The 115,343-nt window shown below is 35.7% G+C and carries 113 protein-coding genes and 7 tRNA genes (2 of these 120 running past the window's edge); 90 read left to right on the top strand and 30 right to left on the bottom strand.

Features of this window, described 5'->3' with window-relative positions; translation table 11 throughout:
* The 22 genes from TTHT_RS07150 to TTHT_RS07045 all read left to right on the top strand — a co-directional run.
* Positions 1-931, top strand: the 3' portion of a protein-coding gene (locus tag TTHT_RS07150) for a tetratricopeptide repeat protein (RefSeq protein WP_201327287.1). The gene continues 227 nt to the left of window position 1, outside the view; the window shows 931 of its 1,158 coding nt (coding positions 228-1,158); the start codon falls outside the window, past its left edge; it ends in the stop codon at positions 929-931.
* Positions 931-1,539, top strand: a complete 609-nt coding sequence (gene recR, locus TTHT_RS07145) for a recombination mediator RecR (protein ID WP_201327286.1) — start codon at positions 931-933, stop codon at positions 1,537-1,539. Before TTHT_RS07150 ends, recR begins: the two co-directional genes overlap by 1 nt.
* A gap of 67 nt (positions 1,540-1,606) precedes the next feature.
* Positions 1,607-2,614, top strand: a complete 1,008-nt coding sequence (gene gap, locus TTHT_RS07140; protein ID WP_201327285.1) for a type I glyceraldehyde-3-phosphate dehydrogenase — start codon at positions 1,607-1,609, stop codon at positions 2,612-2,614.
* A 7-nt stretch (positions 2,615-2,621) separates the two neighbouring features.
* Positions 2,622-3,806: a phosphoglycerate kinase gene (locus tag TTHT_RS07135; RefSeq protein ID WP_201327284.1), complete on the top strand. Its 1,185-nt coding sequence runs from the start codon at positions 2,622-2,624 to the stop codon at positions 3,804-3,806.
* Positions 3,807-3,813: 7 nt separating this feature from the next.
* Positions 3,814-4,575 carry a triose-phosphate isomerase gene (gene tpiA / locus TTHT_RS07130; RefSeq protein WP_201327283.1) on the top strand — a complete coding sequence of 254 codons (762 nt, stop codon included), beginning with the start codon at positions 3,814-3,816 and terminating at the stop codon, positions 4,573-4,575.
* Positions 4,576-4,577: 2 nt separating this feature from the next.
* Positions 4,578-5,051, top strand: coding sequence for a preprotein translocase subunit SecG (secG, locus tag TTHT_RS07125; protein ID WP_201327282.1), 474 nt, complete (start codon positions 4,578-4,580; stop codon positions 5,049-5,051).
* A 54-nt stretch (positions 5,052-5,105) separates the two neighbouring features.
* Positions 5,106-5,192, top strand: a tRNA-Leu gene (locus TTHT_RS07120).
* A gap of 39 nt (positions 5,193-5,231) precedes the next feature.
* Positions 5,232-5,696: a putative molybdenum carrier protein gene (locus TTHT_RS07115; protein WP_201327281.1), complete on the top strand. Its 465-nt coding sequence runs from the start codon at positions 5,232-5,234 to the stop codon at positions 5,694-5,696.
* 82 nt (positions 5,697-5,778) lie between these two features.
* Entirely contained in the window at positions 5,779-7,452 is a 1,674-nt protein-coding gene (gene gspE / locus TTHT_RS07110; protein ID WP_201327280.1) for a type II secretion system ATPase GspE, read from the top strand.
* Between the two features lies 1 nt (position 7,453).
* A complete protein-coding gene (locus TTHT_RS07105; protein WP_201327279.1) occupies positions 7,454-8,686 on the top strand; it encodes a type II secretion system F family protein in 1,233 nt (410 codons plus the stop codon).
* A gap of 18 nt (positions 8,687-8,704) precedes the next feature.
* Positions 8,705-9,127, top strand: coding sequence for a type II secretion system major pseudopilin GspG (gspG, locus tag TTHT_RS07100; RefSeq protein WP_201327278.1), 423 nt, complete (start codon positions 8,705-8,707; stop codon positions 9,125-9,127).
* Positions 9,069-9,518, top strand: a complete 450-nt coding sequence (locus tag TTHT_RS07095; protein WP_201327277.1) for a type IV pilin protein — start codon at positions 9,069-9,071, stop codon at positions 9,516-9,518. Before gspG ends, TTHT_RS07095 begins: the two co-directional genes overlap by 59 nt.
* Positions 9,519-9,520: 2 nt before the next feature.
* Positions 9,521-9,931, top strand: coding sequence for a type II secretion system protein (locus tag TTHT_RS07090; RefSeq protein WP_201327276.1), 411 nt, complete (start codon positions 9,521-9,523; stop codon positions 9,929-9,931).
* A complete protein-coding gene (locus TTHT_RS07085; protein WP_201327275.1) occupies positions 9,915-10,544 on the top strand; it encodes a prepilin-type N-terminal cleavage/methylation domain-containing protein in 630 nt (209 codons plus the stop codon). Before TTHT_RS07090 ends, TTHT_RS07085 begins: the two co-directional genes overlap by 17 nt.
* Positions 10,531-11,457 (top strand): type II secretion system minor pseudopilin, encoded by a 927-nt coding sequence (locus TTHT_RS07080; RefSeq protein ID WP_201327274.1) that lies wholly within the window; start codon positions 10,531-10,533, stop codon positions 11,455-11,457. Before TTHT_RS07085 ends, TTHT_RS07080 begins: the two co-directional genes overlap by 14 nt.
* A complete protein-coding gene (locus TTHT_RS07075) occupies positions 11,445-12,656 on the top strand; it encodes a PilN domain-containing protein (RefSeq protein ID WP_201327273.1) in 1,212 nt (403 codons plus the stop codon). The genes TTHT_RS07080 and TTHT_RS07075 overlap by 13 nt, the downstream gene beginning before the upstream one ends.
* A complete protein-coding gene (locus TTHT_RS07070) occupies positions 12,646-13,239 on the top strand; it encodes a hypothetical protein (RefSeq protein WP_201327272.1) in 594 nt (197 codons plus the stop codon). Before TTHT_RS07075 ends, TTHT_RS07070 begins: the two co-directional genes overlap by 11 nt.
* Positions 13,236-13,967 (top strand): hypothetical protein, encoded by a 732-nt coding sequence (locus tag TTHT_RS07065; protein ID WP_201327271.1) that lies wholly within the window; start codon positions 13,236-13,238, stop codon positions 13,965-13,967. Before TTHT_RS07070 ends, TTHT_RS07065 begins: the two co-directional genes overlap by 4 nt.
* A 9-nt stretch (positions 13,968-13,976) precedes the next feature.
* On the top strand, positions 13,977-16,025 hold the full coding sequence (locus tag TTHT_RS07060) for a secretin N-terminal domain-containing protein (RefSeq protein WP_201327270.1): 2,049 nt from the start codon (positions 13,977-13,979) through the stop codon (positions 16,023-16,025).
* Positions 15,970-18,738 carry a tetratricopeptide repeat protein gene (locus tag TTHT_RS07055; protein ID WP_201327269.1) on the top strand — a complete coding sequence of 923 codons (2,769 nt, stop codon included), beginning with the start codon at positions 15,970-15,972 and terminating at the stop codon, positions 18,736-18,738. The genes TTHT_RS07060 and TTHT_RS07055 overlap by 56 nt, the downstream gene beginning before the upstream one ends.
* A 10-nt stretch (positions 18,739-18,748) precedes the next feature.
* The gene (locus tag TTHT_RS07050) at positions 18,749-19,156 is read left to right on the top strand and encodes an OsmC family protein (protein ID WP_201327268.1); all 408 of its coding nucleotides are present in this window, start codon (positions 18,749-18,751) and stop codon (positions 19,154-19,156) included.
* A 225-nt stretch (positions 19,157-19,381) separates the two neighbouring features.
* On the top strand, positions 19,382-20,515 hold the full coding sequence (locus tag TTHT_RS07045) for an IS256 family transposase (protein ID WP_201327094.1): 1,134 nt from the start codon (positions 19,382-19,384) through the stop codon (positions 20,513-20,515).
* 5 nt (positions 20,516-20,520) lie between these two features.
* Here the strand turns inward: TTHT_RS07045 and TTHT_RS07040 are convergent, their stop codons facing one another.
* The 16 genes from TTHT_RS07040 to TTHT_RS06965 form a co-directional block, all read right to left on the bottom strand.
* Positions 20,521-22,806, bottom strand: a complete 2,286-nt coding sequence (locus TTHT_RS07040) for a hypothetical protein (RefSeq protein WP_201327267.1) — start codon at positions 22,804-22,806, stop codon at positions 20,521-20,523.
* Between the two features lie 142 nt (positions 22,807-22,948).
* Positions 22,949-24,499 (bottom strand): ATP-binding protein, encoded by a 1,551-nt coding sequence (locus tag TTHT_RS07035; protein WP_201327266.1) that lies wholly within the window; start codon positions 24,497-24,499, stop codon positions 22,949-22,951.
* A 223-nt stretch (positions 24,500-24,722) separates the two neighbouring features.
* A complete protein-coding gene (locus TTHT_RS07030) occupies positions 24,723-26,285 on the bottom strand; it encodes an NAD(P)/FAD-dependent oxidoreductase (RefSeq protein WP_201327265.1) in 1,563 nt (520 codons plus the stop codon).
* On the bottom strand, positions 26,282-27,370 hold the full coding sequence (gene mqnC / locus TTHT_RS07025; protein WP_201327264.1) for a cyclic dehypoxanthinyl futalosine synthase: 1,089 nt from the start codon (positions 27,368-27,370) through the stop codon (positions 26,282-26,284). The genes TTHT_RS07030 and mqnC overlap by 4 nt, the downstream gene beginning before the upstream one ends.
* Positions 27,316-28,242, bottom strand: a complete 927-nt coding sequence (locus tag TTHT_RS07020) for a patatin-like phospholipase family protein (protein ID WP_201327263.1) — start codon at positions 28,240-28,242, stop codon at positions 27,316-27,318. Before TTHT_RS07020 ends, mqnC begins: the two co-directional genes overlap by 55 nt.
* A gap of 10 nt (positions 28,243-28,252) precedes the next feature.
* Entirely contained in the window at positions 28,253-28,915 is a 663-nt protein-coding gene (locus TTHT_RS07015) for a hypothetical protein (RefSeq protein WP_201327262.1), read from the bottom strand.
* Between the two features lie 20 nt (positions 28,916-28,935).
* On the bottom strand, positions 28,936-30,354 hold the full coding sequence (locus TTHT_RS07010) for a response regulator (RefSeq protein ID WP_201327261.1): 1,419 nt from the start codon (positions 30,352-30,354) through the stop codon (positions 28,936-28,938).
* The gene (locus TTHT_RS07005; RefSeq protein ID WP_201327260.1) at positions 30,351-31,748 is read right to left on the bottom strand and encodes a sigma-54-dependent transcriptional regulator; all 1,398 of its coding nucleotides are present in this window, start codon (positions 31,746-31,748) and stop codon (positions 30,351-30,353) included. Before TTHT_RS07005 ends, TTHT_RS07010 begins: the two co-directional genes overlap by 4 nt.
* A gap of 61 nt (positions 31,749-31,809) precedes the next feature.
* Positions 31,810-33,267 carry a PAS domain S-box protein gene (locus tag TTHT_RS07000; protein ID WP_201327259.1) on the bottom strand — a complete coding sequence of 486 codons (1,458 nt, stop codon included), beginning with the start codon at positions 33,265-33,267 and terminating at the stop codon, positions 31,810-31,812.
* Complete coding sequence (rsmG, locus tag TTHT_RS06995) at positions 33,260-33,847, bottom strand: 16S rRNA (guanine(527)-N(7))-methyltransferase RsmG (protein ID WP_201327258.1); 588 nt, start codon at positions 33,845-33,847, stop codon at positions 33,260-33,262. The genes TTHT_RS07000 and rsmG overlap by 8 nt, the downstream gene beginning before the upstream one ends.
* Positions 33,840-34,835, bottom strand: coding sequence for a D-alanine--D-alanine ligase family protein (locus TTHT_RS06990; protein WP_201327257.1), 996 nt, complete (start codon positions 34,833-34,835; stop codon positions 33,840-33,842). Before TTHT_RS06990 ends, rsmG begins: the two co-directional genes overlap by 8 nt.
* The gene (locus TTHT_RS06985; RefSeq protein WP_201327256.1) at positions 34,832-35,365 is read right to left on the bottom strand and encodes an FHA domain-containing protein; all 534 of its coding nucleotides are present in this window, start codon (positions 35,363-35,365) and stop codon (positions 34,832-34,834) included. The genes TTHT_RS06990 and TTHT_RS06985 overlap by 4 nt, the downstream gene beginning before the upstream one ends.
* Positions 35,362-35,763, bottom strand: a complete 402-nt coding sequence (gene cdd, locus TTHT_RS06980; protein ID WP_201327255.1) for a cytidine deaminase — start codon at positions 35,761-35,763, stop codon at positions 35,362-35,364. Before cdd ends, TTHT_RS06985 begins: the two co-directional genes overlap by 4 nt.
* Positions 35,760-36,569: a purine-nucleoside phosphorylase gene (locus tag TTHT_RS06975; protein ID WP_201327254.1), complete on the bottom strand. Its 810-nt coding sequence runs from the start codon at positions 36,567-36,569 to the stop codon at positions 35,760-35,762. Before TTHT_RS06975 ends, cdd begins: the two co-directional genes overlap by 4 nt.
* A 14-nt stretch (positions 36,570-36,583) precedes the next feature.
* Positions 36,584-37,789, bottom strand: a complete 1,206-nt coding sequence (locus tag TTHT_RS06970; RefSeq protein ID WP_201327253.1) for a NupC/NupG family nucleoside CNT transporter — start codon at positions 37,787-37,789, stop codon at positions 36,584-36,586.
* Entirely contained in the window at positions 37,782-38,915 is a 1,134-nt protein-coding gene (locus tag TTHT_RS06965; protein ID WP_201327094.1) for an IS256 family transposase, read from the bottom strand. Before TTHT_RS06965 ends, TTHT_RS06970 begins: the two co-directional genes overlap by 8 nt.
* Before the next feature lie 287 nt (positions 38,916-39,202).
* Here TTHT_RS06965 and TTHT_RS06960 point away from each other — a divergent pair, with 287 nt between their 5' ends.
* Positions 39,203-41,098: a 30S ribosomal protein S1 gene (locus TTHT_RS06960; protein ID WP_201327252.1), complete on the top strand. Its 1,896-nt coding sequence runs from the start codon at positions 39,203-39,205 to the stop codon at positions 41,096-41,098.
* A gap of 31 nt (positions 41,099-41,129) precedes the next feature.
* Here the strand turns inward: TTHT_RS06960 and TTHT_RS06955 are convergent, their stop codons facing one another.
* Both TTHT_RS06955 and TTHT_RS06950 read right to left on the bottom strand, forming a co-directional pair.
* A complete protein-coding gene (locus TTHT_RS06955; protein ID WP_201327251.1) occupies positions 41,130-41,819 on the bottom strand; it encodes a response regulator in 690 nt (229 codons plus the stop codon).
* Positions 41,797-44,274 (bottom strand): sensor histidine kinase, encoded by a 2,478-nt coding sequence (locus TTHT_RS06950; protein ID WP_201327250.1) that lies wholly within the window; start codon positions 44,272-44,274, stop codon positions 41,797-41,799. The genes TTHT_RS06955 and TTHT_RS06950 overlap by 23 nt, the downstream gene beginning before the upstream one ends.
* A 105-nt stretch (positions 44,275-44,379) precedes the next feature.
* Here TTHT_RS06950 and purM point away from each other — a divergent pair, with 105 nt between their 5' ends.
* The 60 genes from purM to TTHT_RS06650 all read left to right on the top strand — a co-directional run bounded on the left by purM (position 44,380) and on the right by TTHT_RS06650 (position 91,291).
* Positions 44,380-45,405 (top strand): phosphoribosylformylglycinamidine cyclo-ligase, encoded by a 1,026-nt coding sequence (gene purM, locus TTHT_RS06945; RefSeq protein WP_201327249.1) that lies wholly within the window; start codon positions 44,380-44,382, stop codon positions 45,403-45,405.
* Positions 45,405-46,022: a phosphoribosylglycinamide formyltransferase gene (purN, locus tag TTHT_RS06940; protein ID WP_201327248.1), complete on the top strand. Its 618-nt coding sequence runs from the start codon at positions 45,405-45,407 to the stop codon at positions 46,020-46,022. The genes purM and purN overlap by 1 nt, the downstream gene beginning before the upstream one ends.
* A 1-nt stretch (position 46,023) precedes the next feature.
* Positions 46,024-47,238, top strand: a complete 1,215-nt coding sequence (gene tyrS / locus TTHT_RS06935) for a tyrosine--tRNA ligase (protein WP_201327247.1) — start codon at positions 46,024-46,026, stop codon at positions 47,236-47,238.
* A gap of 1 nt (position 47,239) precedes the next feature.
* Positions 47,240-47,863 (top strand): hypothetical protein, encoded by a 624-nt coding sequence (locus tag TTHT_RS06930; protein ID WP_201327246.1) that lies wholly within the window; start codon positions 47,240-47,242, stop codon positions 47,861-47,863.
* A 123-nt stretch (positions 47,864-47,986) separates the two neighbouring features.
* A tRNA-Tyr gene (locus TTHT_RS06925) sits at positions 47,987-48,072 on the top strand.
* 12 nt (positions 48,073-48,084) lie between these two features.
* Positions 48,085-48,161, top strand: a tRNA-Gly gene (locus tag TTHT_RS06920).
* Positions 48,162-48,201: 40 nt separating this feature from the next.
* A tRNA-Thr gene (locus TTHT_RS06915) sits at positions 48,202-48,277 on the top strand.
* A gap of 29 nt (positions 48,278-48,306) precedes the next feature.
* On the top strand, positions 48,307-49,509 hold the full coding sequence (gene tuf, locus TTHT_RS06910) for an elongation factor Tu (RefSeq protein ID WP_201327234.1): 1,203 nt from the start codon (positions 48,307-48,309) through the stop codon (positions 49,507-49,509).
* Between the two features lie 11 nt (positions 49,510-49,520).
* Positions 49,521-49,673: a 50S ribosomal protein L33 gene (gene rpmG / locus TTHT_RS06905; RefSeq protein ID WP_201327245.1), complete on the top strand. Its 153-nt coding sequence runs from the start codon at positions 49,521-49,523 to the stop codon at positions 49,671-49,673.
* Positions 49,674-49,685: 12 nt separating this feature from the next.
* A tRNA-Trp gene (locus TTHT_RS06900) sits at positions 49,686-49,762 on the top strand.
* Positions 49,763-49,778: 16 nt separating this feature from the next.
* A complete protein-coding gene (secE, locus tag TTHT_RS06895) occupies positions 49,779-49,985 on the top strand; it encodes a preprotein translocase subunit SecE (protein ID WP_201327244.1) in 207 nt (68 codons plus the stop codon).
* Positions 49,986-50,002: 17 nt separating this feature from the next.
* The gene (nusG, locus tag TTHT_RS06890; RefSeq protein WP_201327243.1) at positions 50,003-50,530 is read left to right on the top strand and encodes a transcription termination/antitermination protein NusG; all 528 of its coding nucleotides are present in this window, start codon (positions 50,003-50,005) and stop codon (positions 50,528-50,530) included.
* A gap of 22 nt (positions 50,531-50,552) precedes the next feature.
* The gene (rplK, locus tag TTHT_RS06885; protein WP_201327242.1) at positions 50,553-50,978 is read left to right on the top strand and encodes a 50S ribosomal protein L11; all 426 of its coding nucleotides are present in this window, start codon (positions 50,553-50,555) and stop codon (positions 50,976-50,978) included.
* A 52-nt stretch (positions 50,979-51,030) separates the two neighbouring features.
* Positions 51,031-51,723, top strand: a complete 693-nt coding sequence (rplA, locus tag TTHT_RS06880) for a 50S ribosomal protein L1 (protein ID WP_201327241.1) — start codon at positions 51,031-51,033, stop codon at positions 51,721-51,723.
* A gap of 8 nt (positions 51,724-51,731) precedes the next feature.
* Positions 51,732-52,253 carry a 50S ribosomal protein L10 gene (rplJ, locus tag TTHT_RS06875; RefSeq protein ID WP_201327240.1) on the top strand — a complete coding sequence of 174 codons (522 nt, stop codon included), beginning with the start codon at positions 51,732-51,734 and terminating at the stop codon, positions 52,251-52,253.
* 21 nt (positions 52,254-52,274) lie between these two features.
* Entirely contained in the window at positions 52,275-52,658 is a 384-nt protein-coding gene (rplL, locus tag TTHT_RS06870) for a 50S ribosomal protein L7/L12 (protein WP_236578188.1), read from the top strand.
* A gap of 175 nt (positions 52,659-52,833) precedes the next feature.
* Entirely contained in the window at positions 52,834-57,168 is a 4,335-nt protein-coding gene (gene rpoB, locus TTHT_RS06865; protein WP_201327239.1) for a DNA-directed RNA polymerase subunit beta, read from the top strand.
* An 11-nt stretch (positions 57,169-57,179) separates the two neighbouring features.
* Positions 57,180-61,349, top strand: a complete 4,170-nt coding sequence (gene rpoC, locus TTHT_RS06860) for a DNA-directed RNA polymerase subunit beta' (protein WP_408033911.1) — start codon at positions 57,180-57,182, stop codon at positions 61,347-61,349.
* 118 nt (positions 61,350-61,467) lie between these two features.
* Positions 61,468-61,848, top strand: a complete 381-nt coding sequence (rpsL, locus tag TTHT_RS06855) for a 30S ribosomal protein S12 (RefSeq protein WP_201327237.1) — start codon at positions 61,468-61,470, stop codon at positions 61,846-61,848.
* Between the two features lie 10 nt (positions 61,849-61,858).
* Entirely contained in the window at positions 61,859-62,332 is a 474-nt protein-coding gene (gene rpsG / locus TTHT_RS06850; RefSeq protein WP_201327236.1) for a 30S ribosomal protein S7, read from the top strand.
* 65 nt (positions 62,333-62,397) lie between these two features.
* Entirely contained in the window at positions 62,398-64,467 is a 2,070-nt protein-coding gene (gene fusA, locus TTHT_RS06845) for an elongation factor G (RefSeq protein WP_201327235.1), read from the top strand.
* Between the two features lie 18 nt (positions 64,468-64,485).
* On the top strand, positions 64,486-65,688 hold the full coding sequence (gene tuf, locus TTHT_RS06840; RefSeq protein WP_201327234.1) for an elongation factor Tu: 1,203 nt from the start codon (positions 64,486-64,488) through the stop codon (positions 65,686-65,688).
* A gap of 13 nt (positions 65,689-65,701) precedes the next feature.
* Positions 65,702-66,025 (top strand): 30S ribosomal protein S10, encoded by a 324-nt coding sequence (gene rpsJ, locus TTHT_RS06835; protein WP_201327233.1) that lies wholly within the window; start codon positions 65,702-65,704, stop codon positions 66,023-66,025.
* A gap of 34 nt (positions 66,026-66,059) precedes the next feature.
* On the top strand, positions 66,060-66,683 hold the full coding sequence (rplC, locus tag TTHT_RS06830; protein ID WP_201327232.1) for a 50S ribosomal protein L3: 624 nt from the start codon (positions 66,060-66,062) through the stop codon (positions 66,681-66,683).
* A 12-nt stretch (positions 66,684-66,695) separates the two neighbouring features.
* Positions 66,696-67,319, top strand: a complete 624-nt coding sequence (gene rplD / locus TTHT_RS06825) for a 50S ribosomal protein L4 (protein WP_201327231.1) — start codon at positions 66,696-66,698, stop codon at positions 67,317-67,319.
* On the top strand, positions 67,316-67,609 hold the full coding sequence (rplW, locus tag TTHT_RS06820; protein WP_201327230.1) for a 50S ribosomal protein L23: 294 nt from the start codon (positions 67,316-67,318) through the stop codon (positions 67,607-67,609). The genes rplD and rplW overlap by 4 nt, the downstream gene beginning before the upstream one ends.
* A gap of 11 nt (positions 67,610-67,620) precedes the next feature.
* On the top strand, positions 67,621-68,448 hold the full coding sequence (rplB, locus tag TTHT_RS06815) for a 50S ribosomal protein L2 (RefSeq protein ID WP_201327229.1): 828 nt from the start codon (positions 67,621-67,623) through the stop codon (positions 68,446-68,448).
* Between the two features lie 14 nt (positions 68,449-68,462).
* On the top strand, positions 68,463-68,744 hold the full coding sequence (rpsS, locus tag TTHT_RS06810) for a 30S ribosomal protein S19 (RefSeq protein ID WP_201327228.1): 282 nt from the start codon (positions 68,463-68,465) through the stop codon (positions 68,742-68,744).
* A gap of 9 nt (positions 68,745-68,753) precedes the next feature.
* Positions 68,754-69,092, top strand: coding sequence for a 50S ribosomal protein L22 (gene rplV, locus TTHT_RS06805; protein ID WP_201327227.1), 339 nt, complete (start codon positions 68,754-68,756; stop codon positions 69,090-69,092).
* 13 nt (positions 69,093-69,105) lie between these two features.
* Positions 69,106-69,771, top strand: a complete 666-nt coding sequence (rpsC, locus tag TTHT_RS06800) for a 30S ribosomal protein S3 (protein WP_201327226.1) — start codon at positions 69,106-69,108, stop codon at positions 69,769-69,771.
* A 12-nt stretch (positions 69,772-69,783) separates the two neighbouring features.
* Entirely contained in the window at positions 69,784-70,194 is a 411-nt protein-coding gene (gene rplP / locus TTHT_RS06795) for a 50S ribosomal protein L16 (protein WP_201327225.1), read from the top strand.
* 11 nt (positions 70,195-70,205) lie between these two features.
* Positions 70,206-70,409: a 50S ribosomal protein L29 gene (gene rpmC / locus TTHT_RS06790; protein WP_201327224.1), complete on the top strand. Its 204-nt coding sequence runs from the start codon at positions 70,206-70,208 to the stop codon at positions 70,407-70,409.
* Entirely contained in the window at positions 70,399-70,653 is a 255-nt protein-coding gene (gene rpsQ, locus TTHT_RS06785; RefSeq protein ID WP_201327223.1) for a 30S ribosomal protein S17, read from the top strand. Before rpmC ends, rpsQ begins: the two co-directional genes overlap by 11 nt.
* A 21-nt stretch (positions 70,654-70,674) precedes the next feature.
* A complete protein-coding gene (gene rplN, locus TTHT_RS06780; RefSeq protein WP_201327222.1) occupies positions 70,675-71,043 on the top strand; it encodes a 50S ribosomal protein L14 in 369 nt (122 codons plus the stop codon).
* A 13-nt stretch (positions 71,044-71,056) separates the two neighbouring features.
* Positions 71,057-71,386 (top strand): 50S ribosomal protein L24, encoded by a 330-nt coding sequence (gene rplX, locus TTHT_RS06775; RefSeq protein ID WP_408033910.1) that lies wholly within the window; start codon positions 71,057-71,059, stop codon positions 71,384-71,386.
* Between the two features lie 9 nt (positions 71,387-71,395).
* Positions 71,396-71,935, top strand: a complete 540-nt coding sequence (gene rplE / locus TTHT_RS06770) for a 50S ribosomal protein L5 (RefSeq protein WP_201327220.1) — start codon at positions 71,396-71,398, stop codon at positions 71,933-71,935.
* Positions 71,936-71,947: 12 nt separating this feature from the next.
* A complete protein-coding gene (locus tag TTHT_RS06765; RefSeq protein WP_201327219.1) occupies positions 71,948-72,133 on the top strand; it encodes a type Z 30S ribosomal protein S14 in 186 nt (61 codons plus the stop codon).
* A gap of 12 nt (positions 72,134-72,145) precedes the next feature.
* Positions 72,146-72,538, top strand: coding sequence for a 30S ribosomal protein S8 (gene rpsH / locus TTHT_RS06760; protein ID WP_201327218.1), 393 nt, complete (start codon positions 72,146-72,148; stop codon positions 72,536-72,538).
* 12 nt (positions 72,539-72,550) lie between these two features.
* Positions 72,551-73,090 (top strand): 50S ribosomal protein L6, encoded by a 540-nt coding sequence (gene rplF / locus TTHT_RS06755; protein WP_201327217.1) that lies wholly within the window; start codon positions 72,551-72,553, stop codon positions 73,088-73,090.
* Positions 73,091-73,102: 12 nt separating this feature from the next.
* Complete coding sequence (gene rplR / locus TTHT_RS06750) at positions 73,103-73,468, top strand: 50S ribosomal protein L18 (protein WP_201327216.1); 366 nt, start codon at positions 73,103-73,105, stop codon at positions 73,466-73,468.
* A gap of 15 nt (positions 73,469-73,483) precedes the next feature.
* Entirely contained in the window at positions 73,484-73,999 is a 516-nt protein-coding gene (rpsE, locus tag TTHT_RS06745; protein ID WP_201327215.1) for a 30S ribosomal protein S5, read from the top strand.
* Positions 73,999-74,196, top strand: coding sequence for a 50S ribosomal protein L30 (gene rpmD, locus TTHT_RS06740; protein ID WP_201327214.1), 198 nt, complete (start codon positions 73,999-74,001; stop codon positions 74,194-74,196). The genes rpsE and rpmD overlap by 1 nt, the downstream gene beginning before the upstream one ends.
* A gap of 11 nt (positions 74,197-74,207) precedes the next feature.
* The gene (gene rplO / locus TTHT_RS06735) at positions 74,208-74,657 is read left to right on the top strand and encodes a 50S ribosomal protein L15 (RefSeq protein WP_201327213.1); all 450 of its coding nucleotides are present in this window, start codon (positions 74,208-74,210) and stop codon (positions 74,655-74,657) included.
* Complete coding sequence (secY, locus tag TTHT_RS06730; RefSeq protein ID WP_201327212.1) at positions 74,657-76,033, top strand: preprotein translocase subunit SecY; 1,377 nt, start codon at positions 74,657-74,659, stop codon at positions 76,031-76,033. Before rplO ends, secY begins: the two co-directional genes overlap by 1 nt.
* The gene (locus TTHT_RS06725; RefSeq protein WP_201327211.1) at positions 76,030-76,665 is read left to right on the top strand and encodes an adenylate kinase; all 636 of its coding nucleotides are present in this window, start codon (positions 76,030-76,032) and stop codon (positions 76,663-76,665) included. The genes secY and TTHT_RS06725 overlap by 4 nt, the downstream gene beginning before the upstream one ends.
* Positions 76,666-76,696: 31 nt before the next feature.
* Entirely contained in the window at positions 76,697-76,897 is a 201-nt protein-coding gene (gene infA / locus TTHT_RS06720; RefSeq protein WP_408033909.1) for a translation initiation factor IF-1, read from the top strand.
* A gap of 13 nt (positions 76,898-76,910) precedes the next feature.
* Positions 76,911-77,024 carry a 50S ribosomal protein L36 gene (rpmJ, locus tag TTHT_RS06715; protein WP_201327209.1) on the top strand — a complete coding sequence of 38 codons (114 nt, stop codon included), beginning with the start codon at positions 76,911-76,913 and terminating at the stop codon, positions 77,022-77,024.
* A 12-nt stretch (positions 77,025-77,036) separates the two neighbouring features.
* Complete coding sequence (gene rpsM, locus TTHT_RS06710; protein ID WP_201327208.1) at positions 77,037-77,414, top strand: 30S ribosomal protein S13; 378 nt, start codon at positions 77,037-77,039, stop codon at positions 77,412-77,414.
* Between the two features lie 16 nt (positions 77,415-77,430).
* Complete coding sequence (gene rpsK / locus TTHT_RS06705; protein WP_201327207.1) at positions 77,431-77,826, top strand: 30S ribosomal protein S11; 396 nt, start codon at positions 77,431-77,433, stop codon at positions 77,824-77,826.
* Between the two features lie 21 nt (positions 77,827-77,847).
* The gene (rpsD, locus tag TTHT_RS06700) at positions 77,848-78,477 is read left to right on the top strand and encodes a 30S ribosomal protein S4 (RefSeq protein WP_201327206.1); all 630 of its coding nucleotides are present in this window, start codon (positions 77,848-77,850) and stop codon (positions 78,475-78,477) included.
* Positions 78,478-78,491: 14 nt separating this feature from the next.
* Complete coding sequence (locus TTHT_RS06695; RefSeq protein ID WP_201327205.1) at positions 78,492-79,478, top strand: DNA-directed RNA polymerase subunit alpha; 987 nt, start codon at positions 78,492-78,494, stop codon at positions 79,476-79,478.
* Between the two features lie 9 nt (positions 79,479-79,487).
* Positions 79,488-80,036 carry a 50S ribosomal protein L17 gene (gene rplQ / locus TTHT_RS11035; protein ID WP_201327204.1) on the top strand — a complete coding sequence of 183 codons (549 nt, stop codon included), beginning with the start codon at positions 79,488-79,490 and terminating at the stop codon, positions 80,034-80,036.
* A gap of 224 nt (positions 80,037-80,260) precedes the next feature.
* Positions 80,261-80,611: a VanZ family protein gene (locus TTHT_RS06685; RefSeq protein ID WP_269089379.1), complete on the top strand. Its 351-nt coding sequence runs from the start codon at positions 80,261-80,263 to the stop codon at positions 80,609-80,611.
* A complete protein-coding gene (locus TTHT_RS06680; RefSeq protein WP_201327202.1) occupies positions 80,598-81,269 on the top strand; it encodes an NUDIX hydrolase in 672 nt (223 codons plus the stop codon). The genes TTHT_RS06685 and TTHT_RS06680 overlap by 14 nt, the downstream gene beginning before the upstream one ends.
* The gene (locus TTHT_RS06675) at positions 81,242-84,760 is read left to right on the top strand and encodes a protein kinase domain-containing protein (RefSeq protein ID WP_201327201.1); all 3,519 of its coding nucleotides are present in this window, start codon (positions 81,242-81,244) and stop codon (positions 84,758-84,760) included. Before TTHT_RS06680 ends, TTHT_RS06675 begins: the two co-directional genes overlap by 28 nt.
* A 12-nt stretch (positions 84,761-84,772) precedes the next feature.
* Positions 84,773-86,272: a hypothetical protein gene (locus tag TTHT_RS06670; protein ID WP_201327200.1), complete on the top strand. Its 1,500-nt coding sequence runs from the start codon at positions 84,773-84,775 to the stop codon at positions 86,270-86,272.
* A complete protein-coding gene (locus TTHT_RS06665) occupies positions 86,269-87,411 on the top strand; it encodes an MFS transporter (RefSeq protein WP_201327199.1) in 1,143 nt (380 codons plus the stop codon). Before TTHT_RS06670 ends, TTHT_RS06665 begins: the two co-directional genes overlap by 4 nt.
* A gap of 10 nt (positions 87,412-87,421) precedes the next feature.
* The gene (locus TTHT_RS06660) at positions 87,422-88,789 is read left to right on the top strand and encodes an 8-oxoguanine deaminase (RefSeq protein WP_201327198.1); all 1,368 of its coding nucleotides are present in this window, start codon (positions 87,422-87,424) and stop codon (positions 88,787-88,789) included.
* 34 nt (positions 88,790-88,823) lie between these two features.
* Positions 88,824-89,999: a phosphoadenosine phosphosulfate reductase domain-containing protein gene (locus tag TTHT_RS06655; RefSeq protein WP_201327197.1), complete on the top strand. Its 1,176-nt coding sequence runs from the start codon at positions 88,824-88,826 to the stop codon at positions 89,997-89,999.
* A gap of 65 nt (positions 90,000-90,064) precedes the next feature.
* Positions 90,065-91,291, top strand: coding sequence for an EAL domain-containing response regulator (locus TTHT_RS06650; protein WP_201327196.1), 1,227 nt, complete (start codon positions 90,065-90,067; stop codon positions 91,289-91,291).
* 3 nt (positions 91,292-91,294) lie between these two features.
* Here TTHT_RS06650 and TTHT_RS06645 read toward each other — a convergent pair whose 3' ends face one another.
* From TTHT_RS06645 to TTHT_RS06630, 4 genes are read right to left on the bottom strand one after another with little or no spacing between them, the layout of a single operon-like run.
* Positions 91,295-93,823 (bottom strand): ATP-binding protein, encoded by a 2,529-nt coding sequence (locus TTHT_RS06645; RefSeq protein WP_201327195.1) that lies wholly within the window; start codon positions 93,821-93,823, stop codon positions 91,295-91,297.
* Positions 93,820-97,287: a PAS domain S-box protein gene (locus tag TTHT_RS06640; RefSeq protein WP_201327194.1), complete on the bottom strand. Its 3,468-nt coding sequence runs from the start codon at positions 97,285-97,287 to the stop codon at positions 93,820-93,822. The genes TTHT_RS06645 and TTHT_RS06640 overlap by 4 nt, the downstream gene beginning before the upstream one ends.
* On the bottom strand, positions 97,274-97,735 hold the full coding sequence (locus tag TTHT_RS06635) for a response regulator (protein ID WP_201327193.1): 462 nt from the start codon (positions 97,733-97,735) through the stop codon (positions 97,274-97,276). The genes TTHT_RS06640 and TTHT_RS06635 overlap by 14 nt, the downstream gene beginning before the upstream one ends.
* A gap of 15 nt (positions 97,736-97,750) precedes the next feature.
* A complete protein-coding gene (locus TTHT_RS06630) occupies positions 97,751-100,894 on the bottom strand; it encodes a PAS domain S-box protein (protein WP_201327192.1) in 3,144 nt (1,047 codons plus the stop codon).
* Between the two features lie 115 nt (positions 100,895-101,009).
* Between TTHT_RS06630 and TTHT_RS06625 the strand changes: the two genes are divergently transcribed.
* Both TTHT_RS06625 and TTHT_RS06620 read left to right on the top strand, forming a co-directional pair.
* Positions 101,010-101,085, top strand: a tRNA-Val gene (locus TTHT_RS06625).
* Positions 101,086-101,110: 25 nt separating this feature from the next.
* A tRNA-Asp gene (locus TTHT_RS06620) sits at positions 101,111-101,188 on the top strand.
* Between the two features lie 51 nt (positions 101,189-101,239).
* On the opposite strand, the gene TTHT_RS06615 is transcribed toward TTHT_RS06620, so the two are convergent.
* From TTHT_RS06615 to TTHT_RS06580, 8 genes are all read right to left on the bottom strand, one after another.
* Complete coding sequence (locus TTHT_RS06615; protein ID WP_201327191.1) at positions 101,240-102,103, bottom strand: DMT family transporter; 864 nt, start codon at positions 102,101-102,103, stop codon at positions 101,240-101,242.
* 2 nt (positions 102,104-102,105) lie between these two features.
* The gene (locus TTHT_RS06610; protein ID WP_201327190.1) at positions 102,106-102,474 is read right to left on the bottom strand and encodes a diacylglycerol kinase; all 369 of its coding nucleotides are present in this window, start codon (positions 102,472-102,474) and stop codon (positions 102,106-102,108) included.
* Between the two features lie 67 nt (positions 102,475-102,541).
* The gene (locus TTHT_RS06605; protein ID WP_201327189.1) at positions 102,542-104,692 is read right to left on the bottom strand and encodes a S46 family peptidase; all 2,151 of its coding nucleotides are present in this window, start codon (positions 104,690-104,692) and stop codon (positions 102,542-102,544) included.
* Positions 104,693-104,739: 47 nt separating this feature from the next.
* Entirely contained in the window at positions 104,740-108,060 is a 3,321-nt protein-coding gene (mfd, locus tag TTHT_RS06600; RefSeq protein ID WP_201327188.1) for a transcription-repair coupling factor, read from the bottom strand.
* A 6-nt stretch (positions 108,061-108,066) separates the two neighbouring features.
* Entirely contained in the window at positions 108,067-108,348 is a 282-nt protein-coding gene (eutM, locus tag TTHT_RS06595) for an ethanolamine utilization microcompartment protein EutM (protein WP_201327187.1), read from the bottom strand.
* A 4-nt stretch (positions 108,349-108,352) separates the two neighbouring features.
* Entirely contained in the window at positions 108,353-109,087 is a 735-nt protein-coding gene (locus TTHT_RS06590; protein ID WP_201327186.1) for a class II aldolase/adducin family protein, read from the bottom strand.
* Positions 109,084-109,344: a PP0621 family protein gene (locus TTHT_RS06585; RefSeq protein WP_201327185.1), complete on the bottom strand. Its 261-nt coding sequence runs from the start codon at positions 109,342-109,344 to the stop codon at positions 109,084-109,086. The genes TTHT_RS06590 and TTHT_RS06585 overlap by 4 nt, the downstream gene beginning before the upstream one ends.
* A 10-nt stretch (positions 109,345-109,354) precedes the next feature.
* On the bottom strand, positions 109,355-111,577 hold the full coding sequence (locus TTHT_RS06580; RefSeq protein WP_201327184.1) for a DNA translocase FtsK: 2,223 nt from the start codon (positions 111,575-111,577) through the stop codon (positions 109,355-109,357).
* Positions 111,578-111,662: 85 nt separating this feature from the next.
* Here TTHT_RS06580 and TTHT_RS06575 point away from each other — a divergent pair, with 85 nt between their 5' ends.
* From TTHT_RS06575 to rnc, 5 genes are all read left to right on the top strand, one after another.
* Complete coding sequence (locus tag TTHT_RS06575; RefSeq protein ID WP_201327183.1) at positions 111,663-112,772, top strand: SpoIIE family protein phosphatase; 1,110 nt, start codon at positions 111,663-111,665, stop codon at positions 112,770-112,772.
* A 2-nt stretch (positions 112,773-112,774) separates the two neighbouring features.
* A complete protein-coding gene (locus TTHT_RS06570; protein ID WP_201327182.1) occupies positions 112,775-113,509 on the top strand; it encodes an SIR2 family NAD-dependent protein deacylase in 735 nt (244 codons plus the stop codon).
* A gap of 63 nt (positions 113,510-113,572) precedes the next feature.
* Entirely contained in the window at positions 113,573-113,860 is a 288-nt protein-coding gene (gatC, locus tag TTHT_RS06565) for an Asp-tRNA(Asn)/Glu-tRNA(Gln) amidotransferase subunit GatC (protein WP_201327181.1), read from the top strand.
* Between the two features lie 13 nt (positions 113,861-113,873).
* A complete protein-coding gene (gene gatA, locus TTHT_RS06560; protein ID WP_201327180.1) occupies positions 113,874-115,313 on the top strand; it encodes an Asp-tRNA(Asn)/Glu-tRNA(Gln) amidotransferase subunit GatA in 1,440 nt (479 codons plus the stop codon).
* Positions 115,300-115,343, top strand: the 5' end (the start) of a protein-coding gene (gene rnc, locus TTHT_RS06555) for a ribonuclease III (protein ID WP_201327179.1). The gene runs 673 nt beyond the window's last position; 44 of the gene's 717 nt are visible here — the first part of the coding sequence; the start codon lies at positions 115,300-115,302; its stop codon lies beyond the right edge, outside the window. The genes gatA and rnc overlap by 14 nt, the downstream gene beginning before the upstream one ends.

The raw sequence follows: 115,343 nt of genomic DNA, 5'->3' as shown, positions 1-115,343 counted from the left end.
TGAGGATTTTGATGAAGCAGTCGGTTTTGCGGAAACATGCATAAAATATGCAGTGGATAAAGGTGTAAAAGAAGAGGCTGAAAATATTATCAGGGAAATTGAGATGGGAGAACTTGAATTACAAAGGGGAAGTAAAAGGGAATATGTTTACGAAGATGTTGAAGATGATGAATATTTTGAGATTATTTCAGAGCATTACCCTGATTTTATAAAGAAAGAATTAGAAGAAAATGATGAATTAAAAAAAATATGCATTGAGATTAATCGTGGCAATCTTGATAAGGCTGAAAAAATTGAGGAGTTCCCTGATTCTTACGCTTCAAACTATATGAAGGTGTTATATTTTTCCTTAAAAGAGGATTATGAAAAGGCTTTTGAGATTTTTAATACTATGTTTAATGAGAAAAAAGATGAATTTACAGAAGCAATGCTATGCGAGTACCTTGAATTAACAAGAAGGCTTGAAAAAGAGGATGATTTAATTGAAAAAGTGCTTGATGTAGGTGGAAATTACCTTGATGTTGTTAAGTTAGCTGCAAGTATATACCTTGAAAGAGATAATTTAGAAAGAAGTGAAGAGCTTGTTGAATATGGGTTTGAGATAATGGACAAACTTAACCCTGACAGGGAGTTGATAGCGACTGCTGGGTTGCTTTACTTTCAGAAGAAAGAATATAAAAAGTGTGTTGATTATTTAGGAAGTTTAAAAGAAATGTATGCCCGTATGGGATACTTTGTCTTTCCGCCTGAAATGGCTATCCCCCTTGCTTATTCATACTCTCAATTGAATAAGCATAATGAGGGGCTTGAATTGCTTTTGCATCTAATTAAAGAAACGAAAGACCCTGAGGCAATAAAGCTTGCTGAAAAGATTGCAGAAAAGTCTGACAGGGAAGACTTGAAAAAACAATTAAAGTATCTGGTGGAGTAATGAGAGGCTATCCTTTAAAAATTAAAAGGGTAATAGAAAATTTGCAAAAGCTTCCAGGAATTGGGGTAAAAACAGCAGAAAGGCTTGCTATGTCTCTTTTGAGGAGAAGCAAAAAAGATTCGATTGAGCTTGCGGAAAGCATTAAAGATATGGTTATGAATGTTAAATATTGTTCAAAGTGCAGGAATTTTTCCGAGTCTGATGTGTGCGATATTTGTTCTTCACCTTCAAGAGAAAAAAATATAATCTGTGTGGTTGAGCAGCCGGAAGACTTTTTTGCAATTGAGAGGGCAGGGGAGTATAGGGGAATTTACTTTATACTTCACGGAAGCATTTCACCTATTGAGGGGATTGGCGCAGAGGAGTTGGGTATAGATTACCTTGTGAAAAGGGTTAAAAATGAGGGGATAAGAGAGGTGATTATTGCCACAGACCCTGATGTTTCAGGTGAAGCAACTGCAATTTACATAGCAAGGTTGCTTCAGGATACAGATGCAGTTGTGTCAAGGATAGCATTGGGAATCCCTGCAGGTGGGCATATTGGCTATGCTGACGAGATAACAATGATAAAAGCCCTTGAAGGTAGAAGAAGGATAATCCTTGAATAAATGTTTTTTTATCTTTTATAATTAAGTGAATGGAATTTTTGTACATAAAAATTGAAAGAGGTGTAATATGACTATCAAATTAGGAATTAACGGTTTTGGAAGAATTGGAAGGTGTGTATTCAGGGCAATCTATGCTGATAAGGATTGCAATATTGATGTTGTTGCTATCAACGATTTAATGGACCCATTTACTTTAGCCCATCTTTTAAAACACGATTCAGTTCACGGCAGGTTTGACGGAACTGTTGAGGCTGTGGAAGACGGCATTATAGTTAACGGTAAAAAGATTATAGTTACGGCTGAGAGGGATTTAAACAACCTCAAATGGGGGGAATTTGGCGTTGATGTTGTATTAGAATCCACTGGAATTTTTAGAGAAAAGAAATACCTTGAGGTTCACTTTGCAAGGGGAGCGAAGAAGGTTGTGTTATCTGCACCGGCAAAGGGAGAGGGTGTTCATACAGTTGTTTTAGGGGTAAACGAAGAAACCTTAACCGACGACATTAACATTGTTTCAAACGCTTCCTGTACAACAAATTGTTTGGCACCTGTTGTAAAGGTTATTGATGAAAACTTCAAGGTTAAAAGAGGCTGGCTTACAACTGTTCACTCATACACAAACGACCAGAGAATACTTGATTTGCCTCACAAGGATTTAAGAAGGGCGAGGGCTGCTGCAATGAGCATGATTCCAACCACAACTGGTGCAGCAAAGGCTGTTGGGCTTGTACTGCCCCACCTTAAAGGAAAACTTGACGGGCTTGCAGTAAGGGTGCCAACCCCAAATGTTTCGCTTGTAGATGTTGTTTTTGATGTTGAAAAGCCAACCACAACTGAAGAGGTTAACAAAGTTTTTAAAGAGGCAGCCGAAGGAAAATTAAAAGGGATTCTTGCATATTCAGAAGAAGAGCTTGTTTCTGTAGATTACAATGGATGCCAGGCTTCATCAACTGTTGATGCTTCCTTTACCAAGGTAATTGATGGCACTTTAATTAAAGTACTCTCCTGGTATGACAATGAAATGGGTTATTCAACAAGGGTAAAAGACTTAATTGTTTATATGATGAAAAAGTGAGGGGGAGATGTCTAAGGCAACTATTAAAGACCTTGATTTAAAAGGTAAAAGGGTCTTTATAAGGGTTGATTTTAATGTCCCCGTAAAAAACGGGGTGGTTACTGACGACAATAGAATAGTAAGCGCACTTCCCACAATCAACTATGCACTTGAAAAAGGAGCAAAGATTATCCTTGCATCCCACAGAGGAAGGCCTAAAGGGGAAGGCTTTGAAGAAGACTATTCTATGAAGCCTGTTTTTTTAAGGTTAAAAAGTGAATTTGGTGATAATGTGTTCTATTCAGAGAAGGTTATAGGGGAAGAGGTTGTTAAAAAGTCGCAGGAGTTAAAAGAGGGACAGATTCTTTTAATAGAGAATTTAAGGTTTGAAAAGGGGGAAAAGAAAAGTGACCCTGAATTTGCAAAAGAGTTAAGAAAACTATCTGATTTATATGTGAACGATGCCTTTGGAACATGTCATAGAAAAGACGCATCTGTTTATGTTTTACCTACACTTTACGAAAAACCTGTTGCAGGTTTTCTTGTTGAAAAGGAAATTCACTATTTTGAAAATGTACTTGCAAACCCTGAAAAGCCATACATTGCTATTTTAGGGGGGGCAAAGGTTTCAGACAAAATCCCGGTAATTGAAAACCTTTTAAACAAGGTTGATTCAATACTTATCGGCGGCGCAATGGCATACACATTTTTAAAGGCAAAGGGTGTTGAAATAGGAAAGTCTATCCTTGAAATGGAAATGGTGGAGCTTGCAGAACAATATATGAATAAGGCAAAAGAAAAGGGGATAGATATTTTTCTTCCTGTTGACCATGTAATTACCGACAAAATTGAGGATGGGAAGGTTGAGATTACCCTTGACGAAAAAATCCCTGAAGGGTTTATGGGGGTTGATATTGGCCCTGAAACCATAGTTAAGTTTAAAGAGGTTATCAAAGGTGCGAAAACTGTTGTGTGGAATGGACCTATGGGAATTTTTGAGATAGATAGCTTCTCAGCAGGCACAATTGCCATTGCAAATGCCATTGCTGAATCTGAGTGTGTGTCTATAGTTGGTGGGGGAGATAGTGCCGCAGCTGTAAAAAAAGCTGGAGTTTTTGATAAAATTTCCCATGTTTCCACAGGTGGGGGAGCATCTTTAGAGTACCTTGCTGGCAAAAAATTACCTGGAATAGAAGTGTTATCTGATAAGTGAGGTTAATATGAGAAAATTGTTTATTGCAGGAAACTGGAAAATGCATAATGGGGTTAAAGATACTGAAGATTTCTTTAATGAACTGTTTAACCTTGTTTCAAACTACGAAAAGGTTGATATAGCAATAGCGCCTCCATTTACCTCAATTCCCAAGGCTGTTGAGGTTTGCAGGACAAAGAGGGTTTTAATTGGTGCTCAAAATATGTATTTTGAGGATAAAGGCGCTTTTACAGGAGAGATTTCCCCTCAATTTTTAAAAGAGTTAAATGTTGATTTTGTAATTTTGGGACACAGTGAAAGAAGGCACATCTTTGGAGAAACAAACGATTTAATTGCAAAAAAGCTGAAAAAGGCTCTTAATGAGGGATTTATTCCTATTTTATGCGTAGGGGAAACCCTTAAAGAGAGAGAGGATGAAAAAACAGAGACTGTATTGAAAGAGCAGGTTGATTCAGCATTCAATAATTTAACCCCTGATGAGGCAAAAAGGGTAATTATTGCCTATGAGCCTGTGTGGGCAATAGGCACAGGGAAGACTGCAACCCCTGAAATTGCAAGGGATGCTCATTTTTTTATTCGCAAAAGGATAAAAGAGTTGTATAATTCCATAGTTGCCGACGAAATTAGAATTCTTTACGGCGGCAGCGTAAAACCAGAGAACGCAAAAAGTTTGTTACAGGTTGACCAGATTGACGGAGCATTGATAGGCGGAGCAAGCCTTAAAGCTCAATCTTTTGCGGAAATAATTAAGATAGGTATGGAGGTATAAAGTTGTACACATTTGTGCTTGTAATTCATGTAATTGTCTCAATTCTTTTAATGGTTGTTATCCTTTTGCAGGACGGTAAAGGTGGAGATGTTGTTTCAGCGTTAGGCGGCGGTGGTTCTCAAAGCGTGTTCGGGGGAGCAGGAGCGGCTCCTTTCTTAACCAAGGCAACTGTTGTGTTAACTGTTATTTTTGCAGTCACTTCACTTTCTCTTGCTGTTTTAAAAACAAGGGAAAGGAAGTCTATCCTTCAATCGATTAATCCAAAGGTTGCTGTTCAGGAGACTCAGGTAGAAAAACCTAAAAAGAAAGAGGGAGCTATTACTCCTGACAAAAAACAGGGTGAGGTTAAAGAGGAGAGTAAAGCAAAAGAAGGTAGTGCAAAAGAGGCAACAGTTAATCAGAAAAATGCTAAAAAAACTAAAGCTGAAGTAGAGCAAAAAAAAGATCAAAAAGAGGCAGATAAGGCTAAAAAATAACTTGCAATTAAAAGGCGATTAAGATAAAATTCTTATCGCTGATTTTTGATGCGTGCCCAGGTGGTGGAATTGGCAGACACGCCATCTTGAGGGGGTGGTGCTCTGTTGGGCGTGCGGGTTCGAATCCCGCCCTGGGCACCATTTTTTTATCCCCGCATTTTTACAATCAAAGAGGAAAACATGCTTAAAAGGATTGTTTCAGGTGGCCAGACAGGGGTTGATAGGGCTGCTGTTGATGTTGCAATTGACTGTAATTTTTCCTACGGTGGCTATATCCCTCAAGGAAGGCTTGCTGAAGACGGGAAAATCCCTTTAACTTACAGTGAATTTAAAGAGTTAGATAGTAAAGATTATTCAGCAAGAACAAAAAAGAATATTGAACACTCAGATGGTACTGTAATTATACACAACGGGAAAATGGGAAATGGAACAAGGTTAACTATTGACTACGCTGAAAAAACAGGGAAACCTATTTTAATTATAGACCTTTCAAAAACAGATATTCAGAATGCAAAACTTTTATTAAAAAGATTTGTTGAGCAAAATAGCATTGAAGTTCTAAGTGTTGCTGGGCCAAGGCAATCAATATCTCCAGAAATTTATAATCTAACTTACAACCTTATAAAATCCTTTCTTTCAGATTAAACTCTTTTTTTTGAAAAAAACCTTTAATCCTGATATTATTTTTAAGAACTATTTAATAAAAAATACCGTCATATGAGGTGTTATGAAAAAGCTTGGTGAAATACTAATTGATAAGGGCAAGGTAGAGAAAACAGATATAGACAGGGCTTTAATCCTCCAGAAGGACAATGGACAAAAAATAGGTAAAATTCTTCTAAGTTTAGGATATATCACTGAAAAAGACCTCGTTGATGCTCTTGTTGAGCAAACAGGAATAAAGTCCTATTTTGGAGAAAGTTTCCCCGATGTTGAGCAAATTGAAAAGATAGAGGAATTATCTTACGAATATTTAAAAAACAAACTAATATTTCCATTAAAGAAAACTGAATCAACCCTTGAGGTTATTATGGATGACCCATTTGATTTTGAGACAATTGCTTCATTAGAAACGCTTTTAAATGTTGATGTTGTTCCCTATCTTGGGGTTGAGTCAGAGATTTTAGACGCTTTAAAAAAGGTTTACGCAGAAGAGCAGGCTATTGACGAAACAGGTGTTTTAGGGGAAATAGATGAAGACAATATTGAGCAGTTAAAAGATTTAGCATCAGAGGCACCGGTTATCAGGCTTGTTAATCAGATGATTTCAAAGGCTGTTGAGATGAAGGCTTCAGATATTCATGTTGAGCCGTTTGAAAAGATTTTAAGAATAAGGTTTAGAATTGATGGGGTTCTCCACGATGTTGACAACCCGCCGAGGAGTATTGCACCTGCTGTTATTTCAAGAATAAAGATTATGTCAAAGCTTGATATTGCAGAAAAAAGGGTTCCTCAGGACGGAAGGATAAATTTAAGGGTTTTAGGAAAAGAGATAGACCTTCGTGTGTCAACTGTGCCAACCCTTCACGGAGAGTCTGTTGTTATGAGAATTTTAGATAAAGGAAGCATAAAACTGTTTGATTTGGGGAAATTGGGTTTCCCGCCAGATACCTATAAAAAGTTTGAAACATTGATAAAAAAGCCTCACGGAATTATCCTTGTTACAGGGCCAACAGGTTCAGGTAAAACCACAACCCTTTATGCTGTATTAAACAGGCTTAATTCTCCTGAAAAAAAGATAATAACAGTTGAAGACCCTGTTGAATACCAGTTAGAGGGTGTAAATCAGATACATGTTAACCCCCAGGTTGGGCTAACATTTGCCTCTGGTTTGAGAACAATTTTAAGGCAGGATCCGGATATTATACTTGTTGGTGAGATAAGGGATAAGGAAACGGCGGAAATTGCAATTCAGGCATCTCTAACAGGGCATTTGGTGCTTTCAACCTTGCATACCAACGATGCATGCGGAGCAGTGACAAGGCTTTTAGATATGGGGGTTGAAGATTACCTTATTTCTTCAACTTTGATAGGTGTGCTTGCCCAGAGGCTTGTAAGGGTTGTATGTAAAAATTGCAGGAAAAAGATAAAATTAACCAAAGAACACCTGTTAGATTTTGGGATTGACCCTTCAAAATATGGGGAGTTGCCAGAGGTTTATACCGCAGAAGGTTGCAAAGAGTGTAACTTTACAGGTTATGTTGGAAGAATGGCTATTTTTGAGCTGTTTATGATAGACGAAAATGTTAGGAAAATGATTCTTGAAAAACCTGATACCCCTAAATTGAAGGCTTATGCAAGAAAGAACGGTATGAGAACTTTAAGAGAAGATGGTTTCTTAAAGGTTATTCAGGGAATTACAACACCTGAAGAGGTTTTAAGGGTAACTCAGGAAGAGTAGTATGGCAAAGTTTTACTATAAGGCGTCCACAAGGGTTGGTGAGATAAAAGAGGGAGAGGTAGACGCTTCTTCCCTTGAAGAAGCAAAGAAAAAAGTTGCCTCAATGGGTTTTATCCCTATTTCAGTTTCCGACAACCAATCCATATCAACAGAAGGGATAAGAAACCTTGATTTAACCTCTTTTTTCAGAAGAAAAAAGAAGACAAAATCCTCTGATGTTTTACTCTTCACTGAAAAACTTGCCGTTTTGCTTCGTTCCGGATTGCCTATAGACAAGAGTTTAAGTTTAATGGTGGAGCTTTCTGAAACAGAAATAATGAGGGATATAGCGTCTTCACTTTTGAAAGATGTAAACTCAGGTAAATCCCTTGCTGAAGCAATGGAGAAATTCCCGGACTTCTTTTCCAAGTTGTATGTAAATATGATTAAAGCAGGGGAGTCAGCAGGGGTAGTTGATATTGTTATGGAGCAATTGCTTGATTATTTAAGGCAGAAAGAGGAATTAAAATCATATGTAATATCATCTTTGATTTATCCTGCACTGTTGCTTGTTGTTGGTGTGTTGACTGTTGGAATACTTGTTGGTTATGTTTTACCTAAATTCCAGGAGATATTTGAATCAATGGGGCAGGAACTCCCTGTCCCCACTCAAATAATGATGGATATTTCAGATTTTTTTGTCACCTACAAATGGCTCATTATACTTTTTATCTTTTTAATCTGGTTTGGATATAAAAAGTGGGTTTCAACAGAAAAGGGAAGGAGAAAGAGAGACGAAATACTTTTAAAATTACCTGTAATAAAAAGGCTTGTCATTGAATCTGAAACTGCAAGGCTTGCATCCACAGCAGGGATTTTAATTACAAGTGCAGTTCCTTTAATTCAGGCTTTGAACATTGTAAGGGAGATAATTTCAAATACCCTGATTAGAGAGGCTTTTGAGCCTGTAATCAAGGGTGCTAAAAAGGGAGAAGGGGTTGCGAGGCCAATGAGGGATGCAGGTATTTTCCCCCCTCTTGCGGTACACCTTATTCAGGTGGGTGAGGAGTCAGGCACATTGGGCAAAATGATGCTTAAAGTAGGGGAGATTTTTCAGGAAAATATAAAAAAGTCAATAAAGGCTTTTGTGTCACTGTTTGAGCCAGCGCTGATTTTAATAATGGGAATTGTTGTTGGCTTGATTGTTGGCTCAATGCTTATGGCTATTTTTTCAATTAACGAAGCACCTTTTTAAAAATAAACGGAGGGCTATATGAGAAGGAATAACAGAGGTTTTACCCTTGTGGAATTGATGGTCGTTATGATTATCATTGCTTTGCTTGCCGGGTTTGTTGCACCTAAGTTTTTCAAAAGGGTGGACGAATCCAGAAGAACTGCAGCGAAAAACCAGATTTCAGCTTTTGAGAGCGCGCTTGATATGTTTTACATTGACACAGGTAGGTATCCTACAAACGAGGAAGGGCTTGAGGCTCTTGTTAAAAAGCCTGAGAATATCAAAAACTGGAAGGGCCCGTACCTTAAAAAGGGTGTACCAAAAGACCCATGGGGAAATGATTATGTTTACAAATGCCCTGGTCAGGATGGAAGGGATTACGACATAATATCTTACGGAGCAGATGGAGCAGAGGGTGGAGAAGGCAACAACGCCGATATCACTTCATGGCAGCAGGAATAAAGGCTTTACCTTAATGGAACTCATGGTGGTGTTGATTATTATCGCCATCATGAGTGCAGTAGTTTATCCATATTTTAAAAAAGGGATGGAGTCTATAAAATCACAGAGGGAAAAGGCTTATCTTGAGCTTTTTTTTAAGAGGGCCCTTATCCTATCAAGGTTTGATAGAAGGGCAAAAATTGTTAGTTTAGGCAATAATGGGAGTTTGCTTTTAGATGGGAAAAAACCTAAAAAATCCATAGATGGGGTTAAAGAATTAAAGATGAATGGGAAGAAGGTTAAATCCATTGCAATACTTCCTGCGTCCTTCTATACAATTACGATTGTTTTTGACAAATACAATTATTCCTTTGACTTGTACACAGGGGAAATTGAGTTGAAAAAAGATTAGTTATGAGAAAGAATGCAGGATTTACCCTTGTTGAAATTATGGTTGCAGTTGCTATACTGGCAATTGCTTCTGTTGCTGTTTTAAGGTATTTTTCCCAGAGTTTATACTCTCTCGGGAAATCTTCTGCTTCAACAAGATACTCTTACAATCTAAAGTTTTACTTTACTGAAGCAATAAGGAAGAAGAATTTGCCGATTACAGCTGAAGATTACGATGATTCAGATAGCTACACTTTTGAAGACTCAAGATTCAGGTATATTTTTGAATTTGAAAAGGCGCCTTTTGTTGAGGATTACGATGTCAGACTTATAGGAATTGATGCTTTGAAGATAAACATTACGGTTAAAGACAAAAATACAGGAAAGTCTGTTTACAAAGGGGAGGCTTACCATTTATTTGAAACAAAAAAATAAAGGGTTTACCCTTGTAGAGCTAATAATTGCCATAGCAATTACTGGCATTATAACCGTAACTATTTTTCAGATATTTGGCGGAGTAGTTTTAAACTGGAAAAAAGCTGAAGATAGAATGTCTCAAAACTATAAAATTAACAACCTCTATATCCTTCTTTCAAAAAAGTTAGACGAATTGTACCAGTATAAGGCTGTTAAAGACCCTGAAAAGTACTTTGACGGGCAGGAGGACTCAATACTTTTTATCAGTTTTTATTCTGTAAAAGTGCCTTACTTTCCTGTTACCACAAAGATTTATCTGGATAATGAAAAAAATTTAATAATGGAAGAGACTCCATTTTTCTTTGATAGGCCTGATGCGGTTATTCCAGAGCCTGTTAAAATGACTCTCTGGAAAGATGTTGATGATTTCAAAATTTTTTACCTTACAAATGACAGAACAAAAAGAAAGGGCTCTGTATGGGAAAACAGGTATGAAAAGAGCTTAAACAGGGCAAAGGTATTGATAGCTGTTAGAATGGACATTGTTTTAAAAAGCGGCCAGGAGATAACTGTATTCTCTTATTTAAAGGGTGGAAAAGACAGCAAAGGAGTGTCAGGTGGATTGCTCTAAAAAGAAAAATGAAAAAGGGGCTATTTTAATTATTGTTATATGGATTGTTGCCGCTATTGCTATTATATCTGCAATTTTATCTTTAAGGGTAAAGGTTAGCGTAAGGAATAATGCCTTTGTAAAAATGAAAACCGAGGGTTTTATCACAATTCACGGGGCAATTCAAAGGGCTTTATACTATCATTTAATAAAGCCAAGGCTTAAAGATTTGACAGAAGAAGAAAAAAGAAAAACTGTATACGAGTATGAAGTTAACGGTGTTAAGGTAAAAGTAAAAGAAATTCCTGTTTCTTCCAAACTTTCTTTAAAGAATGCCCGTCCAGAATTACTGAAACAAATTTTCATGAACTATGTTGAAAGCGAGGAAGACGCAGTGGCAATTATCTCTTCAATTCAGGACTGGCAGGATGCCGATAACCTTGAAAATTTACACGGGGCAGAAGACTCATACTATACCAGTCTTGATTACCCCTATTACACAAAAAACAAACCTATCGAGAACTTAAAAGAATTGCTTTTAATAAAGGGGATTACCCCTGAAATGTACTACGGCACAGACAATTATCCAGGATTAAAGAATATTTTTACCTTATACGATACAGGTTCAAAGGCGGATATAAATACCTGTTCTCCTGATATGTTTAAAGTATTTGGAATTGACCAGGAAACAATTGATAGAATTATTGAAAGAAGAGAGAGTGAGCCTTTTAAGAGTATGACAGAGTTAAATGAGATACTTGATAGTGAAACAATAAATCAGATAACTAAATATTTTACAATAGACACAAGACCATCTATAATTAGCTTTAAAGGTGAGGTAAAGATAGGGAATTTAAACTATTCCCTTGAAGAAGTTTATAGTTTTGAATCCACACTTCCGAAACTATTGGAGATAAGAGAATGGAATTTTTAGAAAAACTTATTAAGAAAAGATTCAGGCTAATTTACAAAGACATTGATATAGCCTTTAAAAAGGACAATACAGTTTCATTTGTTGATGAAGATGAGGTTGATGATACCTTTTACACTTTTGGGTTTGTGCCAGTTGAGTACTCAGTCATGTATTCTCTTATCCTTCCAGCTGCGGCAGAGGAGCATGTTGATGAGATAGTTAAAAACTTTGTAAAAGAAAATGAGCCTTCAGATGTTGAATTAAAGATTGATTATTCTTTTGTTAAGGAAAAGGGCAAGTTAAAGGTGCTTATAGGGGTGTTGAAATCTAAAGATTATGAAGAATTAAGAACTCATTTTTACAACCATACCCATACATTAAGCGGTATTATTCCCTATCAGATGATTTTAATATCCCATGCACTCAAAAACCAGGTAAAGGACGGGCTTGCTATTTTTAAAAGAGATGGATACATATTGGGGTTTTTATTCAAAGATGGTTTTCCTGTTTCTTTTTTAAAGGTAAAAGACAGGGAAGGGATTAATGTTGAGACTATTGCAAACAGGTTTTTATCATCAGAAAGGGTTGAGGAAGAAACCAAAATCTATTTTTTTGGAAAAGAGTTTGAAGGCAAAGAGTGTGACAATTGTGTTTTCCTTGAGAAAGAAATAAACTTTGCTGACGATTTTTGTTTCCTTATAGATTCAAAAACATTGCCTATTGTAAATTATTTGCCTCCTAAAGAGAGGAAAGTAATTAGAAGGTGGTGGAGGTATATTATTGCCTCCATAATAATTGTTGCCTGTGTGATTTATTCTGGAATGTTTCTAAAAGACTATTTTACTTTGAGAAAGGAAGTCAACGGTTTAAAATCAAACTTTGAAGCCAAGAAAAAAATTGCCCTTGAGTTAAGGAAAAAAGCAGGCAATATTGAGGAATTGAAAACTATGGTGAATTACTTTACAAAGATTGAGAAAGAAAAGAAAAAGATTCTCATTCTTCTTGAAGAGTTAACAAGGAAAATTCCTAAAGATGCTTATTTAACAAGAATTAGCATTAATTTTAGAGGGGAATTAGAGTTAAACGGCAAAGCAAAGGATGTGTATGCCGTGGTTAAGGCTTTAAATAACTCAAAATATTTCAGAAATGTAGAGAAAAAGTCTTCAAGGGAAAGCGGAGACTACACTATTTTTATAATCAGGGGGAAAGTTGTTTACTAAGTTAAAGGAAATTAAGCTAAAAAAATCTGAAAAGAGAGCTATTAAGTTAGGCCTGATTGTTGTTGTATTTGTTATTCTTTTTAACCTTGTAATTTATCCCCTCTATCAGTCTTACAATCAATTAAAAACGCAGAAAATCAAATACACTAAAAACTTGATTGAAATAGAGAAAAAGATAAAAGAAGCAAAATCAATGCTAAAACAGGCTAATACTTTGAAAAAGAAGTATGAAAGTTCAAAATCCAAACTTATTCAGTCAAAAAATATTGAGCTGGCACAGGTTTTTTTAGAAGAGACCATTACAGATTATGCAAAAGATAGAAACCTGAATATAGTTAGGATTTACAAGGAAAGGGCAAAGGACGAAAATGGTTTAAAGGTTGTTAAGGCAAGGGTAACTGTTAAAGGTGAATACCCTGACATTATAGATTTTCTTAATGATATTGAAAGAGACGAGCATTACCTTTATGCTGAATCAGTAATTATAAGGTATTACAGGGGAATAGAAGCAGTGGTATCTGTAAAGGGAATTATTCAATTAACAGAGGACAGCAAGGATAAACAAAGTGGAGGCAAAAAATGAAAGGCTTTATTTTAGCATTATTGATAATTTTTTCTTTTCAGGCTTATTCACAGAATGTTGATTTAATAAAAAAAGGCAACCTGTTTGATCCGGACAGAGGTTATACAGAAGAAGCTGGTGAGGAAGTAGACACTGAAAAAGAAGTAAAACTTCCAAGTAATATACCTGTGCTTGATGGAATTGTTGTAATTAATGACTACAAAAAAGCAATTTTTACATATTACGACAAAGAGAAAAAGAGAAAGATTAGCAAATACCACTCTGTAGGAGAAAAGTTTGCAGATGCCTCACTAAAAGAGATTACACCTGACTATGTTATTCTTGTATTTGATGGAAAACAGTACAAGCTTTATCCTGATACAAAACTTAAAGCAAAAAAATCAAGAGGCTATTCTGGAGGAAGTCCAAGAACAACTTATACACCTCCACCAAAAACAACTTCTCAAGTTGTGTCAAGGTCGCCTGTAAAGTCAACAAAAAAGGTTAAACCTAAAAAGCCTTTTATGAAACCCAGACCTACATTTAATAGACGTAGGCCCGTTACTTCAAAAGTAAAACCTACAAGGGTTTTAAGGCCTACTTCAAGAAATAAAAATACCAATCATAGAAGAAAAACAAATGTTGGAAGTTCAGGGAGTCAACGCTCTAACCCATTTGTAGGGGGAGGTAGGCTTTCAAAACCGACTCCCAATAAAACGCAAGGAAAAAGAACAAATACGCCATTTTAAGGAGAGGGTATGAAGAAGTTATTACTAATCTTTTCAATTATTTTAACAGTTTCATGTGCAAAGGTAAGTGCACCACCAAAAACTGTATTATTTGATGACTCTAAAAAACATAAACCAAAAGAACAAAGCGGAGAGATGATTGCTGTTGAAAAAGAAAAATCTAACTTTTCTATTGAAGACAGAGGAAAAGGGCAGGCCTTTAAATCAATTATTTCAAAACCAATGAGTGGAGCAAAAATCTCTAAAACTAAAACTGAAAAGGGAGAGGCTCCTGTTTTGAATTTTGAAGATGCCTCTTTAAGAGAAGTGATTAAGGTTATAGCAGATTACAAAAAATGGAATTATGTTATAGACCCGTCTGTCCCGGACAAAGGTATAAATATTAAAATTAACACTGTTGTAAAAGATCAGGAAATAGATGACTTATTAAACCTTCTCCTTTCCATATACGATGTTGCAATGGTAGATAGGGACGGAGTCAAATACTTTTCCCTTGCAAAAGACTCTGTTGTAAAATCAAGCGCTCCATTAACATATGGTAATGTTATTTCCCCGGCATTGAGAGGGGAAGATGTGGTTGCTCAGGTTGTCCCCCTTCATTTTATTGCACCAAAGGATATGGCAAATATTTCTAAAGAGTTTTTGTCATCTTCAGGAAAGATAATAGAAGACCCTGCACTTTCCTATATGGTTGTTATTGACAGAAAGCCCTATGTTAGAAGAATTTTAGAGATGGTGAAAATATTTGATATAAACATCTTTAAGCAGATGAATACAACCTTAATTAAATTTGAAAATGCAGATGCAGACAATGTAAGAGACAATATTCAGAAGATTTTAGAAGGGTATCCTGGCTTATCAAAAGATAAATACTATTTACTTACCATAAAGGACTTAAATGCTTTGCTCTGCATAACATCTGTTAAAGAAATTTCAGATGAGGTTAAGTATTGGGCTAAAAAGTTTGAAAGGGAAAGCGAAAGGGGAGAAGCCCAGATATTTGTCTATCACTGTGAAAACTCAGATGCAAAGGATTTATCAAACATATTGAAGGAGCTCTATTCAGACGAGCAAAAAACTTACACAAACAAAGCTGGAAAAGGTGAACTTAAGCCTGTTTTAAAAGGCGGTTTAAGTATGATTACAGATGAAACAAACAATTCAATAATATTCAAATGCACCAAAAGGGATTACAAGATTATTGAAAAAACCTTGAAAAAACTTGATGTTCCCAAAAAACAGGTTTTAATAGAGGTGATGATACTTGACCTTGCACTTGATAATCAATTTTCATATGGCTTTGGCTGGGCTTTAACCCATAAGAATTTGCTCGGCGATGTTTCTAATCTTCATACGCCAGCATGGCAGTTAAATTATCCTGAAACTAAGAACGCATTGCAGGGCTCATACTCATTTATTTTTGATAGGTTTGTTTTGGACAGTGTTTTGAATTCAAATGTAATGAAAAGCAGAACAAATGTTCTATCCACCCCTCACATTCTTGTTCTTGATAATGAATCTGCAACTATTAAGGTAGGTGAGCAGATTTCCGTAAGGGCAAACTCTGTTCAAACTCCTGCAACTGTGACAGGTGGAACAACAAATGTAAACCCCTTTTACGCTGCAAACAGCTATCAATACCTGTCAACAGGTATTCAATTAAAGGTTAAACCTTCTATCAGTTCAAACGGAGTAGTTAGGCTTGAAATAAACCAGACTTATTCAACCCCGGGAACACCGGCAAGTCCTGAACAGAACCCTCCCATAAAGGACAGAAGCCTTACCACAATTGTAAATGTGCCTGACGGGAAGTCTGTTTTGCTTGGTGGGTTAATTCAGGAGAGTAAGGTTGATTCATCCTCTGAAGTGCCAGGTTTAAACAAACTACCGCTTGTTAAGTATCTTTTTAAAAACAAAAGCACTTCAAGAAAAAAGAGTGAATTGATAATAATTATAACTCCGCATGTAATTTATGATTACTCGGATACTGAGAGGTTGACAAATGATTTTAAAAGAGAGATTGAAAAATTCAAAAGGGAGATTTATCAGGCTTACTAATTTAGTTGCTTTAATTGTATTGTTTTTTTCTCTTTCAGGATTTTCGCAAACAAACAATGATTTAAAGATAATTAAAGGCCTTGTTAGAGACGGGGCCTTTAATATTGCAAAAACCAAAATAGAAACATTTTTGCAAAACAATCCTCAATCTCCTGATTTAAAACAGGTTTATTCCCTTTACTTTGATACCCTTATGGCAACGAGGGACTACACTAAAATCCACACAGTTGCAGATGAGTTTTACAATAAATTCTGCACTCAAAAAAAGGATAATACCTGTTTTAGAGCCTTGCTTTTTAATGCCTATGCCTATTACTTTGAAAATGACTTCAAATCTGTTGATAAAGTTTTTTCAAAGATTGCCATAGATTTTAAATCCCTAAAAGGCATTGATAAAAACCTTGTTTCCCAGTATTACCTTTTGAAAGGGGATTTGTCCTTTAAGAGAGACGCTTTTAAGGATGCTATATCAAATTACAACTCATTTTTGAAACTAAAATTTGATAATAAAGTGAGGCTGAAGCTTGCAATTTCCTATTACCACTATAAAAAATTTGGAAAAGCGGAAAAGATACTTAAAAAACTTGAAAAGGAAGGTTTTAAAGACCCTCTGTTAAACAGGTATTTAGGCCTTGTCTATTACGGAAAGAAAAAGTACGACATTGCATACAAATACTTTTCAAGAAACAAAGACAGGGAAGACGGCTTTTTTGCTGTGCATACCCTTGTGCAATCAGCCAAATTAAAGGAAGCATTTGCATTATTCAGGCAGTTAATTCCTTTGCCAACCCCAACTGATGAGGAGAGAACAAACTTTCAATTATCCCTTTTGTTAGACAGAGGGGATTTGTTAGATGCTTCAAACCTTGTTGAAAAAAAATCCTATATTGAAGATAAAGAATTCTATTTGCTTTCCTTTAAGGTTTTTGACAATTTGAGAATGTACAATAAGGCTGTTGGTTTTTTAAGAAAATACGCATTGGTTTCAGACACCCACAAGGATTACTTTAAGCTTGCAGAGTATTATCTTACAAAACTGAACGATATGGACAATGCCCTGCTTTTTTACAACAAGTGTATTGAGAAAAATCCGGAGGGGGCATTCTCTTCAATTGCCCTTTTAAACAGGATAAAGTGCACCTTATACAACGGGGACAAAGAAAAGGCACTTACAATGCTTGCAGATTTTCTCAAAAAGTACGGGAAAACCTCACCTGTAACAGACGACGCTTACTTTGTTTACGGCAAGCTTATGCTTGACAGGGGAAATTACCCTGAGGCAATAAAATCTTTTGAAAACATTATTCTAAACTATCAGGATTCACCCCTTGTAAACTCAGCAAACTATTACCTTGCTGAAAGTTACTTCAGAAATGGAATGTACAAAGATACAGTCGATTTAATAAAAGAGAGGTTTAAAAAACAGGATAAAAAAATCTTAACTCTCCTTGCCCTTGCAGAATACTTAAACGGTGATTTTAAATCTGCCGTTAGCCATTTTTCAAAACTGAAACCTGAAGGATATTTGAAAAAATTATACGCCTATTCTTTAGCAAAAACTGGGAAGGTTGAAGAGGCAAAAAAAATTGCGGGAGACAACAAAGACACCCTTTACTTTTCTTTAATCTATGCTGATAAAAAAGATGATGCCTTTAATTTAGCATTAAAATCTGAAAACCCCCGCTTGATATACCTTTCCGCCTTAAAACAGAGTGATGAAAATATGAAAAAACTATACCTTGTTAAGGTACTTGAACTTTCTTCAAAGGAGGATACAGTCAGGAAATTAGCCTTAATTGAGCTTGAGCCGATAGTTGAAAAGACAGGGGAATACCTGCTTATTATGGAAAATGAGCCGGAGTACATAAAAAACAACCCTGAAGAATTCCACGGAGTGCAGGGATTGTTGAAAAAGGCGGAAAAGTACAGGCAAAAGGGAAACATTGCAAAAGCGGTTTACTTTTACAAAATGGCTGTTGAAAACTATCCTGAGGCAAAGGGAGTTGACAAGGCATACTATTTTCTCTTTGAAACCCTTAAAAACCCCCCTGTAAAATATTTAAAGAAAATTGTTGAAACCTTCCCTGACAGCGAATACTATACTTTATCCTGCTATAAGTTAGGCTTAATACACTTTAACAACAAGGAGTACTCAAAGGCGGCAGATTACTTTGAAGAAGTGTTAAAGCACAGGGACAAAAACATAGAGAAATTACTCTTTGCTGTTTATTATTACCTTGGAATTTGTTACGAACAAACAGGGCAAACAACAAAGGCTGTTGAAAACTATCTTGAGTATTTGAAAAATTTACCGCAGGATGTACAACAGTTAGACGAGAGGATAAGGATTGCACTGTTTTTGCAGAAAAACGGCAAAACAAAAGAGGCATTGGACGAGTTTTTGAAAATATTACCCCTCTTGAAAGACGAGGATTCAAAGGCTGAGGTTACCTTTTACATTGCAGAATGCTATGAAACTTTGGGAGACTTAAACAAAGCCCTTGAAAATTACCTTTCAGTAACCTATCTCCACCCGAAAGAGTTAATGTGGTCAACAACTGCAAGGTTTAACGCAGCAAAGATATGCGAAAAGTTAGGATATTACGACGATGCAATTAAACTTTATAAAAAGATAGCAGACGCATACAAAGGTCAGGTTCAGGGGGAATTTGCAAGAAAGAAACTGAAGGAACTTGAAGAAAAAAACAAATAGGAGGCTGAAAATGGATATGGAAATTGTATTTCCCGGAGTTGGAAAAAGGGTTGATGTAAAATACAGGGGATTTTTAATAAAAACAGACCAGCCTGTGTTTGCGGGGGGAAACGGGGAAGCGCCTGCCCCATTTGATTACTTCCTTGCATCAATAGGCGCATGCGCAGGGATATATGTACTTTCTTTCTGCGAACAGAGGGGGCTTGACTATAAAAATATAAAACTTGTTCAAAAACACGAATTTGACCCGAAAAAGAGAATGATATCAAAGATTACAATTGAAATTCAACTGCCTGAAGACTTTCCTGAAAAGTACAAAAAAGCCCTGATTCACGCGGCAAACCTATGCGCTGTAAAGCAACACATGTTTGACCCGCCTGAGTTTGACATTCAAACAAAAACAGTGCCGAGCGAATAGTAAAAGCAGAAAATAAAAAGTTAGTCATTAATTATCAATAACAAATTGAGCACCATATTTTTCAAAAGTTGATTGTAATAAATATTCAACTTTCTCAGATAATAAATTATAAGTGGAATAAAAGGCAGTGTAACATTAATTGTGTCAGGGAGAAAAAAAACTCCTTTCGGGAAGGAGAGGTTAAAATAACCTCAGAAGAAAAATTCCCGAAAGGAGGTACCACCAATGAGTGATTTAATTTTCACTCAATTTAAAGAATTTTTCAAGAAAATGTTGCAGGAAATGTTGTTGGAAGAGAGGGAAAGATACTTAAAAGAAGCAAGAGGCCAAACAAGGGCAAACGGTTATTATAAGCGAACGCCTAAAAGCTTTTTAGGAGAGATTGAATTGCAAATTCCAAGAACAAGAGACAGTCAGTTTAAGGTTAAATGGCTTCCCCAGAGAAAAAGGGTAATGTTTTTTCTTGAAGATATTGTGGAGGCAATGTTTATAGCAGGAGTATCCACAAGAAAGACAGCAGGGGTAATTAAAAATCTCATAGGGGCTAACATATCCGCTCAATATGTAAGCAGGATAAGTGAAATATCTGAAGAAGTAATTGAAAAATGGAAAAACAGCAGATTAACAAAAACATACCCCGTGCTATACATAGACGCAACATACATTTCATTAAAAAGAGACAGTGTGGCAAAAGAGGCAGTATATGCAGTATTGGGCCTGTCTGAAGACGGTAAAAGAGAAATTTTAGGATACTTTCTTCCTGGAGGAAACGAAAAAGCATCCCTCTGGCAGGAAATATTCAGGGATTTAAAAGAAAGAGGCTTAAAAGGAGTAAAACTGATTATAAGTGATGATTTAACAGGTTTATCTGAAGCGATAAAAGAAGAATTTCCTGAGACTATGCACCAACTTTGTTGGTTTCACCTGAAAAGAAACATAAAAAACAGAGTAAGAAAACATCATTTTGAGAAAATAAAAGAAGAATTAGACGAGATAATGAAATGCGAAAGCAGGGAAGAAGGGAAAACCAAACTTCTTGCATTTATTGAAAAATGGAAAAAGATATACAGGTTTTTAAAAAACATTAAGGCAAAAGTTGATAACTATACATTCTTTCTCCTTGCCCCTGATGAGATAAGAAGTTACTTCAGAACAACAAACTGGATGGAAAGGTGTTTTAAAGAGTTAAAAGATTACATACGAATACGAGGATTTTTTCAAAATGAACAAAGTGCAGAGAAGTTTCTTTACATTTTCTTCACAGACAAGAATGAGAAGTATCAATCAAGGAGTTTAAGGTATTCTTCTTCTTTTAATCGCTTTTTTTCTTCTCTTTCCCGGGAGGCTTCCCATGCCTGACACAATTAACTTGACATTACCGAATAAAAAGTACCATTAGAATCTTCTAAATTAAAATAAAATTTATTTCCTATTTTATTAAGTTTAGCACCATTAGGATCAACATCTTCATTATTAGATAAATCACCATCAACATAATTGGTTAATCCTTGATAAATTGTTTCAGAATCCAAATGAACGTTATTGCCACCAAAAGTAACATCATCTCTTGACAAAATATCTCCTAACTCTCGTCTGGCATCCTCGTTTTTAAGTATGTCGTAGGCATTAACAATCGTAAGGTTTTGCTCTGGGCTTCTAGTTATTGTTTTATCAGGGATTCTATAAACCCAACTCTGCTCAATACCATTAATAGTAGAATGAACAACAATACCTAACTTAAAAGTACCATAAGGACAAGTACCATCTTGAACAGGACTAGTAGTATCATAGTTTACATAATAAGGTTTATCAGAACTTGAAGGTAATTGTAAACCTCTTCTTATTGAAGCTATGTTTCCCACTTCGTTCCAGTTATCATCGTAAGCTACAATGTCATATCCTGTTATTTCTCCGTACTTAGTATCTCTCAAAGTACTTATTACATGACTTAATATTACATCATTATCTTCAACTTTAATATTCATGCTTCCAAGCATGTCTTCTAAACTATCAACAATTCCTCTAGTCTCATTAGCAACGAACATTTTAACATCAAGAGGACTCTTATTAACAGCATCCTCTCCAATCATCCAGTTATGAGTGCCTGTACCTGCTTGTTTACCACCATGTAAAGCGTAAATATTGATTTCTCTATTCTCTGTTATTGAAGCTAAGTTTTGTTTAGCAACAACATCTATCATTCCTACTTGTCCTCTTATATCTTCTAAACCACCTATTTTTAATAAGTCTTCAACAGTTATAGCTTCTTTACTCATACTTCTTATAGTGTAGTTTTGAGTTGCTAATATTACTCCTGATTTTGATTTGTATTCAAAAACTATTGTTTGATCTCTTTTAGAAGTGTTAGCAATAGCTATTCCTGTCCAAACTCCTTCTTCACTATCAGTGTAAGCTCTTGATTCAGCTATAGGAATGTTATATCTTAGAGTTGGAGTTTCAATATCTGTTACTTCTGCTAAGTACCCGCCTGTTCCCGGTAATAATAAGCTTACCCCAGCCATTATTGGCCAATTAGCTCCTTTAGGTTCTCCACCGAATAATTCTCCTCCTTTAATTGGTTTTTCAGCAACAACCCTTGCAAAAGCTGCGTTATCAGGCCTGCCAAAATCATTTATTAAACCAACAATTTTTTCCAAAGGTTGCAATTCTCCTTTAAAATCATCAATTGCTGGTGTGCTTGGATTAATATCTAAATGAACTCCATTTGAATCATAATATTGAATAACAAATTTAACAACCTCATCATTAGGATTGTTTAACACTAATCCTGTCCACCAAAAATAATCTTTTACTGTTATGTGAGGTATGAATAATTCTCGAAAAGATTCTGCTTTACCAAAAGCCCCTCCTGATTCACCATTAGTTTTCATGAATGGATTAATAACAACAAGGTTATTAACAGGAGTAACAACGGTTCCCATAGCTGTTTGTTGAATTTTCTCACTATAAACCCTCATCCAGGTGGCATTTTCAGGAACTATTCCTCCAAAAAAATCCTTCATGTTAATACTAGCACTACTATAAGGCAAACTTAAATTAGGAGTAATAAAACCAAAAACATTAGTGCTTCCATCAAGAAGCACTTCTTCACCACTAGGATTAACAACTGCTCTAACAGTGCTTTCAGCATCATTTATTTTTGCAATGTTGAATAAGAAATTCCAATAACCAGTATTATTAGTGAAATGAAGATTATCAACAACACTAGAACCATCTATTGGTGCTTTAACCATTGCTTTTTGAACATTATCACCATCTTTTTTACTATAAATAATCCAAGCATCATTCTTATTAGAACTATCAATCTCAACTAAACCAATATCATCCACATTAAGACTAGGGAATAACTCAGAAAGAGAAAGAATAACCCTGCTACCTGTAGCCATGAAATCAGAAACTTGAGCTAATTCATTTCCATTTTTATCATAAGCAGTATATAACATTGAATGATTTGGACTCTCATTCCTTACATCATTGTTTACTAAGACTACTTCTGTTTTATAACCTTTGGTTGGTAAAACATAATTAGTAAAAGCGTCATTATTGGCAAGGGTTTTAACAGGAATGAGCAGGTTTAAGCAGAATAGTATTATTGCTATTTTCTTTATAATAGGCTTCAAGGTTTTCATATTTTTCTCCCTGTGAGTTTTTTTAATTAAAATTTTAACACTTGCATTGTTTTTAGCAAAGGAAAGTTTGAATTTGGTGTGTAGTGTGTGGGTGTGTTAAAAGAGTGAGGTTAGATTCCCTTTTTTCAGGACGGGACAACTTCTAAACCCTTTCCCAACTGTACGAAGTTATATTTCTCTCTTCCTTGCTGAAACTTATGCCTATAAGATAGATTTCATTAGCTTCATTTTTGTGTTTTTCAAAGTATTTCTTCTCTTTTATCTGTTCAAGGGGATTTTTGTTGTCCTTCTCTTCCTCTATTACCTTGAATTCAAAGATATAAACCTTGTCTTCTATTTTTATGGTTAAGTCTATTCTTCCCCTGCTTGTTACATCTTCTGCAATCGGTTGAACTCCAAGGGAATGGAAGTATGTGTATATTACGCTTGCATAGTATCCTTCGTAAGAGGCTATTTCGTTCTTTGTAAAGTTTGTGTATGAGATTGAGGAAAAGAGTGTTTTTAAATTAGAAATCAGGTTTTCTATGTCTCCGTTTAATAAACTCTGGTATATTCCGTTTGAGGTTCTGTCGTAAGTTGCTGCATCAAGGGATGTGAGGTAATTTAGTATGCTTTCGTTTAAGGATATCTTTACCTCTAAATTGGGATAGGATAGTATGTATTTTTGCCTTGCTGCAAATTTTACCGTGTCTTTTATGGTTAAGTATCCTGTTTGCCAGAGTAATGCTTCAACTCTCATTGTGTATACATCAAAACTTCCCAATACACTGTCAGTAACCCCTATGTTTTCAAGTTCTGGTATGTAATATTTGTTTTTTTTCATTAGTTTTAATAGAAATGTTGGCGTGCCTGTTTCAAACCAATATGGGCGGAATTGAAAACCTTTTGAGATAAAGAGAAGTATATCAAAAGGGTTGTATACCTTTTCCCCAAGCCATGAATAGCCGTTGTACCAGAGTTTTACCAGTTTTCTGTCAACATTTTTAAGGTATTCGGAAAAGTATCTTTCTAACTCTTCATCTGTGTAACCACAAAGTGTTGAGTATCGGGGGTCAAGTGTAATATCTTCAAGATTGTTGAGTTTGCTGAATAGATTTACCTTGCTGAATTTGGTAACACCTGTTAAAAACACAAACTTCAGGTATTCATCTAATCCCTTTAGTACTCCGTAAAAGTCTGCAAGTATGTCGCGAATTTCTGTTGCCTTTTCAGGATTCTCTATATTGTCAAGAATAGGCTTATCGTACTCGTCTATTAAAATTACAACTGGTAACTTATGCTTTTTAAATAAATTATGAATAAGGCTTCTTAAATAAAATCCATGATGATTTACATCAATATCGGTTATTCCCTTCTCTTCTGCAATTTCCTTTAACCTTCTTAAAAGCAATTCTTTAAGAGTATTTGAATTTTCTGCAGAAATTTCGCTAAAATCTATCCTGATTACAGGATACTTCTTATCCCAATCCCACCTGTCGTAAATGTATAAGCCTTCAAATATCTCCTTGTTACCCTCAAAGATGTTTTTAAGTGTGTCAACTGTTAATGTTTTGCCAAACCTTCTCGGACGGGAAAGGAAGTAATAGCTTCCATTGTCAATCAACTGATAAATCTTTTCTGTTTTATCAACATAAACATAATTGCCTTTAATTATTTTTTCCAGACTATTCAATCCAATTGGAAGCTTTTTCATTGCTAAATCCTAAAATTTCTTTTGATTAATTATACCACAAACTCCTTGCACCAATAAAATGAACCTAAATCCATTTTAAGCAAGAAAGGCAAGGTTAATAAATCCATTTTATTAATTCAAACATTTTTGTTGATTTTTTGAACTTCAAATTACTAAAATTTTATCTTTAAACAATACTTTATTCAGAAATCAAAATCCTTTATGGTAAATGCTTAATAATTTTTTAACTTTGTAAAATTGTTAGTGCGGATTTTATCCCGTCTAAGGCTGATGACATTATGCCGCCTGCGTAGCCTGAGCCTTCCCCTATTGGGATTATTCTTTTGTGTGATGTGCTTTTAAAGTCTTTTTCCCTCTTTATTCTCAAAGGGGCTGATGTCCTTGTTTCAACCCCTATAAGGTTTGTTACATTTGACAGAAATCCCCTTGCTTTTTTGTTAAACTCTATTAAGCCGTTTCTCATATCCTTTACCACAAATTCTGGGAGTAATTCGTGAAGAGGGTAGGAGTATGTTTTTGGCCTGTATGAACACGAGATTGTTTTTCCTGAGAGTTTCCCGTTTACAAAGTCTATTCCGTGTTGTGCCGGTGCCATGTATCCCGGTATTCCAAGTGAGTATGCCTTTTCTTCAATCTCTCTTTGAAAGTCTATTCCGTCTAATGGGGAGTTTTTAAAGTATGCTTTAACAGGCACTTTTGCAACCAATGCAGCATTTGCAAAGGGGGAATTCCTTTTAGAGTTGCTCATTCCGTTTACGCAGAGGGTATTTTCTTCGTTTACCGTGAGTATTACTTCCCCGCCTGGACACATGCAAAAGGTGTATGCCCCCCTTCCGTCTTTGCCATTCCATGCAAATTGATAGCTTGCAGGCGGTAATCCGTAATCGTCTCTCTTGTTTTTTCCGTACATTATTTCGTCTATAACATTTTGAGGGTGTTCAACCCTGCTTCCAACCGCAAACGGTTTTGGCTCTAATTCAACTCCTTTTTGGTATAGCATTTTATAGGTATCCCTTGCAGAGTGGCCTATTGCAAGAAATAGAAAGTCTCCCTCAAATTCCCCTTTGTCTGTTTTTACTGAGATTTTGTCTTTTTTTTGTTCAAAATCAATAAAGGTGTGGTTAAAGTGAATCTTTGCACCTTTTTTTATAAGGTATTCCCTTGCGTTTTTGCAAACTTTAATAAGCCTGTCTGTGCCTATGTGAGGCTTTGCGTCAATCTTTATTCTCTGCTTTGCGCCGAATTGAACAAATTTCTCAATTATAAAGTCTGTGTAAGGGTGGTTTATCCTTGTTGTAAGTTTTCCGTCTGAGAATGTGCCTGCCCCCCCTTCTCCAAAGAGTGTGTTGCTGTTTGTGTTTAATACTGAATTTTCCCACAGGTTTTTTACATCTTTGCTTCTCTCTTCAACAGGCTTCCCCCGTTCAATAATAATCGGTTCAATGCCTGCTTCAACAAAGGTTAGTGCTGCAAAAAGCCCTGCCGGTCCAAAACCGACAATTACAGGTTTAATTTTCTTTGGTTTTATCTCTTTTACTGTTTCTTCAAGGCTTTTGTACTCTATTAGTTTTGTGTTTGGGTTTGTTAACAATTTTTCCGTTTCTTTGTTATATTCAATGTGAAAGGTGTAAACCCCCTTTGGTTTTTTTCCTCTAACATCAAGAGCCCTTTTTTTTATTGATACAAATTTTTCGTCTATTCCGTATTTTTTTGCAAGTTGTTTTACTGCTGTTTCCTCTTTTATTCCCCAGTTTGCAATAAAGTTTGATATTTGAATTTTTTTCATACAGCCTTTCTTTCTTTCGGGTATTTTTTTACAAATCCATAAGTGTTTCTTCTCTGCACTGCATCAAATCCTGCGTCGTGGATTAGCCTTATTATCTCTTCTTTTGATATTGTGTGGGATACCCCGACGCTTTTTACGACATTTTCTTCAATCATTGTGCTTCCTAAATCGTTTGCCCCGAACTTCAGGCCAACCTGCCCGATTTTCTTGCCCTGGGTTACCCAGGAAGCCTGAATGTTTGGTACATTATGAAGGTAAATCCTTGCAATTGACATGGTTTTAAGATAGTCATAAGCCGTGTTTTCAAACTGGATTAGCCTTCCTTTATAAATCTGATAAGTCCAGGCAATAAATGCAACAAAACCGCCTGTTTCTTCCTGTAATTCCCTTATTCTTCTAAAGTGTTCAATTCTATCTTCAAAACTTTCCCCTGTGCCAAACATCATTGTTGCTGTTGTTTTAAGGCCTAATTTGTGGGCTTCCCTCATTACCTCAATCCATTCGTCAGATGAGCATTTTTTAGGGCTTATCCTTTCCCTTACCCTATCTGAAAGTATCTCAGCCCCGCCCCCTGGTATTGAGTCAAGCCCTGCTTCAATAAATTCTTCTAAAATCTGTTTCACCGGTTTGTTAAAGTGCTTTGAGAAGTACTGAATTTCAGGGGGAGAAAAACCGTGTATGTCAATTTGAGGGAATGCGTTTTTTATAGTTTTTAGCATATCAATGTAAAAAGAGTAGGGTAATAGCGGGTTCATTCCCCCCTGTAAAAGTATGCCTGTGCCTTCAAGTTTAACTGTTTCTTCCACCTTTTTTAGCAATGTGTCAAAGTCCAATGTAGTGCATTCTTCCGGTTTTTTATGAAATCCGCAGAATTTACAACCTGTAACACACCCGTCTGTATAGTTTATGTTTCTGTCTATAACAAAAGATGCAACCTTTTCTGGGTGGATTTGCCACCTTACTTTGTCTGCTAAATGGCCGATTTCAAGCAGGTTGTTGTATTCAAATAATGTTAAAGCCTCTTTATCGCTTATAGGGAGATTTCCCGTATATACTTTTTCTTTGATTTTATCAATCCTGTCCATTTGCTCCTTCCGTAAATCTTTTTAATTTCTTTTAATTCATTTTTTGCACACTCTATACCGCTTGCAATTCCTTCCTCATACCTTGCAAAATCAGCCCAGTGTATATGCTCAACTTTTGGGTAAAGCACCAGTGATGCTTCTTCTTTTTGCAATTGTCCCAGCCTGTGCATTGATACTGCATTTGACCTTATTATCAAATCCATTCCTATTTGAAAGTCGCTTGTGTCTTCAAGTTCCCTTGCAACGCATACCGCAATAACCTCGCTTGCCCCCAATTGATAGCACGGCCTTACAGGGTTTTTGTTTGTCCAGCCACCGTCAATATAGATTTTATCCCCGTCAATTAAGGGCGGGTAAACTCCAGGAATTGCACTTGAAGCCTTCAAAGCCTTTTTCAAATTCCCCTTAGTTACCATTAATTCTTCCCCTTCGGTAATCTCAGTAACGATTACCCCGAAAGGGATTTTTAAGTCTTCAATGTTAACATCAGGAATTAAATTATCAAATACTTTATTAAATACTTCTTCAGGAACCATTGATTTTGAAGTTAAGGCTTTGCCGTATATTATGCCTTTTCTAACAAATTGCATTATGTTTTCAACAAAGTTAACAGGCTCTTTTTCGCTTTCAATTATAACTTTATATATTTTCTGGTTTATTGTGTCTGTTGTTTTCAGAAATTCAACAAGGTGGTTTATTGTTTCCTCAATGTTTCCAAAGTAAGCGTAAAGCCCCCCTAAAACTGCTCCCATTGATGTGCCTGTTATAAAAGATGGCTTAATTCCATTTTCTTCAAGGACTTTTAGCACACCTAAGTGTGCATATCCCCTTGCTGCTCCGCCGCCTAACGATATTCCTAATTTTGATTTCATTTTGTTTCCTTTAATACTTTATTCTAAAACTCTTTTGACACTTTGCAGTGTCTTTCAAGACTTCCATTTTAACTATTTTCCAGTTATTGTTCAAATCCCTTTTGAAATACCACTTTGTCTGGATTTCTTTTAAATAAAACCTTGTATTTTTCTTGTATGTCTGGCCTCTTACTATGGTGTAAATCTTCCCCAGTGGGCAGCCTAAAAAGAATAGTTTTGTTCCCAATGGATAGATTGAGTAGTCAAATTTATCATAAGAAAAGGAGTGTTTCAGAATTATATATCCGTCTTCTTTGTTCATTTCAAATTTAACCGTTAAATAGTAAAACCCCTTTCCCAATCCCATTATCTTTGCTGCTTTTATTCCATAGGGGTCAAAGGTTATCTCCCCCTTTTCAAGGTCTTTTTTATAATCCTCATATATTGAATCAATCTGTTTTTTAAACTCTATTTTGCTTGCCCCCTCTTCCCCAAACCTGTTTAGTATTTCATCGTAAAGGTATAATGTTGAGGCTAAAGCCTTGTAATCTTTTTTGTGTATTGCTGTAAAGTGTTTTGATAGAACAATTCTAAAATCCATATCGTCTTTTTTCTTCCTGCATCCTGAAAGCATTAATACTAACACAAGCAAAGGTATTAAGGTGAGCTTGATTTTTTTGTTCTTTTTCGTCATATTTGTTCTCCGTTTTATATTTATTCAGAAGTTATCTGTCTTATTTTTTCTATCTTTTCTTCAAGCTTTCTTATTCTTTCTTCAGATTCGCTTAATTTCTGTTTTAATAACTCATTTTCTTTTGCTTTGTTTTCAACTTCCATCTGAATTGTTTTTGTTTCTTCTTTTAAATCAAAAACTGTTTCTTCAAGTGCAGATTTTGCCTCCCTTGCAATGTTCAAATCTCTTTGCAGATTTGAAATCAGGGTGTTTTGTTCTACTATCTGGTTTTCAGTGTTAGTTTTAAACTCTCTAAGCTCGTTTAATTCCTGTTCCATTGAGTTTAGTTTTTGATTGAGGGTTTTTGTATCTTCTTTTAGTTTGGCGGACTCTTCCTGCAAGGTTAATATAAATTTGTTCTTTTCTTCAAGCTCGTTTGTAGCCTCATTTAATTGGTTAAAGAGACTTTCTTTCTCTGTTTGCAATGCGCTTATCAAGTTTTCCTGTTCATGCAGTTTTTCTTCAAAGTCTGCTTTCAAACTTGTTATACTCATCAAATGTTCTCTATTTTCTTTTTCTAAAAAGCCCTTTTCTTTTTGAGTTGCAATTAGTTGAACATTCAATTCCTTTAATTCTTCTTTTTTCTGGTTAAGTTCAGCTTCCATTTTGTCAATTTGCTTTTTAAGTTCATCAACTTCACCTTTTAGTTTCTGGTTTTCTTTTTCAAGTTCACTTTCGCTTTCTTTCTCAAGATTTCTCATTTTCTCTTTTAATTGTGTTATTTCCTCTTTTAGTTTCTCATTTTCTTCTTTAAGGATTTTTTCCCCTTCGGTTCCCCCCTGTAATTCCTCAATTTGTTGTTTTAGAGTCATATTTTCTTCAACAAGTTCTTCTATTTGTTTTTGGAGTACAGAAGTATCTGAATTATCAACACTTTCTTTTGGTGGAGTAGGTTTAGGTTCTTCTTCAATAAGTCCGACAAAGGTTTCATCAAGCAGTTTATCGATGTTTTCTTCGTCAAAATCGTCAACTTTTATGTGGGTTTCTTCTTTTTGATTATTTTGCTTATTTAGTTTAGGTTCAAGAATTATGTCAGGATGAAAGTTTTTAATTGTATTTTTAAGGGTTGCTATTGAGATTGGTTTTTGCAGGTATTCATCTGCCCTAACTTTAAGTTTTTTGTGCTGTTCAAAGTCCTGTTGTGTCTTTTCAGAAGAGGTTATTATTATAGGAATGTTTTTTAATTTTGAATCTTTTTTAATCTGGTTGCAGTAGATAAATCCATTTTTGTCCGGGAGTTCAAGGTTTAGAATAATTAAATCAAAATCTTCTTCTTTAAGTTTACCCATGAGGCTTTGTCCGTTTTCCAGAAAGATTACTTCGCAGATATCTGTGTTAATAACCTTTTCAACATCCTTCCAGAACTTTTTGTCAGGGTCTACTACAATTACTTTTTTCATCCTTCTTCTCCGTATTCTTTTAATTTTCTATGAAGGGTTCTAAGTCCTATTCCAAGTGCCTTAGCAGTATGTGTTTTGTTGCCTTTAAACTTTCTCAATGTTTTTAATATAACCCTTTTTTCAATTTCTTCAAGAGGTTCTCCTAATTTAATTATAACCGAATCTTCTAAATCAGGTATATGTTGTTGTTTGATTTCTGTTTTGTATGTTGATTTTTCGATAATTTCTTCAGGTAGATGCTGAGGTTCAATAATATCTCCATTTGAAAAAATAATAAGGCTTTCAATTAAATTTTGCAATTCTCTAACATTTCCAGGCCATGGGTAGTGTTCAAGGATTTTTAGTGCATCAGGAGATATTGATACCCCCTCTTTATTGTGTGTTTCTCCAAATTTTTTTATAAAGTGGTTTACAAGAAGGGGAATATCTCCCTTTCTTTCCCTTAGTGGGGGGATTTTAAGGTGAACAACCTTCAGTCTGAAGTATAAATCTTCCCTGAATTTTCCGCTTTTGACAAGTTCTTCAAGGTTCTGGTTTGTTGCGGCGATTATCCTTGTTTTAACCTTTATCAGTTTATTTCCGCCTACCCTCATAAACTCTTTCTGCTCTATAATCCTTAATAGTTTAGCCTGCAAATCAAGGCTCATCTCCCCTATTTCGTCAAGAAACAGAGTGCCGTTTGAGGCTAATTCAAATTTACCCATTTTCTGGGAAACTGCTCCTGTGAAGGCCCCTTTTTCATGTCCGAATAATTCGCTTTCAAGTATTTCGCCGGGTATTGCTGCACAGTTTATAGGAAGGAATAGGTTGTTTTTTCTCGGTGAATTCTGGTGTATTGCATTTGCTATCAACTCTTTTCCCGTTCCGCTTTCCCCTGTGATTAACACTGTAACATCTGTAGGAGCTACTGTGAGGATTTTTTCAAAAAGGCGCTTCATTTCAGGAGATTTGCCGATGATGTTTGAAAATGAATAGAATTTGTCAATCCTCTGTTTAAGGTTGTCAACCTCTCTTTTTAATCTTTTGTTGTTTATTATCTTTTCAACCCTTTTTCTAAGTTCAAACATATCAATAGGTTTTGCAAGGTAGTCATCGGCTCCTAACTTCATTGCCTCAACAGCTGATTCAATGCTGCCAAAAGCAGTAACCAGTATTATGCTTATGTCAAATTGTAATTTTGTTACCTCACCGATTAATTCAAGCCCGTTCATTCCAGGCATTCTGAAATCTGTAATAACAAGGTCTATGTATGAGGCATTTGTTTTAATGTAATCAAGTGCTTTTATGCTGTCTTCAAATGAAATGACATTGTAATTTTTCTTTTTTAAAGCCTTTTCCATTGCAAGCCTGGAAGTGGCTTCGTCTTCAACTATAACAATTTGTTTCCCATCCATATATTAACTCCAATTTCTCTTATAAATAAATTATGACAGATATTTTAAAAATCTTCATTGTCTATTTTATAGGAAGATAAATTATAAACTCACTCCCCTTTCCTTCTTCTGTTATAACTTTGATATATCCACCCTGTTTTTTTATATTGAAATTGCATATTGCAAGGCTTAACCCAGTCTTTTTTTCACTTGTTCTATCTTTTGTAGTAAAGTATGGGGTGAACAGTAGTGGCAGGTGCTCTTTTTTTATTCCTTTTCCGTAATCTTTTATTGAAATTTTTATATAAGAGTTTTTTTTCAGAGGAGTGGAAAGGATTTCTTCTTTTGGTGCTTCTTTTACTGAAATTTCAACAACTCCTTTTTCCTCTTGCGCCTCTATTGCATTTTTAATAATTGATTTTAGAGTAAAGTATATTTTTTCTCTGTCTAAAGAAATTGTAAACTCATTTTCAAACTCTGTTTTAAATTCTACTAATGGGAATTTTTTTTCGAATTCAAAAATAATATTTTCTATTAATTTGTTGATGTTTACCAGCGAAGCGACAGGCACAGAAGCAACCGTTTCAAAGAAATCTTTTATTAAATTGCCAATCTCTTCTATGGTTTTTTCGACATAATCAATTCTTTCTTTTGCCTTTTCTAAATCTTTATCAATTAGCATTTTTGCAGTTTGTAATTTCATTGATGCAATAGCAAGAAGATTGTTAAAGTCATGAGTAAAACCCATAAGGAACACACTTAGTTGTTCTATGTCTTCTTTGTATATTGTTTCAACACTTTTTTTCTCTTTAAAGGTTATGTCGTTAAACATGATAACATGGCCAAACACTTTATTGTGTTTAATAATGTTGGTTATAAACAATTCGGAGATTATAGATTTTTTCTCAAATTGAAAAATGATTTTGTCAATTTTTAAAGGTTTTTTTGTGTTTTTCACAAAGTCATAAATATTAATTCTCTTGTTAGTGTGAATATCTTTAATTTCGAAAATTTTTTCAAAATATTTGTTTAAAGCCTGTTTCCTTTTAATATTAAAAATTTTTGAAGCAGTTTCATTAATAAAAACTATTTTATGCTCGTAATCTGTAACAATAACACCTAAAGGGATAAAATGGGATATATTTTTTGTTGTTTCGTCTATTAAATTTTCTCTTTCCGTTACTTCATGTTTTATGCCAACGAAATACTCTATTTCTTTGTTTTCGTTCAAAACTGGAGAAATTGTTGCATTTTCGTAATAAATTGTCCCGTCCTTTTTTTTGTTTATAAATGTTCCCTGCCAGGTTTTCCCTTTTGTTATAGTGCCCCACATTTTTTTATAAAAACTTTCAGGCAGAACTCCCGATTTTAAAAAACGGGGATTTTTGTTTAATACTTCTTTCCTTGTATAGCCTGTTACCTCTGTGAAGTATTTATTTACATACAAAATTTTACCCTCTATATCTGTTATCATTATTATTACTTTCGAGTTTTCTACTATGCTTTTTAATATTGATATGTTGGAGATTATCTTATCCATGTAGCTCCCTTCTGGCTATATACCTTACTTTATTTTCCCCCGGTAAGATATACTCAGCATATAAATCCACACCTACCGGTTTTGTTGAGTGGAAGGAATACAGTTTTTTTATACCTTTTTCTTTGCAATATGTTTCAATTTTCTTATCAATTTTTACTGCTCTGGTTATCATTGTCTGGGGTACAGTATAGTCTATCTCTTCAAAAAGAGAGTTTTCAACTTCTATATTTTTAAGGTTTAACTCTCTCTTTACCCTTTTTAAAAAAGCGCATTTTTTTGTTACTTTTTCCACTAATAGGAATTTAGTTTCTTTAAGTATTATAGCAAGTGGTATAGCAGGAAAACCTCCACCACTTCCAAGGTCAATTACGCTCTTTTCATTGTCAAAGCCCACAATTAGAGGCATTAAAGAATCTAAAATATGTCTTTCAACAATCTCCTTTAAATCTTTTGCAGCTGTTATATTCACTTTTTTGTTCCAGTAATTAACAAGGTTTGTGTATCTATTTAGATTGTCTTTTTGGTCATTATTTAATACTATGTTTTTTGATTCCAGCCAGTCTATGTAGTTGTCAATCATTTTCTAAAGCTAATTCAATGAGTTTTGTGGTGAGTTTTTTAAAAGTAAATCCGCAAAGAGCCATAAGTTTGGGATACATTGAGATTTCGGTAAAGCCGGGAATTGTGTTTATTTCATTTAAAAATACTTTGTTTTCATTTTCATCATATAGGAAATCTATTCTCGCCATACCTTTACCTTTTACAACTTTAAACGCTTTTTCTGCATATGACTTTATTTTTATTTCAACTTCTTTGGGAATTTTTGCAGGAATAGAGAATTTTGTTTTTGTTTCAACATATTTGTCTTCATATGTGTAAAATTCATCACCAGGTATTAAAGCCCCTGGAGGAGAAATTATAAGGTTGTGGTTCCCTAAAACTGCTACTTCCAGTTCTTTTGTTACACTTATCCCCTCTTCCACAATTACTTCACTATCGTACTGAAAGGCAAGCTCTACAGCATCCTTAAATTTTTCAGCATGCTTTACCTTTGTTATTCCTATACTTGATCCACCTCTGCATGGCTTAACGAATAATGGGAAATTTAATTTTTCAAGTGCATCTTTTAAGCCTTGCTCCTTTTCTTTTTTTGTCAAGTAGATGTATTCTGGTTGAGGTATTTGGGCTATTTTAAATAGGTCTCTGGAAATTCCCTTGTGCATGGCGATTGCCGAGGCTTCAACTCCGCAACCTACATAGGGCACTCCCAGAAAATCAAGCATCCCCTGGATTGTTCCGTCTTCTCCATAAGGCCCGTGAAGAACCGGGAAAATTACATCAAATAATTTGAATATTCCACAGTCAACCTGTTTGACCTTTGATTTGTCTCCATTTTCTAAAAATTCAAAAGCACCTTCTCCAGAGAAAAAATCTCCATTTTTTGTAATGGCAATGAGGGATACATCGAACTTTTCTCTGTCAATGTTTTTGTAAACAGCCTTTGCAGACAGAATTGATATTGGATGTTCAGGGCTTTTTCCGCCAAAGACAATTGCAGTTTTTATCATACTTCTTCAGGGGAATTTTTAGGGGTGATTATTAACATTAGGGTGGTGTCTCCAATGGTGAACTCATCTCTATTCCCAATCTCTACTTCTGTTATCTTCAAATTATCAAAATATGTTCCATTTGTTGAATTTAAATCTCTGAGTAAGACTTTGTCAGGTAATATTACAATTTCACAGTGAATTCGTGAAATTTCCGGGTCAGGTATGTTTATATCTGCCTTTGCTCTACCTATTGAAACAACTGGTTTTGTTATAGGCAGTATTTTCCCTGCAAGGGGTCCTTCAAGCACAGCGAGAGAGTACTTATTCTCTTTAAAAGATTTATTTTTTAAAGCCTTTTGAATCTCTTTCAGTTTTTTGTTGCTTGTTGACACCTTTGTTGAGTCATCAACCTGCTTTTTTGTTACAGGGTTTGTTATTTCAAAAATTGTTCCGCAATGGGGGCACTTAACCTTTTTTTTAGGTTTTCCCTCAAATTTTGATTCGTCAAATTTATACTTCTTCAAACACTCAGGACATTGAATAATCATTGTTTTCCCTTTAAATTCTCCCCACTAAAAGATTGGGGCAGCAATTCACTTAATTTATATGATGTAAAATTTTCCTCTTTATTAAATAAAATTATCTCCATATCAGGATTAAACTCTGCTAAAACCTGTCTACATGCTCCACAAGGAGGGGTAAAATCTTCAGTAGGGGCATATAGAAAAAGCCTTACGGGATTTTTAAATCCGTTAACAACAAAGTTAAACATTGCTATTCTTTCTGCGCATACTGTGAGGCCGAAAGAAGCATTCTCAACGTTAATTCCTGTAGCATATTCCCCGTTATTGTCTTCTACAAGCGCAGCTACAGGAAAATTTGAATACGGACAGTATGCTTTTTTTATTATGTTTTTAAGAATTTGTAACGCTTCAATCTTTCTCATAACTCCACCGTTTCTAAGAATTTCATTATTAACTTACCAAAATGATACTTTACTTTTTCAGTGGTTTCAAGCACTTCCTCATGAGATAGAGGGTTTTCTGAAACTCCAGCGGCTAAGTTTGTTATGCAGGATACCCCTAAAACTTTCAGGTTTGCATGCCTCGCTGCAATAACTTCAGGCACGGTTGACATCCCCACCGCGTCTGCTCCTAATGCTTGAAGCATCTTTATTTCAGCAGGTGTTTCATAGCTTGGCCCAGTTAATGCAGCATAAACACCGCTTTGAAGCTCTATCCCCAACTGGTCTCCTATTTCAAATAAAAGTTTTCTTAAATTAGGGCTGTATGCATCAGTCATATCAGGAAATCTTGGTCCAAATTCACTGTGATTTTTTCCTATAAGAGGGTTTGTTCCCATTAAATTTAAGTGGTCTTTAATAACCATCAAATCTCCTGGTTTAAATTCAGAGTTTATTCCGCCTGCTGCATTTGTAACTAGGTATAGTTTTGCTCCTAAAAGCTTTGCTATCCTCGGGAAAATAACAACTTCCTTCATAGAGTAACCTTCATAAAAGTGAAACCTTCCCTGAAAGAACAATACATTTTTATTCCCTATTTGAGCTAAAACCATTTTGCCGCTGTGCCCTTCAACTGTTGGTTTGGGGAATCCTTTTATTTCTCCATATTCAATTGTTTTTCCCTTAACTTCATCGGCAAGAAAGCCCAACCCGGAGCCTAAAACCACTGCAATATCAATATTGTCAATTCCCTTTTCTTTAATTTGTGTGGACAGGTTTATGTAATCCATATTTTCCTCCCTATTTAAATTAAAATCCCGGCAATACATGCCGTAATCCACGAGGCCAACGCCCCACCAATCATAGCCTTTAACCCTATTTTTGCAAGGTCTTTTTTTCTTTCAGGGGCAAGCCCGCCTATGCCCCCTATTTGAATTGCTATTGATGAAAAGTTTGCAAACCCGCATAACGCATAGGTTGCAAGTACCACGCTTCTATGACTAAGTGCTTTGGCCTGTATCATTTTCCCTAATTCAAGGTAGGCAACAAACTCGTTTATTGAAACTTTGGTGCCTAACAGGTATCCGAATTTAGCGCAGTCTTCCACAGGAACTCCCATTGCAATGGCAAAGGGATAAAATATATACCCTAAAACTGTTTTTAAAGATAATCCGAAAACCCCTAACATTGCGTCTGCAAGAGCTATTAATGCTATAAAAGCAATAAGCATTGCAGCAATATTTAAAGCAAGCCTCATACCTGTTGTTGCCCCCTCACTTGCTGCTTCAATGATGTTTGAGGTTGTGATAGGGATATCTACCTGTTTTAAATCAAGGGTTTTTGGTTCCTCTGTTTCAGGGTAGATTATTTTTGCTATAACAACGGCAGCAGGTGCTGACATTATACTTGCTGCTACAAGGTGACCTGCACTTACTCCAAAACTGACATAAGCTACTAAAACTGATCCTGCTATTGTGGCAAATCCTCCAACCATTAAGGTTGCAAGCTCAGATATTGTCATGTCTTTTACATAAGGTGCTATAACAAGGGGTGCTTCAGTTTGGCCTATAAAAGAATTTGCAGCAACTGCCATGCTTTCAGCCCCTGAAATTTTCATTGTTTTTTGCATTACCCATGCCATTCCCTTTACAACTTTTTGCATAATTTTCAGGTGATAAAGAATAGACATAATTGAGGAGAAAAAGATTACTGTGGGCAGAACCTGAAAGGCAAAAATAAAACCGATACTTTTATCCTTCTGGTTAGCAAGTTTGCCAAACACAAATGATGCCCCTTTAATTGAAAACTCCATAAGTTTAGAAACATAAATCTCAATATGTTGAAATATTTCCCTCCCTGTTGTTGTTTTAAGAATTAAAAGGGCAAAGACAAATTGAAGTAATATTCCCCCTACAACAGGTTTTATTTTTATTTCTTTCTTGTTTTCGGATAAAAGAAAGGCAATAAAAAGCATAAAAAAAGGTAATGTCAAGTTAATTGTGTCAGGCATGGGAAGCCTCCCGGGAAAGAGAAGAAAAAAAGCGATTAAAAGAAGAAGAATACCTTAAACTCCTTGATTGATACTTCTCATTCTTGTCTGTGAAGAAAATGTAAAGAAACTTCTCTGCACTTTGTTCATTTTGAAAAAATCCTCGTATTCGTATGTAATCTTTTAACTCTTTAAAACACCTTTCCATCCAGTTTGTTGTTCTGAAGTAACTTCTTATCTCATCAGGGGCAAGGAGAAAGAATGTATAGTTATCAACTTTTGCCTTAATGTTTTTTAAAAACCTGTATATCTTTTTCCATTTTTCAATAAATGCAAGAAGTTTGGTTTTCCCTTCTTCCCTGCTTTCGCATTTCATTATCTCGTCTAATTCTTCTTTTATTTTCTCAAAATGATGTTTTCTTACTCTGTTTTTTATGTTTCTTTTCAGGTGAAACCAACAAAGTTGGTGCATAGTCTCAGGAAATTCTTCTTTTATCGCTTCAGATAAACCTGTTAAATCATCACTTATAATCAGTTTTACTCCTTTTAAGCCTCTTTCTTTTAAATCCCTGAATATTTCCTGCCAGAGGGATGCTTTTTCGTTTCCTCCAGGAAGAAAGTATCCTAAAATTTCTCTTTTACCGTCTTCAGACAGGCCCAATACTGCATATACTGCCTCTTTTGCCACACTGTCTCTTTTTAATGAAATGTATGTTGCGTCTATGTATAGCACGGGGTATGTTTTTGTTAATCTGCTGTTTTTCCATTTTTCAATTACTTCTTCAGATATTTCACTTATCCTGCTTACATATTGAGCGGATATGTTAGCCCCTATGAGATTTTTAATTACCCCTGCTGTCTTTCTTGTGGATACTCCTGCTATAAACATTGCCTCCACAATATCTTCAAGAAAAAACATTACCCTTTTTCTCTGGGGAAGCCATTTAACCTTAAACTGACTGTCTCTTGTTCTTGGAATTTGCAATTCAATCTCTCCTAAAAAGCTTTTAGGCGTTCGCTTATAATAACCGTTTGCCCTTGTTTGGCCTCTTGCTTCTTTTAAGTATCTTTCCCTCTCTTCCAACAACATTTCCTGCAACATTTTCTTGAAAAATTCTTTAAATTGAGTGAAAATTAAATCACTCATTGGTGGTACCTCCTTTCGGGAATTTTTCTTCTGAGGTTATTTTAACCTCTCCTTCCCGAAAGGAGTTTTTTTTCTCCCTGACACAATTAATGTTACACTGCCTAAAAAAAATACCCAAAAAAGATATTAACCTATACAAAATTAACTCCTTAAATAAAATCTATTCATCAAATATTATATTAAATAGTTATTTGACTTGCAATAAATATAAGGTATTGCTATAATATTCCATCAGCCTGGAAGCATTGTGCTTTCCGGTATTTTTATTCAGGTTTAGGGGGAATATTATGGTTAATGAACAGGAAAAAAAATTAGAAGAAACAAAAGAAATTAAGGAGGTCACCGAAAAGATTCAGGAGGAATCCTCTGAAAAAGTAGAGCCTGCTAAAGAAGAGGCTAAAGCTAATGAAGAAAAAGAGGAAAAAGAATCTTTTGAAAAACTTCTTGAAGAGCATGACGCTTCACCTAATTCAGTTTCAAGGGGACAGATTGTTGTGGGCAGGGTAATTTCATTGAATGATGATAGTGTATATGTAGATGTAGGACACAAGGTAGAAGGGGTTGTAAATGTAAACGATTTTATTGATACAGGCAACGAGCTTCCTAAAGAGGGAGATGAAATAGAAGTTGTTGTAGATAAAATTACAGATAAAGAAGTAAGACTATCTTTCAAAAAAGCTTTTGCAAGAAAGTTTGAAGAGAAGATTAGAGAGGCTTATAGAAATAAGACTCCAATCAAAGGTAAGATTACTGAGATTGTAAATAAAGGTTTTAATGTTGATTTAGGTGGAAAAATTGCTTTCTTGCCTCAATCAAGGGTTGATGTGAGAAGACTTAGAAAAGAAGACTCTGAATATGTAGGAAAGGAATTTGATTTTCTTGTAATAAAATACACTCCAAAGAGTTGTGTTGTTTCAAGGATAGAGCTTGTACAGGATGAGTTAAATAAAAAGAAAGAAAAACTCCTTTCCTCAATAAAAGAGGGGGACCTGGTTCAGGGTAGGGTTAAAAATATTACTGATTACGGGGTTTTTATTGACCTTGACGGTGTTGATGGGTTACTTCATATCTCTGATATTTCGTGGGGTAAGGTATCTCATCCCTCAGATTTCTTTCAGGTAGGTGATGAGGTTGAGGTGGTTATTCTTTCAATTGACAGGGAAAATGAAAAGATTTCACTCGGGTATAAACAGAAGATGGAAGACCCATGGAAAAATATAGAAGAAAAATATCCTCAGGGGACAAAGATTAAGGGTAAGGTTGTTAATATTAAAAATTACGGTGCATTTGTTGAGGTTGAACCTGGTGTTGAAGGTCTTATTCACATAAATGATATCTCCTGGACAAAGAAGATTTCAAATGCCCAGAATTACTTTAAATTAGGTGATGAGGTTGAAGCGGTTGTTCTTGAAGTCGATGGAGAAAGAAAAAGGCTTGCTTTGGGGTTGAAGCAGATTAAGGACAATCCATGGGATGTTATTGAAGAGAAGTTTAAAGTGGGAGATGTTTTTGAGGGAGAAGTTAAAAATGTAACCGATTTTGGTGCATTTGTTGAAGTTTACGATGGAGTTGATGGACTTATCCATGTTAGCGATATGAGCTGGTCAAAGAGGGTTAAAAACCCTGAAGAGATTGTTAAACCTGGGGAAAAGGTTAAAGTTAAAATCCTCAATATAGACAGGGAAAATCAAAAGATTGCATTGGGAATTAAGCAGTTGACAGAAGACCCATGGAAGAAGTTTTTCTCAAAGTATCAGATGGGTGATGTGGTTGAAGGGAAGATTGTTAAACTTGAGGATTACGGCGCATTTGTTGAGTTAGACGAAGATATTGAAGGACTTGTCCATGTTTCTGAGATTTCAAAGGAAAGGATTGACAAGCCTTCTGATGTTCTTAATATTGGTGATGTTAAAGAGATGAAGATAGTTAAGGTTGATGCTATTGAGAAAAAGATAGGTCTTTCTATTAGACAGGTAATAATTGACAGAGAAAGAAAAGAGATGGAAAAGAAAAAGGCTGAAGAAAAAGCCAAGGCTAAACCTAAAGAAGCTAAAAAAGATAAGCCTAAAAAAGAGAAAAAGGAAGTAAAAACTGAGGAAGTTTCAAAGGGCGGCGGAGTTACATTAGGTGACTTGATGAAAGACTTTATCAAGAAAGATAAAGAAGAACAAAAAGAGGAATAATTTTTGTTTTTGAGAAAATAAACTGGCCGGGTTAATCCCGGTCTTTTTTTGTGTCTTCAATTTTTAACATTTTTATAGATTGTACATATTGGGTTATTTCTATATTTGTAATACCTTTTAATTTTTCAACTGTATTTTTTATTTCTTCTGTTGAATTTTTCATTTTGCTAAAAATTGGAGAGAATTTAGAGTAAAAATCAGGATTCTTTAATGCTTCCTTTTCCAGAATGGACAAATAACTAAAAATAACAGTTAGAGGTTGCCCTAAACTATGTTCAATGGTGACCATAATTTGTTTCAATATTTCAAGCTGTTTCTCAAGGTTTATTTTTCTTAACCCGTCTTCGTACTTTTTAATTTTAATGTGAGCATTAATTCTTGCAATAAGCTCTGTAACACTTTTTACAGGTTTGGCAATAAAATCGTTAGCACCTGATTCAAAGGCTTCTTTCAGTGTTTGTTCAGAATCTTTTGCAGTAAACATAATTACGGGGATGTATTTAAATTCTTCATGGTTTTTTATTTTAGACAAAATTTCTATACCGCTTTCTTCTGGAAGGATAATATCTAAAATTATTAAGTCAACATTGTTGTTTTTTAGAGTTTCAAAAATATTTTTCCCCTCAGGTAGTGTTAGTACTTTGAAATTGTGCATCCCTAATAAAGTTGCAAATGTAAACCTGATATCGGGGTCGTCGTCAACTATTAGAATTGTGCTCATGGCAATCCTTCAATGGTATTGTAATTTTAAAATATGACCCTACATTTTTCTCACTATTAACCATTATCTCTCCCTTAATTATATCGCATAGTTGTTTAACAATATATAGTCCAAGCCCGGAGTTTTTTCTGTTGCCTTTTAAAGATGATGATTCTTGAAAAAAGGGGATAAAAATTTTGTCAAGATTTTCTTTGCTAATTCCTTCCCCTGTATCTTTTACTTCAATTAGCAATTTTTCTTTGTAAAAAGTAATTGCAAGGGTGACAACTCCTCTTTTTGTATATCTGAATGCATTATCAAGTAGGTTTACTATTATTCTGTATATTACAATAGGGTCATGGTAGAAACATGGTTTAGGATTTTTCATTTGAATTCTGAATGTAACATTAGGGTTTTTATTTATTCCCTTAACAAAATTGTTAATATTTTCCATAAATTCATTTGTGTTTATATTTTGTTTTTTTACTACTTCAATCCCATTCTGTTTCATTTTGTTAATTTGAAGTATGTTTTCAAGTAAATTAAGAAGATTAAGGGCGTTTGTTTTAATGGCGCTTACTACATCCTTTTCTTTTTCTGCAGATTGTGGGGTTAATATTTCAGATAATCCTATTATTGAAGTTAGAGGTGTTTTAATTTCATGGGATAGTGTTGATATTATTTCATTATTAATTTTTTCAAATTTTTCTTTCTCCCTTTGGATTTCTGTCAAAGATGATTCCTTACTTTTTTTTCTTAACATAATTTGGAGTATGTTTGCAAAGTTTGATATTGCAAGATTTTCCTTAATGCTCTCTTTTATACTTTTTTTAGTTCCTGAAACCCAGATATATTCCATATTAGGAATTGGTTTCAACTTTGTAGCAAAAATTCTACCTGTTTTTTCATCTTCATATAATTCGAAAACTTTCTCATTTTTTTGAAATAGGACCTTTTTTTTCTTCTTTAAAATGGTTGCTATTTTTTTGCTATTGGTGGTATCTTCAACAAAATATTCGTAAAGAATGTTGATTGAGTTGCCTACTCTATTTAGTTTTCCTATTAATGAAAACTTTAGGTTAAGGTGTTTTGCTATATCACTTAATATGTAATTAATTGATTTTTCTATATTTTTTGTTTTTGTTATTAAGGCAGTGTATTTCTCAGTTAATTTAAGGATTGCTTCCAGTGAAATTCTATTGGTTTTCGATGTGTTTATTTCTGTAAATTTTAGGTTTATCTCATCTCTTTGCGTTTTAAATATTACGGCAAAAAAACTGTTATCTTCAAAGACAATATCAGGGATAATTATGGCTTTTGCAATTGATTTAAAGTTATCTTTTAGTATTGTTTGAAAATAATCAGTAAAAGGCTCAAATGCTTGCTCTAATCCCTTTAATAATTTTATGTTTGATTCAGGCGCGAAAATCTCGTTTAAAAAGATAATGCTTTTTCCAAAATAGTTTTTGAAGTTAGAGTTGGAATAAACAATCTTCATTGTTTTTTTGTTAACCAAAATCACAGGTAGTTGGTAGTTATCAAAAATATCAATCACGCTGTTTTTTCTTTTTAGCCGTAGAATTGATTGATAACAAACTTTTAACAGCCAGTTAAGTTGTTGAATTCTTCTTGGTTCAATGGGAGAATCTGAACTTGCTATAAAAATAAAATCAAATTTTTTTAGATAGTTAATTTTGAAAAAGATAAAATATTTTCCTGAATCAGGTGATGGATTTAAAAATAGACATAATTCCCTGTGTAATGTGAACAATCTTTTTCTTTCAAATTCCTTTTTAATCATTGCAGGCAAATCAATTGTTTTCTCAGATTTTTCGTCTGGTGAAAATACAAGAGAGAGGCAATTATTTTTGTTTATATAAAATCCTGCGGTTTTTAAATGGAGAAGTTTTTTGAAACTCTCAATTCCGGAACTTAAATCTTCAAAGCTTAAAGCAGAAATAATATTTTCCGCTATTTTGCTTATTTCTTTTATGTTGTTTGCGTTTTTTATTGCAAGATTTTCAATAGTGCAGATGTATCCGGGGTTGGTTTCCCCCTTTATTAATGGGTTAATAAAAAGCCTGTACTCTTTGTTTAATATTTTCAGTTTTTCTGTGACACTTTCTAATAAAGAAAGTTTGCTTATGTTTTGTTTGCCAATCTCTACAGCCTTTTTATTTAATTTTTCAAAAAAATTGCTCTCTATAAAATTTGTTATATTTGTTGAAATTGTCTTAAAATTATTGTCAAAAATTATAATTGGCACAGGAATATTTTTTAAAATATCTTCCATAAAGAGAGGCAAAAAATCTTCTTTTGTTGTTTCTGATACAAAAATACAAAAAGAAAATTTGCTGTTGTAGGGGATTAAGATTTTTTTATATCCTTCAATTTTTATTTTTTGAGCAGTTTTATTGTTAAGAATTTCAAAAAATTGATTTTGTGATACGCCGACAAACTTTTTTGAATTTTTCATAATTTACATTATAGAGCATAATCACTTTTTTCTCTATTTTGATTTATATTGACAATTTAAGGCTATGTTAGGATAATTCTTTTATCAAGTTTTATGGAGAAGGGTATGACAAACGAAAACTCAAAATATAAAGAGGCAGGGGTAAATATCGACGAGCAAGATAAAGCTATATCAAGGATAAAAAAAATTGTCGCATCAACTTTTACTTCTAATGTTCTGACTGGTATAGGTTCTTTTGGTACCCTTTTTCAAATTCCAGAAGGTTACACCAACCCTGTTCTTGTTTCAAGTTGTGACGGAGTTGGTACAAAGTTAAAGGTAGCATTCATGACAGGAATTCACGATACTGTTGGTGAAGACCTTGTCAATCACTGTGTAAACGACATTTTTGTGCAGGGTGCTAAACCACTTTACTTTTTAGATTACATAGCAACTGGGAAGTTGAAAGCAGGAGTTATAGAAGATATTGTTTCAGGGCTTGCAAGGGGATGTAAAAACAATGAAATGTCCCTTATAGGTGGAGAAATGGCTGAAATGCCAGGTTTTTATTCTGAAGGGGAGTATGATATCGCAGGCTTTATTACAGGGATTGTTGAAAAAGATAAGGTTATAACAGGTGAAAACATTAAACCTGGTGATTTGATTTTGGGATTTAAATCAACAGGGCTACACACAAACGGTTATTCCCTTGCCAGAAAGATTATATTTGAAGATTTAAAATTAAAAGTAGACGATTATGTTGAAGATTTAGGTTGCACAGTAGGGGAAGAGTTGTTAAAGGTGCATAAAAGTTATTACCCAATACTGAAAGAAGCGGTGGAAGAGGGTATTGTTAACGGCATGGCTCACATAACAGGCGGTGGCTTCCTTGACAATATCCCAAGGGTACTACCTGATAATTGCGATGCAATTATTAAAAAAGATAGAGTGCCTGTTCTTCCTGTTTTTAATTTCCTTGTTGAGAATGGCAATGTATCTAAAAAAGAGGCTTACAGGGTTTTTAATATGGGAATAGGAATGGTTTGCATTGTGTCACCTGAAAATATTGAAAAATTTTACTCTCTTGTTAAGGAAGAGGTTTTTGAAATAGGTGTGATAGAAAGTGGATTTAAAAAGGTGGTTTTAATATAATGGATAAGAGAATCAAGATAGCTGTTCTCCTTTCTGGTACAGGAAGGACACTTGATAATTTTGTAAAAAAAATAGAAGAAGGAAAATTAAAGGCTGAAATTGTTTGTGTTGCTTCAAGCAAAACTACTGCTTTGGGGTTAAAAAAGGCTATAGATTACGGTATTCCTGCAAAGGGTTTTGACATAAAAAATCATAGAGAGTTAAGCGAAGCAATAAACAAATTTATACTTGAATTTAACCCTGATTTAATTGTCCTTGCCGGGTTTTTAAAGATGTACTATATCCCTCAAGGTTATGAAAACAGGGTTATAAATATTCACCCGGCACTAATTCCAATGTTTTGCGGTAAGGGGTTTTACGGTATGAAGGTGCATAAAGCGGTATGGGAAAGCGGGGTAAAGGTTACAGGTTGCACTGTCCATTTTGTAAATGATGAATACGATAAAGGTTTGATAATTGCACAAAGGTGCGTACCTGTGTTTGCAAAAGACACACCGGAAAGTATAGCAAATAGGGTTTTTGAGGCTGAGTGCGAGCTTTATCCTTATGCGATTAACCTTTTTGCAGAAAACAAAATAGAAATTAAAAACAATAAAGTTTATATAGAGGGAGAATAATATGGTGAATGTAAAAGACATGACAATTGAGGAACAACTTGATTACCTTACAAAAGGTGCTGTTGACTGTATCCAGAGGGAAGATTTAAAGAAAAAATTGGAAAGCGGTAAAAAACTGAGGGTAAAGGTGGGTTTTGACCCGACTGCACCTGATTTACATTTAGGGCACACTGTTATTATAAGGAAGATGAAACACTTTCAGGATTTGGGACATGAGGTTGTTTTTCTTATAGGAGATTTTACCGGAATGATTGGAGACCCTTCCGGGAAATCTAAAACAAGGAAACAGTTAACCAAAGAAGAGGTATTAAAAAATGCCGAAACCTATAAAAAGCAAATATACAAGATTTTAGACCCTGAAAAAACAATTATAGAGTTTAACAGCAAATGGCTTGGGGAGTTAGGAAGCGAAGGCTTTATCAGGCTTGCTTCAAAGTACACTGTGGCAAGAATTCTGGAGAGGGATGATTTTTCAAATAGGTTAAAAGAAAACAGGCCTATTGCCCTTCATGAACTTCTCTATCCACTCTGTCAGGGTTACGATTCTGTTGCATTAAAGTGCGATGTAGAATTGGGGGGAACAGACCAGACTTTTAACCTTCTTGTTGGAAGGGATTTAATGAGGGAATACGGGTTGGAACCCCAGGTTGTTATGACAATGCCTATATTAGAGGGGCTTGACGGTATTGAGAAGATGAGTAAATCCCTTGGCAATTATGTTGGAATAAATGAGCCACCTAAAGAGATGTTTGGTAAATTAATGTCTATTTCAGACGATTTAATGTTTAAGTATTATGAATTGCTTACAGATATGACTTTGAAAGAGATAGAGCAGTTGAAAAAAGATGTTAAAGAGGGAAAAAGGCATCCTAAAGATGTTAAAAAACAACTTGCTAAAATGATAATAAGTGACTTCCATTCAAAAGAGGATGCAGATAAAGCTGAAGAGGAATTTGAAAGGGTTTTTGCTAAAAAACAGTTGCCTGACGATATGCCTGAAATAAATATAGACAAGGGAGAATACCCCTTTGCAAGGTTTCTTGCAGACAATGGACTTGCCTCATCAGCATCTGAGGCAAAGAGGCTAATAAAACAGGGCGGAGTTTCCATAAATGGTGAAAAGGTAAGCGACCCATCTTTTGTTTTTAATCCTTCTGAGGGAGAGTATATAATTAAGGTAGGGAAAAGGAGATTTGCTAAGGTTAAGGTGAATTAAATTGATTGAACTTGATTTATCCCTTTCTGTGGCAGAGGTTTTGCCCTGGATTAAGGTAAAACCTGAAAATCTGGACAGTAAGCAAAAGGTTGATATTGAAAGGGCTATAGAAGAGGTAATGCAATTGTCTTCTGTAGCCTATGTTTACAACCTTGATGCAGACCTTGACTTTTTTGAATTTGAGGAATATAAACCACCATTCCCATTAAAAAGGCTTTCCCTTGCATGTGTTACTTTAGGCTCTGATATAGATTCTGCCTTTGAATATTATTCTAAAAAGGGGATGGATTATTTCAGGTATTTGCTTGAAAACTCTGCAAATGCTCTTGTGGAAAAGATAGTTGATTATGTTAATTTTCTAATATGCTCCTCAAAATCTGAGGGTGAAAAACAGAGCTTCAGGAAAAGCCCGGGTATAGGGCGAGTGCCTTTAATTGAGAATAAAAGGATAGCGGAGTACCTTTACCTTGATAAAATAGGGGTTAAAGTTAGGGAAAATTTTTCTCTTTCCCCAAAAAAAACAGTTATATTTTTTGTTGAGTGGGGAGATTTACAGGTAGAACACCATGAGTTTAAAAAGAGGTGCAACCACTGTGGGCAATCCCCCTGTATTTACAGAATATAAAGTATTTTTTTGCTATTGTTGGCTGTTAAAAAAAATTCTATTTTTTATAAAAAATTTTGTTGCAATTTACGAATTTTATGTTAATATTTTTTCTGCCGCGTCTGAAACGCGGTAATAAAAAGTGGGGAGATTCCCGAGCGGTCAAAGGGGACAGACTGTAAATCTGTTGCCGTAAGGCTTCGGAGGTTCGAATCCTCCTCTCCCCACCATTTTTTTTGGTTGCGGGTGTAGCTCAGCTGGCTAGAGCATCAGCCTTCCAAGCTGAGGGTCGTGGGTTCGAATCCCATCACCCGCTCCATTGTATTTTTTTATTTTTTTGAATCTGGAAATGAAAAAATGCCCACGTAGCTCAGCAGGTAGAGCACTTCCTTGGTAAGGAAGAGGTCACCGGTTCAAGTCCGGTCGTGGGCTCCAGTAAATAAAATCTTTTAAAGGAGAGATTTATGGCAAAGGAAAAATTTGAAAGAACGAAACCGCACGTAAACATAGGAACAATTGGTCACGTTGACCACGGAAAAACAACCCTGACAGCGGCAATCACCAATGTGCTTGCTAACTATTTGGGAACAGTACAGCCCAAGTCATTTGATGAAATTGACAACGCGCCAGAAGAAAAGGCAAGAGGAATCACCATCAACACTGCGCATGTAGAATACGAAACAGAAAAAAGGCACTATGCACACGTTGACTGCCCTGGCCACGCAGACTACGTAAAAAACATGATCACCGGTGCAGCACAGATGGACGGGGCAATCTTAGTTGTATCAGCATACGACGGTCCAATGCCCCAGACAAGAGAACACATACTACTTGCAAGGCAAGTTAACGTACCATACATAGTAGTATTCTTAAACAAAGTAGACATGGTAGACGACCCGGAACTCATTGAATTAGTAGAAATGGAAGTAAGAGAGCTTCTCAACGAATACCAATTCCCTGGAGACGAAGTACCAGTAATCAAAGGCAGTGCCTTAAAAGCACTTGAATGCTCCTGTGGAAAAAGAGAATGCCCAAACTGCGGCCCAATCCTTGAACTCATGGACGCAGTAGACGAATTCATCCCACTACCAGAAAGAGACGTAGACAAACCATTCTTAATGCCAATAGAAGACGTATTCTCAATCTCCGGAAGAGGAACAGTTGTAACAGGAAGAATAGAAAGAGGCGTAATCACAACAGGTGAAGAAGTAGAAATCGTAGGAATCAGGCCGACAATCAAAAGAGTAGTAACAGGCGTAGAAATGTTCAGAAAAATCCTTGACAGAGGAGAAGCAGGAGACAACGTAGGACTCTTACTCAGGGGAACAGACAAGAGAGAAGTAGAAAGAGGACAGGTAGTGGCAAAACCTGGAACAATCACACCGCACACCAAATTCGAAGGCGAAGTATACATCCTCACCAAAGAAGAAGGTGGAAGACACAAACCATTCAGAGCAGGTTACAGGCCACAATTCTACTTCAGGACAACAGACGTAACAGGGACAATAGAATTACCAGATGGAAGAGAAGTGGTAATGCCTGGCGACAACCTGACAATCAAGGTAGAACTCATCACTCCGATTGCAATGGAGCAGGGTTTAAGATTCGCAATCAGAGAAGGTGGAAGAACTGTTGGAGCAGGAACAGTTACAAAAATTATTGAGTAATAGGTGGTAAAATGAGAGATATCATTAGTTTGCAGTGCACCGAGTGTAAGAGGAAAAATTACACTACTACAAAGAATAAGAAGAAGATGACTGGAAAGCTGGAGTTGAAAAAATATTGCAGGTTTTGTAGAAAGCACACGGTACACAAAGAAGCCAAAGCGTAAATAAGTATAGGTAGGCCAGTAGCTCTAATTGGTAGAGCATCGGACTCCAAATCCGAGGGTTGGGGGTTCGAATCCCTCCTGGCCTGCCATTTTTAGAGGTGAGAAATGGCAAAAAAGTTAGCAAATTTTGTTCAATGGTTAAAAGATTCCTGGAAGGAGTTGAAAAGGGTTACATGGCCGACCAAGGATGATGTTATTGCAACAACTATAGCTGTCATTGTTTTAACAGTTGTTTTTTCGGCTGCAATTTATGCTTCCGACAAGGTGATTTCCACCGTTGTTGAGTATATCTACAGAGTTTTGGGCACTTAAGCCTTGGGGAGTAAGTAATGGCGTTACAATGGTACATAATTCACACCTATTCGGGATATGAAAACAGAGTAAAGGAAACGCTGGAAAAAAGAATTAAAGCTTTCGGCCTTGAAGATAAAATTACCCAGATTTTGATCCCTACCGAAAAGGTAGTTGAGGTAAAAAAAGGTAAAAAGGTTGAGAGCGTTAAGAAGTTTTTTCCTGGGTATATTTTAATTCAAATGGAGATGGATGACCATCTCTGGCACTTTGTAAGGAACACTCCTAAGGTAACAGGGTTTGTTGGCGGTAAAAAGCCCAAACCTTTAACAGATGAAGAGGTTGAAGAGATTCTCAGCCAGGTTAAAACTTCAAGGGAAAAACCCAAGGCTGAAATTAAATTTGCGCCTAACGATAAGGTTAAAATTATTGACGGTCCCTTTAAAAACTTTATTGGTACTGTTGAAGAGGTTAATGCTGATAAAGGTACTGTAAGGGTTATGGTTACTATATTTGGTAGATCAACTCCTGTTGAGTTAGGTTTTCTTAAGGTAGAGAAAGTATAAATAGAACATAGAGAGGTTTACAATGGCGAAGAAAGTAATTGGACAGATTAAATTACAGATTGAGGCGGGAAAGGCTAATCCTTCACCACCTATCGGCCCTGCATTGGGTCAGCATGGTGTTAATATTATGGATTTCTGCAAGCAGTTTAACTCAAGAACACAGAACCAGATGGGGATGGTAATTCCTGTAGTTATAACTGTTTATCAGGATAGGTCTTTTACATTTATCACAAAAACCCCTCCTGTTGCCAACCTTATTATGAAAGAGTTAGGAATTGAAAAAGGTTCGTCTGAGCCTAATAAGGTAAAGGTTGGTAAGTTAAAGAGGGATAAGGTGAGAGAGATTGCCCAGATTAAGTTGCCTGACCTTAATACAAATGATATTGAGGCAGCAATGAGAATTGTTGAAGGTACCGCCCGTTCAATGGGTGTTACCATAGAGGATTAACTTTATTAAGCCTGACCACGGGCTAAAGTGGTAGATACTAATTGGAGGTGCTATGGCTAAGAGGGGTAAAAAGTATCGTCAGGCGTTAGAGAAGATCGAGCCTAACAAAGAGTACCCCCTTGATGAAGCCATAAAGTTGGCAAAAGAAGTCGCATATGCAAATTTTGATGAAACATTTGAAATTCATATGCGACTGGGTGTAAACCCTAAGTATGCCGACCAGATGGTAAGGGGAACTCTGGTATTGCCCCACGGCACCGGTAAATCAGTTAAGGTTGCTGTTATCGCTTCCGGTGATAAGTACAAGGAAGCAGAGGCAGCCGGAGCAGATATTGTCGGTGGCGAGGATCTTGTTGAAAAGATCCAGGGTGGCTGGATGGAGTTCGATGCTCTAATCGCAACGCCTGACATGATGAGACATGTCGGTAAACTTGGTAGGATTTTGGGTCCGAGGGGATTGATGCCTAACCCGAAAGCGGGAACTGTCACTTTTGATGTGGCTAATGCTGTGAAAGAGTTGAAAGCTGGTAGGATTGAGTACAAGGTTGATAAAACCGGTATTGTTCACAATGCTATCGGTAAAAAGTCTTTTGAAGAGAATCAGTTAATTGAAAACGCAAAGGCGTATATTCAGGCTATAATCAAAGCAAAACCCGCTTCGGCAAAGGGCAGATATATCCACTCAATTTATATTTCAACAACAATGGGGCCTGGAATTAAAATAGACCCTGCCAGTGTTGAGTGAGGTGGACCGTGTTTAAGAAAGAGAAAATAGAATTTGTAAATCAGTTAAAGCAGGATCTGGAAGACGCTGTTTGCCTGTATCTTTTTGAATTCTCAGGTGTTACAGTTAACGAAGATAACGCCTTGAGAATGAAGATAAAAGAAACTGGTGCAACCTACAGGGTTATAAAAAACAGGCTTCTAAAGAAAGCAACTGAAGGGACAAGGTTTGAAGAGGCAACTAAAAACCTTGTAAGAAACACTGTGGTTGCATACACAAAGGAAGACCCTGTTTCTCTTGCAAAAGTTTTGTCAGAATTTGCAAAAGAGAAAGAAACCTTCTTTTTCAAAGGTGGAGTGTTAGAAGAAACTGTTTTAACTCCTGAAATGTTTGAGGAAGTTGCAACCCTTCCATCCAAGGAAGAGCTTGTTGCAAAACTTATGTATCTTCTCAACTACCCGCTTCAAGGGTTGGTTACAGCCCTTCAGGGTATTTACAGGAATTTACCTGTTGTGCTTAATCAGATTGCTAAACAAAAAGAAGAAAACTAACTTTAAAATATGGAGGAAAAAATGGCAAAATTGACTCAGGAAGAAATTATTAATTCAATCAAGGAAATGACAGTTCTTGAGCTTAACAATCTTGTTAAGGCTCTTGAAGAGGAATTTGGTGTAAGCGCAGCTGCAGCAGCTGTTGCTGTTCCTGCTGCTGGTGCAGCTGGTGGTGCAGAAGCTGCTGAAGAAAAGACAGAGTTTGATGTAATCTTGAAGTCAGCTGGCGCTAAGAAGCTTGAAGTTGTTAAAGTTGTTAAGAAACTCACAGGTCTTGGCCTTAAAGAAGCGAAGGAGCTTGTTGACAAAGCACCTAACCCTGTTAAAGAAGGCGCTACAAAAGAAGAAGCTGAAGATATTAAAAAGGCGCTTGAAGAAGCTGGTGCTGAGGTTGAAATTAAGTAATAATTCAGGTAAACATAGAGAGGGCAAAAAATTGCCCTCTTTTTATTTTTTTGGCGACAATTATTTTTTTAAAGTAGAGTTGTGCCTAAATTTTCATATGTGTTTGTATTTTTAACATGTTCTTAAATAACTATACACAACTTTTGCGATAATATCAAGTTTTAGGAGATAAAAAATGGAAAATATGCCGAAAAATGTTCATTTGGAAAGACATGATTTTTCCAAAATAAAAACCTATCTACCAATCCCTAATCTAATCAGCATTCAGCTGGACTCTTATGCAAAGTTTTTGCAAATGGAAAAGTTGCCGGAAGACAGAAAAGAGATAGGGTTGCAGGCGGCGTTTAAAAGCGTCTTTGATATAGAGGATTTTAGAGGGAAAGCAAAGATCGAATTTGTTGAATATAGAATTGGTAACTGGGAATGTAAGTGCGGATTTTTGAAAGGTGAGGAGCACAATAGGTTTAAGTGCAAAAAATGTAAGAAGAATATTTATGTTAAAGACCCAACAGACAAGTATGTTATTTGTGAACACTGTGGATACAGAAACGATGCAAAACCTGATATTTGTCCAAAATGTGAAACTCCTGTTGAGTTGAAGCTGGATTATACAGTAGAAGAATGCGAAAGCATGGAAAAAACTTATTCCGTACCTTTGAAAGTAAAGTTCAGGTTGACTGTGTTCGATGTAGATTCAAAGGGTGAAAAAACTGTTAAAGATGTAAAAGAGAAAGAGATTTTCTTTGGTGAAATCCCTATAATGACCAAAAGAGGAACCTTTATTTTCAACGGTACGGAAAGGGTTATTGTTAACCAGTTAAACAGGTCTCCAGGTGTTTTCTATAAAAAGGATAAAGATAAAAACTCATACATACTTCAAATTATCCCGTACAGAGGTGCCTGGATTGAATTTGAGTTTGACAAAAAAGAGATAATGTACATAAGGATAGACAGAAAAAGGAAATTCAATGCTGGAATTTTTCTGAGATGTTTTGGGCTTATTGATGAGGATTTTTCAAAGACTGAAACATTTTTAAAGAGATTTTACACTGTACATAAAATGAAAACTGGTAAAGAAGATGACATTATTTATTTGACTCCTTCAATTGCTTTGAAAGATAAGAGAGTTGCAGAAGACATTATAGGTGCTGATGGCAAGAAAATATTATCTGAAGGCAATAAATTTAAAAAATCAACTTTAAGGAGAATTGCTGAAGACAGCTTTATCCCATTTAACCTTTCAGAATTTGACATTATTAGAAATGTAGAGGATATTGTTAACCCTGAAACAGGTGAGGTTCTTTATCCGGCAAACTCAGATATTACAATTGTAGAGCTTGAAAAGTTAAGAGAGTTAGGCATAAAAGAAATTGATGTAATTCTTCCCAAAGACGATATTGTTGGTCCTGTACTTAGTAACACATTGCAAAAAGATGGTGTAAAAGACACTAACGATGCTTTAATTGACCTTTACAGGAAATTAAGGCCTGGTGATCCTCCAACTTTAGAAAGTGCAAGAAAGCTTTTCCTGTCTCTCTGCTTTGATAGGGACAGATACGACCTTTCAAGGGTTGGTAGGCTTAAATTAAACACAAAGTTGGGAGTAAAGACTGATCTTGATCAAAAGGAATTGTCAATAGAAGACATACTTATTTCTCTGGATTACTACTTCAAAATCCCGAAAGGAATCGGTGAGGTTGACGATATTGACCACCTGTCCAACAGGAGAATTAGGTCAGTTGGAGAATTGCTTGAAAACCAGTTTAGAGTTGGGCTTGTTCGTGTGCAGAAGGCTATAAAGGAAAAGATGTCTATTATGGACGATTTTGAACAGGTTACCCCTGCTGAACTAATTAGCCCAAAACCTGTAATGGCTATTTTAAGAGAATTTTTCGGGCAATCTCAGCTTTCACAGTTTATGGACCAGACAAATATTCTCTCTGAAATTACCCATAAGAGAAGGCTTTCCTCGTTAGGCCCTGGTGGTTTGAGCAGAGAGAGGGCAGGTTTTGAGGTGAGGGATGTTCACCCCTCTCATTACGGCAGGATTTGTCCTATTGAAACACCTGAAGGTCCTAATATTGGTTTGATTGTTTCACTTGCCTGCTATGCAAAGGTTAACGAATTCGGATTTATTGAAACCCCATATAAAAAAGTTGAAAATGGAAGGGTTTTAGACCATTTTAAGGTAATATTCCCTGGAGATTCAAAGAAATATAAAGTGGGGGATATTATATTAAAGGAAGAATTAGAAGCTGAAAATAAAAAACTTGAGAAAGAAGGCAAGCTTTTAATGGCTGCTGAGCCTTATGTGTTTTACCTCTCAGCCTGGGAAGAAGATAAGTATAAAATTGCTCAGGCAAATGCTCCAAGAGATGAAAACAACTATATTACAGTTGAGCAGGTAAATGCCAGGGTTGCAGGTGAGTCAAAGCTTGTACCGAGAGAAGAGCTTGATTATATTGATGTTTCTCCAAAGCAGATTGTTTCTATTGCTGCATCCTTAATCCCATTTCTTGAGCATGATGACGCAAACAGGGCTTTGATGGGTTCTAACATGCAGAGGCAGGGAGTGCCTCTGTTAAGGACGGAAGCTCCTTTTGTTGGAACTGGTATGGAGCATATAGTCGCAAAAGACAGCGGGCTTACTGTTGTTGCTAAAAGGTCAGGATGGGTAGAAGCTGTTGATGGACAGAGGATTGTTGTTAGGGTTGACAGCAAAGAGACAAATCAGGGAGTTGTAGGTGTAGATATCTATCCATTGGTAAAATTCAAAAGGTCTAACCAGGATACATGCTTTAATCAGAAACCAATTGTTAAAAAGGGAGATTATGTTCATAAAGGTGAGATAATTGCCGATGGACCTGGTACAGATAGAGGTGAACTTGCGTTAGGAAGAAATGTTTTAGTTGCCTTTATGCCCTGGAGGGGATACAACTTTGAGGACGCAATACTTGTTAGTGAAAAAATTGTTAAAGAGGATGTTTATACCTCAATCCATATTGAAGAACTTGAGGTGGAAGCAAGGGATACTAAATTAGGTCCAGAGGAAATTACCAGAGATATACCAAATGTTAACGAGGAGTTTCTAAAAGACCTTGATGATAGTGGAATTATAAGAATAGGTGCCAAGGTTAAGCCTGGAGATATCCTTGTAGGTAAGGTTACTCCAAAGGGAGAATCAACTCCAAGTCCTGAAGAAAAGCTTTTAAAGGCCATCTTTGGTGCTAAAGCGGAAGATGTAAAGGATGCTTCTCTAAGAACACCTCCTGGAATGGAAGGTACAGTTGTTGATGTTAAAATTTTTGCAAGAAAAGGTGTTGAAAAAGACGAGAGGGCAAAGAAGATTGAGCAGGAGAGAATTGAAGCATTAGAAAAGGATTTTCAGGATAAGGAAAGAATTATCAGAATTCAGACAAAATTTCAGATTCTCTCTCTCATTGAGGGGATGAAGTTAAGTGAAGACTTTGTTGATAAACACGGAAATCTTGTAGCAAAAAAGGGCACCAAAATTACAGAAGATTTTATTGATACCATTGGAATTAAAGATTCGGCGAATATTAAGGTAGGAAATAAGAAGGTTGAAGAAGAGTTAAAGAAACTTATTGATAAGTTTGATGAAAAAATTGAGATTGAAAGAAAAGTTTTTGAGAATGAAGTTGAAAAGCTCAAGAAGGGTGACGAATTACCTGCTGGCGTTATTAAGATGGTTAAGGTTTACATCGCTGTTAAGAGGAAGCTTTCTGAAGGAGATAAAATGGCAGGTAGGCACGGAAACAAGGGTGTTGTTTCCAGAATACTTCCAGAAGAGGATATGCCTTATCTACCTGACGGCACTCCTGTTGACATTGTCTTGAATCCTTTAGGTGTTCCGTCTCGTATGAATGTAGGACAGATTCTTGAAACTCACTTAGGTTGGGCAGCAAAGGCTCTTGGTATGCACTTTGCAACCCCTGTTTTTGACGGTGCATCTTCCGAAGATATTAAGTACTACCTGAAAAAGGCGGGACTACCTGAATCCGGACAAACATTCCTTTACGATGGGAAAACTGGAGAGAGGTTTGACCAGCCAGTTACTGTAGGTTATATGTATCTATTGAAATTGCATCACCTTGTTGACAACAAGATTCACGCAAGGTCAATAGGCCCGTACTCTCTGATAACTCAACAGCCATTAGGCGGTAAAGCACAGTTTGGTGGACAGAGGTTTGGTGAAATGGAAGTTTGGGCACTTGAGGCATACGGTGCTGCCTATACATTGCAGGAAATGCTCACATATAAATCAGATGATGTTCAGGGAAGGAACAAGGTATACGAGGCTATAGTGAAAGGACACGAAATTCCTGAGCCTGGAATCCCTGAATCCTTCAATGTTTTAATGAAGGAAATAATGAGTTTATGCCTCAACCTTCAGTTTAATGTTGACGAAGAAGAATCTGAAGAGGGAGAAGATTCAGTAATGGATGAAGACATTTTTAATATAGATAACACCGATACTAATGACAATTAATTTGGGAGGATATTGTGGAAAAGCAACATAAACCGGGAAGCAATATTGGTGGTGATTTTTCAATTAACCACATAAAGAATATTAAAATAGGAATAGCCTCTCCAGAGGATATAAGAGAGTGGTCTTACGGAGAGGTCACAAAACCGGAAACAATAAATTACAGAACATTCAAACCTGAAAAAGATGGTCTGTTTTGTGCAAAAATTTTCGGTCCAATAAACGATTACGAATGCTTATGTGGAAAGTACAAAAAACCAAGATATAAGGGAATTGTGTGTGATAAATGTGGCGTTGAGGTTACATTATCAAAGGTAAGAAGAGAAAGAATGGGTAGAATAGAGCTTGTTGCCCCTGTTTCCCATATCTGGTTTTTAAAAGCGCTTCCTTCCAAAATTGGAACTCTCCTTGATATTACTTTGAGAAATGTTGAAAAGGTTCTTTATTTTGAAAGTTATATTGTTCTTGACCCAGGAACCACAAACCTTGAATACAAGCAGTTGTTAAGTGAGGATGAATACAGAAAAGCTCTTGAAGAGTATGGTAGTGGAAGCTTTGAAGTTGGAATGGGAGCAGAGGCTATAAAGAGGCTTTTAGAAGACTTGAACATTGAAGAATTAGCAGTAGAGCTTAGATACGATATGCTTAACGAAACATCTGAGCAAAAAAAGATAAAAATTGCTAAAAGGTTGAAAATTGTAGATGCATTTAGGAAATCAGGCAACAAGCCTGAATATATGATTTTAGATGTTATACCGGTAATTCCTCCCGAATACAGACCTCTTGTTCCATTAGATGGTGGAAGGTTTGCCACTTCAGATTTAAACGATCTTTACAGAAGGGTAATAAATAGAAATACAAGGCTTAAAAAACTCATTGAATTGAGGGCTCCTGAAGTTATTATGAGAAATGAAAAGAGGATGCTTCAGGAAGCAGTTGATGCTCTTTTTGACAACGGAAGAATGGGCAAGGTAGTTAAGGGTTCCAATGATAGACCCCTTAAGTCTCTTGCAGATAACCTGAAAGGGAAAAAGGGTAGATTTAGGCAAAACCTTTTAGGAAAGAGGGTTGACTACTCAGGAAGAACAGTTATTGTTATAGGCCCTGAACTTAAACTTAATCAGTGTGGATTGCCTAAAAAAATGGCTATTGAATTGTTTAAGCCCTTTATCTTCCACGAGCTTGAAAAAAGAGGCTATGCAAAAACCATTAAAGAAGCCAAAGAGATGGTTGAACTTGAAAAGCCGGAAGTTTGGGATGTGCTTGAAGATGTTATCACCGGGCACCCTGTCCTTTTAAACAGGGCTCCAACACTTCACAGGCTTTCAATTCAGGCGTTCTATCCTGTATTAATAGAGGGTAAGGCAATAAAACTTCATCCTCTTGTATGTACAGCATTTAACGCAGATTTTGATGGAGACCAGATGGCTGTTCATGTGCCTTTGTCTCCTAAAGCACAGCTTGAATCGGTTGTTTTAATGCTATCTTCAAACAACCTTCTTTCACCTGCATCTGGAAGGCCTATTGTAACTCCAACCCAGGATATAGTCTTAGGTTCTTATTACCTGACGGTAATGAGGAAAAACAGAAAAGGAGAGGGCAAGGTTTTTTCAGATTTTCATGAAGCGCTTGCTGCCTATGAGGCAGGTTTTGTTGATATTCACGCAAGAATTAAGGTTAGGTATACAGGTAAGATACTTGAAACATCAAAGGCAAGAGACCCGCAAAATCTTGTAGAAATGGATGTGGAGTATGTTGAAAACAAACTTATTGAAACAACACCGGGAAGAATACTTTTTAATGAAGCCTTAAAAGGATACCTCCCATTTGTAAACGGATTACTTAAAAAGAAAGGGTTGGGAAGCCTTGTTTCACTTGCATACAAAACCCTTGATAGGGAAAAAACAGTAGAAATTCTTGATGAAATTAAGAAAACAGGATTTTACTATGCAACAAAGGGGGGAATATCCTTTGGTATGGACGATATTATTGTTCCTGAGGCAAAGAAAAAGATTTTAGAAGAAGCTCCAAAGGAAATTGCAAAGATTGAAGAGATGTACCAGCAGGGGCAGATTGAGGCATCTGAAAGATATAATAAAATAATTAAATTCTGGGGAGATATTACAGACAAGGTTGCTGAAGAGATGATGAAAGACCTTGAAAAGGCAAATGAAGAGGGAGAATTCCTTAATCCAATTTACATTATGGCAGATTCCGGTGCAAGGGGTTCTAAACAGCAGATTAGACAGCTTGCTGGAATGAGGGGATTGATGGCTAAACCATCAGGTGAAATTATTGAAACCCCAATTACTGCAAACTTTAAAGAGGGTTTATCTGTATTGCAGTACTTTGTGTCAACCCACGGAGCAAGAAAAGGTCTTGCAGATACTGCGTTGAAAACAGCAGACTCAGGTTACTTAACAAGAAGGCTTATTGATGTAGCTCAGGATGTTATTGTAAGGGAAGAAGACTGCGGAACACTTGACGGAATCTGGATTACAGCTCTAATTGACCAGGGTGAAGTAAAGGTTCCTTTAAGAGAGAGAATTGTAGGTAGGGTTGCTCTTGAAGATATTGTAGATCCATATACAAATGAATTGATAGTTCCTGCTGGCGAGGAAATTACCGAGCCTCTTGCTGAAGCAATAGAGAATGCTGGTATTGAGAAGGTAAGAATCAGGTCTGTTTTAACCTGTGAGTCAAGAGAAGGTGTTTGCAGAAAATGTTATGGAAGAAACCTTGCAACAGGTAAGCTTGTTGAGTTAGGTGAGGCTGTTGGAGTAATTGCTGCTCAATCAATTGGTGAACCTGGCACCCAGTTGACAATGAGAACTTTCCACGTTGGTGGAACAGCTTCCAGAGTTGCAGAGCATTCCAAACATGAAGCCGGGAGAAAAGGTACAATTAAATTTGTTAACATTTCTTATGTTGAAGCAGAAGATGGCACCCTTGTTGTTCTCTCAAGGAAAGGTTATATTGCAATTGTTGATGATGAAGGAAATGAGAGAGAAAAGTACAACCTTGTAACCGGTGCAAAGGTTTTTGTAAAAGATGGACAGCCTGTTGAAGAAGGGCAATTAATTGCTGAATGGGATCCATTCTCATTTGTTATTGTTGCTGATAAATCAGGATATGTTGATTTTAGAGATGTTAAAGAAGGCCTGACAATGGTTGAAGATGTTGATGAGACAACAGGTTTTACCAGAATGAAGATTATTGAATGCCCTGATGAGAAAATTCAGCCAATGATAATTTTGAGAAATGAAGACAGGGAAGCAATTGCTAAATATCCGCTGCCAACAGGTTCAATTATTGTTGTTGACGAAGGGCAGTATATTTCAGCTGGAACTACACTTGCTAAAATTGCGAGAGATACCACTAAAACAATGGATATTACAGGCGGTCTTCCAAGGGTTGTTGACCTTTTTGAGGGAAGAAAGCCAAGGGATTACGCTATTATCTCTGAGATTGATGGTGTGGTAAGGTACGGAAAGATTGTTAGAGGTTACAGGAAAATCTATGTTGAATCTCCTACCGGCGATAAGAAGGAATACAATATCCCTAAAGGTAAGTACATTCACTTTAACGACGGGGATGAAATTATGGCTGGTGAACCATTAATTGATGGTCCTATCAACCCGCATGATATACTTCATGTTTTAGGTGCCAAAGAATTACAGAAATTTCTTATCAATGAAATTCAGGAAGTTTACAGAAACCAGGGTGTTTCAATTAATGACAAGCACATTGAGATTATAATCAGGCAGATGATGAGGTGGATTGAGGTTGTTGATCCGGGTGATTCAGAATTTGTTGTGGGTGATAAAGTTGATAAGTTTAAATTCCAGGCAGTTAATGACCAGTTACTTGCTGAAGGCAAAAAGCCTGCAAAGGGTAGGCAGTTGCTGTTGGGTATCACCAAGGCGGCATTGAACACAGATAGTTTTATTTCAGCCGCTTCTTTCCAGGAAACAACTAAGGTTCTCACAGATGCAAGTGTTGAAGGGAGAATTGATTACCTTCACGGCTTGAAAGAAAATGTGATTTTAGGAAAATTGATACCGGCAGGAACAGGATTTTACGCTTATCATGACTTTGAAATTGAAGAGGATGAGACTATTAAAGAGATTGAATCTGAAGAAAAAGCAGAGGAGCAGGCTAAAAAAAGTCTCGGAATAGAGTAAAAATAAAATTTTGAAGTAAAAAAAAGTTGACTTGTGCGTTCAGGTTTTGTTAGAATTCAATTTGCTTTGTGGAGTTTTGTGTATTAACTGGAAAAAATAAAAATAAAGGAGTGAGGAATTGCCGACAATTAACCAATTAGTCAGAAAAGGAAGACAAAAAATTAAAACAAAAACAAAGTCTCCTGCATTGACAAGATGCCCCCAGAGAAGAGGGGTTTGTACAAGGGTTTATACAACAACCCCAAAAAAACCTAACTCTGCTATCAGAAAGGTGGCAAGGGTAAGGTTGACAAATGGGTTTGAGGTAACAGCCTACATTCCCGGTATCGGGCATAATTTGCAGGAGCACTCAGTTGTTTTAATTAGAGGCGGTAGGGTTAAGGATTTACCAGGTGTTCGTTACCACATTATTCGTGGTACTCTTGATGCACAGGGTGTTGAAGGAAGATTAACCTCAAGATCTAAATACGGTGTTAAGAGACCGAAAGCAGCTAAGTGAGGAGTGAGGTATGCCAAGAAGGAAAAGAGGTGAATTAGTAAGAGAGGTAATGCCTGATCCTGTTTACAACAGTGAGATGGTAACAAGGTTTATTAACAAATTGATGTATGATGGTAAAAAAAGTGTTGCCGCAAAAATCTTTTACGGTGCACTTGATTTAATCAAGGAAAAGACAGGGGAAGAACCTCTGAAGGTTTTCAAGCAGGCTGTTGAAAATGCAAAGCCGCTTGTGGAAACCAAATCAAGAAGGGTAGGAGGGGCAACCTACCAGGTACCAATTGAAGTAAACCCCAGAAGGCAGCTCTCCCTGAGCATGCGTTGGTTAGTTGCTGCTGCAAGAGCAAGAGGAGAAAAAACTATGGTTCAAAGGCTTGCAGCGGAACTTATTGCGGCATCTAAAAATGAAGGTGCTGCTATTAAGAAAAAAGAAGATGTTCACAGAATGGCAGAAGCCAACAAGGCTTTTGCTCACTATCGCTGGTAAGTTAAGCGATATCTTTGACAATCAAAAATTTAAAGTAACACTTTTAGTCTAAAAAGGAGAAAGTTGTGGCGAGGTTAGTACCACTTGAAAGGATAAGAAATATCGGTATTATGGCTCATATTGACGCCGGAAAAACTACTACTACAGAACGCATTCTGTACTATACCGGCGTAAGCCATAAGATAGGAGAAGTGCATGAAGGCACTGCTCAAATGGATTGGATGGTGCAGGAGCAGGAAAGAGGGATTACGATTACCTCTGCTGCAACCACCTGTTTCTGGAAAAACTATAGAATTAATATAATTGATACTCCGGGACACGTTGATTTTACTGCTGAGGTTGAAAGAAGCTTAAGGGTTCTTGACGGAGCAGTTGCTGTTTTTTGCGCTGTGGGAGGTGTTCAGCCTCAATCTGAGACAGTCTGGAGACAGGCTGATAAGTATAGAGTTCCAAGAATTGCTTTTGTTAATAAAATGGACAGGCAGGGAGCAGATTTCTTTGGTTGCATGGATCAGATGGAAGAAAAATTAAACGCAAGGCCTGTTGCTCTTCAATTACCATGGGGTAAAGAAGATACCTTTACCGGAGTTATAGATCTTGTTGAGATGAAGGCATATAAATATAAAGATGAAACATTGGGTGCTGAATATGAAGTTCATGATATCCCGGAAGATATGAAGGAAATGGCTGAAGAGTACAGGGCAAAGGTAATTGAGGCGGCGGCTGAAACCTGTGATGAATATATGGAGAAATACCTTGAAGGAGAAGAGTTAACAATTGATGAGATTAAAGATGGTATAAGGAAGGGAACAATTAACCTTTACTTTACCCCTGTACTTTGTGGTACAGCGTTTAAAAACAAGGGTGTTCAGCCTTTACTTGATGCAATTGTTGACTATATGCCCAGCCCGTTGGATATTCCTCCGGTTCAGGGTATTGACCCAAACACCGGGGAAGAAATTATCAGAGAGACAAAGGACGATGCGCCTTTCTGCGCTCTTGCATTTAAGATAATGACAGACCCGTATGTTGGTCAGCTTGTGTTTATCAGGGTATATTCAGGTCATCTTGAAAGCGGAAGTTATGTTTACAATGCCAACTCTGGTAAAAAGGAAAGGGTTGGAAGACTTCTTAAAATGCACGCGAATAAGAGAGAAGAAATTAAAGAAGTTTGGGCAGGGGATATTGCTGCAGTTGTCGGTTTGAAAGGAGTTACGACTGGAGACACAATCTGTGATGAGAAACATCCTATTATCCTTGAATCAATGGAATTTCCCGAACCGGTAATCTCTGTTGCTATTGAGCCAAAAACAAAGGCGGATCAGGAAAAGTTAGGCGCTGCATTACAGAAGCTTGCTATGGAAGACCCAACTTTTAAAGTTCATGTTGATAAAGAGACAGGTCAGACAATTATTTCCGGTATGGGTGAATTGCACCTTGAGATTATTGTTGACAGGCTTATGAGGGAATTTAAAGTGGAGGCTAGCGTAGGTCAGCCTCAGGTTGCTTACAGGGAATCTATTAAGAAATCTGTTGAGCATGAAGAGAAATACATCAAACAAACTGGTGGTAAAGGTCAATACGGTCATGTCAAAATAAGGCTTGAGCCGTATCCTGAAGACCACTTTAAGTTTGTTGATGAGATAACAGGTGGTGTAATCCCAAGGGAATACATCAAGCCTATTGAAAAGGGTATTTTAGAGGCTATGGAGACCGGGGTATTGGCCGGATATGAAGTGACAAATGTGAAAGTCACTCTCTATGACGGTTCTTACCACGAAGTTGACTCCTCTGAAATGGCTTTTAAGATCTGTGCCTCGCTGGCATTTAAAAACGCAGCGAGAAAAGCCGATCCTTATCTCCTTGAGCCAATTATGGAAGTTGAAGTTACCACTCCTGAACAGTATTTAGGGGATGTTATGGGTGACTTGAATTCAAGAAGAGGTAGGGTTGCTAACCTTGAATCAAAGGGCGGCTTGCAGATTATAAAAGCCTATGTGCCTCTCGCCGAAATGTTCGGATATGCAACTGTCTTGAGGTCTTTGAGTCAGGGAAGGGCTTCTTATGTAATGCAGTTTGCAAGGTATGAAGAGGTTCCAAAATCTATTGCTGAAAAAATTATAGGCGAAGCATAAAAAATTAGGAGGTAATTTATGGCAAAGGAAAAATTTGAAAGAACGAAACCGCACGTAAACATAGGAACAATTGGTCACGTTGACCACGGAAAAACAACCCTGACAGCGGCAATCACCAATGTGCTTGCTAACTACTTGGGAACAGTACAGCCCAAGTCATTTGATGAAATTGACAACGCGCCAGAAGAAAAGGCAAGAGGAATCACCATCAACACTGCGCATGTAGAATACGAAACAGAAAAAAGGCACTATGCACACGTTGACTGCCCTGGCCACGCAGACTACGTAAAAAACATGATCACCGGTGCAGCACAGATGGACGGGGCAATCTTAGTTGTATCAGCATACGACGGTCCAATGCCCCAGACAAGAGAACACATACTACTTGCAAGGCAAGTTAACGTACCATACATAGTAGTATTCTTAAACAAAGTAGACATGGTAGACGACCCGGAACTCATTGAATTAGTAGAAATGGAAGTAAGAGAGCTTCTCAACGAATACCAATTCCCTGGAGACGAAGTACCAGTAATCAAAGGCAGTGCCTTAAAAGCACTTGAATGCTCCTGTGGAAAAAGAGAATGCCCAAACTGCGGCCCAATCCTTGAACTCATGGACGCAGTAGACGAATTCATCCCACTACCAGAAAGAGACGTAGACAAACCATTCTTAATGCCAATAGAAGACGTATTCTCAATCTCCGGAAGAGGAACAGTTGTAACAGGAAGAATAGAAAGAGGCGTAATCACAACAGGTGAAGAAGTAGAAATCGTAGGAATCAGGCCGACAATCAAAAGAGTAGTAACAGGCGTAGAAATGTTCAGAAAAATCCTTGACAGAGGAGAAGCAGGAGACAACGTAGGACTCTTACTCAGGGGAACAGACAAGAGAGAAGTAGAAAGAGGACAGGTAGTGGCAAAACCTGGAACAATCACACCGCACACCAAATTCGAAGGCGAAGTATACATCCTTACCAAAGAAGAAGGTGGAAGACACAAGCCATTCAGAGCAGGCTACAGGCCACAATTCTACTTCAGGACAACAGACGTAACAGGAACAATAGAATTACCAGACGGAAGAGAAGTGGTAATGCCTGGCGACAACCTGACAATCAAGGTAGAACTCATCACTCCGATTGCAATGGAGCAGGGTTTAAGATTCGCAATCAGAGAAGGTGGAAGAACTGTTGGAGCAGGAACAGTTACAAAAATTATTGAGTAATGGAGATTGATTTATGAAAAGCGATAGAATAAGAATTAGACTGAAGGCGTATGATCACAGGGTGTTAGATCAATCTACATCTGAAATTGTGGAAACGGCGAAGAGGACAGGCTCTGAAGTTTCAGGGCCTATCCCTCTTCCTACCGAAATATCAAGATTTACCGTAATCAGGTCTCCGCATGTAAATAAGAAATCAAGAGAGCAGTTTGAAATCAGAGTGCATAAAAGATTGATTGATATACTTGAGCCGACGGAGAATACAATTGAAGCTTTAATGAAGCTTGAGCTCCCGGCAGGAGTAAATGTGGAGATTAAGGCTACGGAAAAGAAGAATTAATTAAATGTTGCAGTTGAATTTGGAGGAAGATGTTATGGTTAACGGACTTATTGGTAAAAAAATCGGAATGTCACAGGTATTTGATGAAAATGGAAAGCTTATCCCTGTGACTTTGATAAAAGCGGGTCCATGTGTTGTTGTTCAGGTAAAAACAAAGGATAAAGACAACTATGAAGCCGTTCAGTTAGGTCTTGTTGAAAAAATAAACCCGAAAAATATAAAAAAGCCTATTAAGGGACACCTTGAAAAAGCTGGAGTAGGTGCTGTGAGGGTTTTAAAAGAGTTTAAGCCTAACGGAGGAGATGCAGTCGAGCCGGGACAGAAGGTAACTGTTGAAATTTTTGAAGGTGTAGAAAAGGTAGATATTACCGGAAAATCAAAGGGAAAAGGTTTCCAGGGCGTAATGAAAAGACATGGCTTTGGCGGCGGTAGAGCAACTCACGGTTCTATGTTCCACAGAGCACCCGGTTCAATTGGACAATGTGCATGGCCTTCAAGGGTTTTCCCTGGGAAAAAACTTCCTGGACAGATGGGGAATAAGAAGGTAACTGTTAAGGGTTTGAAAGTTGTGGGTATTGATAAAGAAAATAACCTTTTAATTGTAAAAGGTGCTGTCCCCGGAAGTCGTGGCAGCTATGTTTTCATAAATAAGGCTTAAGTGGGGTAGGTTATGGCTAAGGTGAAAGTAATAAATTTAGACAACCAGGTTGTTGATGAGGTGGAACTCAATCCTTCAATTTTTGAGGTAGAGTTAAACGAACACCTTGTTTGGGAGGCTTTGAATGCAACCCTTGCAAATAGAAGGGTAGGGACTGCCTCTGCAAAGAATAGAAAAGATGTAAGTGGTGGAGGAAAGAAACCCTGGAGACAAAAAGGTACAGGTAGAGCAAGGCATGGAAGTATAAGGTCTCCTTTATGGGTAGGTGGCGGAACTGTTCATGGGCCACAGCCAAGGGATTTTTCTGTTAAATTTCCAAAGAAAAAGAGAAGAAAAGCTGTAAAAATGCTCCTTTCTGACAAGCTTAGAAATGAAAAGCTTGTTGTTGTTGACAAGTTTGAAATTGAACAGCCAAAAACAAAACTTGTTTATGACAAAGTAATCAAAGGGTTAAATGTTGATTCAGGGCTCTTGATAGACGGAAATTTAAATAGAAACCTCTATCTTTCTTCAAGGAATATCCCGAGATTAAAATCCCTTGTGGCAACTGATTTAAATGTATTTGATTTAATGAAGTATGACTATGTTCTTGTAAGCCTTGATGGTTTAAAGAAAATAGAGGAGGTGCTCGGATGAGAACCGAATACGATATCATTTTGAGGCCGATTCTTTCCGAGAGGAGCACCTTCCTTCAGGAAAGGGAAAACGCTTATACTTTTGAGGTTGCAAAGGATGCTACAAAACCTCAGATTAAGAAGGCTGTGGAAAAGATTTTTGGTGTTAAAGTTAAATCGGTCAGGACAGTTAATGTAAAAGGTAAGAAAAAGAGATTAGGCAGATTTGAAGGTAAAAGAAGAGACTGGAAAAAGGCTATTGTGTACCTTGCCGATAAAGAAAAGAAGATAGACTTCTTTGATAATGTTTAGGAGAGTGAGCTATGGCGTTGAAAAAGTTTAAACCATATACCCCTTCAAGAAGGTTTATGACGGTTGCAGATTTTTCTGTGCTCACTAAGAAAGAGCCTGAAAAATCATTAACCGAACCTTTACATTCTAAGGGTGGCAGAAATAATCTTGGAAGAGTTACGGTCAGGTTTAGAGGTGGCGGTCACAAAAGGCTTTACAGAATAATTGATTTTAAGAGAAATAAAGACAATATTCCCGCAAAAGTCGTGTCTATAGAGTATGACCCAAACAGGTCGGCATGGATCGCTTTGGTGGTTTATGCCGATGGAGAAAAGAGGTACATTATTGCTCCGGAAGGTTTAAAGGTAGGTGATACCATAATGTCGGGAGAAAATGTTGACATTATGGTTGGTAATACCCTTCCTTTAAAAAGCATTCCGGTAGGTACCTTGATTCACAATGTTGAGTTAAAGATTGGTAAAGGTGCCCAATTATGTAGAAGTGCTGGTACATATGCTCAGCTTTTAGCAAAAGAGGGAGACTATGCACACTTGAGACTTCCTTCAGGTGAAGTAAGACTTGTTCATGTTAATTGCAGAGCAACTATTGGGCAGGTAAGTAATCAGGAACATGAAAACATTAAAATTGGAAAAGCAGGAAGAAGCAGGTGGTTAGGCAGAAGACCTCATGTTAGAGGTGTTGCAATGAACCCGATTGATCACCCAATGGGTGGTGGTGAAGGTAGAACTTCTGGTGGAAGACCTTCATGCTCACCATGGGGATGGCCAACAAAGGGTTACAGAACCAGGAAGAAAAATCACAGAACCGATAAGTACATTGTAAGAAGAAGGAAAGCATAAGGTGGAGGATATAGATGGGTAGATCGTTAAAAAAAGGATATTTTGTAGACGACCACCTTTTGAAGAAGGTTCAAAAGGCTAAAGAGACTGGTAGTAAAGCGGTAATAAAAACCTGGTCTCGCAGGTCAACCATTATTCCAGAAATGATTGGGTTGACCTTTGCGGTATACAACGGAAAGAAGTTTATCCCTGTATATGTGGATGAAAACATGGTTGGACACAAATTAGGCGAATTTTCCCCAACAAGGACATTCAGGGGACACGCCGGCAAAGACAAAGGTTCAAAAAGGAAGTAGGGGTAAGCCATGATAGCAAAAGCAGTTGGAAAGTATATTAAAGGTTCTCCTCAGAAAATGAGAATTGTTGTCAATGCTATTAGAGGGAAAAATGTTAACGAAGCACTTGCAATATTGGGAACTTCTCCCAAAGCATATGCAAAAAGGGTTGAGAAGGTTTTAAAGTCTGCTATTGCAAATGCAGAAAACAAAAATGAAGCAATCGATGTTGACACCCTTTATGTAAGCAAGGCATTTGTTGACAAAGGGCCTATGCTTAAAAGGATCAGACCTGCAGCAATGGGGAGAGCAGTCAGGATTTTAAAAAGATATTCACATATCACCATTGAATTGGATGTGAAAGAGTAATTGGAGGTGAATGGTGGGTCAAAAAGTACATCCTTATGGATTTAGGCTGGGATTCAATAAAAATTGGAAATCAAGGTGGTATGCTGAGAAAGAATATCACGATTTCCTTCAGGAAGACCTGGCTTTGAGAAATTGGCTAAAGAAAAGACTTTATCATGCAGGTATTTCTTCTATTGAAATAGAGAGAGCTGTAGATAAAATCACAATCAACATACATACCGCAAAACCTGGTATTGTTATTGGCAGGAAGGGTGCCGAAGTTGAGAATTTAAAAAAAGAAATTCAGAAAAAGCTGAATAAAAAAGATGTTTTTGTTAATGTAGAGCAGGTTAAAAACCCAGAAACAGATGCACAGCTTGTTGCAGAGCAGATTGCTTCTTTGCTTGAGAGAAGAGTTGCATTTAGAAAAGCAATGAAGAGGGCGCAGGAAGCTGCTTTAAAAAAGGGTGTTGAGGGGATTAAAATTAAGGTATCCGGCAGATTAGGTGGAGCAGATATTGCTCGTTCAGAAGAGTATTCTGCTGGAAGAGTTACTCTCTCAACCTTAAAAGCGGATATTGATTACGGCTTTGCAGAATCAATGACAACTTACGGTGTTATCGGTGTTAAAGTGTGGATTAACAAAGGTGAGAAGTTGCCTGTTAAACCGGAGAAAAAAGCCGTTAAAAAGGCTAAGTAGTGGAGGATACTCATGTTAATGCCAAAGAAAGTTAAGTATAGAAAACAACAAAAAGGCAGAGTAAAGGGTAAGGCAACAAGGGGCACTACCGTTGCTTTCGGAGAATACGGGCTTCAGGCTCTTGAAAGTGCCTGGATAACAAACAGGCAAATTGAGGCTGCCCGTATTGCAATCACAAGGCATGTAAAAAGAGGTGGAAAAATCTGGATTAGAATGTTCCCTGATAAGCCTTACACCAAAAAGCCTGCTGAAACAAGAATGGGTAAAGGTAAAGGTTCTCCCGAAGGCTGGGTTGCTGTTGTTAAGCCAGGTAAGGTGCTCTTTGAAATTGAGGGAGTTCCCAAAGAGCTTGCACACAGAGCCTTTGAGCTTGCTGCTGCTAAGCTTCCTATAAAAACCCAGTTTGTAGAGAGAATGAAGTAGGGAGGCTTGAGATGAGAGCAAAAGAGATAAGAGAGTTAACAATTCAGGAAATAGAGGCTTTAGTGGCGGATAAAAAGCAGGAGTTGTTTAAGCTTCGTTTTCAGCATGCTTTGGGGCAACTTGAAAACACTTCAAAGTTAAGGCAGACAAAAAAAGAAATTGCGAGGCTTTACACAATTCTCAGTGAAAAAAGGAGATTAAACGATGCAAAATAGGAAAGTGTTAATCGGTGAAGTGGTAAGCGACAAGATGGACAAATCTATTGTCGTAAAAGTAGAAACACTTGTTATGCATCCTCTTTATAAGAAGTACATCAAAAGGTCTAAAAAGTATATGGCTCATGACCCGAACAATGAGTGTGGTATCGGGGATAAGGTTGAAATTATTGAGTCAAGGCCTTTAAGCAAAAGGAAAAGATGGCGCTTGAAGAGGATACTTGAAAGAGCAGAAAAACTTTAATTTGTGTGAGAGGGGTAGGCTATGATACAGATGGGAACTATTCTAAAAGTTGCAGATAATTCAGGTGCTAAAAAGATTATGTGCATTCACCCGATTGGTTCAAATGTCGGGCAGTATGCAAAAGTAGGTGATATAATCAGGGCTTCCGTTAAAGAAGCGTCACCTTCCTGGAATGAGAAAAAGGTAAAAAAGGTTAAGGCTGTCATTGTAAGGCAGAGAAAAGAAATTAGAAGAAAAGACGGAAGCTATATTAGATTTGATGAAAATGCAGCTGTTTTGATTAACAACGAAAATGAACCAATAGGTACCCGTGTTTTCGGGCCTGTTGCCAGAGAGTTAAGGGAAAAAGGTTTTATGAAAATAGTTTCCCTTGCTCCTGAGGTTCTGTAAGAGGTGCACTATGTTGAGAAAGGCTAAGGTAAAGAAAAAGGATAAAGTTTTAATCCTTGCCGGAAAAGACAAAGGTAAAACCGGCATTGTGCTTGATGTGGATTTGAAGAAAGAGAGGGTTTTGGTTGAAGGAATCAATTATGTTAAAAAGCATGTAAGACCAAATCCAGGCGCAGGAATTCAGGGTGGAATTGAAGAAATGGAAGCGCCTATTCACATCTCAAATGTTATGGTAATTTGTCCTGAATGCGGGAAACCCACAAGGGTTGGTAGAAAAGAATTGAAAGATGGCAAAAGGGTTAGAATTTGTAAAAAATGCAATGGAATGATTGACAAAGCGTAGGAGTGAAGTATGTCAAGGTTGTTAGAGAAATATAAGAATGAAGTTGTACCGAAGTTAATGAAAGACTTCGGATACAAGAACATTCATCAGGTGCCCAAGATTGAGAAAGTGTCTCTCAATATGGGCGTAGGTGAAGGTGCCCAGAATATGAAAACCCTTGATATTGCTGCTGAAACCCTTACTATGATTGCTGGGCAGAGGGCAGTAATTACAAGGGCTAAAAAGTCTATCGCTGCATTTAAATTAAGAGAAGGTATGCCCATTGGTTGCAGGGTAACCTTAAGGGGCGATAGAATGTTTCACTTTTTAGACAAGTTGATTAACATTGATATTCCAAGAATCAAGGACTTCAGGGGTTTAAACCCAAATGCATTTGATGGAAGGGGAAACTACACCATAGGAATTAAAGACCAGTTGATTTTCCCTGAAGTTGATTACAACAAGGTTGATGTTCCAAGGGGATTGAATATCACTATTGTAACAACGGCAAAAACTGACGAGGAAGCGAAAAAACTTCTTGAATACCTCGGAATGCCGTTTAGAAAATAGTAAGGAGTAGGTATGGCAAGAACTGCAAGTATAGCAAAGGCAAATAAAAAGCCTAAGTTTAAAGTTAGGCAGAAAAATCGTTGTAAAATTTGTGGAAGACCCAGAGCTTACTATAGAAAGTTTGGGCTTTGCAGAATTTGTTTAAGAAAATTGGCAAACGAAGGGCTGTTGCCCGGCGTAAGAAAAGCAAGTTGGTAAAGGAGTGAAGGCATGTATACTGATCCTATTGCAGATATGTTAACAAGAGTAAGAAATGCTATTATGGCAAAGCATGAAAAGGTAGAAGTGCCTTCTTCCAGGATGAAGAAGACTATAACTGAAATCTTAAAGGAAGAAGGATATATTAAAAACTTCAAGGTTGTTAATGATGAAGGCAAAGAAAAGATTGTTATCTATCTAAAGTATCACAAAGACGAACCTGTAATTCACGGAATTGAAAGGGTTTCCAAGCCTTCAAGAAGGGTTTATAAGGGCGTAGATGAGTTGCCTGAGGTTTTAGGTGGCTATGGAATTGCAATTGTTTCCACCTCAAAAGGGGTAGTAACCAGTAAAAAAGCAAAAGAACTTGGCGTTGGCGGCGAAGTTATTTGCAGGGTTTGGTAGCGGGAGGAAATTATGTCAAGGATAGGAGTAAAACCAATCCCGGTTCCAGCCGGAGTTCAGGTCACCATTAAACCAAATGAAGTAGAAGTTAAAGGGCCCAAAGGGGTATTAAAAACCCCTGTACCTCCAAAGATAGAAGTTACCCTTGAAGAAAACACAATTTATGTTAAAAGGCAGTCTGAAGACAAACAAACTAAAAGTTTTCACGGCTTAACAAGGGCGCTTTTAAACAATTCGGTTATAGGAGTAACTCAAGGGTTTAAAAAACAACTTCAGATTATTGGTACAGGTTATAAAGCTGCTTTAAAAGGCAGAGTGTTAGAGTTAAATTTGGGGTATTCTCATCCCATTAATTTCAATATTCCTGACGGCATAGAAATCTCTGTTGATGCAAAACAGAATATCATCACTGTTGAAGGATACGATAAGCAGAAGGTTGGAGAAGTAGCCGCTGTAATTAGAAGGTTTAGAGAGCCTGACGCATACAAAGGCAAAGGCGTAAGGTATGTAGACGAACAAATTATCCTCAAACAGGGTAAGACAGGTAAATAATAGGGGGATGAGATGAGGTTTAAGTCTCGTAATGAAAGAAGATTGCATATAAAAAAGAGAATAAGAGCCAAGATTCATGGCACTGCTGAAAGACCAAGATTGGCAGTTTACAAAAGCCTTAAACATATCTATGTGCAGGCAATTGATGATGATAAAAGGGTAACAATTGCCGCTGCATCAACAATGGATAAGGCGCTTAAAGGCAAAGTGAATTACGGTGGGAATGTTGAGGCTGCCAAAAAGGTAGGCGAATTAATCGCTGAAAGGCTGCTTGAAAAGGGTATTGACAAGGTTGTTTTTGACAGGGGCGGATATATCTATCACGGAAGAGTTAAAGCCCTTGCAGATGCAGCAAGAGAAAAAGGATTAAAATTCTAAATATAGGAGGGGCAGTTGGTTAACATCAGCCAGACACAGGACGAATTTGTTGATAGAGTGGTTTATATCGGCAGGGTTACAAAGGTTGTTAAGGGTGGTAAAAACTTTAGCTTCAACGCTCTTTGTGTTGTCGGTGACGAAAAGGGCAAAGTTGGCTATGGTTTAGGAAAAGCCCTTGAAGTACCTGCCGCAATCAGAAAAGGGATTAAAAAGGCTAAGAAAAACCTTATTGAAGTCCCTATTGTAAACCACACTATTCCTTATGAAGTTTGGGGACACTTCGGTGCATCAAGGGTTATGTTGAAACCAGCAAAACCTGGTACCGGAGTTATTGCAGGGGCAACTGTTAGAGCGGTTGTTGAATCTGCAGGTATTAAGGATATTGTTACAAAGTGTTATGGCTCAACCAATCCTCATAATGTTGTTAAGGCGACTATTGATGCTTTGAAACAGCTTAAATATCCTGAAGAAATTATGGAAATGAGGTTTGGTTCAGCCAGGGAAAAAGAAAGAGAAGAGGGTGGTGAATAATGGGCAAGAAGGTATTGGTTATAAAGCAAATTAGAAGCGGTATCGGCCGCCCTGAAAAACACAAAAGAATTCTCAAAAGTTTGGGATTTAGAAAATTAAATCAGGTAAGGGTGGTTGATGATGTCCCTGAAATTAGAGGGCAGATCAACAAAATACCTCATCTTGTAGAAATTCTTGAAGAAAAAGAAGTTGATTAAAGGAGTGCAAGATGAAAATAAATGAAATTAGACCGAATGAGGGTGCAACCCGCAGGAAGATAAGGGTTGGAAGAGGCCCCGGCTCAGGAAAAGGCAAAACAGCGGGAAGAGGTCATAAAGGGCAGAAATCCCGTTCAGGTTACTCAAGAAGGTTTGGTTTTGAAGGTGGGCAGATGCCACTTGTTAGAAGGCTCCCTAAGAGGGGATTTTCTAACTATCCTTTCAAGAAGGAATATGTTGGAATTAATCTCACAATGCTTGCACTTTTTGAGAACCAGGATGTTATTACTGTAGATGATTTTATAAACAAAGGAATAGTTAAAGACATTAAAGACGGTATTAAGATTTTAGGTAACGGTGAAATAAACAGGCCTGTTACTGTAAGAGCCCATAAGTTCAGTAAATCAGCCCGTGAAAAAATTGAAAAAGCGGGCGGAAAGTGTGAGGTACTTGAGCCGTGATGGAGACATTTAGAAATATCTGGAAAATTGAAGAGCTCCGTAAAAGATTGATATTTACTTTTGCAATGCTTTTTATCTACAGGTTAGGAGCTCACATTACAATTCCAGCTATTGATTTGTCGGCACTGCTTGAGTGGTTTGATTCTCAAAAGAGTACAGTGTTAGGTTTTCTTGATTTGTTTTCTGGTGGAGCGTTTAAAAACGCTTCAATCTTTGCTTTAGGTATTATGCCCTACATTACTGCTTCAATTTTATTGGAGCTTTTAACGGTAATGGTGCCTTACCTTGACCAGTTAAAGAAGGAAGGGGAGCAGGGAAGAAAGAAGATAACCCAGTACACAAGATATTTAACTGTTGTGTTTTCTGCTTTGCAGGCTTTCGGTATTGCAACCTTGCTTGAATCTTTACAGAGTCCATCAGGAGCACACATTGTTACAAACCCGGGCTGGGGGTTTAAACTTCTTACTGTTTTAACCCTTGTAACCGGTACCCTTGTAATAATGTGGTTGGGAGAGCAGATAACAGAAAGGGGAATTGGAAACGGTATTTCATTGATAATCTACTGGGGTATTCTTGTTAGGTTGCCTCAGGCTGTTGTTTCTGTACTGCTTGATTTAAAGAACGGGGATAAGAGTTTAATTGTTGTTCTCTTTGTGTTTGCTTTTATGCTTGCTGTAACGGCATTTGTTGTATTCTTTGAAAGCGGCCAGAGGAGAATCCCAATACACTATGCGAGAAGGGTATCTGGTTTAAGAGGAAATACCGGTCAGGCAAGTTACTTGCCTATAAAGGTTAATGTATCCGGTGTTATCCCAATAATCTTTGCTCAGGCACTTGTAATGTTTCCAATGACTCTGGCAAAGATATTCCGTTCCCAATCTTTGACAAAATTTTTATCTTACTTCGGGTACGGAATGCCTATGTACGTCATTCTCTATATTGCAGCAATTATATTCTTTACCTTTTTCTATACCGCGATTATTTTTAACCCGGTTGATACTGCGGAAAATTTGAAAAAGTACGGAGGGTTTATCCCAGGGATTAGACCAGGGAAGGCGACAGCTGATTACATTGATGATATTCTTACAAAGTTAACATTCTGGGGTGGTATATACCTTTCTGTTGTTTCAATTATTCCTATGATTTTAATGTCAGGTATCCATGTTGAGGCAACTCCTTTTATAGGGGACTTCCTTGACAGAGTAGTTCCTGAATTTATTAAAAACGGGTTAGGTTTTAACTTTTACTTTGGCGGAACATCATTGCTCATTGTTGTAGGTGTGGCAATGGAATTTGTGAGTCAGGTAGAATCACATCTCTTAATGAGGCATTATGACGGTATTATGCAAAAGGGCAGAGTGAGGGGAAGAAGATGAAGAAGTCAATAATCATGCTTGGTGCCCCTGGAGTTGGAAAGGGTACTCAGGCAAAATTGATTTCTGAAAAATATGGAATACCCCATATTTCAACAGGGGATATGTTGAGAGCTGCTGTAGCTGAAGGTACCGAATTAGGGCTGAAAGCAAAAGAGATAATGGAAAGGGGCGACCTTGTCCCGGATGAAATAATGTATGGAATAGTTAAAGAGAGATTGGCCAAAGATGACTGTAAAGAAGGCTATATTTTAGATGGTTTTCCAAGAACTATACCTCAGGCTGAGTTTTTAGATACTGTTGACAAAATCAATTTTGCAATCTATATTTATGTGCCTGAGGAGTTGATAGTAAAAAGGCTTGTTTTAAGAAGAACATGCCCTAATTGCGGTGCAATGTACCACCTTGAGTATAATCCTCCAAAAAAGGATAATATTTGTGACAAGTGTGGTACACCCCTTATTCAAAGGGATGACGATAAAGAAGAAGTTGTAAAAAACAGACTCGCCGTGTATAATGAAAAAACGGCGGTTTTGTTGGACTATTACCGTAACCGCGGCATTCTATATAAAATTGACGGTAATAGGGATATTAATGAGGTTTTACAATCTATTGTCCAGGTAATTGGTGAGTAGAGGTTGAGTTGTGGTTAAGAACAAAGAAACCTTGGAAGTCAAGGCTGTTGTACTTGAGGCTCTGCCTAATGCAATGTTTAGGGTTGAGTTGATTGACACAAAACACCAATTACTTGCTCATATTTCAGGCAAAATGAGAAAAAACTTTATCAAAATTTTGCCGGGTGACAAGGTTTTGGTTGAGATTTCACCTTATGATTTAACAAGGGGAAGAATAATTTACAGATTTTAAACAGAGGTGAGTTATGAAAGTTAGACCTTCAGTAAAAAAGATTTGCAAAGATTGCAAGATTATTAAAAGAAAAGGTGTGGTAAGGGTTATTTGTAAAAACCCCAAGCACAAACAAAGACAAGGGTAATGGAGGTATCAATTGGTTAGAATAGCTGGTGTAGATTTGCCGGAAAATAAGAGGGCTGAAATTGCTTTAACCTACATTTTCGGCATTGGTAGAACAAGAGCCAACGAAATTCTTGAAAAAGCCGGTATTGATAAAAACAGGAAAATGAAGGACCTCACAATGGATGAGGTAAACACAATTTCCAAAATCATCCAGAATGAGTATGTTGTTGAGGGCGATTTAAGGAAAAAGATTACTATGGATATCAAAAGGCTTATGGAAATTAACTGCTACAGAGGGATAAGGCACAAAAGAAGAATGCCGGTAAGGGGACAGAGAACTCATACCAATGCAAGAACTGCCAGAGGTAAAAGAAGTACCGGTATAGGCAAAAAGAAGAAAAGCAAATAAGGGAAGGTGATTGGGTATGGCTAAGAAGAGAAGAAGATCAACAAAAAAGAAGGTTTACAGGCAAGTCCCTCACGGGGTTGCCAATATTAAGACAACTTTTAACAATACCATTGTTACAATTACAGACCCGGAAGGAAATGTTTTGTGCTGGTCATCAACCGGTAAAAATAAGTTTAAAGGGTCTAAGAAAAATACTCCTTACGCCGCTCAGGTTACTGCAACAGATGCGGCTGAACAGGCAGTTAACAATTATGGGATGAGAAGTATTGATGTAAAAGTAAAGGGGCCCGGAGTAGGAAGGGAATCAGCAATTAGAGCGTTAGCAGCTGCAGGATTGCAGATTAAATCAATTAAAGATGTTACTCCGATTCCTCATAATGGGTGCAGACCACCTAAAAAGAGAAGAGTCTAAATATAGTGCAGGAGGCAAAAATTGGCTAGATATACAGGACCGGCATGTAAATTATGCAGAAGAGAAGGCATGAAGCTTTTTCTTAAAGGAGAACGTTGTTTCAAGGATAAATGTGCATTTGATAGAAGGCCTTTTCCTCCAGGACAGCATGGAAGAATGAGGAATAAACCACCTATCGGATACGCTGCTCAGTTGAGAGAAAAGGAAAAGGTTAAAAGAATTTACGGTGTACTTGAAAAACAGTTTAGAAAATACTATGAAATGGCTTCAAGGAAAAAAGGTGTTACAGGTGAACTTCTTTTGCAATTCCTTGAAAGAAGACTTGATAATGTTGTATACAGATTGGGCTTTGCCACTTCAAGGAGACAGGCAAGGCAACTTGTAAACCATGGGCATATACTTGTTGACGGGAGAAAGGTGGATATCCCTTCTTACCTTGTTAAAGAGGGTCAGGTGATTGAGGTTAAAGAGAAATCAAGAAAGATTCCTTCAATTGAAGAGTCTATTAAAACAGCCAAGGGAAGGGGAATTCCCGAGTGGCTTGAACTTAAACCAGAAGAATTTAAAGGGGTTGTTAAATCTCTACCTAAGAGAGCAGACATTACTCTTGACATCAATGAGCAGTTAATCATTGAGTTGTACTCTAAGTAATTAAGAGGTGAGGGATGGAAATTTTAAACGGTTTTCAAATGCCTAAAAAGGTTGTTCAGCTTTCCGTAAATGAAGATGGTACTTATGGAAAGTATGAGGCACAACCTTTTGAAAGAGGCTTTGGGACAACAATAGGGCATGCTTTAAGAAGGACTTTGTTATCTTCAATTGAAGGGGCGGCAATTACTGCTGTCAGAATTGAAGGGGTTCCCCATGAGTTTATGTCTGTGCCAGGAATTGTTGAGGATGTTACTGATATAATCCTCAATATTAAAAAGATTCCTTTAAAAATGCACGGGCATGCTCCAAGAATGATCAGGATTAACAAAACCGGAGAAGGTGTGGTAACTTCTGCTGATATTGAAACAGACTCTAATGTTGAAATTCTTGATAAAAATGTTCACATTGCAACCCTTGACAAAGGGGTAACTCTGAATATGGAAATGAGGGTGAAGGTGAACAGAGGTTTTGTTCCTGCTGAGTTTAACCACGATGAAGATTTACCTATTGGGTTTATCCCGGTGGATTCTTCCCACTCACCTATAAAAAAGGTTCACTATGAGGTGTTACCGGCAAGGGTAGGGAGAAGGACTGATTACGATAAACTTGTTATGGAAGTATACACCAACGGTTCTATTCACCCTGAAGATGCTATTGCTTATGCGGCAAAACTTCTTAAAGACCAGTTTTCTCTCTTTATTAACTTTGAGGAAGTTGAAGAGGATATTGAAGAGACACCGGTTGAAGATGAAAAGAACAATGAGCTTCTTGAAAAGCTAAATACATCAATTGATGAGTTAGAGTTAAGTGTAAGGGCATATAATTGCCTGAAAAACGCTGGTATTAAAACAATAGGTGAACTTGTTCAGAAGACTGAATCCGAGGTGTTGAAGATTAAAAACTTCGGGAAGATTACTCTTACCGAATTGAAAAAGGTCCTGGAAGGTATGGGCTTAACATTCGGTATGGATGTAAAAGATTTGTTAGAGAAAAACAAGTAGGGGTAGGAAATGAGACATAGAAAAGCAGGCAGAAAATTAGGAAGAAACACAAATCAAAGAAAGATGCTTCTCAGGAACCTTGCGGTTAGCCTTATTGAACATGGGTCAATAGTTACCACAAAGGCTAAAGCAAAAGAATTGAGAAGGTATGTTGAAAAGATAATTACCAAGGTTAAACACGAAGACCAGTCTCACGCACAGAGGCTTGTTTTCAAAAAGCTTCAAAACAAAGAAGCTGTTAAGAAACTTTTTAAAGAGTACAGGGAATCTTTTATTGACAGGCCAGGCGGATATACAAGGATTTATCTCCTTGGAAACAGGCCTGGTGATGCTGCCGAAATGGCAAAGATATCCCTTATTCTGAAGGGTGAAGTGGTTGTTGAAGAAGAACCTGTTGTGGAAGAGGAAGTTAAAGAAGAAGTTAAGGAAGAAACAAAAGAAGAAGTGAAAGAAGAGGCTCCAAAGAAGAAGAGGGGAAGAAAGCCAAAGGCAGAAAAGAAAGAGGAAGAAAAGTCAGAAGCTGAAGAAGTTAAGGAAGAAAAAGAGGATAAAGAGTAATAAAGTCGCAAGGGGTTTCCTTTGCGACTTTCCTTTTTTTATTATGAAGAGTCACTTTTTTAATCTGTTAATTTACGTTTTTTGTATTTCATTTTTTTTCGCGGTATTGTATAACGATACCAAAAAGGATATTGTGCGCCATTTTTTTAAATGGTTTCTTTTTTTAATTGGAATTGCTCTGATGCTTGCATACATAATGTATCAATTTCCGAGGCATCCATACTTTGGGTAAAAGAATAGTCTCCCTATTTTTTTTATATTTACTATTAATTTTTTATCTCTCCTCAATTCCTAATTTACACTTAAAAAATGTTATATATTTTCAGGATTTGTTTTTGCATTGTATTGAATACTCTGGATTAACTGTTCTTGCTTATTACTCTTATCTTTTTAAAGATATTCCTTCTATTTTACTATTTGTTGAGCTATTCGCTTTTAGTGATGAGTTTCATCAGTTTTTTGTCCCTGGAAGGACTTTTTCTTTTCTTGATTTTTTGGCAGATTTTATTGGGGCAATTTTGTGTTTAATTGTTATAATTAAATACAAGGAGAAAATTTACGGTGAAAGAAATTAAAGAACTAAAAGTTCTAAATCATAAAATTTGCAGCCAGTTTGAAAACCCGTTTTTTGTTCATCATAAATACAGATTGCAAAATGTTTATGAGGACAATTCAGTATCGAGAGAATACAATATAGAGTTTTTTGATAGAAAAGGGTATGACTGTGTTGCCGTAATTCCCTTTTATAGGGAGAATGAAAATGTATATGTTGGCATTTTAAAGGCATTCAGACCTACTATTTATTTCAGGAAAAATTATCCCCTGCCATTAAAAGACAACAGAATTTATACTTTTGTTTATGAATCTGTTGCAGGCTCTCTGGAAGAGCATGACAGAGGATTAGAGGGAGTATTAAACAGGGCAATTGAGGAATTAAAAGAAGAGGCCGGGTTTATTGTAAGCAAAGATGATGTTTTTTCTCTTGGTGGGTCTTTTTTCCCCTCCCATGGCCAGTCAACAGAAAAGATTCACCTATTTGCAGCTGACATCTCCAATGCAAAAAAAGTAGAGGCAATGGGCGATGGAAGTGTAAATGAAGAGTTAAACCAGCTTGTTTTCTTTGAATTATATGAAATAAAGGATTTATGTTTTAAAGGGATTATTGAAGACCCGAAAATAGAAATAGGGGTGGGAAGGTTGGAGAGATGTCTTTTGACAGAAAAAGGTATGTAGAGTTAAAGGTTTTAGGTACAGGAGGTTTTTCAACTGTCTATCTGTGCAGAGATTTATTTGAAAACAGAACTGTTGCCCTAAAAGTTATAAAAACAGGTAAACTAAACAAAAAAAACCTTACAAGGCTTCAGGACGAATTTTTTCTTTTAAACTCTTTAAGGCATAGAAATCTTGTGGATGTTTTTGATATAGGCTACAACTTAGATACAAACACTATTTACTACACAATGGAATATTGTGAAAAAGTAAATATAATAAAATACCTGATAACCAAAGATGAAGAAACCATAATTAAAGCTCTTGTTCAAATTCTCAGAGCTTTGCACTTTATTCATTCTCACGACATAGTTCATTTTGATATTAAACCTGAGAATTTTGGAATAATTGAAGATAACCTTGATTTCACCGTAAAGTTGATGGATTTTGGCTTGTTTCTCCCAATTTCCCAGATAAGCAAGACTTCAATGAGGGGCACTATCTTTTATATGGCTCCAGAGCTTTTTTCCAAAGAAATGGAAAAAGACCACAGGGTTGACCTTTATTCTCTTGGAATGGTTTTTCTAAAACTTTTGCTCATAAGAAACGGGATAAATTTAGACCAGAAATACTTTGACATAGAAACTTTAAAAAAAGAACAAATAGACAAAATAAAAGAGAAAAGGCTTTTTAAAATAATAAAAAAGCTTGTTGCTAAAAAGTTATCCGAAAGGTATTTTTCCGCAGTTGAGGTTTTAAACGATATAAATGATATTTACAAACACTATTTCAGTATTTTGCCGCCAAGAGGGAAAGAGGAGCTGTTTTTTGAACCAAGGTTTGTTGGTAGAAACAATGAGTTGAACTTTTTAAAAGCTTTTCTTGTCTCCCTTGAAGTAGAAAAGCACAAAAAGCCCTTTATTTTAATCAAGGGTGAGTCAGGTATTGGTAAATCAAGGTTGATGAACGAATTCAGGCTTCACGCACAATTGCAGGGTTTCAGGGTAAGAAAAGCCTATGCCCTTTCAAGAGAAAGGATTTTCCATGTTGCAATTCAGCTTTTCAAAAAGCTTATGCCTGTTTTTCGTCCTGAATTTTTTAAGGATGTTGACAAAGATATTATTTCCATAATACACCATGCTATATACTCTGATGCTCCTGTTTTTTCCCCTGTGCTTTTTGAGAGTATGGATGGAGAAATCCTTTCCAAGTTTTTATATAACTTTGTTGATATGTTTAAGAAGCTTGTTGATGATAATTCAGAGATATTTATCTTTTTTATTGAAGATTTTCAAAATATAGATGAGTTTTCTATCCAGTTTTTAAGAGCTTTTTTAAGCAAAAAGATAAATGCATTATGGTTAATAAATTACCGTTCAGATGTTCAATTGCCTGATTATATTAATGGGTTTATAGAGGAGCTTGAAAACGCTGATTTAAGTCAAACAATTGAATTAAAGGCTTTGACAAAAGAAGACATTGCTGAATTAATTAAAGCATCTTTTCCAAAAGCCTTTTTAGGATACAAGTTTGTTGATTTTGTTTATGACAGAACGGCAGGAAATCCATTACTTGTGGCTGAGTTATTTAAGACTCTAATTTCCAAAGAGATTCTCTATATTGAAAATGGAATCTGGAAGTTTAAAGAGGGAAGTGAAGTAGAGTTTGCAGATAAGTTGGATTCTATCTTTGCATACAGAATAAACTCTTTACCGGAGAAAGCAATTGAAATATTAAAATACATGGCCTTAATTGAGGAACCTGTGTCAGAGCAATTTCTTGAGAGGGTGCTGGACGGTAAAGATATTTATGATGAGGTGGGAACTCTTATTGAGAAAAGAATGATAGTAAGTTTTTCCAGAAAGTATATGTTTGCTCATTCTAAACTAAGGGAAAGTGTAATCTCCATGCTAAAGCAGGGAGAGATTTCAAGGCTTTATTCAAAAATTGCAAAGGTAAATGAGGATTTAGGAGAATTTTCCTTTGAAAAAACAGCCAAGTGGTATTTAATGGCTGACAATAAGGAAAAGGCAAAGCAATTTTACAAGCTTGCTTTTGAAAATTATGCAGGAACTTATAAAAACGAAAAGGTTATTGAAATTGGGAATATTCTTTTAGATTTGTGTGACAATATAAAAGAAAAGAAATTTTATCTTAAAACAATAGTGAGAATGAATTTCTATCTGGGAAAAGCTCTGGAAAATGAAAGGTATATAAACAAGCTTAAAGAACTCCCTCTTGAAGAAAGGGACAGGATTGATATCCCGTTTTATGAGGCAGAATTTCTCGCAAAAACAGGAAAGGTAGAAGAAGCATTAAATATACTTTATGGCCTTGTTTCTGAAGACAAAATCAAACTCTTTCCTGTAAAATATCTTCACGAATTATACATTAAAATCGGTACATTGCTTTTAAGAGAGGGAATTCTTGACCAGGCAAGGTTGTTTTTTGGTCTGGCAGAAAGTGTAATGAAAGAAAGACAGCCTGGAAGGGAATTTGGGACTTTATACCAATTTTCAGGATTCCTTGATTATGTTGATGGAAACCTTAAAACAGCATATTCAAAATGGGAAAAGGCATATGAGATTTACAAAGAAACATCTTTTCTTCCGGGCATTGCAGGAACTTTTTTGAATTTTGGAAGGTATTATATTGCAAAGTGTGATTGGCAAAATGCAGTTAAATACCTTGATAATGCAATTGAGATTCTGTCTAATATAGGAAATATATCCCAATTAGCTGACGCATTTCTTTTAAAGGTTAAGTCGGCAAGGATTAAAGGAGATTTTTTGCTTGCCGGCAAACTTCTTGATAAGGTTGACAATCTCTTAAATACAATTGACGATAAATCGGCTTTAATTCGCTTCAACATAGAAAAGGCTGTTTATTATATGGAGTTGGGGCAATGGGCGGATGCAGAAAACTATCTAATTGTTGCTGGCACTATGGCTAACACATCAGATTTTAAAAAATCCCAGATTGTTGTTTCATTTTATGAATCTCTCCTTGATTATTACAGGGGTGATTTCAAACATGCCTACCAGGAGTTGATGGCTGTTAAACAATCTTTTGAAGCTGTTGGAAGTTTTTATGAAAAAATTTATTGTGAACTTTTAAAGATAGCGCTTGATATTGAAAAGAATAATTTTCTTGATGCAGAGGGTAATCTGGAGCAACTTGAGGACATAATTTTAGATAGCGATATAAACTATTTAAAGGTGTATTACTATATCCTGTATGGAAATTTAATTGCAAAAGATGGCAGAAAGGAAGAGGCTTACAGAAAATTACACCTTGCCCTTGCCCTTGCAAGAAAAAACAACCTTTTACTATTAAGTTTAATAAGTTTAAACTCTATTTTTAGAGAGTTATACACTTTTTTAAATGATGATACCAAAGAATTAATTGTAAATGAGATAAAAGTTCTTAAAAATGAATTACTCTCTAAATTTCCTAAAATTTATATAAATGACTTTTTTAACAGAAGAGAGTTGTCTGCAATAAAACATTTATAATACGGAGGATAAATGAAGAGAATATTTGCCAGAGGGGATTTTAATGCCTTTTTTGGACTTATGCTTGACAATGTCACAAACCTTGTTGTTTTAACAGGAATTTTAACAGGAGTATTTGGGTATCCTTTAAAGATAATTATGACAAGAATGATTCCTGCTACCGCATTGGGGGTTATGATAGGAGATTTAGTTTACACCTATATGGCATACAGGTTGATGAAAAAGGAAGGCAGAGACGATGTTACGGCAATGCCCTTGGGACTGGATACACCGTCAACAGTGGGTATTACACTTACTGTTTTGGGGCCTGTCTATTTGCAGACAAAAGACCCCTATCTAACATTATATGTGGGGATGTCTGTTCTTATAATTATGGGAATAATAAAAGTAATACTTTCATTTTTAGGAGAATATGTTCAGAAATACTTTCCGGAAGCAGGGCTTTTAGGCTCAATTGGCGGTATAGGATTGGCACTATTAGGTTTTTATCCAATGCTTGATGTTTTCAAACTTCCTATTGTTGGTATTGTTGCTTTGGGAATAATTGTTTATGCTTTTTTTGCAAGGAAACAGATGCCTTTTAACATTCCACCAGTTTTTGCAGCGGTTACTTTAGGTACTATTCTTTTTTATCTTTTACCAGCAAGAGAAACAATAACGGCTACAACAACTTTTGGATTTTTTATCCCTCATCCTGATTATAGTTTTGTTAAAGGAATGAGGCTTGCAATAAATTACCTTCCTGTAGCAATTCCCTTTGGAATACTTACAATTGTCGGGGGAATAAATGTTAATGAAAGTGCAAGGCTTGCCGGGGATAATTACAAAACAAGAAATATTCTCTTAACAGAGGCTATTGCCACACTAATTGCTGGCTTCTGTGGTGGGGTAGCCCAGTCAACTCCTTACATCGGGCATCCAGCGTATAAGAGAATGGGAGCAAGGGCAGGATATACCCTTGCAACAGGTTTATTTATTGGTATTGGTGGTATGTTAGGTATAGTTGGGGGAATAGTAAACATAATACCTGTTGCTGCTGTTGCACCTATATTGATTTTTATCGGTTTTGAAATAGCAGAGCAGTCTTATGTTGTTTGTAAGGATGAAATACCTGCAGTGCTTTTTGCCTTTATTCCTTCAATAGCAAACCTTGTTCAGGTTCAGGTAAATACCTTTATGGGATTTTTCGGAAAATCAGTTGCAGATTTGTCAGGGGACATACTTGCCACCTATAAAGCAATAACTGTTCTCGGGAACGGTTTTATTTTAACTGCAATGCTATGGGGTAGTATGGTTTCTTTTTTAATAAGGAAAAACATAAAGGGATTTATTTTTACAAATACTATTATGATTGTTTTTACACTTTTTGGTTTAATTCATTCAATTAATCCTAACGGCAGTATTTATATACCGAAATTTGAGATAAACTATTCAACCTCAATTGCAATAGGCTACCTTATTTTCACTGTGCTTTCAGTTTTAATGATTAAATGGGACAAAAGTGATAGATGAATAAAGAGATAATTGCAAAAAAAATAACAATTTTTTCTGGGGTATTTTTTATTGCAATTCTTTTAAATACATACCCTGCGTTGATGACAGAGTTTCAAAGATATTTCTCTATGAGTGTGGGAAAATCAGGTGTAATCCCTTTTTTCAGTTCAATGGGGACAATTTCCGCAAATATTCTGGCAATTTATCTTCTTGCAAAAAAGGGGACAAAAATTGGTTTAAAATTAGGTTTTTTAACAGCATTTTTGGGACTCTTGTTTGCCTCTATTTTAGGATTTTACCCTCTAATTTTCGGAATTTTTCTTATTTCAATGACTTTCGGGCTTATTATGACTTCCCTTTCCACAACCTATTCACATTTGCCTTTAAAACATCAGGATTTTTCAATGTATCATTCATTTTTTGGTATAGGGGGGTTAATTGCACCAATTATAGTTAAGTTTATTTTAGGTAAAGGTTTGACTTACAATTATGTTTATTTAAGCTATTTTGTTATTTTTCTCATAGTATTGTTTCTCTTTGTTTCACATCCTTTTGAAAACTACAAAACAGAAAATTACTCTATAAATGATTTTAAGAAAGCTGTTTTAAACAAAAAAATAGTAATACTTGTTTTGCTTTTAGGGTTTTATGCAGCAAGCGAGATGTCAATTGTTGTTTGGACTGGAAATTTTTACAAAAGTGTACACAAAATTGGGATAAAAAAGTATTCCCTTATTCTTTCAATGTTCTGGCTAATTTTTACAGTTAGCAGGTTTTTTGGAAATAAAAAAATCAAAAAATTAGGAGTTCAAAAAAATATTATTATTATGTCTGTTTTAACAATACTCTGTGTAGGAATAATGCTGTTTTTTCCCTTTAAATACTCTGTTATCTTTTTCGGGTTAACCGCCTTTTTTATGGCAACCCTTTTCCCCTCTTTTCACTTTCTTATCAACTATATTGCCGACAACAATGTAAAAGGGGTAGTAAACGGGGTTTTGTTTTTAGTGGTGTCAATAATAGGATTGTTCTTTGTCCCCTTTGTTGGGATAATTGCAGATATTAACATTTACTATGCATTTGGTATAATTCTTTTGCCGTTTGTTGTTCAGGCAACTGTACTGCCATTGATTTGCAGAGAAAATATAAAGATTTAAGAGGTGAACCATGCTATTACTTAAAAACTGCTACTATGTGGCTACTTTTGATGAAAAAGATACTGAATTAAAGAATGTTGACATTTTAATTGAAGGAAACAGGATTTCTAAAATTGGGAAAAACTTTAATATAGAATCTAATTACACGGTTCAGGCAATTGATTGCTCAAACCTTGTTATTCTTCCAGGACTTGTTAATACCCACCATCACTTTTTTCAGGTTTTAACAAGAAATTATCCCCCTGTGCAGAATGCAAAACTGTTTGACTGGCTTGTTAATCTCTATAAGGTCTGGAAAAACATTGACGAAGAGGCAATTTACTATTCAAGTTTAATTGTTTTGGCTGAATTATTGAAAACAGGATGCACTTTAACTTCAGATAACCATTACCTTTATCCTGAAGGTATAACCGAAATCTTTGATATTCAACTTGAGGCTGCAAAGAAGCTGGGGATTAGAACAGCATTGACGAGAGGCTCCATGACTATGGGGGAAAGTGAGGGGGGATTGCCGCCTGATTCAATCTGTCAGGATACTGACACTGTTATTAAAGACAGTTTAAGGGTGATAGAAAAATTCCATAAAAAGGAAGAACTGGCAATGAGAAGGGTAATTCTTGGCCCATGCTCTCCGTTTAATGTTGCTGAAAGCACCTTAACTGAATCTGAAAAGCTTGCAAGAAGCTACGGGGTAAGGCTTCACACACACCTTGCAGAGACGCTTGATGAGGAAAGGTACTGCCTTGAAAGGTATGGGGTAAGGCCTTTAAAGTATATGGAAAAATTAAACTGGCTTGGTGAGGATGTGTTTTATGCCCATGGAATCTGGTTTAACGACGAGGAGATGAAGATTTTGGCTGAAACAAAAACAGGGGTTTCCCACAACCCTTCCTCAAATATGAGGCTTGGAAGCGGGATTGCAAGGGTTAAGGAAATGCTTGAAATGGGTATCCCTGTTTCATTGGCTGTTGACGGTTCATCTTCAAACGATACCTCTGATATGTTGGGAGAGGTTAGAACCTGCATGCTTTTACAGAGGATAAAGTACGGGCATGATGCATTATCAGCAAGGGATGCATTGAAGGTTGCAACAAGGGGTGGTGCTAAAATGCTTGGATTTGATAAGTTAGGTATGATTAAAGAAGGCTTTGGTGCAGACTTAATTGGAATAAACATAAAAGACTTTCAGTATGCAGGAAGCCTCTCTGACCCGCTTGCAGCAATTGTTTTTACAGGGTACAACCACAATGTTGATTTAAACATAGTAAACGGCAAGATTACAGTTGCTAAGGGCAGGGTTGTTGGTATTGATGAAGAAGAATTAGTTGAAAAGGTGAACGAGATTAGCCTTAATTTGATAAAAAAAGCAAATGCTTAACCTGTGGGTAAGGGCAAAGCGCGATGCGCGTAAAATGCCCATGGTTTTAAGAAAGTATTATAAAAATGAAGAGATTAATTTAAACACAATAAAATCTAAAAGTTTAAAAGATTTAGATATATTACCCTTTGATTTTTCTAAATTCAATATAGTTGTTTTAGGTTCTGGGGATAGGGAATTGTACCAAGAGTTAAGCGAATTTGTCTCTCCTCTTTTTGGATTAAATTCAGTAAAATCTGAGCAACTTAGAACTGAAAAGGTTTCAACAATATTTAAAACAATTGAATATTCAAAGTCAGAGATGAGAAACGGGGTTGAGTTTAATGAGGGGGTTTTTATTTTTTCAGGGAAAAACAGAATAAATGTTCCCCTTTCCCCTGATACTGATTGTTATTTTTTGTATCCTGAACACGCAAAAAACCTTAAAAAAATTTTAAACCTTGATTTTGATTTGCCTGAATACACCTTGATTTTCAGGGATAATGGGGAAGAGTTTATATACCTTGAAAAAAATAACTTTTTAAGGGTTGAAAAGCCAGATGAAGGAGAAATTGTAATAATCGGCAAAGTTAACAAGCCTTCTAAAAAATTAAACATTAATTTTAATAAAACTGTTGACCAAAATAGGCATATTGTTGAAAAAATGAAAAAAGAGGCAATCTGTTTTCTATCGCCGTTTAAAGATAAAAAAGCGGTTATTCCTTTAAGCGGGGGAAAGGATAGCCAGGCTGTATTGGATATTGCTGTAAATGTGTGGGATAGGGAAAAACTATTGTGTATCCACGCAGACACAGGGTTTGATTTTAAGGAAAACAGAAATCACGCTGAATACCTTTCCAAAGAATACGGGGTAAATCTTGAAGTGTTAGAGCTTAACCTTAACAAAAAGGGAGAACCTGATTTTTCAAGATGGTGCACTTTTGAGAAAACAGAAAAAATGTATGAAATTGCAAAAAAATGGGGGGCTGAAATCTATCTTATGGGGGATAGAGATGCTGAAAGTAGTAAAAGGAGAAGAAAGCCGAGGAAAAGAGAATTACAGGGAATACTTCACCTCTTCCCAATAAAATTCTGGTCAACTGCCCATATTCAGGTTTTAATTGAGTTGTCAGGTAGAAGCATCAATCCACTTTATAAAAAAGGTTATTGGCGAACAGGGTGCAAAAGCTGCCCGTTTTTAACTCAATGGGAAAAAATCCTGCAATTTTAATTTAAAAATTTTTCAAAATTAAATATAATATACCATAACAAAAATTATTATCTGGAGATTGTTTTATGTCTGAATCATTAAAGGTCATTATTGTTGAAGATGACAGGTTTCAAAGAATGGTTTTGAAAAGCATGTTAAAACATTTCAGTGTAGAGGAAGTTGTTGAGTTTGATAATGGGAAAAGTGCTCATGATTTTTTTAAAAAGTTAGACAATGAATATGATATTTTGTTCCTTGATTTAAACTTGCCAGGATACGATGGTTTAAAGCTTTTAGATTTTTTGCAAGAAAATAAGTTTATAAAAAATATTGTTGTTTTAAGCGGTGCAGGAGAAGATGTTTTAAAATCTGTAAAGTCTTATGTAAGTTCGAACCATTTTAATATTTTAAATGTTTTAAAAAAGCCTATTGCAGGGCATGAATTTGTGTTAGTTATTGATAATGTTGTTCAGAATAAATTGAAAAAAATGGAGGATAGTCAGAAAAAAAGGTTTGAAGTAGCAGAATCATCTTTGTCTATTGCTGATATTGAAAAAGCGATTAAGAATAGAGAATTTGTCGCATTTTTTCAGCCTCAAATTGATTTAGAAACAAATAAGGTAGTAGGGGCTGAGGCTCTTGCAAGGTGGATGCACCCTGAATTGGGGTTAATTCCACCTTACAAGTTTATTCCTGTTTTGGAAAGTAGTCCTTTGCAAATAAAGAAGTCTTTTACTTATCTAATGTTAGAAAGGGCGATTGAAACTCTTGATAGATTAAATGAAATTGATTCTTTTGAAGAGTTTAAGATTTCTGTTAATGTGTTTATTTCTTTGTTTGAGAATGAGTCAATGTGCGATAGGATTGCTTCGTGGTTTAATTTGTTAAAAAGAAATTATATGAAAAATATTGTTTTCGAAGTTACAGAGAGTGGGTTGAGCAGGGATAAAAAAATGCTCAATTATTCGCTTACAAGATTAAGATTAAAGGGCTTTGAGCTTTCTCTTGACGATTTTGGAACAGGTTATTCTTCTTTAAAGCAGCTTGCGGAATCTCCATTTACAGAGTTAAAAATTGACAGGGCTTTTGTGGCAAATATTCATAATGATAAAAAGAATTTCACAATTGCTAAAATGGCTGCAATGCTTGGAAGAGAATTAAATTTGAAGGTTATTGCTGAAGGGTGTGAAGTTGAGAAAGAGGTAGATGTTTTAAAAAACTTAAATGTTGATGTTGCCCAGGGATACTTTTTTGCAAAACCAATGCCTTTTTATGAATTTAAAGATTTTGTTATAGATTTTAACAGCAAGTGATTTTCAGATTTGCAAATAGTTGTCTAAGTAATTTAAAAAATCATTTAGTTTCTTTTCTGCTATTTCCACTGTGTTTTTTATTAATTCAATATCACTGTTTTTCTTGCATAAATCTTCAATTTTCTGGAATAGATCAATTAGCTCTCGTTCTTCCAGGTACTTTAATGTTCCTTTTATTTTATGTGCAGAATCCTTTGCGCCTTTATAATCTTTTTCTAATATTTTTTCCTTTAGTAATGCAAAATCCCCTGGCAAATCTTCTCTTACAATTTTTAAGGCTTCTTTAACTGAATTTTCATCGGGATAAATGCTTTTTAGACTATTAAATTCTCTTTTGTTCGTATTTTCTTTTTTTGCCTCATTTTTTTGAAATTTGTTTTCTTTGTTTCCGTTATGGTACAACACATCAAGTAAATTTGAAAGAAGGTTGTCAAAGTCAATAGGTTTTTCAAGAATTGAATTAAATAGAGTTTTGTCTTCTTCAGTTTTTTTCTTGAATATGTCCGCAGTAAGAAGTATTATTGGCAATTCTTCTTTTGAATAGGTTACCCTTAACTCTCTTGCACACTCTATACCATCCATTAATGGCATGTGGTAATCTAATATTATTAAATCAGGTTTCTCATTGTCAACTTTTAGTAATGCTTCTATTCCTGAGGTCGCTTCTATGGCTTTTACATTTATAGATTCTAAAAGCTTTAAAATTATGCTTCTGTTTAGAGTGTTATCGTCTACCACAAGAATTTTTTTCCCTTTAAGAAGGTCTTTTATATTTTTTGCTAAAGGTTTTTTGGCTTTTTTTTCTTCTATCCAATCTTTTATTGTTATATTGCCTAATTTTATAAGAATATTTAAAATTAAAGACCTTGTTAAAGGTTTAGGAACAAATTCAACAATAGACTCTATTCCTTTGCTTTCTTTAAGTTCCTGCAATTTTTGTTTAATTATGTTTTTAAAATCCTGTTTTATAGGCAGGCCGTGAAGTAAAAGTTTTGTGTTTTTGTTTATTATTAACTCATTTATTTTATTTATTAATTCATCGTTAATGTCTAAATAGTCAATGTCAAATAAAATAATTGTTTTTTTGCTTCTTTTTTCAGGAATTTTGCTTTTCAATTCGTTAAAATCAGAAGATATATAATACTTTTTTAGTTTTAGGTTTGAAAAAATATCTGTGTACGGTTTTATTAATTTTTTGTTGGGGATATATGCAAAGATTGTTATTTGTGATATATAGTCTTTGGAGATTGAAAAGTCTTTTGATGACTTTTTAAATGGAAGTAATATCTTAAATGTTGTTCCTTTGTTTAATTTAGTTTCAACATATATTTGACCATTTAAAAGCTCAACAAGGTTTTTTACAATTGCAAGGCCTAAACCTGTTCCCTGTTTTGTTCTTGTCTGGGTTGTGGTATTTTGAACAAATGGTTCAAATATTCTTTTTAGTGCTGATTCTTCCATTCCGCATCCTGTATCTTCTACAGTAATTATTAAATAAATCTCTTTTTCTGTTTCCCTCTTTTTTTCAACCTTGATTTCAACATAGCCATCTTTTATAAATTTAACTGCATTTGTTAAAAGGTTTAATACAATTTGTTTAACCTTAATCTGGTCTCCTATAATGGTGAATGGAATGTCATGGGAGACAGGGAAGAATATTTCAACCTTATTTCTCATAGCGTTGGGGATTAGCATTGCAATCAATTCCTTGATAGCTAATTCTATATTGAATTCTTCTTCTATAATTTGAATTTTTTTGCTTTTTATCTTTGAGAAGGTAAGTATATCGTTTATAAGAAGAAGAAGATTGTTTGAAACATTTTTTAATTGGCCAACCTGTTCATTTAATAAAGGATTGTTTTTTATATCTTTGGACATTTCAAGCAGATTTATAATTCCTAAAATACCGTTTAATGGGGTTCTAATCTCATGGCTCATTGTTGCCAAAAAATTCTCTTTTTCTATAGCGGCTTGTTTGCTTTCTTCAATTTTTGTTTTTAATAATTCTTCGTTTGTTTTTGTTAAGCCTATTACATAGAGATCGTAAGCAATAACTAAGAGAAGGGTAATAAAAACAATAAAATATATAGTTTTATTTCTCTTTTTATAATAGCAAGTTATTTCCTTTTTAGTTCTGTTTTTTCTGGTTTTAAGCAAAGAAAATAAATGGTTTAATTTAGTAGATATTAAGTTTTTAATTAACGATGTGTTTTTATTGTTTGTTGATAATATTTGTTTGTTGATCTCTGAAATTAATTGAGCAATTTCTTTATAACCTGGGTCAGTTTTTTTTAATTCCTTAGGTAATTGGATTAAAATTTCAGGTAATTGTCTATTATCTTTATGAATAAATAATATTATTTTTATTTTATTCAAAAATTCAATTTCTTTGTTTAAAGACGAAAGTCTATTAAAATCTTTTATGATTTTGTTGTCATAATAGTGCAAAATGTAAAGAGAATAAAAAACCAATGAAAATGAAAAAATGCCAATTGCTATTAGGTGTGGTATTATACTTTTTAACTTTCTCATTTTTTCTCCTTGCGAATGTGTTTTAAAAGTAATTCCTTTAAATTTTCTATTTTAAACGGTTTTGGCAAGCCTGCTGTAAAACCATACCTTTCAGGATTTATCAGAATAGGGTCTTTTGAATATCCGCTGATTACAAATACAGGTAAATCTTTATCAACTTTCCTTATTTTTTCAATTGTTTCTTTTCCTCCCATACCGCCTCTAATGGTTAAATCAAATATCATTGCATCAACTTTTGTTTTTCCTGTTTGGTATTCGTTTTCAAAAAATTCAATTACCTCTTCTCCTTTTGTTGTTTCAATAACCTTGTACCCCAGCTCTTCTAAAATGTCTTTTAAAACCTCTCTTACACCGTCATCATCGTCCATAATGAGAACAATACCTTCAGATTTTTTGTTAAATTCTTTTGTATGCTCTTTTTTCTCACCTGATTCACCTGGTATTTGACACTCTTCACAGACAGGAAGGTAAATATGGAATGTAGTGCCTTTCCCTTCCTTTGTTTCAACATCTATCCAGCCATCGTGTTTGCTTATAATTGAATAGCATTGAGCAAGTCCTATCCCTGTCCCGTTTTCTTTTGTGGTAAAGAATGGTTCAAAAATTCTATCAAGGATTTGTTTGGGAATTCCTGGTCCTGTGTCTGATATAGATATTTTTATGTAATTTCCTTCTTTTAATTGGCCTATTTCTTTGTTTTTGAGATACACACTTTTTATTGAAACCATTAATTCGCCTTTCCCGCCCATAGCCTGAACAGCATTAACCGCAATATTCTCTATAACTTCTTCTATTTGTGCTTTGTCAATATTTACAGTGGGGATTTCTTTGTCAATATCATAACTGATGTTAATTGCAGTTCCACTTGTGACAAGGGCGATAGTGTCTACTACACTCGAAGTTATGTCTTGAACTTTTTTTACAGGTTGTTGCTCTTTTGATAATGTAAGAAGCCTTGTGGCAAGCGATTTTGCCCTTTCGAAGGTTTTTAAAGTTTTAGCAAGGTATTTTTTTGTTTTTTCCTCTCTTGTTGTGTTAAAGGCAAGGTCAATATAACCATACATTGCTCCTAACAGGTTGTTAAAATCATGGGCTATTCCCCCTGCAAGAAGGTTAATTGCTTCAAGTTTTGAAAACCTTGCCATTTCTTTCTGATATTTTATTCTATCTGTAATATCTTTTATGACAACAACTGCCCCGATAATTTCATTTTCCTGTTTTATAGGGTTGATTGTAATTGAAAGAAATTTGTTTTGGTCATTTACCCTGAAATAATCCCTTTCACTCTTATAAGGGACTCCTTTTGCAAGTGTTTTCTTTATTTTTTCTTTTAAATTTGTTTTTGTTTCTTCAGGTTTTAAATTGTAAACATCGCAAAAGTATTTCCCTATTATCTCTTCAGTTTTAGAGAATTTTTTAGCACTCGGATTTGCGAATATTACTTTTCCGTTTTTGTCTAAAGATATAATGCCGTCTGATATAGATTTAACGGTTAACTCAAAGAGTTTTTTTTCTCTTCTTATCTCTTCTTGGAGTTTCTTTTTTCCAGTAATATCTCTTATTACGGTTAGAAAATAGATTTCCCCTTCCATTTCAAGTTTTGATAATGATATTTCAACTGTTATTGTTTGTCCATTTTTTGTTTTTGCCTTAGCTTCAATAAAAATTGATTTTTCGTGGGATAATTTTTCTTTAAATTTATTTTTCTTTTCTTTAAATTTTTTTAAGAATGTATCACTTGAAAGAAGTAAATGTGGATTTTCTCCAAGTGCTTCTTTTTCATTATAACCAAATATCTTTTCCGCAGCCTTATTCCAGAAAACAATTTCAAGCTTTTTATTTGTCATAATTATTGCATCATTTGCATTATCTGTTATTGCAGTTAATTTCTTAGCCTCTTCTTCAACCTTTAATTGATGTTTTTTTTCTTCTGTTATATCTACCCATGAGCCTAAAATTTCAACAGGTTTTCCATCTTTGTCCTCTATTACAATCAGTTCGTCCCTTATCCAGATTAATTTTCTTTCCTTTGTATAAAATCTGTATTCCCTTATCAGGTGTTTTTCTCCAAATATTGTTTTTCTTGCAGTTTTTCTTTCTTTTCTGAGTCTTTCAAAATCATCCGGGTAGATGTTTTTTTCCCACCAATCTTTCTTTAACACTTCATCATCAGAGTATCCTAAAATTTTTTTCATATTCCCTGAAAACCAGGTAAGTTTCAGCGTATCCACATCGAGGGCGTATATTACGGCAGGACTTAAATTTACTATATCGTTTAGCCTTTTATTTTGAGCCTTTAATATAAGTTCCATCTCTTTTTTTTCGCTAATATCCCTTACAATTGCAAGTAAATATTCTTCACCTAATACTTCAAATTTGCTTAATGATACTTCGCATTGTTTTAATTGCCCTTTTAGAGTTTTATGTGTCCATTCAAATCTCTGGGGAATTCCCTTTAATGCGTTTGAAATTTTTTCCAATGCAAGTTTTTTGGAAGATATCCCATTTTCCTGTTTTTCAGGGGATAAATCAAATGGGGTTTTGCCTATAATATCCTTTTTTTTGCCTTCATATAATTTTTCTGCCGCTTTATTACAGTTAATAATTTTTGATTCTTTCATTATAAATATTGTGTCAATTGATGCCTCAAAAAGCATTTCATATTTTAACTGTTCAATTTGTGCCAGCTTTTTTGCTTCAATCTCTTTAGTAATATCTCTTACAATGTCAATTACTTTTGAGACTTTTCCATTTTCTTTCACAAAGGTAGAAATAACTTCTGCAATAATTATTTCTCCATATTTTGTTTTCAATGGGATTGTTTGTTTAATACTTTTTTCTCCTTTTTGAATTGCTTTTATTGTTTTTTCTCCTGTTTTTTTGAAATCTTCTTCATTTTCAAAGAATATTCTTGTTGTTTTTCCTATTACTTCTTCGGGATTGTATCCTAAAACTTCTTTTATTGTACTTGTTGCATAGGTTATTATTCTTTCAGGTAGTTTAACATCAAAGATTACCTCTGGTAAGGAGTCTGTTAAAGTTTTTAAGTAATTTAAATTTTCTCTTTTTTCTTTTTCAATTTGCTTTAATTTAAGTATTGAATATATTGTGTTAGGGAGAGCCTTTATGTTTTCAGTTTTTTTTAAAATGTAATCGTCAGCCCCTAATTTTAATGCTTTAACGGCAGTTTCTTCTGTTCCTGTTCCAGTTAACACAATAACTCCAGTGTATGGCTTTTTCTTTTTTGCAAGTCTAATAATTTCTAATCCGTTTAACCCCCTTATATTTATGTCTGTAATTATTAAATCAATGTCTTCTTTTTCTAAAATATTGATAAATTCATCTTTATTGTTTGTTTCAAATAGGGTAAATCCTTTTTTGCTTTTGGTTAAGATGTATTTGACAAATTCTCTGTCTTTAATGTTATCGTCAACATAAAGTACCTTTATATTATTCCCACTCATTGTTTTTTTCCCTATTAATCTTTAAGTTTTTAAAAGAATCTATAATTTCTTTAATTTTTTCTGTAAAACCTTTAAATGATAAAGGTTTTATTTCATATCTATCTGCTCCCAATTTCAGGCTTTGTTCAATGTCCTCTTTTAAATTTGATACTGAAAAAATTGTTACAGGAATAGTTTCTGTTTCTTTGTTTGATTTTATTGTCTTCAAAACATCAAAGCCGTGAACAAGGGGGAGGGTTAAATCAAGTACAATTAAATCTGGAATGGAGAATTTATCTCTGTCACTAAATTTATCTTTTCCTGAAATATAATCAACTGCATCTTTGCCATTTGTCAGGATAATTAAACTAATTTCTTTATCTAACTTTGTTTCCTGCAAAGCTTTTTTAAACAAAACGATATCCCTCTTATTGTCTTCAATAAGAAGGACTTTTAAAACGGGATTCATTTTTTCCTCCGTAAGTTATTTCTTTAAAGTTAGTATAAATGTTGTCCCTTTTCCTATTTCAGAATTTACTGATATTTCTCCATCCATTAAGTCAATTGCTTTTTTCACAATGGCAAGGCCAATTCCTGTGCCCTCGTATAAATCTCCTTCATGCACTCTTTGAAATAAATTAAATGCTTTTTCAATGTACTTTATATTCATTCCTATCCCATTATCTTCTATAAATATTATAACCCTTTCTTCCTTTTCTTTAAATTGAATTGAAATTTCAGGGTTTTTGCCTTTTTTAACAAATTTTAGAGAGTTGTCAATCAGGTTCTGGAACACCTTTTCCAAAAGCATGTCATTTCCATAAACTATTGGCAGGTTTTCAGGGATCTTTAAGTTTGCTTCTGTATCTTTTATTTTTGAAGAAAGAACATTTATCACCTTTTTTATTACTCTATCAAGGGGAACTTTTCCTAATGTAATCCCTTCTTTCCCAAGTTTTATATATTCATTAAGGTTTTCTATTTTTCGCTGAAGTTCTTTCGCAGATTCAAAAATAAAGTTAAGGTATTCTTGCCCTTTGTCATCAATAATTTTTTTGTATTCTTTCTCTAAAATCTCGCTAAAATTATAAAGGCTTCTTAAAGGCTCTTTTAAATCGTGTGCTATAGAGTGGGCAAATGTTTTAAGCTCTTCATTTAATTTTTCAAGGTGTTCTGTTCTTTCTCTAACCCTTTCTTCAAGTGTTTCTTGAAGTTTTTTCAATTCTGTTATATCCTGTGCTGTTCCAATAATTGCTGGTTTTCCGTCTATATTTTGAATTGTTGCAGAGACAAGGGTTGTGAGAATTTTGCCATCTTTAGTCCTAAACTTTAGTTCTGTTCCGTCAACATAGCCATTTTGGTTTAACATTTCTAAATATCTCTCTCTGTCTTCAAAGTTATTCCATAAATTTATATCATGAGAAGTTTTTCCTATAATTTCTTCTTTTTTGTAGCCAGTAATTTCTTCAAATTTAAGGTTAACATCTAAAAATTTACCTGTTTTAATATCTGATATTGTTGCAGGGATAGGCATTGTGTTAAAAATAACAAAAAATTTTGATTCAGAGTTTATTAAATCTCGTAAATACTTTTTCTTTTCACTAATGTCGTGTACTATTGCAAAAACATTTTCTTTATTCCCAAATGATAATGGCACTCCATAAATTTCCACATCCTTTACCTCTCCGTTTTTTGTTAAATGTTGTGTTTGTATATAATTTTTATTATTTTGTTTTTTTATTAATTTCATTAGCATGTCAAAATTTGTTTTTTCTGGATGTAAATCACTTAGTTTTAATTTTTTGAATTCTTCTATTGTGTAGCCGTAAAATTTGCATGCGGCATTGTTGGCATCTTCTAATTTCCCGTCTGATAAATTAATTAAAAACATGGGAACTGTGTCATTGTAAAATATCCTTTTGAATCTTTCTTCGCTTTCCTTTAATCTTTCTTCAGCTGCCATTAAGTTTGTAATGTCAATCCATACACCTAAAACTTCATCTTTTCCTGTTGCTTTGTTTTTAATTTTTTTCTGCTTTTCTAAAATCCATACTAAATCTCCATCTTTTTTATAAAACCTAAATTTTTGAGTGGTATGGTTTGCTGTTATAATTCTATCACTATTAATAATAGCTTTTTCTCTGTCTTCTTGATAGAGGTGATTCCTCCACCAACTTTGCTTAAAACATTCTTCTAAGGAATAGCCTAATATGCTCTCAATGTTTTTACTTATGAATGTTGTTTCACGGGTTTCAATATCAAATTTGAAAAGGATAATGGAGTTAAGGTTAAGTAAATTTTCTATCTCTTCATTTTTCTGTTTCAGTTCAAGTTCAGCTTTCTTTTTCTTTGTGATGTCTCTAAAAAACACGGTAACTCCATCATTTGATGGATAGATCCTATTTTCAAACCATGTATCCCACGGTTCAAAGTAATTTTCAACATACCTCTCTTTTTGCTTTTTAAATGCTTCTATACAGGCTTTATGGAAAGAATTTCCAATTGCTTCGGGATTTAAATCTTTCCATTTATTTTTGCCAATTAAATCTTTTGGGGTTTTAACTTTCATTAACCTTGCCGCCTCTTTATTTGCAAAAGTGTAGTTCCAGTTTTTGTCGTATGACTCAATTCCCTCTTGTGTTCTTTCAATAATGTTTTGCATAATATTTTCTTTCTCTATCTTTTCGCTAATGTCTTTTATAGTAAATACATAAAATTTATTTTTATGGTTTTCTTTAATAGCAGTAATCTGTCCTTCAATGGGTATTTTTTTTATTCCTTTTAACAGATAACATTTTTCAGTTGTTTTTGTTTGTTTTTTATTTTGTAGAAGTTTAATTGCTTCTTTTATTGGGTCTTTAACTGTATCGCTGCTAAATTTAAATAAATCTGTTAACGGTTTGTTTGAAAATTCTGCTATCCCACAAAATTTTTGGGCAGAACGATTCAAAAACAGTACTTTTAAATTCTGGTCAGTTAATATTATTATTTCGTCTATATTGTCTAAAACTGCTCCCATCATTCTTTCTCTATCTTCTATCTTTTGAGACATGTTTTTTAATTCAATTTGCTCAATAAGAAAGTATGCGCCTAAAACTGTAACGAAAGGGTATATGATTAGAGCAGGGATTATAAACGGATAAAAAAGTTTCAGTAAAGTTGATTTACCAATGAGAACCCAGATTAAAGGTATCATTGCTACCTGTGTTAAGAAAGACGCATACCCGAAATAGCGTTTGTAAAACCTTGTTTGTTTTTTTATTGTTAAGTAATAGAACGGTAAGCTAATTAAATATGCCAATAAAATAATTAATGTTCCTCCGATTGCCCCTTTTCCTCCAATGAAAAGTCTATAAAATGAGGCAAAAGCACTTGAAATAAGTCCGCTTAAAGGCCCAAACAGTATAGTGGACAGGTTAATAAATATAGTTCTTCCATCAAAAATAAGCCCAGGCTCAAGTTTTATCGGGAAAGTCATATTCAGTATTGCTGCAAAACCGAAAAGTGTCCCCTGAATAATTTTTGCTTTATTTTTATCATTTTCAAGTTTGTTTACTATATATCCTGAGATTAATAAAAAAGATAAATTTATAAATAAATTTAACAAAAATCCTTTAAATACACTCATTTGAATACCTCATTTTTGATATATAAATTATAGAATGATTTAATTTTTTTGCAAAAAAATTGTTGACTAATTTCTCATTTTTTTCTATACTCTATCCCTGTGAGATAAACGATGTGGGCGATTAGCTCAGTTGGGAGAGCACCTGCCTTACAAGCAGGGGGTCGGCGGTTCGAGCCCGTCATCGCCCACCATTTTAATCTCACAATCCGCACAAGCGGGGGCGTAGTTCAGTTTGGTTAGAACGCCGGCCTGTCACGCCGGAGGTCGCGAGTTCGAGTCTCGTCGCTCCCGCCATTTTTTTACCCCATTTACCCAGAACCTAATACCTAAAACCTTGCATCTTATTTATCTTTTCAACGCAATGTAATTTCCTGCAAGAACGATTAATATTCCTATTATTGAGTGAGGTTGTAAAGAAAGGTTTTCAAATACTGCAGATAAAACTATTGCAACGATGGGGATAAGTAAAGTAATGTAAACAGCCTTTTGAGGACCTATCCTTCCTAAAAGTTTAAGATAACTTCCAAATGCTATTACAGAGCCGAATATTGAGAGATAGAGTAATGCAGTTATATAACTGAATGATGTATCTATTTCAGGTATTTTACCGCTTATCAAGGCAATTAAAAGCAAAGATAGTGCACCGTAAAGCATTCCAAATGTATTTGATTGAATAATAGGAATGTTTTCTTTCTGGATTTTGGCAGAGATAATGTTGCCGAGTGATGCGCAGTATGCACCGGCAAAGGTTAATACAATCCCCTTTGTTGTTGTTGAAGATAAGGTAAAGTTTAAAATATCGTTTTTGAAAAGTATTGAAAGGCCGATTAGGCCTATTATCCCCCCTAATATTACCTTAAAGTTTATCTTCTGTTTCAGGAAAATCCTTGCATTTATTGAGTTGAAGATTACCATTGTTGAAAAGCATAATGCAACAAGCCCGCTTGTGAGGTTTTGCTCTGCTGTGTATGTAAAAAAGTAATTAAAGCCAAACAGGGTAATTCCAAGTAAAAACAAATCTTTGTGTACTTTTAAAGGGAATTTTAGCGGAAGCTTTTTTGTAAATGAGTAAACAAAAAGTATTCCGCTTGCAAGGATAAACCTGTAAATAATGGAGTAGAGCGGGTTTACAGTTAATTGAAATGTTATTGCAAGCCATGTTGAGCCCCAGATAATTGTGGGGACAAGAAATAGAATAAAATTGTTCATATTTAGACTATATTAAAAGCTATTAGAAGGGTGAAAAGCCAGATAAGGCCGGTTAGTACAAGGCTGAAGAAAACTCCGGCGCTTGCTGTATCTTTTGCATATTTTGCAAGAGGGTGTATCTCTTTGCAGGCTAAGTCAACTGTGTTTTCAATTGCAGTGTTAAACATTTCGGCTATAAAGGGAATGATGAGTGATGCTTGAAGTATGAATTTGTAGCCTATCTTTATTGGCAAAAGCCAGAGAATAATGGTCATTAGTATGGCTAAAAATACTTCAATCTGGAATGCTCTTTCCTGTTTCAGTGCGGCAAATACTCCTTCAAGTGCATATTTTGAATTTTTTAAAAAATTATACTTGGGTTTATTCCTCATTTTGTCCCCTTTTAGTTAGTGTTAAAAAAAGGGGGATTTTACTCCCCCACAAGTTTATTGAATAATTTTATTTTACTATTGTCAATTCTTTTATAATGCGTTGAGCGTTTGAGAATTTGTCAAGTATAAAAAGAATATATCTTGAGTCAACAACAACGCTTCTTGTTAAAGCTGGGTTGAAGTAATAGTCTGAAGAGATTGACTCAAAGTTTCCGTCAAAGAGAAGCCCTATAATTTCTCCGTTTCCGTTTAATGTTGGGCTTCCTGAGTTTCCGCCTGTGGTATCGTTGTCTGTTAGAAAATCAAGAGGCACTCCCCCCAATGTTTTGTCGTAATATTCTCCAAAATCCTTTTTCTCATAAAGTTCAATAAGTTTTTTTGGATTTGCAAAGGGTTCTTTGCCTGTTTCTTTTTCAATTGCACCTTTCAATGTTGTAAACGGTTTGTACCATACCGCATCCCTTGGAGAGTATCCGCATATTTTCCCGTATGTAAACCTTAATGTGCTGTTTGCGTCTGGATATAATTCTTTTCCTGTGAATTTGTTGATTACTTCAATTACCTGAGGTTTAATTCTCATAACTTTTCCGTTTAAGCCTTTAAGGTTATCCTGCTTTTCCTTTAATTCATCAGCAAAGTCCCATGCAAAGTGAAGGAGTTTATCGTTAACCTTTTTCAACTGCTCTTCACTCATATCAAAGTATTTAAGCCTTGTGTTTTTGTCTGTTAGCTTTGTTGTTTTGTAAAACTCATCAAGGGTTTTGTCTATTTTTTTGTATAACTCTTCTTTTGTTCCGTTACCGAAGTATTTTTTGAATGTTTCAGGCCTTTCGTTTTCCGGCAAATCTGCAAATCTTTTCATAAAATATGAAAGCATTGTTTTGTCTAATTCCGGGATTAAATCCCTTTGCATTGTTTCAAGCCTTCTCTTTCTCCTTGGAATGTTTCTTTCCATAAATGCAGGGTCTCTTTTTAAATCAGGTTTTTTCTTTTCTTCAGCCCATCTTCCAATTGTTGCCCCTGCCCCGAATGTTGAGACAAAATTTGAGTATCCCATAATTGTAAGTGTTTTTTCTATTTTGTTGATTTGTTCCGCAATTTTATTCATTTCAGGAATTGCATTTTTATACTTTAGCATATCATTGTTTTTTGCAATCCACTTTTCAATCTCTTTGTCTCTCTTATAGAATTTGTCAACAACCTTATCTCTTTTTAATCCAGCCTGTACACCCTCATAGTATTTTTTTGTGTTGTTTAATGCTTTAACCCAGAAGGCAACCTTAATGTTTAATTCAGGATTTTTCTTTCCTTCCTCTTCCATCATATTGATTATGTCTGTAAAGAGTTTGAGTTTTAAGGGAATTGATTGATTTAAGAAAAGGTCAATCTGTTTGCCAGTCATATACCTGTCTGTGTGTCCTGGAAAGCCTAAAATAAAGGCAAAATCGTTTGTTTTTAAAGGCTTGAAGGCTATTTTGAGAAAGTGTTTAGGGTGATAGGGGACATTGTCTTTTGAGTAAGGTGCAGGGTTACCGTTTTTATCAACATAAGCCCTTAAAAATGAAAAATCTCCGTCGTGTCTTGGCCATTCAAAGTTGTCAATGTCTCCTCCGAATGCGCCAATTGACTCAGGTGGTGCGTAAACAAGCCTGATATCCTGAAGCCTCATTTTTTTGAATAAAAGGAATTGCTTTCCACCGTAAAAGGCAGCAACTTCAGCCCTTATATTTTTTTCTTTTGCCTCAGTTTCCTTTTCAATTTTTTTGATTTCATTTTCAATGGTTTCATACCTTTCTTTGTCAGTCATTTTATCGTTGAGTTTAGATTTAATCCTGTTTGTAACATCAACAATATCAAGGATTATGTCTGCATAATAGCCTGGTGCTGGGAGTTCTTTTTCAAATGAATCTGCGTAAAAGCCCTCTTTAATGTAATTGTGCTTTGCGCTTGCATTGTACTGGATAGCCCTGTAAGCAACATGATGGTTTGTAATTATAAGCCCGTCTTTTGAGACAAAAGAGCCTGTACCGCCGCCTAAGGATACGACCGCTTTTGAAATATCGTTTCTAATCTGGTCGTATGTCAGGTTTAGCCCCATTTTTTTTAGTTTGTTGTAATTAATGTGGTTTAATTCGTTTAAGGGAAACATTCCCTCATCCGCAAAGGTTAAATTAACAGTTAAAATTACCGTTAGGATTAGCAAAAACTTTTTTAACATACCAACTCCTTATTATTTTTCTTCACGGTTAAATTATACGGTTTATTTTATTGTTTGTTTTCAATTTTTTTGAGAAGTTCAAGGATAAAAGACAGAAAATCTTTCAAATCTCTGTTTTTTTGCCTGTGGATAACTATTTTTCCATCAGGTGTAATTTCAATAAATGGGTTTTTGTTTACCTCTTCAACAAGTTTTTCAATATTGAGTCTGCTATTGTCTGACACAACAAGGGTGCATACAGATTTTTTTAATTCAATGCTTTTTATTCCCAATTTTCTTCCTTCTATTCTAATTTTGTGTGCTGAAATTAATAGCTCTATTTTTTCAGGAAGTTTTCCAAACCTGTCTTCCATCTCTTCTGTAACCTTCAACAAGTCTTTGTATTCCCTTGCTATTGACAGTTTTCTATAAAATGAAAGCCTTACAGAAGGCACTTCTATGTATTCCTTTGGAATTATAAAGGGGTGCTCTAAAATTGTTTCCTCTTCAACAAACTCTTTGTTTTTGAGCTTCTCAACTGTTTTTTCAAGCATTTTTGTATATAACTCTATTCCAACAGAGTTTATGTGGCCGCTTTGCTTTGTACCTAAAATCTCCCCTGCACCCCTTAATTCAAGGTCAAACATTGATATTCTAAACCCTGCACCAAGGTATGAAAACTCCTCTAAAGCCTCAATCCTCTTTCTTGCCTCTTTTGTCAGGGAGAAACTTCCCGATGTAATAAGATAGCAAAAGGCAGGTTTGTCGCTTCTTCCTATCCTTCCCCTTAACTGGTAAAGCTGTGAAAGGCCAAAGTTTTGTGCATCGTTTATAAACATTGTATTTGCGTCTTTTACATCCATTCCATTTTCTATAATTGTTGTTGTTACAAGTATGTCTATCTCTTTTTTGAAAAATTTAAGCATTATCCTTTCAAGCTTCTCTTCCCCCATTTTTCCGTGGGCAAAATTAACCTTTGCTTCAGGCACAAGGGATTTGATTATTGAGGTAACCTGCTCAATTGTTTCAATCCTGTTGTGAACAAAGTAAACCTGCCCGTCTCTTTTCAATTCAAACTCTATTGCCTTTTTTATTGTTGTTGGGTCAAAAACTATGTGATAGGTATCAACTGCAAGCCTGTTTTTTGGCGGTGTTTCAATTATACTAATATCCTTTAATCCCATAACAGACATATTCAATGTTCTTGGAATTGGGGTTGCTGTCATTGATAAAACATTTACGCTTTTCTTTAAATACTTTAGTTTTTCCTTTTGAAGCACTCCGAACCTTTGTTCTTCGTCAACAATTATCAGCCCTAAATTTTTTGGAATAATGTCTTTTGAGAGTATTCTGTGGGTGCCAATTAAAATATCTATCTCTCCTCTGGCAAATCTTTCAATTATCTCTCTTTGCTTTTTTGAAGAGACAAACCTTGAAAGCATCTCTATTTCAATGGGGAATAGTTCAAACCTTTTTTTAAACCTCTCAAAGTGCTGGAATGTTAAAACAGTTGTTGGCGATAGTACAAGAACCTGATAGCCTGATTCAACAGCCCGAAAGCAAGCCCTCATTGCAACCTCTGTTTTGCCAAATCCAACATCTCCGCATAAAAGCCTGTCCATTGGATAGCTTGCTTCAAGGTCTCTGTTTATATCGTTTATCGCACTTAACTGGTCTTCTGTTTCTGTGTATTCAAAAGCATCTTCAAATTCCCTGTACAAACTTGAAGGGGGGGAAAAGGATATTCCTTTAGCCATTTTTCTTTCAGCATACAGGGTAAGCAACTCTTTTGCGTATGACTCAATCTCTCTTTGAACCTTTTTCTTTGTTCTCTCCCATTGCTTTGAGGCTATGTTTGACAGGGAAACGCTTTCGGCAGTGTAATCTTTGTACTTTTGAAGCAGATGGATCTTTGACACAGGGACAAAAACCTTTGTGTCATTTGCAAATTCAAGCTCAACCATTTCGTTTAAGCTGTTTTCTATTTCAAGGGTTTTTGTGCCAAGGTATTTTGCTATACCGTATTCTATGTGAACAACATAATCTCCCTTTTTTATGTCTGAAAAGTCAGAAAAGAATGATGAAAACCTTGTTTTTTTCTTTTCCTTCTTCTTTTCCGGGAAAAGGCCTAAAAAACTTAAAAAAATAATGTTATTTGATATTGCAAAATTGCTGGAATACTTTGAAATGATTAGATTTACTCCCTTTTCTTCCTTTTCTTTTGAAAAGGGGATTGAGTTTTCAAAAAGCAATTCTTCGCTTTTTTTCAAGTAAAATTCGTTGGGAGAGGAGAGTATTACTTTTGCCCCCTCATTCAATTTTTCTTTTATAAAGTTTGTTATCTCATCTATTTTCCCCTTAACTATTGGAGGAATTGATGAGATTAATGTTGTGTCGGAAGGGTTAATTTCAATTGTTTTCTCTTTGAAAAAGTCTTTCAGTTTCTTTAAATCCCTGAAAACCTCTTTATATGGCAGAGAAAGGTAACCGTTTTTTGTTTCTTCTAAGTATTGCCTTTCAATATCATTTTTTATTCCCTCTATCCTATCTTCAAATTCTTTTTTATTTTCAAAAATAAAAATAGTGTTTTCAAATAGTTGGAAAAACTTATCCTCTAAAATTGAAAGAGAGAGATAGAAAAAGTCTCTAAGCCTGTGCTTTTCAATCTGCTCAAGTTTTTCTTTCAATGAAATTTTTAACTCTGGTTTATTGAAGAGGTTTTTTAACTTTTGCTTTAATTTTTCAATATGTTTTTCAGTGTCGCTTAAAGGAAAGATTGGATAAATTATAACTTCTCTTTCAACCTTAACTGATTTCTGGGAGATTGGGTCAAATAGTTTTATTGACTCAACCTCATCAAAGTCAATTTCAACTCTAACAGGAAGTTCGTTTGAAAAGGGGAAAAAGTCAACAATATTGCCTCTAAATGCATACTCTCCCGCTTCTCTAACAATATCTGTTTGAATATAACCTGCTTTTGATAGGAAGGATTTTAGTGTTTCTGGATTTAACTCATCTGAAACCTTTACATTAAAGAAGTTTTTTGAAATGTCTGGAAGGGGAAGGAGAAAGAAGCAGGGGTTTGCAATTGCAATCTTTTCATTTTCAATAAAAAACCTGTAAAATGCGTCAAAAAATTCAGTTTTTGTTTTTATGTGAGGCTCTAAAAGTGTTGAGGTTAATGAGAATTGAGGAAATTCTGGGCAGTTTAAATCGTTTTTTAATGTTTCTTTTTTTGTTGAGGAAGAGGGTATAAATACAACCTTTTTCCCTGTATTTTCTGCTAAAAGTTCAAGATATATAGAAAAGAGAGACCCTTTTAAATCAGGAATCTCTCTTCTATCTAAAAGATTTTTTTTGCTAATTAAGTTTTCAATTAAGTCAAGCACTTAAAATTATTTTGACTTGCCTATTGGCATTACCCCTTCCAAGTTGTTGTGCGGTCTTGGGATTACATGTACGGATACAAGTTCGCCGACTCTTCTTGCTGCCGCTGCCCCTGCATCGGTTGCCGCTTTAACCGCTGCAACATCTCCCCTTACAACGATTGTGCAGTAACCACCGCCTATTTTTTCGTAAGAGACAAGGGTTACATTGGCTGCTTTAACTGCAGCATCAGCTGCTTCAATCAAAGCAACCAGGCCTTTTGTTTCAATCATTCCAATTGCGTCACCCATAAGGTTATCCTCCTAATTCCTCTATAATACCTTTAATAAGGTTTACCAGTTCATCCCTTGAAAATCTGTAATACTTAACATCATCGTTAACCCTGCAAAACTTTGGTAACCCGGTTTCAATGCCCATTTTTTTTCTCAATTCCATAAGTGTGTCCACTTCTTCACAGGGCAATGTTTTTGGACTACCCAGGATATTTGCTACAAGGGTAATTTTAGCATAATGTTCAACCTGTTCCATAAGAAAATAGGCTTTTTCAACATTTTCAGCAAAGGTTACTGCCCCGTGGTTTGCAAGAAGTATAGCATTGTACTCTAAATAGTTGTTCAGTGCCTCAGGTAATTTGTCTGTTGAGGGTGTGCCGTATGGGGCAAGGGGGATTGTTCCAAACATTAAAACAGTTTCTGCTGTAAGGCTTTGCTCAAGGCCGTAACCTGCACAGGCAAAACCTGTGGCAACAGGCGGGTGTGCGTGAACAACGCCTTTTACATCTTCCCTTGATTTATATATCTTTAAGTGCATTTTTGTTTCAGATGAGGGTTTTTTGTTTCCTTCAATTAGGTTTCCTTCCAGGTCAATAACAATTATGTCATCAACAGATAAAAACCCTTTGCACAGCCCTGATGGAGTAATGTATATTTTGTCCCCCTCTCTGACAGAGATGTTTCCCTCGTAGCCTGATATCAGGTTTTTGTTGTAAAGCCTTTTGCCTATTTCAACAATTTGCTCTTTTATCTTCATTGATTATCCTTTTCCAGGCATTCCACAGAGCAGTAAAGCTTGCCGTTTTTTTTAATTCCAGTGTTTTCAGGAAAATATGTGTTGCACACAGGGCATTTTACCATTTCCCCTTTGTTTTTGACGCTTTCTCTCTGGTTTTTTGTTTCTTCTGCTTTTTGCTCAGGGTATAGAATATCCATAAAAAATTTCCTTATTTTGTAATAAAAAAAGTAAAATATTCCGAATAAAAACCCGAAAAATATTAAAAGCTTAAGCATATTATTCTCCCTATAAATTATCTAAAAATTCAGGGCCGACTAAAACCTCTCTAACTTTTCCGCCCTGATGAGGTTTGGGGCCGACAATCCCGTCTGATTCCATCATTTCAATGTACCTTGCTGCTTTGTTAAAGCCAATTGACATTTTTCTCTGCAAATAGGATATTGAGGCCTGCCCTGTTGATATTACAAGTTTAACAGCCTGAATGTATTCCGGGTTGTTTGAGCTTAATTTAATCTTTGAATCACCAAAACCTATTTCAATTTCTTCTTTTGCTTCTTCAAAGTTTTTGATTTTGTCCATATACTCAGGTTTTCCGTAGGATTTTAGATAGGATACAAGGTTTTCAACCTCACCTTCAGAGACAAATGGTGCGTGAAGCCTGATTACTTCACTTGTGCCAGGTGGCTGGAAGAGCATGTCTCCTTTTCCTAAAAGCTGTTCTGCCCCGCTTCTGTCAAGAACAACCCTTGAATCAATTGCCTGGGTTACCTTAAAGCATATCCTTGATGGCATATTTGATGAAATTACCCCTGTTACAATATCCCTTGAAGGCCTCTGGGTTGCAAGGATAAGGTGAATGCCTACAGCCCTTGCCTTTTGCGCAAGCCTTGCTATTGATTCTTCCACTTTTGCCCTTGCCACAAACATCAAGTCTGCAAGTTCGTCTATTACTACGACTATGTAAGGAAGGGGTTCTAACTCTTCCCCGCCTTTTAGTTTTTTTCTCATAGAGTTGTACGATGAGAGGTTTCTAACCCTCAAATCTTTTAAAATAAGGTATCTCCTTTCCATCTCAGAGACAGCCCAGGACAAAGCACTTGCCGCTTCCTTGGAGTCAATAATTACATCTGTTAAAAGATGGGGGATGTTTGAGTATACCCCCAATTCCACCATTTTAGGGTCAACCATAATCATTTTAAGCATTTCAGGGGGATTTTTAACAAGAAGTGAGCATATCATTGCATTAAGCCCAACACTCTTTCCCGAACCTGTTTGCCCGCCTATAAGTAAATGAGGCATTGAATTCAGGTTTGAGAAAAAAGGCTCTCCTGTAACATTCAGCCCTAATGCAAGGGTTAATGGCTCTTTTGAATTCCAGAATTTTTCGCTTGAGATTATTTCTTTTAATACAATTAATTTTCTCCTTTTGTTTGGCACTTCAATTGAGATTGTAGGTTTGCCGTAGGTTCTTTCAACCCTGATTGATTTTGCTGCTAAAGCAATGCTTAAATCATTGCTTAAATTTTGAATTGTTGAAAATTTAATGCCTGGCTCAAGTTTAATCTCATAGGTGGTAACAATAGGACCCGGGTGTATGTCTGCAATCTGACAGTTTACCTTAAACTCTTTAAGCCTTTTTATCAGCGTTTGCCCCTTTAATTCCAGTTCTTTTCTATCAACAAAGGATTCTTCATCAGGGTCTGCGAAAATCTCTTGCCAGGGTGGATTGTACTCATCGCTTTTTTCAAATTTCATTGCAGGTTGTTTTTTGTCTGCTCTTTTTTCTTTTACCTTCTTTTCAGGTTTAGGTTTTGGTTTTGGTTTTTTAGGTGGAGCATTTCTTGTTTTGATTTTTTTAATTGTTATTTCTTTTCTTCTTTTTTCAATGAAATTTTTTAAAGTTGTTATTATACTCTCCACCATTTTTTTACTTACTACAAACAGAATGGAGTAAAAGGAATAAAGGTTTAACTTTAATGATATTATGAGAGTAATAACGATTAAGGCTAATATTAAAATCAAAGTGCCCCAAAAGTTAAATTCAGGAAGGAGTATCCCCTGAAGCTTGTTTCCTATAATTCCTCCTGCGCTTGTATATTCTTTTCCGGTAAATTTTGTGTCTATAAATAAGATGTCTGAAAGAAAGAGGGACAAAACGGTTGCAAAAGAGATTAATTCAATTATAAATACCCCTAAAAAAGAAAATATTTTCACAGGGTTAAGCCCGTGTTTGAATATCAGGTATGAAAGGGCAAGGAAAAAGAGGACAATAAGATAGGATGCATATCCAAACATATTGATTAGTATTGCACTTAGATTTGCGCCAAATGTTCCTATAAGGTTATTTGAATACAATTTTGACACAGTGTCTGAGGTAAATAAGCTTGGGTCTGACGGAGAAAATGATATCAGGCTTAAAAATACAATGCACGCAATAAAAATCAATACAAAAGCAACTATATCATCAAGAATTTTTGTCATGTTAAAATTTTCTTCATTCTTTGCCATAACTTCAATATAATGTTATCAAAAAACTGTTTAAAAATAAAAAAAACTTGATTTTTTACAAAAAAAGAATAATTCTATAAACGCTATGAAAAATGATTTTAGTATAGATTTTTTTAAAAAAATTATTGAAGAATTGCCAATGCCTCTCTTTGTTACAGACCTTGAAGATACAATATTGCTTGCCAACAGGTTTGCCAGGGCGTTAATGGGAGAGGACATAAAGGGAAAGAATGCAAACGAATTTATCTACTCTATTGCAGAAAAGAAAATGGTTGACCGGAGGGTTAAGGAGAGGATTGAGAAGGGCAAGGAAATAGATACTTACACCATAACCCTTGAAAATAAAAAGACAGGCAATGTTTTTGTGGCAGAGTTGTTTATCCATGTTTACAAAGATTATAAGATTGTTTTGTTTAAAGATATTACTAAAGAGGCAGAAGCAACAAGGCTTATAAATTACATGGAGACAAATCTTAAAAACATTCAGGAAAGCCTTTTGCCTGAAGAAAGCAAAGATTTTGGATGCCTTGAATATGCTTATTTTTACCTTCCCTATGGAATGATAGGAGGAGATTACTTTGATGTTATTAAATTATCTGATAAAAGGCTTGTTGCTATTATGGCCGATATTTCAGGACACTTTTCTCCGTCAGCAATGGTTATGGCTATTGTAAGAACTCTTTTTCACTCTAAAAAAATTGCGGGGCAGGGAAAGAAGTTTGTTAAGTTTATTGAATTCCTTGATTCCTATCTGATGAATTTGAAAAATATATCAAACTATGTAAGCGGTGTTTTTTGCAGAATTGATTTGACTGAAAGAAAAATGCATTATATAAATGCAGGTCATTTGCCATTTATCTATAACAATGAAATTGTTTACCCTGTTAAATCCCAGTTTCCTGTTGGGCTTAAAATTCCATTTGATAAAGCGTATAAAGAGGAGACTATAAACTTGAGAAAAGGGGATAGGTTTGTTTTTTTCACTGATGGTCTTTTAACAATCCCGGCGTACAGAGAGAGGAATTTTAGAGAAGTTCTTGAAGAAATCAGGGATTTAGTGTACAGGTACTGGAATTATCCCGCTTCAGAGTGTTTGAAAAACATTGTTTCTGATTTAAATCTTGTAAATGATTTGCCTCAAAGTTTGAAAAATGAAGACGATTTAACAATTTCAGTGATTGACATAAAGGAGTAAAAATGGATGCAATAATTAAAGCGACAGAATTGATAAAAAACTCCAAAAATATTGTGGCTTTTACCGGTGCAGGGATTTCTGTTGAGAGTGGCATCCCTCCTTTTAGAGGAGAAAATGGCCTTTGGTCTAAATTTGACCCTTCTTTTCTTGAGTTATCTTTTTTTTACTCCAACCCTGAAGAAAGCTGGAGATTGATTAAAGATATTTTTTACGAATATTTTGGTAAAGCAAAACCAAACAAAGCCCATTACTTTCTTGCAAAACTTGAAAAAATAGGGAAGCTTATAGGTGTTATAACTCAAAATATTGACAACCTTCACCAGGAGGCAGGTTCAACCAATGTGGTTGAATACCACGGAAACTCCAAGTATCTTGTTTGTACAAAATGTGGAGAAAAATATAACTTTACCCCTGAAAGAATAGAAAAAATTCCCCCATTATGTGAAAAATGCAAGGGAGTATTAAAGCCTGATTTTATATTTTTTGGGGAGGGAATTCCAGTTGAGGCAATACGAAAAACTGAGGAGTTGCTTGAAAAAGGGGATTTGCTAATTGTAATAGGAACAACAGGAGAGGTGTATCCAGCCGGGTTAATCCCTATTGAGGCTAAAAACAGGGGGATGTTTGTTATTGAGATAAATCCTGATGTTTCAAAGGTTACTCCCTATGCTGATGTTTTCTTAAAAATGAAGGCTACAGAAGCTGCGGAGACTTTAGAGCATAGGCTTGGTTTATAGTTTTTCAGCATAAAAACTTTTCATTAGTGTATAATAATGCGGAAAAACTTTTTTGGAGGAGTTATGGCTATTGACAGAGAAACCGTTTTACACATTGCAAAGTTAGCCCATATTGAAATTAATGAAAAAGATGTGGAAAAGTTTTTAAAGCAAATGGGGGAGATTCTTGAATATATTGAGCAGTTAAACGAGGTTGATATTAAAGAGGTTAAAGATAGCCTGAAAAGCATTCACGAAGGAAAGGTTATGTTAAGGGAAGATAATCCAGGAAAATCGTTTGACAGAAAAACTGTTTTAGAGCTTGCACCAGAGGTTGAGGACATCTTTGTTAAAGTTCCTCCAGTAATTTAAGGGAGTATGTGTTATGAGTGTTGTTAGACAATTAAAATACAAAATCGAAAACGGTGAATTGTCAATAGTTGATATAACAAAAAAGGCTATAGAAAAGGCTAAAGAAAAATCAGAGTTAAATGTATTTATTACCTTAACAGAGGATTTTGCGCTTGAGACTGCTCACAAACTTGATGAAAAAGTTAAAAAGGGAGAAGAGTTAAAACTCTTTGGCCTTCCTGTTGCAGTCAAAGACAATATAAATGTTAAAGGGTATGCAACAACCTGTGCTTCTAAAATTCTAAAGGGTTATGTTTCCCCTTACAATGCAACTGTTGTTGAGAAATTGATTGAAAACGGGGCGGTTATAATTGGTAAGGCAAATATGGATGAGTTTGCCTTTGGTTCAACAAATGAGACATCAGCCTTTGGACCTGTAAAGAATCCTTACGATAAAGAGAGGGTGCCTGGAGGTTCTTCAGGCGGTTCAGCTGTTTCTGTTGCTGCAGATATTGTTCCCTTTGCCTTGGGTTCTGATACAGGGGGTTCAATCAGGCAGCCTGCTGCCTTTTGCGGTGTTGTTGGTGTTAAACCAACCTATGGAAGGGTTTCAAGGTATGGGCTTGTTGCATTTGGCTCATCGTTAGACCAGATAGGCCCATTCTCTTACGATGTTTGTGGTGCTGGGCTTTTGCTTGAGGCAATTTCAGGCTTTGATAAAAATGACTCAACAAGTGTTGATAAGCTTGCAAACTTCAAGCCTGAGTTAAGGGATTTAAAGGGCTTAAAGGTTGGTGTAATAGAGGAATACGCAGAAAAGATAGAGCAGGAAGATGTAAAAGAGATTTATTATAGAGTGCTTGAATATTTAAAAGCAAGCGGTGCAGAGATTGTTAAGCTTGATATGCCTCATATTAAATATTCAATTGCTGCTTACTACATTGTTGCTACAAGCGAAGCATCAAGCAACCTTGCCAGATTTGACGGTGTAAGGTATGGTAACAGAGTACACTCTGACAATGTTAAGGATATGTACTTAAAAACCAGAAGCGAAGGCTTTGGGGAAGAGGCAAAGAGAAGGATACTTTTAGGTACTTTTGCTCTTTCATCAGGCTATTATGATGCTTACTATTTAAGGGCACTTGCTGTAAGAAAGCTTATTGCAAAAGACTTTGAAAAGGCATTTAGCAATGTGGATATAATATTTACTCCGGCAACCCCTACAACAGCCTTTAAGTTAGGTGAAAAATTGGATAACCCTCTTGAAATGTACCTTTCTGATATTTTTACTGTACCGGTTAACCTTGCCGGGCTTCCTGCAATAACCCTTCCTGTTGATTTTTCAAAGGAAGGATTGCCTGTTGGAATGCAGTTTATTTCAAAGTGGTTTGACGAAAAAACAATGCTTGATGTTGCATACACAGTTGAGGACTTTTACAAATTTTACGAGAAGGCGGGATATGGCAAATTTTAGCTACAAAAGAATTGAAAAAAAGATTTCTTA

Source organism: Thermotomaculum hydrothermale, from assembly GCF_016592575.1.
Lineage (GTDB): Bacteria > Acidobacteriota > Holophagae > Thermotomaculales > Thermotomaculaceae > Thermotomaculum > Thermotomaculum hydrothermale.
The sequence above is the reverse complement of the archived record's forward strand: the minus strand, read 5'-3'. Positions and strand labels throughout refer to the sequence as shown.

Excerpts from the sequence above, each read along its gene's own strand:
- recR (WP_201327286.1), top strand. The coding sequence starts at position 931 with ATGAGAGGCTATCCTTTAAAAATTAAAAGGGTAATAGAAAATTTGCAA.
- gap (WP_201327285.1), top strand. The coding sequence starts at position 1,607 with ATGACTATCAAATTAGGAATTAACGGTTTTGGAAGAATTGGAAGGTGT.
- TTHT_RS07135 (WP_201327284.1), top strand. The coding sequence starts at position 2,622 with ATGTCTAAGGCAACTATTAAAGACCTTGATTTAAAAGGTAAAAGGGTC.
- tpiA (WP_201327283.1), top strand. The coding sequence starts at position 3,814 with ATGAGAAAATTGTTTATTGCAGGAAACTGGAAAATGCATAATGGGGTT.
- TTHT_RS07115 (WP_201327281.1), top strand. The coding sequence starts at position 5,232 with ATGCTTAAAAGGATTGTTTCAGGTGGCCAGACAGGGGTTGATAGGGCT.
- gspE (WP_201327280.1), top strand. The coding sequence starts at position 5,779 with ATGAAAAAGCTTGGTGAAATACTAATTGATAAGGGCAAGGTAGAGAAA.
- TTHT_RS07105 (WP_201327279.1), top strand. The coding sequence starts at position 7,454 with ATGGCAAAGTTTTACTATAAGGCGTCCACAAGGGTTGGTGAGATAAAA.
- gspG (WP_201327278.1), top strand. The coding sequence starts at position 8,705 with ATGAGAAGGAATAACAGAGGTTTTACCCTTGTGGAATTGATGGTCGTT.
- TTHT_RS07095 (WP_201327277.1), top strand. The coding sequence starts at position 9,069 with ATGGAGCAGAGGGTGGAGAAGGCAACAACGCCGATATCACTTCATGGC.
- TTHT_RS07090 (WP_201327276.1), top strand. The coding sequence starts at position 9,521 with ATGAGAAAGAATGCAGGATTTACCCTTGTTGAAATTATGGTTGCAGTT.
- TTHT_RS07075 (WP_201327273.1), top strand. The coding sequence starts at position 11,445 with ATGGAATTTTTAGAAAAACTTATTAAGAAAAGATTCAGGCTAATTTAC.
- TTHT_RS07065 (WP_201327271.1), top strand. The coding sequence starts at position 13,236 with ATGAAAGGCTTTATTTTAGCATTATTGATAATTTTTTCTTTTCAGGCT.
- TTHT_RS07060 (WP_201327270.1), top strand. The coding sequence starts at position 13,977 with ATGAAGAAGTTATTACTAATCTTTTCAATTATTTTAACAGTTTCATGT.
- TTHT_RS07055 (WP_201327269.1), top strand. The coding sequence starts at position 15,970 with ATGATTTTAAAAGAGAGATTGAAAAATTCAAAAGGGAGATTTATCAGG.
- TTHT_RS07050 (WP_201327268.1), top strand. The coding sequence starts at position 18,749 with ATGGATATGGAAATTGTATTTCCCGGAGTTGGAAAAAGGGTTGATGTA.
- TTHT_RS07045 (WP_201327094.1), top strand. The coding sequence starts at position 19,382 with ATGAGTGATTTAATTTTCACTCAATTTAAAGAATTTTTCAAGAAAATG.
- TTHT_RS07040 (WP_201327267.1), bottom strand. The coding sequence starts at position 22,806 with ATGAAAACCTTGAAGCCTATTATAAAGAAAATAGCAATAATACTATTC.
- TTHT_RS07035 (WP_201327266.1), bottom strand. The coding sequence starts at position 24,499 with ATGAAAAAGCTTCCAATTGGATTGAATAGTCTGGAAAAAATAATTAAA.
- TTHT_RS07030 (WP_201327265.1), bottom strand. The coding sequence starts at position 26,285 with ATGAAAAAAATTCAAATATCAAACTTTATTGCAAACTGGGGAATAAAA.
- mqnC (WP_201327264.1), bottom strand. The coding sequence starts at position 27,370 with ATGGACAGGATTGATAAAATCAAAGAAAAAGTATATACGGGAAATCTC.
- TTHT_RS07020 (WP_201327263.1), bottom strand. The coding sequence starts at position 28,242 with ATGAAATCAAAATTAGGAATATCGTTAGGCGGCGGAGCAGCAAGGGGA.
- TTHT_RS07015 (WP_201327262.1), bottom strand. The coding sequence starts at position 28,915 with ATGACGAAAAAGAACAAAAAAATCAAGCTCACCTTAATACCTTTGCTT.
- TTHT_RS07010 (WP_201327261.1), bottom strand. The coding sequence starts at position 30,354 with ATGAAAAAAGTAATTGTAGTAGACCCTGACAAAAAGTTCTGGAAGGAT.
- TTHT_RS07005 (WP_201327260.1), bottom strand. The coding sequence starts at position 31,748 with ATGGATGGGAAACAAATTGTTATAGTTGAAGACGAAGCCACTTCCAGG.
- TTHT_RS07000 (WP_201327259.1), bottom strand. The coding sequence starts at position 33,267 with ATGGATAAGATAATCTCCAACATATCAATATTAAAAAGCATAGTAGAA.
- rsmG (WP_201327258.1), bottom strand. The coding sequence starts at position 33,847 with ATGATTGACAACTACATAGACTGGCTGGAATCAAAAAACATAGTATTA.
- TTHT_RS06990 (WP_201327257.1), bottom strand. The coding sequence starts at position 34,835 with ATGATAAAAACTGCAATTGTCTTTGGCGGAAAAAGCCCTGAACATCCA.
- TTHT_RS06985 (WP_201327256.1), bottom strand. The coding sequence starts at position 35,365 with ATGATTATTCAATGTCCTGAGTGTTTGAAGAAGTATAAATTTGACGAA.
- cdd (WP_201327255.1), bottom strand. The coding sequence starts at position 35,763 with ATGAGAAAGATTGAAGCGTTACAAATTCTTAAAAACATAATAAAAAAA.
- TTHT_RS06975 (WP_201327254.1), bottom strand. The coding sequence starts at position 36,569 with ATGGATTACATAAACCTGTCCACACAAATTAAAGAAAAGGGAATTGAC.
- TTHT_RS06970 (WP_201327253.1), bottom strand. The coding sequence starts at position 37,789 with ATGCCTGACACAATTAACTTGACATTACCTTTTTTTATGCTTTTTATT.
- TTHT_RS06965 (WP_201327094.1), bottom strand. The coding sequence starts at position 38,915 with ATGAGTGATTTAATTTTCACTCAATTTAAAGAATTTTTCAAGAAAATG.
- TTHT_RS06960 (WP_201327252.1), top strand. The coding sequence starts at position 39,203 with ATGGTTAATGAACAGGAAAAAAAATTAGAAGAAACAAAAGAAATTAAG.
- TTHT_RS06955 (WP_201327251.1), bottom strand. The coding sequence starts at position 41,819 with ATGAGCACAATTCTAATAGTTGACGACGACCCCGATATCAGGTTTACA.
- TTHT_RS06950 (WP_201327250.1), bottom strand. The coding sequence starts at position 44,274 with ATGAAAAATTCAAAAAAGTTTGTCGGCGTATCACAAAATCAATTTTTT.
- purM (WP_201327249.1), top strand. The coding sequence starts at position 44,380 with ATGACAAACGAAAACTCAAAATATAAAGAGGCAGGGGTAAATATCGAC.
- purN (WP_201327248.1), top strand. The coding sequence starts at position 45,405 with ATGGATAAGAGAATCAAGATAGCTGTTCTCCTTTCTGGTACAGGAAGG.
- tyrS (WP_201327247.1), top strand. The coding sequence starts at position 46,024 with ATGGTGAATGTAAAAGACATGACAATTGAGGAACAACTTGATTACCTT.
- tuf (WP_201327234.1), top strand. The coding sequence starts at position 48,307 with ATGGCAAAGGAAAAATTTGAAAGAACGAAACCGCACGTAAACATAGGA.
- rpmG (WP_201327245.1), top strand. The coding sequence starts at position 49,521 with ATGAGAGATATCATTAGTTTGCAGTGCACCGAGTGTAAGAGGAAAAAT.
- secE (WP_201327244.1), top strand. The coding sequence starts at position 49,779 with ATGGCAAAAAAGTTAGCAAATTTTGTTCAATGGTTAAAAGATTCCTGG.
- nusG (WP_201327243.1), top strand. The coding sequence starts at position 50,003 with ATGGCGTTACAATGGTACATAATTCACACCTATTCGGGATATGAAAAC.
- rplK (WP_201327242.1), top strand. The coding sequence starts at position 50,553 with ATGGCGAAGAAAGTAATTGGACAGATTAAATTACAGATTGAGGCGGGA.
- rplA (WP_201327241.1), top strand. The coding sequence starts at position 51,031 with ATGGCTAAGAGGGGTAAAAAGTATCGTCAGGCGTTAGAGAAGATCGAG.
- rplL (WP_236578188.1), top strand. The coding sequence starts at position 52,275 with ATGGCAAAATTGACTCAGGAAGAAATTATTAATTCAATCAAGGAAATG.
- rpoB (WP_201327239.1), top strand. The coding sequence starts at position 52,834 with ATGGAAAATATGCCGAAAAATGTTCATTTGGAAAGACATGATTTTTCC.
- rpsG (WP_201327236.1), top strand. The coding sequence starts at position 61,859 with ATGCCAAGAAGGAAAAGAGGTGAATTAGTAAGAGAGGTAATGCCTGAT.
- tuf (WP_201327234.1), top strand. The coding sequence starts at position 64,486 with ATGGCAAAGGAAAAATTTGAAAGAACGAAACCGCACGTAAACATAGGA.
- rpsJ (WP_201327233.1), top strand. The coding sequence starts at position 65,702 with ATGAAAAGCGATAGAATAAGAATTAGACTGAAGGCGTATGATCACAGG.
- rplC (WP_201327232.1), top strand. The coding sequence starts at position 66,060 with ATGGTTAACGGACTTATTGGTAAAAAAATCGGAATGTCACAGGTATTT.
- rplD (WP_201327231.1), top strand. The coding sequence starts at position 66,696 with ATGGCTAAGGTGAAAGTAATAAATTTAGACAACCAGGTTGTTGATGAG.
- rplW (WP_201327230.1), top strand. The coding sequence starts at position 67,316 with ATGAGAACCGAATACGATATCATTTTGAGGCCGATTCTTTCCGAGAGG.
- rplB (WP_201327229.1), top strand. The coding sequence starts at position 67,621 with ATGGCGTTGAAAAAGTTTAAACCATATACCCCTTCAAGAAGGTTTATG.
- rpsS (WP_201327228.1), top strand. The coding sequence starts at position 68,463 with ATGGGTAGATCGTTAAAAAAAGGATATTTTGTAGACGACCACCTTTTG.
- rplV (WP_201327227.1), top strand. The coding sequence starts at position 68,754 with ATGATAGCAAAAGCAGTTGGAAAGTATATTAAAGGTTCTCCTCAGAAA.
- rplP (WP_201327225.1), top strand. The coding sequence starts at position 69,784 with ATGTTAATGCCAAAGAAAGTTAAGTATAGAAAACAACAAAAAGGCAGA.
- rpmC (WP_201327224.1), top strand. The coding sequence starts at position 70,206 with ATGAGAGCAAAAGAGATAAGAGAGTTAACAATTCAGGAAATAGAGGCT.
- rpsQ (WP_201327223.1), top strand. The coding sequence starts at position 70,399 with ATGCAAAATAGGAAAGTGTTAATCGGTGAAGTGGTAAGCGACAAGATG.
- rplN (WP_201327222.1), top strand. The coding sequence starts at position 70,675 with ATGATACAGATGGGAACTATTCTAAAAGTTGCAGATAATTCAGGTGCT.
- rplE (WP_201327220.1), top strand. The coding sequence starts at position 71,396 with ATGTCAAGGTTGTTAGAGAAATATAAGAATGAAGTTGTACCGAAGTTA.
- TTHT_RS06765 (WP_201327219.1), top strand. The coding sequence starts at position 71,948 with ATGGCAAGAACTGCAAGTATAGCAAAGGCAAATAAAAAGCCTAAGTTT.
- rpsH (WP_201327218.1), top strand. The coding sequence starts at position 72,146 with ATGTATACTGATCCTATTGCAGATATGTTAACAAGAGTAAGAAATGCT.
- rplF (WP_201327217.1), top strand. The coding sequence starts at position 72,551 with ATGTCAAGGATAGGAGTAAAACCAATCCCGGTTCCAGCCGGAGTTCAG.
- rplR (WP_201327216.1), top strand. The coding sequence starts at position 73,103 with ATGAGGTTTAAGTCTCGTAATGAAAGAAGATTGCATATAAAAAAGAGA.
- rpmD (WP_201327214.1), top strand. The coding sequence starts at position 73,999 with ATGGGCAAGAAGGTATTGGTTATAAAGCAAATTAGAAGCGGTATCGGC.
- rplO (WP_201327213.1), top strand. The coding sequence starts at position 74,208 with ATGAAAATAAATGAAATTAGACCGAATGAGGGTGCAACCCGCAGGAAG.
- secY (WP_201327212.1), top strand. The coding sequence starts at position 74,657 with ATGGAGACATTTAGAAATATCTGGAAAATTGAAGAGCTCCGTAAAAGA.
- TTHT_RS06725 (WP_201327211.1), top strand. The coding sequence starts at position 76,030 with ATGAAGAAGTCAATAATCATGCTTGGTGCCCCTGGAGTTGGAAAGGGT.
- rpmJ (WP_201327209.1), top strand. The coding sequence starts at position 76,911 with ATGAAAGTTAGACCTTCAGTAAAAAAGATTTGCAAAGATTGCAAGATT.
- rpsK (WP_201327207.1), top strand. The coding sequence starts at position 77,431 with ATGGCTAAGAAGAGAAGAAGATCAACAAAAAAGAAGGTTTACAGGCAA.
- TTHT_RS06695 (WP_201327205.1), top strand. The coding sequence starts at position 78,492 with ATGGAAATTTTAAACGGTTTTCAAATGCCTAAAAAGGTTGTTCAGCTT.
- rplQ (WP_201327204.1), top strand. The coding sequence starts at position 79,488 with ATGAGACATAGAAAAGCAGGCAGAAAATTAGGAAGAAACACAAATCAA.
- TTHT_RS06675 (WP_201327201.1), top strand. The coding sequence starts at position 81,242 with ATGTCTTTTGACAGAAAAAGGTATGTAGAGTTAAAGGTTTTAGGTACA.
- TTHT_RS06670 (WP_201327200.1), top strand. The coding sequence starts at position 84,773 with ATGAAGAGAATATTTGCCAGAGGGGATTTTAATGCCTTTTTTGGACTT.
- TTHT_RS06665 (WP_201327199.1), top strand. The coding sequence starts at position 86,269 with ATGAATAAAGAGATAATTGCAAAAAAAATAACAATTTTTTCTGGGGTA.
- TTHT_RS06660 (WP_201327198.1), top strand. The coding sequence starts at position 87,422 with ATGCTATTACTTAAAAACTGCTACTATGTGGCTACTTTTGATGAAAAA.
- TTHT_RS06655 (WP_201327197.1), top strand. The coding sequence starts at position 88,824 with ATGCCCATGGTTTTAAGAAAGTATTATAAAAATGAAGAGATTAATTTA.
- TTHT_RS06650 (WP_201327196.1), top strand. The coding sequence starts at position 90,065 with ATGTCTGAATCATTAAAGGTCATTATTGTTGAAGATGACAGGTTTCAA.
- TTHT_RS06645 (WP_201327195.1), bottom strand. The coding sequence starts at position 93,823 with ATGAGAAAGTTAAAAAGTATAATACCACACCTAATAGCAATTGGCATT.
- TTHT_RS06640 (WP_201327194.1), bottom strand. The coding sequence starts at position 97,287 with ATGAGTGGGAATAATATAAAGGTACTTTATGTTGACGATAACATTAAA.
- TTHT_RS06635 (WP_201327193.1), bottom strand. The coding sequence starts at position 97,735 with ATGAATCCCGTTTTAAAAGTCCTTCTTATTGAAGACAATAAGAGGGAT.
- TTHT_RS06630 (WP_201327192.1), bottom strand. The coding sequence starts at position 100,894 with ATGAGTGTATTTAAAGGATTTTTGTTAAATTTATTTATAAATTTATCT.
- TTHT_RS06615 (WP_201327191.1), bottom strand. The coding sequence starts at position 102,103 with ATGAACAATTTTATTCTATTTCTTGTCCCCACAATTATCTGGGGCTCA.
- TTHT_RS06610 (WP_201327190.1), bottom strand. The coding sequence starts at position 102,474 with ATGAGGAATAAACCCAAGTATAATTTTTTAAAAAATTCAAAATATGCA.
- TTHT_RS06605 (WP_201327189.1), bottom strand. The coding sequence starts at position 104,692 with ATGTTAAAAAAGTTTTTGCTAATCCTAACGGTAATTTTAACTGTTAAT.
- eutM (WP_201327187.1), bottom strand. The coding sequence starts at position 108,348 with ATGGGTGACGCAATTGGAATGATTGAAACAAAAGGCCTGGTTGCTTTG.
- TTHT_RS06590 (WP_201327186.1), bottom strand. The coding sequence starts at position 109,087 with ATGAAGATAAAAGAGCAAATTGTTGAAATAGGCAAAAGGCTTTACAAC.
- TTHT_RS06585 (WP_201327185.1), bottom strand. The coding sequence starts at position 109,344 with ATGCTTAAGCTTTTAATATTTTTCGGGTTTTTATTCGGAATATTTTAC.
- TTHT_RS06580 (WP_201327184.1), bottom strand. The coding sequence starts at position 111,577 with ATGGCAAAGAATGAAGAAAATTTTAACATGACAAAAATTCTTGATGAT.
- TTHT_RS06575 (WP_201327183.1), top strand. The coding sequence starts at position 111,663 with ATGAAAAATGATTTTAGTATAGATTTTTTTAAAAAAATTATTGAAGAA.
- TTHT_RS06570 (WP_201327182.1), top strand. The coding sequence starts at position 112,775 with ATGGATGCAATAATTAAAGCGACAGAATTGATAAAAAACTCCAAAAAT.
- gatC (WP_201327181.1), top strand. The coding sequence starts at position 113,573 with ATGGCTATTGACAGAGAAACCGTTTTACACATTGCAAAGTTAGCCCAT.
- gatA (WP_201327180.1), top strand. The coding sequence starts at position 113,874 with ATGAGTGTTGTTAGACAATTAAAATACAAAATCGAAAACGGTGAATTG.